Raw genomic sequence first — 112,614 nt, 5'->3', positions numbered from 1 at the left:
TGTGTGGCGGAACGCAACGCCCGGGGAGCAACAGTCAACTGGCAATTCGCGCTCGATAAGGCGCGGGAGAAACTCACCCGCCACTACCAAAAGGTTTGTTCGAAAAACTCTCCTGACTAAGCACTAGCAGTTCAGGCAGAGCCAAGGCAGCTGTTTATATATCACTCAGAACAAAAGCCAACTTCTGTCACTTACTTAAGTCGTTCAGTAGCATAAGTGCCTTGTGCCGCTCTTGGGCACAAGCCGACCTGGGTCGACTTGCGCCCAAGAGCGGCACACATATTACACTTAATATCAAATACATACGCGCTAACACAACGGCAAATTTTCTCCTTTTAGGGATATAAGCAACGTTTACGGAAGTTTCATAACCCGGCAATTCTTCAGTGCGGGCAGAACCCACAGTTCCCGTTACGGTTTGCTATATTTGACCTATCCGCCTGCTCTCCGGAGCGTAGCGCTTCACTAATGGCACACCCATATGAGCCCCCTTCCCAGTAGTACCGCGTCGGTACAGATTCAGCAATTCTATGACAAGGGCCTGGCCCACGCCAGCTATGCCGTGCGCTGTGGCCGCCAAGTCGCCATCATCGACCCGGCCCGCGACCCGCAGCAATACTACGACTTCGCCGATGAGCACGAGGCCACAATCGTAGCCGTTATCGAAACGCATCCGCACGCTGATTTTGTGTCGTCGCACCTGGAAATAGCACAGGAAACCGACGCCTTTATTTATTGCAGCAAGCTGGTGCAGGCCAGCTACTCCCACCGCGCCTTCGACGACGGCGACCGTATCACGCTGGGCACCGTGGAGCTGCACGCCATCAACACACCCGGCCACTCCCCCGACAGCATCTCGATTCTGCTGATGGATGAGCTGGCTCAGACCCGCGCCGTTTTCACCGGCGACACGCTCTTCGTGGGCGACGTAGGTCGCCCCGATTTGCGGGAGGAGGAAATAGCCGGTGGCCACAAGCGCGAGGAGCTGGCCGCCCAGCTCTACGACAGTACCCGCCGCAAGCTGATGACGCTGCCCCCCACTACGAAGGTATATCCGGCCCACGGCCCCGGCTCGCTATGCGGTAAAACTACCAGCCCCGACCTAGATAGCACCATCGGGAAAGAGCTAAAAACGAATTACGCGCTGCAGCCGATGAGCGAGCAGGAGTTTATTAAGGTGCTGCTGGAAGATCAACCTTTCGTGCCGAAGTATTTCGGCCACGGCGTGCAGCTCAACAAGCAAGGCGCGCTGCCCTTCGAAGACAGCATACGGGCCGTGCCGCGCCTACAGCCCACGGCGGCGCTCGAAAATGGTGTTCTCATCATCGATACCCGGCCCCAGGCCGAGTTCAAGCAAGCGCACCTGCCCGGCGCCATCAATCTGCAGGATGGTGGCAAGTTTGAAACCTGGCTGGGCTCGGTGGTAGGCCCCCAAGAGGCTTTCTACCTTATTGCCGACTCGCAAATTGCCTTGGACACCGTAATCCGCAAAACGGCCAAAATCGGCTACGAAACCGGCATTAAAGGGGCGCTGCTTACCCCACCTACCCTGCCGGCCAGCAGCCTGTCCACAGTGGTAGAGCACGTGCGGGAGCGGCCGCAAGACTTTACTATCGTGGACATCCGGAACCGTACCGAAGCCAAACAGCCCATTTTTGCCAATGCGCTGGTTATCCCGCTACCCGAGCTGCGGGAGCGGGCCCACGAAATACCGACTGAGAAGCCTATTTTGGTGCATTGCGCCGGCGGCTACCGCTCGGCGGCCGGCGGCAGCATTCTGGAAGCGGCGCTGCCGGGAGCCCAAATCTATGATTTGGGCGAGGCCATTACGGAGTTTCAGAAGCAGGAGGTTCACTAGATTCTCGCAGTTTCTTCAAACAGCTTTATAGTAGCGTAGGGCATTCGTTAGCGAAATGGCCTACGCTGCTTCTATTTTGCGAGCAGCACAAATACGAAAATCAAATGTAATTTGCTATGACATTTAGCATAGGCAGCAGCGTTATAAGCAGAAATTTAGTTGGCCTCTTCTTTATGGGTCTGATCTTATTATTTTTCGCTGTTCAGCAGCTCGCTACCATCTGGACACCACGGAGTTCTTTGGTTTCATTAAAAGAAGTTCTTCAAAACTGCACTACATATACAACAAGCGTTAGCAGCGAGAGTCGCTACGGATATGAAGCCAAAAGCTAAAAATCCGAACTAGTCTTCTACCTGTATGAACACAAAAATAAATTTGCTTTAACAGAAAATATTGGCAGCAATTACCTACACAAAGGGCATGAAAACATCAAAAACGAGCTTAATCGAGCAGACTCAGTAACGGTCTGGGTGAAAAAGTCAGAGCTGACTTACTGGGAGCCGCAAGTTTTTCAAATTGCAACAGAGGATGAGATAATACTGGACTTTCAGGCTGTTCGCGTGAAGAACCAAGCACTCACATCCTTTCTTGTAGTGATGGGAGTATGCTGCATTATATTTCCGGTTTATAAATTATACCCTACGTTTTCTGGCAAACAGTAACCTGACACAAAAGTCATCTTATGAACAGTTATTTTGCGAAATAACGGCCAATGCACACGGCTTTAACAAAGCTGCTTCGGTAAACAACAGAAAGTAAAATAGGTAACATAACATACATCTTCTTTCTGCCGGCAGCAATGTTTGCATAGCAACCCCTTCCGGCTGGCAATTTTACTTCCGCCGCCACTGAGGTATCTTTGAGGTTCACTCTGACCTCATGCGCGTACTACACACCGCCGACTGGCACCTGGGCCAACGCTTTATCAGTGGCCACGAACGAACCGACGAGCACCGCTACTTTCTGGAGTGGCTGGTCGAGGTCGTGCGCGAGCAGCGGGTAGAAGTGCTGGTGGTAGCGGGCGACGTGTTCGATACCGGCTCGCCTTCCAACCAGGCGCTGGAGCTGTACTACTCATTTCTGCTGAGCATGCGCGGCACCGGCTGCCGCGACATCGTGGTGGTGGGCGGCAACCACGACTCGCCAGCCACTCTAAACGCGCCGGCCCGCCTGCTGCGCCACCTGCGGGTGCACGTGGTCGGCTGCGTGCCCGACTGCTTCGACGACCAGGTGCTGGTGCTCGACGATGCCGCGGGCAAACCGGGCCTGGTGGTGTGCGCCGTGCCTTTTCTGCGCGACCGGGACGTGCGCTTATCGGTGCCCGGCGAGGCGGCCGAGGAGCGCGAAGCCCGCATCAAGCAGGGCATTGCCGACCACTACAGCCGCGTTTCGGAAATCGAGCAGGTGTGGCAGCTCAAAGATCTGGGCCTGCCCGTGTTGGCTACCGGCCACCTCTACGCCGCCGGCGCCGCCCCCTCCGATTCGGAGCGCACCATTCACGTGGGCAACCTGGGCCAGGTGACGGCCGACCACTTCCCGACCATCTTCGACTACGTGGCGCTGGGCCATTTGCACCGGCCGCAGCGCGTGGGCGGCCGGGAGCATATTCGCTACAGCGGCTCCCCTATTCCGCTGTCGTTTTCCGAAGTCGACCACCCCAAGGAAATCCTACTGCTGGAGTTTGCGGTGGGTAAGCTGCACAGCCTCGAAGCACTGCCCGTACCCGGCACGCGCCGCCTGGCCCGCTTTCATGGCTCTTTGGAAGAGGTAACGGCTAGCTTGGCAGCCTATGACAACGCTGGATTTGTGTTGCCGGCTTGGGTCGACGTGGAAGTACACTCGGAGCTGACCCAGCTGGAAGTGGCGGAGCAGCTGCTCAAAACCATTGAGCAGCTCGACCGGCAGCACATCGAGGTGCTGGCGCGCCGGCATTTGCGGCTGGTTGCGCTCCGGGCCTTGGGCTCTGATGCCGATGACGAGCCCCTCACGCCCAGCCTCGACGATTTTACGGAGCGGGAAGTGTTTGCGCGCCGCCTGGAGGACGAGCCCGAAGCCGGTCGGGCCGGGTTGCTGGGGGCTTTCGATGAGCTGCTGGAGTGGATGCGGGAGGCGCAGTCCTGACCGGCGCGCGCTGTATTCCACCGTATCTTTGTGTATCCGCATTTCTGGTACCTGTCCGAGCTTTTCCGGGCAGTATGAGGCTTTCTTCGAATGAAAATTCTCCGTGTCCGTTTCTACAACCTGAACTCGTTGCGCGGCGAGCACGAGGTCGATTTTGCTGCCTCGCCCCTTTCCGACGCAGGCTTGTTTGCCATTACGGGCCCTACCGGCGCGGGCAAAACAACTATTCTGGATGCTATTACGCTGGCGCTCTACGGCCAGGTGCCGCGCCACGACGGCAGCGGCCCCGAGCAGGTAATGAGCCACGGCACCGGGGAAAGCTGGGCGGAAGTGGAGTTCCAGGTGAACGACAAGCACTACCGCGCCAAATGGGGCCAGTACCGCGCCCGCAAGCGGCCGGAAGGCAACCTGCAACCCCCGCGCATGGAGCTGAGCGAGCGGCAGGTGGCCGACGATGGGCAGGAGTCGTGGCCGTTTCTGGAAACCTACAAGATGAAAGTGCCGGCCCGGGTGGCCGAGCTGAGCGGGCTTGAATACCGCCAGTTTTTGCGCTCCGTGCTGCTGGCGCAGGGCGACTTTACCAAGTTTTTGAAAGCCAGCCCCGGCGACCGGGCCCAGCTGCTGGAAAAGATAACCGACACGCGGAAGTACTCCGACATCTCCAAAGCCGCCTTCGACAAAGCCAAGCAGGAAACCCAGCAGACTGAGGTGCTGCGGGCGGGTCTGGCGGGCGTTGCGCTGCTTGGCGAGGAAGAAGTAGCCGTTTTAGAGGCCGAAGTAGAGACCTTCAAGCTTCAGCTTACCACCACTACCACCGAGCAGCACCGCCTGGGCGAGGCGCAGCTCTGGCTGCGGCGGCTGGCCGAGCTGACCACCCGCCAGCACCACGGACAGCAACGGCTGCTTTCGCTGGCCCAGGAAGCCGAAGCCCTGTCGCCGATTCGGCAGCGCGTGAGCCTGCACGAGCAGGCCCTGCCTTTCCGCACGCCTTGGGCCTTGCTCCAGCAGGCTGAAACCCAGATTCAGCGACTCGGCCGGGAAGCCGAGCAGCTGAAGGTGCGGCTGCCTCAGCTGCAAGCGCAATGCGACCAGGCGGGCCAGCAGGTCCGGCAGGCGCAGCAAACGCGTGACACGGCCACCGCAGCCCAGCAGCAGCAGGAACCCAAGCTGCGGGAAGCCGAAAAGCTGGATACCGTGATGCAGCTCAGCGAAACGGAGCTGCACAAAGCCCGCCAGGAATACGACCTTCGCAACGAGCAGTGTAAGCAGCTGAAAGCCAGCGCTGACCAGGCCACCGGACGCCTACGCGAGCTGCAGCAACAGCTGCGTGAGCTCGATAAATGGCTTACACTAAATGCCAACGTCAGCGAGCTAACCCAAATACTACCCGAACTTTCAGCCAACATTCAGGACTGGGAGCATCTGAACAGCGAGTTGGGCCAGCTGCGGCAGCGCCTGCTGGACACCACGCAACGGCAGCAGCAGGCCCAGGCCGCCGCTGCCCGGCACCAACAAGCCGCTACCGCAGCTCAGCAGCAGCTCACGGAGCTCCTCGTTCAGCAGCAAGCCGCCACCACCGACCACCACCGCTGGCTGCGCTGCCTGCGCCACCAGGTAGCCGCCCTGCACCAGGAACAGGAAGCACAGCAGCAGCACTGGGACGATTTGCGCCGCAGCCTGCAGCTGCAGCAGCTGGTGATGTCGCACACCGATGTGCGCCAGCGGCTGGTGGCTGGCGAGCCGTGCCCGGTATGCGGTGCCACCGAGCATCCATATCTGGCGGGCGTGCTGGGCATCAGTGAAGATTCAATGCAGCGCGACCAGCAGCGCGAAGAGGCGCTGGGCCAGCACGTACGCGCCTTGGGGGCCCGCTTCAACCGCCTGCATACCTACGTTACGATGTTGGAGCAGCTCCATGAGGGCGCGGAAGTCAGCTCGAACGAGCCGGTTCAGCTGTTACCGGAAACCGAGGAGAAAAGCGCGGGCGAACAGGTAAAAGCTTTGGTAAAACACATGCAGGAGCTGGCACGCCAGCACGGAGCAGTAGCGCTACAGGTGGCCCGGGCCAGCAGCCAGCAGGCCAGCGCCACCCAGCAGCAGCACGACTACACCCAGGACGCCGGCCAGCTCGCCCGGCAGCTAGGCGACGCCGAGGAGCGGGTTCCGGCCGTGCGCGGCGTTATTGGGAGCTTACTGAGCAATTTTGGCCTGGAGTTCACCGATCAGAACGGCCGGGCATTGATGGAGCTGGCCGGTAAGCGCGCCGCTGAGTTCAGCCAGAACCAGACGCTTCATCACGAGGCCAACCGCGAACTGAGTGGTATCAGTGCTACTGTTGAGAAAACGGAGGAGGAACGTGGGCGGCTGCAGCTCTGGCTGCGAACCAGCAAGCAGGAGCTGCTGGAAAAACACGCGGCCATTCAACAGCTTCGCCAGCAGCGCCACGAGCTATTCGCGGGCTCCGATGTAGCACTGGCCCGGCGCGGGCTAGCCGCAGCGGTGGAGCAGACGACGCAGCAAGTGGAGCAGCTAACCCAAACCCTGAAGCTGCGGGAAACAGCCCTTTCTGTAGCCTCGGAGAGCCTGCGCCAAAGCGAGCAGGAAGCCGCCCGCCAGCGCCATGAGCATGAGCAGCAGCACGCCGCGTTGGTAGCCGACCTGCAAACCGCTGGCCTGGCCCCCGACCCTACGGCGCTGCCAACGCTGCTGCTGCCTGACTCGGAAGTGCGCCGCCTCGCCGATCAGCTCCAGACCCACGAGCGGGCCGTAGCGACCACCCAGCAAAGCCTGACCGAAGCAGCGCAGCAGTTGCAGCAGGAACACGGCCGTAACCTTACCAACGAGCCGGCCGAAACCATCGGCCAGCAGCTGCAGGGCATCAATGAGCAGCTGGCGCAGCTTAATCAGCAGCTGGGCCAGCGCCAGCAGCGCCTGCTCGACCACCACCGGGGCCTGGCCCGCCATGCCGCGCTGGCGCAGCAGCTGGCCCGGCAACAGCAGGAAGCCCGGCGCTGGCGGCAGCTGGCCGACCTCATCGGCTCGGCCGACGGCAAGAAGTTCAGCGAGTTTGCCCAGGGCCTTACCCTGGCGCGCCTCGTGGAGCTGGCCAACCGCCACCTGCACCGCCTCACCGACCGTTACCGCATCAGCCGCAACCAGCAAGAGCACCTCGACTTGCTCATCATCGACGAATACCAGGGCGGCAATAGCCGTTCTATGAACTCTCTTTCGGGTGGGGAAAGCTTCTTGGTGAGTCTGGCTCTGGCGTTGGGCTTGTCGGAGCTGGCGGGCCGCAAAACTCAGATCGACACGCTCTTCATCGATGAGGGTTTTGGCACGCTCGACCCCGACACGCTCGAAATAGCCTTGTCGGCGCTGGAAACGCTGCAAGGCACGGGCAAAACCATCGGCATTATCTCGCACGTCGAGGCCCTGAAGGAACGCGTGAGTACCCAGATCAGCGTGCGAAAAGGAGCGGGCGGCGTCAGCTCCCTGCGCATCATCGGCTTTGGAGAAGAGCGCTAAGCCCCCTTTCAGCGAGTAAGCTCTACTCAGCCCCCGCCGCCCGGATTTCGGCCCACGTCCAGTAGCGGCGGGACTGAATCCGGGCGTAGCCTTGTTGCAAAAAAGCTACCACGGCTTGCTCCACCGCGTCTGGATCAATGGACGAAGCATAGATTGGACGGTGGTCGGGGTCGGCGTAGCGCTCGGTCTTGCGCAGCGTTTTACCCGCCAAGCGCAACAATGGGCCGGTGTCGGTGATACCGTCGAAGGTCCAGCGGTGCGAGCTTTTTTCCTGGGCGTTCAGCTGTGCCGCCAGCGCCGCCAGCGGCAAGCGTGGCAGCGTGGGCCGCGACTCCAGATCAATCCAGGTAGTGTATTTATACTCCAGCTCATACCGCTGCCCCGCATAGATACTCAGCACGATATCGTCCCCGGCAGTATGTCCGAACAAGGCGTAATACGGCAACGGCTCCGGCGTGCGAATTACCACTAGGCCAATGGCCGGATGCCGCCGGATTTGCGTGGCCGAGCTCTGCATGCCAGCTACTGCCTGGCGCACTCGCTCGTATTCCGGTTTCCAGGCGGCCCGGCCGCTCTCCGGGTCCAGGAGCAGCGCTTCGAAGCGGGGCAGAAACCAGGCGAATTTTTCAGCCGAGGCTTCGTCTTCGCGCCGCCGCAGCACCGGCGCGCCAAACGGCGGATAAAACAGCTCCTTCTCTTTGGCATTCAGCCAGCACACCAGTTGCAGCGCCTGATCGGCTCGGTCGTCTTGCCAATCCAACTCCCGAAAGTCGCCGAGCAGGGCCGTGCGGCGGAGCAGCGCTTCGTGGCGCAACGCAGCTTCCGGGTGCAGCAGGCTCCAGACGCCCACAAAGCCATCCACGTCGAAATGATTGGCGGTTACGGCCCGGGCCGCCAGTTCCGTAAAGGCCGGGTGGCGCAGGGCGCGCAGCACCGAGCCGGCACTGGTATCGTCGCGCAGGGCAACGGGCGTGGGCGCGGCCCGCCAGTGGGCCAGCACCAGAGCGGCTCCGGTGGCAGTGCTGTCGACTACGATAGTCGGCTGGCGGCGCAGGGCCTGAAACGGGACAAAATGGTAGGACATTGGGAAGCCAAACAATCAGGACAGAATCAGCAAAGGCGGAGCGGGCACAGCTCCGAGTGCCAAAGCTAGCACGCAAGCGCTACTCCTATCCTGCTTCACCGCCGTCTTCGATTGGAAATATGCTCAATCCGGCTGCGGCGCACCCATTCCAGGTACTTCTGCAACTCAGGTGCAAGGCGCAGGGTTTCCACGGTCGAATACTTTCGGGCCAGCTCCCGGTTATCGAGTAGCAAATGAACCGTGCTGTGACACGGCTGGCACAGCGCTACCGTGGGCCCGTGGCGGCCACCTTCCTGCCGGGGCACCAAATGATGCCGCGACACGGAACGCACAAACCGCTGACACAGCTCACAGCCGGGTTCCGCTCCCACTGGCAGCTCAACTGTAGGCAGGAAGCGTTGCTGCTTAGCCCGTCGACGCGTCATAAGCAAAAGAGAAGCAAGCGGTTGTGACGAAAATAACTGGCACGCTTTTTATAAACCACTAGCGACGAAAAATCTGAAAAGTTGTTGCATCAGCATCCGAATTAATTCTATATTTGGTTGCGGGAGTGGAGCAAATACACTTCTCACCTGCATTTTAGCTTCTTTAAGGACTCTTAACAGGGTCGGTTTACCGTTCTACTCTTCGAAAACATTTTTTCCTTGCTTTAGTACTGCATCTTCCAACTTCTCAAATACTTGCCATGCGTAACTCTACTCACAACTCTTCACTTCGCCTTTCGCACCTGCTCCGGGCAGCCGGCTTGGTGCTAGCCTTGTTGGTACTGACGCCAACAGCCGCCCGTGCCCAAACCTGGATGGTATCTACTGATGCCTACATCAAAATGGGGGTCATGGATAAATTCGGACAGTTGGGTACCTACACCGCTCGTTTCGTGGTCATCAGCCAGACCAGCGGCAAGGAGTTTATCCTGGTGAAGCAAATCGAAAAAGGCCAGAACGGAATCGACGTAATCTTTCCTTCCGAACCTGCTGACGCTGACTACTTCAAGACTGAATCGGGCGAGGCGGCCAAAGGAACTCCGGGTCGCTATACCTGGGAGTGTCAGGTAGCGGGCAAGAAGGTAGTAGGTGGTCGTTTCACCTTCCCCGAGGTCGGCAACGATGTAACCGTCGTGGACCGACGCTAGCGCCAATTCGTTTTTTCTACACGGGAAAGCCCGCCGTTGCAGAGTCAGCGGCGGGCTTTTCTGCGTATAGCCCCGAGGCAGCCACAGGCAGTGAGCTGCTTCTCTCCTACCGCTAATCGTGTTGTCGCCATGCCGAAGAAATCTTTCACTGAACTCATCAACAGCCCTGGAATGCCGGTACTGGTCGATTTTTACGCCGACTGGTGCGGCCCCTGCAAAGCAATGGCTCCGATTCTGGAACAAGTAGCGGCGCAGCACCAGGGCAAGCTTAAGATCATCAAGATTGACGTTGACCGTAATCCGGCCGTGGCCCAGCAGTTTCGGGTGCAGGGTGTTCCAACGCTGATTTTGTTTCACAAAGGCCAGCCGGTGTGGCGGCAGTCGGGCGTGGTGCCGGCCCAGCAGCTCAGCCAAACGGTACAATCCTATCTGTAGCACGCAACTTCTGGGGCCGCTTATGGCTCCCGGGAGAGGGACCGGGCTGCTACCGGATAGTATTCTCAGCAACAGGTAGCAGCCGTAAACTATCCGCTTCGCTACGGGGTTTGCCAGACGAGGCTAACTACCTTTGTGCCCGTTTATCTTATCTGCCCCAATGCGTCTATTTGGTTTTGCTCTCTCCTGTAGCTTTACACTCTTCCTCAGCTGTTTGCCCCTGGTGCTGCCTGCGCAGCAACGAGCTACCCTGAGCGGCTACGTGCGGTCGGGGGCCGACCGGAGCGTGCTGCCGGGGGCCTCGGTAGCCGTGCCGGCGCTGGGCACGGGCGTCACCGCCGACTCGACCGGGTTTTATTCTCTGCCCCTGCCTACGGGCCGCCACCAGTTGGTTATTTCCTTTATCGGCTACCAAAGCCAGACGCGGGAGCTGAACGTGGCCCGAACGCAGCGTATTTCCTTCAGCCTGCCGGAAGCGAGCAACGAGTTGGGCGAAGTGCTGGTAGAAGGCACGGGCACACTGGAGCAGAAGCTGCAAACCACCCAGATGAGCGTGGAACACCTCAACGCCCGGGACGCCAAGCTGCTGCCAGCCCTTTTTGGGGAAGTCGATTTGCTCAAGACCCTGCAGCTCAAGCCCGGCGTGCAGAACGGCGGCGAAGGCACCAGCGGCCTGTTCGTGCGCGGAGGCTCGGCCGACCAGAACCTGTTTCTGATCGACGATGCGGTAGTGTACAATCCCTCCCACCTTTTTGGCCTATTTTCGGTTTTCAACGCCGATGCCGTACAGAGTGTGGACTTGTATAAGGGCGGCTTTCCGGCCCAGTACGGCGGGCGGCTCTCGTCGGTGGTAGATGTGAAGATGCGGGAAGGCGACGCCCAGAAGATTGGCGTTAGTGGTGGCCTGGGCCTTATTTCCTCGCGCCTGACGCTAGAGGGCCCCATCGTGAAGGACAAGGGTTCGTTTCTGCTCTCGGGCCGGCGCACCTACTTCGATATTTTCACGCGCCAGATCAATAAGCTCAACAAGGATCAGGAGGATTTCAACCCCATTCCGGACTACTATTTCTACGATTTCAACGCCAAGGCCAACTACAAGCTCGGCGAGAAAGACCAGATATTCTTCACTGGCTACTACGGCCGCGACATCTTTGGCTTCAATAGTCCCAACGGCTTCAACTTCGACTTTATCTGGGGCAATACGGTGGGCGCGTTGCGCTGGAACCACGTTTTCTCCCCGAAGCTGTTTCTGAATACCACCGTTTCGACCACGCGCTACCAGTATCAGATTGCCAATCAGCTCGACCAGTTCGGCTTCAGTCTGTCGTCTGAAATTCAGGACTATGCCTTGCGCTCCGACCTGGATTATGCTTTCAACGACAAGCACACGCTGAAGCTCGGCCTGAGTGCCACCAACCACCGCTTCAACGTCGGGCGCTTGTCGGCCAGCAGCACCGATGGCAGCCTCAACATCGGCTCCGAAACCATTTACCGGGGCCAGGAAGCGTCGCTCTACGCCTCCGACAACTACAAAGTCAACGATAAGCTCCAGCTTGACTATGGGCTGCGCTTCACCGGCTTTCAGAGTGGCACCGACCGGTTTGGCGCCGTCGAGCCCCGGGGTGCGGTGCGCTATTCGCTCACGCCCAAAACCTCGTTGAAAGCCAGCTACGCGCTGATGTACCAATACGTGCATTTGGTGTCCAACTCGGGCGCGTCGCTGCCCACCGATATCTGGTATCCGTCGCGCCAGAATGTGAAGCCCCAACGCTCCCAGCAGGTAGCCACCGGCATCAGCTTTCTGCTGGGCCAGGGCAAATACCTGCTTACCAATGAAGTGTACTACAAATGGGCGCAAAACCAGGTTGATTTCCGGGATGGGGCCCAGCTGTTTGCCAATGAAGACCTGGACGCGGAGTTTCTCTTTGGCAAAGGCTGGGCGTATGGCAACGAGCTGTATCTGGAGAAAAAATCGGGGCGCACCACGGGCTGGATCGGCTACTCCCTGGCCTGGACCAACCGGCAGTTTCCGGCCCAGCGCGGCGGCACGGGCATCAACAACGGCAAGGTATTTTTCCCGACCTACGACCGGCGGCACAACCTGACGGTGGTGGCGCTGCACAAGCTCACGGAGCGCATCAACCTAACGGCCTCGTTCGTATTCACGTCCGGCGCGCCTACCACGCTGCCCCAGGGTCGATTTTTGCTACAGGATGTTTTTGGCGACAACGTCACGGCCGTACCGGTGTACCCCGACCGTAACTCCTACCGCATGGCTCCCTACAACCGCATGGACCTGGGCATGGTCTACAAGCTGCGCCCCAAGCGTGGCGAGTCAGATCTGACCTTCAGTATTTATAATGCCTACAACCGGCGCAACCCTTACTTTATTTACTTCGAGCAGGTGGAAGACGAAGCAACGGGCGACGTGACCAACTTCCGGGCCCGGCAGGTGTCGCTGTTTCCGGTGATACCTTCCGTGACGTATAATTTTAAGTTTTAACCGTTTCTCGTCGGCTTCGTGTTGCTCCTCTATATGACCTCTCTCTTTTCTCTGGCTTCTTCCTTTCTGACCCGCGGCGCGCGGCGCGGCACGGCGCGCGTAGCTCTAGCTGTGCTAACGCTGCTGGCGGCTACGGGCTGTAATCTGCAGAAGGATATCGACGTGGAGCTGCCCGCATTTCCGTCGCAGCTGGTGGTAGAGTGCTACCTCGAGCCCGGCCAGGTGCCGCGCCTAACGGTGAGCGAAACCGTACCCTACTTGAGCAGCCCCGAACCCCGGCTGCTGACGAACGTGGCAGTGGTGCTTACGCTGCCTTCGGGCCAGAAAGAAGCCTTTCGCTTTTCACCCGGCCTTGACACACTCACCCAAAAAGTCTACACGCACATCGGCCGCAATGCCCTCGTAGCCAAGCCCGGCGACACGTTTACGCTCGATGTGCAGGACACCAACGGCCGCCACGTCACGGGTAGGGCCACGATGCCCACGGTAGTGCCTATCGAGAAGGTGGAGTGGAAATTCAACGACAAGACGGCGGAGGAGCGCAAGGCTTACCTGCTGGTACGGTTTCAAGACAACGCTGCTACGGCCGACTTCTACCGCCTGCAGATTCACGCCGACAGCATCTCCGAGAATCCCAACCGCGACTTCGAACTAGACGACCGGCTCACTAACGGCCAGCTCGTCACGCTTGGCACCAGCTACCGCTACTCGGCCAACGATACGCTGCTCGTCACGCTCTACCACATCGACCAGCCCTACTACCGGTTCTTGCAGTCGGTAGATGGTGCCCGCGGCGCCAACGGCAACCCCTTCGCCCAGCCCGCCGCCATTCAGTCGTCGGTAGAAGGCGGATTGGGCATCTTCACCGTCCTCAGCTATCAACGCCGCACCGTTATCATTCAGTAATGTGGCGGCAGCCGCACAAAAAAGGCCCGCAGCATAATGCTGCGGGCCTTTTTTGTGTAGCAGCAACTGCTAAGCAGAATAAACTATTGCCGCTCCAGCACGGCCCGGAGCAGGGCTGTCAGGCGAGGCTCGGCTTCGGCTGCCACGCGCAGAATATCGGCTATAGCGACTTTTTTTAGCTTACCCGGCGAGCATAGGTCGGTGATAACCGAAATGGCCAGCACCGGCACGCCCGCATGCACGGCCGCAATAACTTCCGGCACCGTGCTCATGCCCACCGCGTCGGCCCCGATGGTGCGCAGGTAGCGGTATTCGGCGGGTGTTTCGAGCATTGGCCCCGGCAGGCTAGCATACACGCCGCGCCGCACTTTGTGGGCAAAGCCCAGTGCCTGCGCCGCCTCCTGGGCCTGGGTCAGCAGCGCCAGGTCGTAGGGCTCCAGCATATCGGGGAAGCGCGGGCCCAGCTCGTCGAGGTTGCGGCCCACCAGCGGGTTAGTGGGCTGCAGATTGATGTGGTCCTCAATCAGCATCAGGTCGCCGTAATCAAAGTCGGGGTGCAGGCCGCCGCTGGCATTGCTAACAAAAAGCTTCCGGATGCCGAGCAGCTTCATGACGCGCACCGGAAAGACTACCTGCGGCATCGAGTAGCCTTCGTAGTAGTGAAAGCGGCCCTGCATCACCAGCACCCGCCGCCCGGCCAGCGTGCCGGCCAGCAAATTGCCCGAGTGGCTTTCCACCGTCGAGGTCGGAAAGTGCGGAATCTGGGCGTAGGGCAGTGTGAAGTCAATAGCAATGTCGTGCACCAAAGCGCCCAGGCCGGTGCCGAGAATGATGCCGAATTCGGGCTGGAAGTCGCCAATCTGCTGGCGAATGTGGGCAGTGGCTTCGTGAAGGTGTTGCATAAGAGAAGAAAGTGCCCACAATAGTACGCACTGCGCCTGTGCCGCCGAAATAGCCAGTGGTTAACACCGGAAATTTCACTGGAGTTGAGTAGGGTCTGAAAATCATAAAACGGTCATGCCTGCGCGTTATGCTTGATCTGGCGTCCGCTTGTCGAAGCATGACGCGCAGGTATTGCTTTCAGACTTTTCCGACACAGCCTAACTGCCCGTGGGGGCAGTAGTTTTACAGCGCTGCACAATGATTGCCGCTGGTTTGAAACGACTTGGGCCGCACCACTGGAAAGTGGTGCGGCCCAAGTCGTTTCAGAGTCAAATGGCCGGCGGGCCTACTGAATATTCAACTCGAACGGCAAACGGGCCTGCACGCCGCTCATGGTCGAGAGCTTTTTGTACTGCTCGTACATGGGGTACATAGGGCCCATTTCCTGCTTCACCAAGTGGAGGCGGGCTTCTTCGCTAGCCGTGTTGAACATGTTTTCTACCATGTTTTTCTGGCGCGGCAGGCGCTGAATCTTGTAGTCGTTCTCCTTCAGATTGGCGCGGCGGGCCGCGATGCGCATGGCATCCTCAAACGAGCCCAACACGTCGACCAAGCCCCGGGCTTTGGCTTCTGAGCCCGACCAAACGCGGCCCGAGGCCAGGCGGCGCAGGCGCTCCACGGGCATGTTGCGGCCCTTGGCAGCTTTGGTAGTGAAGTCGGCGTAGATGCGGTTTACTTCCTGCTGCAGCTGTTGCTGCTCGAAGGCCGTGAGCGGGCGCGTGATGGTTGGTAAATCGGAAAACTTGCCCGTCGTGACCCGGTCGGTGGTGATGCCGAGCTTGTCGCGCAGCAGGGGCTGAATGTTGGGCAATACTCCGAATACGCCGATGCTGCCCGTGATGGTGTTGGGGTGAGCCACGATGGTGTCGCAGGCCATGGCAATGAAGTAGCCGCCCGAAGCCGCCACGTCGGACATCGAGCAGATGATGGGCTTCACCTTCTTGGTCAGAATCACTTCGCGGTAGATGATGTCGGAAGCCAGTGACGAGCCGCCGGGCGAGTTCACGCGCAGCACCACAGCCTTCACGTTGTCGTCGAGGCGCGCCTTGCGGATGGCCTCGGCAAAGCGGGTGCTGCCGATGTTGTCGTTGCCGCCCTTGCCGGTCACGATGTCGCCATCGGCGTAGATAACGGCAATGCGGTTGCCGCTGGTGCTGCCTTCGTCCTCAGTGTCGTCGGCGTCCTGGTAGTCGCTGAGGCTGACCAGGCTAAGCTTTTTCTTCTGGTCGAGCCCTACTTTGCCTTTCATGAAATCGAGGGCCTGGTCGTAGTAGCCCAGGTTGGTGACCAAGCCCAGGCGCTTGGCGTCGTCGGCGTTGTGCACCAGCATCGAGTCGGAAATGGCCTTGAGGCGGGGCAGCGGAATGCGGCGGGCAGTAGCCACATTCTGCAGCATGAAGTCGTTGAGCGAATTCAGGAAAGAGGACGTCTGCAGGCGGGCCGAGTCCGACATACTGTCGCGGAAGAATGGCTCCACGGCACTTTTGAACGAGCCCACGCGGAAGATGTACGGCTCAATACCGGCCTTCTCGAAGAGGTTTTTGTAATAGTAGGTCTCGGAGCTCAGCCCGTTGAATTCCAGCGTGCCCTGGGGGTTGAGGTAGAGCTTATTGGCCACCGAAGTCAGGTAGTAGCTCTTTTCGGAGGCAATATCGTTGTAGGCCACAATGAATTTGCCCGCCTTTTTGAAGTCGAGCAGCTCGTTGCGGATTTCCTCCAGCGTGGCCATCCCGGCCTGCACCAGCTCCACATTCAGGAAGATTCCCTTGATATCATCATCGGCTTTAGCCCGCCGGATAGCCAGCTTCAGCTGCTCCAGCCCGATGTTGTCGGCCTGGCTGCTGAACAGCGCGCCAAATGAGTCGCGGCTTTCGCGCTCGGCAATGGGCCGGTCGAGCTTCAGCTCCAGCACCGAGTCGTTGGCCACCGTAACGGAGCGGCCCCCGCTGACGGCAGCTACGATGAACCCCAGCCCGATGACCACGGCCACGACTGCGAAAAGCACGAGCCCGGTGAGGGTGGCCAGTACATATTTAAAAAATTGTCTCATGGGGAAAGAAAGGAATAGCGAAGTGGGTAGTCAGCGAAGCTGTGTAGGAAGTCAAAAGAACGTCATGCTGAGCGCAGCCGAAGCATCTCTACCGCGCAGGTAATCCGATTTACTACTGCGGTAGAGATGCTTCGACTGCGCTCAGCAGGACGTGCTGATTAGGGTTGGTGACTTCCTAAACAGCTGCAACAAATGTAGAAGGCTTTCGGCACTCCCAGCATAGAGGCGCAAAAGTAGCCCGGCGTTGCTTCTGTTTCGACTGACGCGGAGCGCGGTCGAATACTTTACGGTCCACCTCTATTCGATCCTCATGGCGTCCTGCTTGCTCGGGCGTCCGCTTATCGAAGCATCTCGCGTGCAGAATCACGGGAGTACCCTGGCACGCGAGATGCCTGCCGCTGTTCGACAGGACGTAGTTATTAACAAGATACATGCGCGCTAATACCCGTATTTCTCGCCCCACCACTGGCGCAGGCGCTCCTGGATCTTGGCCTCGGCCGCATTGTGGCCGGGGTCATAGAATCGTTTGCCACTGAGGGCGTCGGGCATGAACTCCTGGTAGGCAAAGTTGCCGGGGTAGTCGTGCGAATACTGGTAGGCGGTGCCGTAGCCCAGGTCTTTCATGAGCTTGGTGGGCGCGTTGCGCAACGGAATGGGCACCGCCTGCACGCCCTGCTGCCGCACCAGCGCCCGCGCTTCCCGAATGGCTTTGTAGCTGGCATTGCTCTTGGGCGAAGTAGCCAGGTACACCACCGTCTGGCCCAGAATGATATCCGATTCGGGCATCCCAATCACCGTCACGGCCTGAAAGCAGCTTTGCGCCAGCATCAGGGCATTGGGGTTGGCATTGCCCACGTCTTCCGAAGCCAGAATCAGCAGGCGGCGGGCAATGAACTTGGCATCTTCGCCGCCTTCCAGCATCACGGCCAGCCAGTAGAGCGCCGCGTTGGGGTCGGAGCCCCGAATGCTTTTGATGAAGGCCGAAATAACGTCGTAGTGCATCTCGCCACCTTTGTCGTAGCGCGCCAGATTTTGCTGGGCCAGCTGCTGCACCACGGCATCGGTAACGACGATTTCGCCGCTCGCGGGGTCGGGGCGGCTCGATTCGACCACGATTTCGAGCAGATTGAGCAGCTTGCGGGCGTCGCCGCCCGAAATCATGAGCAGCGCCCCGTATTCGGCGATGCGCACTTTTTTCTGCTTCAGCACTTCGTCTTCCAGCAGCGCCTTATCTACCAGCTCCGTCAGCACTTCCTTGCTCAACGGCTCCAGCACGTACACCTGGGCCCGGCTCAGCACGGCCGGAATCACCTCGAACGATGGATTCTCGGTAGTAGCCCCAATCAGCGTGACAATGCCCTGCTCCACGGCCCCCAGCAGCGCATCCTGCTGCGACTTGCTGAAGCGGTGAATCTCATCGATAAACAGCACCGTGCCCCGCTGTTTTCGGGCCCGCTCTATCACCTCGCGCACGTCTTTTACGCCGGCATTTACGGCGCTCAGGGCGGCAAAGGGCTGGCCTAGCGCATTGGCCAGCAGGTGGGCCAGCGTGGTTTTGCCCACGCCCGGTGGCCCCCACAGAATCAGGGACGGCAGGCGCTTGGCGTTCAGGTAGCGCCGCAGCACGCCGTCGGGGCCCACCAGATGCTGCTGGCCGGCATATTCGTCGAGGGTGCGGGGGCGGCGGCGCTCAGCCAGCGGGGCATTGGCGGCCACAGCCGGGCGCGCAGGAGCAGCAGAAGGTTCAGCGTCGAAAAGAGAGCCGGTAGCCATAAAAACGGAATAAAAGTCGGCCCGAAAAAAGCAGGCCCGCCGGGAAGGCAAGGATGAGGGAAAGGCGGGCGGAAAAAGAAATTCCCGCGGCCCGCCCGTTGATACGCGAACTACAAAGTTCGCGCTACTACCTTCGCCGACAATGAAAAATTCTCTCCGCGTACACGCAGCTTTGTTTCTGGTGTCGGTCATCTACGCGGCCAACTATAGCTTGTCGAAAGATGTGATGCCCGACTACATGGGCCCGTTTGGCATCGTGACGCTGCGTATCGTGGGTGCGGCGCTGTTCTTCGGCATCGTGAGCCGGCTGGTAGCGCCCCAGGACCGCATCCTGGGCCGCGCCGATACTATCCGGGCTGTTCTGTGCGGCATTATCGGCATTGGGGGCAATCAGCTGCTGTTTTTCTCGGGTTTGAACTACACCTCGCCCATCAACGCCTCGCTGCTGCAGACCATTGCCCCAATTGTGGTGGTCATTGCCTCGGCCATCTTATTGAGCGAGAAAATTACGCTGCTGCGGGTGTTGGGCATCATGCTGGGCGGCATCGGCGCGGCCACCGTGATTCTGAGCCGCGACGCGGGCGGCTTGGTATACCCCAATGCCACGCTGGGCAATATTTTTATTCTGCTCAATGCCACCGCGTTTGGGGTGTACTTGGTACTGGTCACGCCACTGATGCGCAAGTATCACGCTTTTACGGTGCTGGCCCGCATTTTTCTGGTGGGCGCTTTCGTAGCCGTGCCCTTTGGCTGGCAGGGTGTGCTGGCCGCCGACTACAGCCGCTTTCCGCTCTATATCTGGGCCGAAATCGTGTACATGGTCGTCTTCCTGACCATCATTGCCTACCTGCTCAACAACTGGGCGCTGAAATATGCCTCCCCCGCTCTGCTGGGCGTGTATATCTATTTGCAGCCGATTCTGGCCGTGCTTATCGCCGTGAGTCTGGGCAAAGACCACTTTACCTGGGCGCGGGCCTTGCAGGCCGCCCTGATTTTTGGCGGCGTGTTTCTGGTCAGCCGCAAGCCCAAGGACGTAGCCGTAGCGCCCGACGACGCTATTCCGCTGGAGCCGGTGCAGGATTGACGCGGGTGGAAGATTGAACGTCGTACAGCAGAACCTCCTTTAATAGAACGTCATTCCGAGCAGAGCGAGGAATCTCGCGTGCCATGGTATTGTTATGCTGAGCTTGTCGAAGCATCTCTACCGCGCCGTTTGCGCCGTTCAACGAAGCGGTAGAGATGCTTCGGCTGCGCTCAGCATGACGTTCTTTCCCCAACAACATCAGCACGTGAGATTCCTCGGCTGCGCTCGGAATGACGTTCTATTAAGGTACGTTCTGTTGAATGACGTTCTGTTTTAATCACTACCATTGCCCGACTATCTACCCTACCCCATGACCACGCCCTCGCCTACTCCGCACTACCCGGTGCCCGTGCTGGAAACTGCCCGCCTGCTGCTGCGCGGCTACAAGCCCGATGACCTGCCGGCTTTTCTGGCTATGTTTCAGCAGCCGGAGTTCTACCGCTACCTCACCGGCAAGCCCGTTTCGGAGGAGGAAGCCTGGTCGACGATTCTGCGTAGCGCGGGCCACTGGGTGCTGCAGGGCTTCGGCTTCTGGGCCGTGGAGGAAAAAGCCACCGGCCGCTTCCTGGGCTCCATCGGCTTCGTGGATCGGAAACGCGACATCGTGCCGGCCATCAACGGCGCGCCAGAAATCGGCTGGGTGCTGGACCCGGCCGTGCACGGCCGGGGCTACGCCTCCGAAGCCGTGGAAACCGTGCTGGCCTGGGGCGATGCGCATTTTCAGGGTGCCCGCACCGTCTGCATCATGGACCCCGACAACCTAGCCTCCCGACGCATCGCCGAGAAATTCGGCTACTCCGAATACGCCCGCACGACTTACCACGATGGGCCAACGATGATGCTGGAACGGCCGGCACGGCCGGTGAGCAATACGCTATAAAACAACATATCAAGCCACTCAAACACAAGGCTCTATGACTGATTACGAGTTGAAAGATATCGACCCTGAGGATATGGATGAGATACTCACGAAAGTAGAGTGGTCTTTCAACATCCGGTTTGTGAGCAATGAACTGGCGCACATAAGAACCTTCGGGGAGCTTTGCGACTACATTACCGCTAAAATACCGCTCGACCATAGCAGCAGTTGCACCAGCCAACAGGCATTCTACAAGTTGCGCAAGGCCTTTTCCGATACGTTACCGCTTGATAGCGGCCATATCGCGCCCGCTACCCTTCTCACTGACCTGCTGCCTCGTCAGAACCGCGAGCAAACAGTCCAGAAGATCGAGCACAGCCTGGGTTTCCGACTCAACTTGTTAAGTATTCCCGGTTGGTTATCGGCTATCTTGGGCTTGAGCTTCCTGATTTCAATAGCGGGCTTTTTCATTAGCTGGCAAGTGGGCGTGGCGGGAATGGCCTTATCCATTCTTGGCTTCCGGCTAGCCGATCGGTTTGCCAGCAATACGCTCCAATTAAAAACCGTAGGTCAGGTTGCCAAGAAGATGACCCGAGAGGATTACTTACGCTCCAGGCGCAACCCACACACATTCAACCGGGATGAAGTGAGCAAGGTATTGACCGAATTATTCAGCACCGGGCTAGACTTGGACAAAGCCGATCTGACCAGAGAAGCACGATTTGTTTAACGCCTGACAAACCCAAAAAGACCCGCTGCATTGCTGCAACGGGCCTTTTTCGTACACTAAAATCCGAAATCCTTACAGGTGAATCACCTCGCCATACGCGGCGGCGGCGGCTTCCATCACGGCCTCGCTCATGGTGGGGTGCGGGTGCACCGACTTGATGATTTCGTGGCCGGTGGTTTCGAGCTTGCGGGCTACGACTACCTCGGCAATCATTTCCGTCACGTTGGCCCCAATCATGTGGGCACCGAGCCACTCGCCGTACTTCTTATCGAAGATGACTTTCACGAAGCCGTCCTTGACGCCGGCGGCCGAGGCCTTGCCGGAAGCCGAGAAGGGGAACTTGCCCACCAGCACGTCGAAACCTTTGTCACGAGCCTCCTTTTCGGTGAGACCCACGCTGGCAATTTCGGGCTGGGCGTAGGTGCAGCCGGGAATGTTCTGGTAGTTGAGCGGCTCGGGGTGGTGGCCGGTAATCTGCTCGACGCAGATAATGCCTTCGGCGGAGGCTACGTGGGCCAGCGCGGGGCCGGGCACGATGTCGCCGATGGCGTAGATGCCGGGCACGTTGGTCTGGTAGTAGTCGTCCACGATCAGGCGGCCCTTCTCGACCTTGATGCCCAGCTCTTCCAGGCCCAGATTTTCGAGATTGGTGACCACGCCGGCGGCGCTCAGCACCACGTCGCAGGCAATCTGCTGGTCGCCTTTGGCTGTTTTCACCGTCACGACGCAGCCTTCGCCGCTGGTGTCCACGTGGGTCACTTCGGCCGAGGTCATGACCGTAATGCCGATTTTCTTGAAGGATTTCTCCATCTGGCGCGACACGTCCTCGTCCTCCACCGGCACGATGCGGGGCAGGTATTCCACCACCGTCACCTCGGTGCCCATGGTGCGGTAGAAGTAGGCAAACTCGACGCCAATGGCTCCCGAGCCCACCACGACCATGCGCTTGGGCAGGCTTTCGAGCGTCATGGCTTTGCGGTAGCCAATGATTTTTTTGTCGTCAATCGGCATGGAAGGCAGCTCGCGCGAGCGGGCTCCGGTGGCCAGAATAATGTGCTTGGCCTCCACGGTTTCCTTCGAGCCGTCTTCTTTCGTCACCTCTACTTTGCCGGGAGCCAGCAGCTTGCCGATGCCCGATACGGTTTCGATCTTATTCTTTTTGAACAGGAAGTTGATGCCCTTGCTCATGCCATCGGCTACGCCCCGGCTGCGCTTAATCACGGCTTCAAAGTCAAAGCCCGTTTCCCCCACCGTCAGGCCGTAGTCCTGGGCGTGCTGAAGGTACTCATACACCTGGGCCGTTTTGAGCAGGGCTTTGGTCGGGATGCAGCCCCAGTTGAGGCAGATTCCGCCGAGCGACTCACGCTCTATCACGCCTACTTTCAAGCCAAGCTGGGAAGCCCGGATAGCTGCTACGTAGCCGCCGGGGCCGCTGCCGATAACGACCAGGTCGTATTGCAATGCCATATTAGTTTGGGTTTTGTAAGGAAATTATTGTCCTTTGCTTGAAGACAGATCTATTCTTTCTTGATTTGACGAAAGAACCACTGCCAAGCACTTTTCTCCGGTGTTCGGCAGCGGGGTAAAGATAAGGACCGAATCCATCTTCCCGCATTTCCGCCCCTATTCCCCAACCCAGCCACCAGTCCCGTTTTTTGCCGACGCTTTTTCTTCCCGTATTCATCCCCTATCATTTTATGAAGCACTTCTCCTTCCTTCTGCTCTGTGGCGCGCTGACCATGCCCGCCGCGCATGCCCAGCTGGCTATCAGCGCCCCGGTTACGACGGTCAGCGCACCCGTGACTTCCGTGCCGACGCGGACGCTGTCGAAAAGCGAATACAAAGCGCAGCTAAAAGCGGCCGACGCAACGCTACAGACGACTCCCAAAGACGTGGAGGCTCTGCTGAGCCGCGCCCAGGCGCACGTCGAGCTGAAAGACTACCCCGAGGCCGTAGCCGACTACAACACGCTGCTACGGCTGCAGCCGGCTAACGTGGAATGGTATTACCTGCGCGGCACCGCCCGGCTGCGCGCCGAGGAGTTTCAGCCGGCCATGGCCGATTTTACCAAAGCCCTGAAGTATGATGCCAAGCACAAGCCCAGCATGCTGTACCGGGGCGTGGCCCGCATGAAAGCCACGAACTACAAAGGCGCTATTACGGATTTCAGCCAGATTATCGTGCAGGACCCCGAAAACGCCGATGCTTATGAGTATCGGGGCGTATGCTACTCACTCGCCGGCCAGGATGCGCTGGCCGTGAAGGATCTGGAAAAGGCAGCGGCTCTTAACCCCGCAGCTGCCAAAACTCTGAAGCGCTACCGGCCGGGCAAATAACTCGCCGCTCACCCCCTGCGCAGCGCCCAGCCGAAACCGGTTGGGCGCTTTTTTTGCGTTAAAAGGCAACCTCAACACCTGCTTCACGTCTACACGCTGGGCACGCCCAAAGTCCTGATTTCGCAGGGCTGCCCGCCGCTCCAAGACAGGCTATTTCTTCTGACTATCTGCTTTTTACGCAATGAAAAACTTTGTACTCCATCTCGTAGCGGGTACGGCTACGGTCCTGCTTACCACCCAATGTGCTACCACCGTCGAAAACGACACGCCCGGCTCCCGTCGGGCCGTTTCGACCGAGTCGTCGGCCCCGCGCCTGCCCGCCACGGCTACGGCGGTTACCAACGCGGCCAGTGCGCCGCCAGCGGCGGCCACCAGCCCTACGGCCAGCGTGGCTACTGCGCCCGTGGTAGAGCCGGCGGCCCGCAAGAATAACGCGGACTACAAGGCCGATATCCGGATGGCTGACGCCGCGCTGAAAGCCAAGCCGCGCGACGCGGACGCGCTGCTGGTACGGGCCAAGGCGAAAAGCCACCTGAAAGACTACCGGGAAGCCGTTACGGATTACAACTCGGTGCTACGCCTGAAGCCCACCAACGCCGAAGCCTACTACAATCGGGGCCTGACACGCCTGAAGCTCAAGGAATACACGCCCGCCATCAGCGACTTTTCCAAAGCCCTCAAGTACCGTCCCGACGATAAGGAAGCCTTTTTTGGGCGCGGCGCGGCAAAAATGCAGCTCTTCAACTTCAAAGGCGCTATTCCCGACTTCACCAAAGCCCTGACGCTGGACAGCACCTACGCCGACGCCTACGAGTACCGTGGCATCAGCTACTCGTCCATCAATAAGCCGAACGAGGCGAAAATGGACCTGGAAAAAGCTACCCGTCTCAACCCGGAAGCTGCCAAAAGCCTGCGCCGCTACGCCGGCAAAGACTGACCGATACGCCAGGCAGCTTCTTAGGAGATATTTAGATTTTTTCAAAAACGCCGATTCCTCCTGCGAGGAATCGGCGTTTTTGCTGCTGCTCCTCTCAGAGCCTATCCGAATAGGTGGTCATGCATGACACGTTCTATTTTGCCCAAATGAAGCAGTGGAGATGCTTCGACTACGTAGACGCCAGATCGAGCAGGACAACACGGCTAAACACGCATTTACTTTCCCCCGAACAGCAGCTTCACATAAAAGCTGGGCTGGCGCAGCCGCTCGCGCATATTCAGGTCCATGAACATGCTGGACAGCGTTTCGGCCAGCGTGGGGTTGTTGGCGGCGCGGTTGGCCACGAAGTTGAATAAGGTGGGGAAGTTCAGCAGGCGCTGCATGGCCCGACTCAGGCGCAGCTCCTGGCCCAGGCGGCGGTAGACGGCGGCATCATACTGCTTCAGAAACGCGGCGCTGGTATCGTGGGCGGCCAGGGCCCGCACGGCCCAGTCGGCAGCGTGCCGGCCACTGACCATGGCGTGGCTGATGCCTTCGCCGCTAAACGGGTCGATGAGAGAAGCCGCGTCGCCGAGCAGCAAGTAGGCGTCGCCGGAAATAGCGCGGCGCTTGGAGCCCAGCGGCAGGCCGAAGCCACGCACGGGGCCGAGGCGCCGGGCATCCCGGAACCGTTCGCGCAGGGCGGGGTGGTTTTCGAGCATATCGGCCAGCCGCTCGCGCAGGTTCACTTTTTTCGCCGCTACGGCCTTGCTCAGCATGCCCACTCCCACGTTGGCCTGCCCGTTGGGCAAGGGAAACACCCATAGGTAGCCGGGCAGAAAATCCTGGATGAAGTGCAGCTCGATGAAGTTGTCGGGGCTCAGGCCCGTAACGCCCTCATAGTAAGCCCGCAGGCCCGCGCAATGGTGGTCGGGCTCCAGCGCATGGCCTGCTATCTGGCGCGCAAAGGCCGACTGCGCTCCGTTGGCCACCAGCAGAATCTGCGCGGAAGCAATGATTTCCCCGGTGGCGGTGCGCAGCAGCCAGCGGCCGTCGGCGGTGCGCTCATACTGGGTAACGTCTACGCCTTCCAGCAGCTCGATTTCGGGCTTCTGCCGCACTTCTTCCACCAGAAAGTTGTCGAAGTCAATGCGCTTGGCAATGTGGCCGGCAGCGAGGTCGGTGGCTTTGTTAAAGTCGGGCCGGAATGGAATAGCGAGGCGGCGACCATTGGGGGCAAAAAAATCGATACCCCAGGAAGGCAGCTGCGTGGGCGCGGCGGCCAGCCGGCCCGGCACATCGTCGCCGATGCGGCGTAGCTCGCTGATAACCTTGCCGCTAAGCGCATCGCCACAGACTTTGTCGCGCGGAAAATCGGCTTTATCCAACAGCAGTACGCGCTGGCCGGCCCGCGCCAGATGCAGCGCCGCCGTGGCCCCGCCCGGCCCGGCTCCCAGAATACAAATCGAAACTTCGCGCATAGAGTACGTGGGGCGCTGCCCCCGGTCAAATTTGCTGCAACCTACGGCAAAGCTCCTCCATTCGGCGCACAGCACCAAAGGTGGCAGGTCAAAAGGCCACCTCGCCGGGGCAAACACTACATAGCTTGTTTTACTACCTTCGCCACCATGACAAAACTGCTCGACGGAAAAGTGGCCCTGATTACGGGGGCTTCCAAAGGAATTGGCCGCGCCATTGCGGTGCATTTTGCCCAGCTTGGGGCCAATGTGGCATTCACCTACCTCTCCAGCGTGGAGAAAGGCCAGCAGCTCGAACAGGAGCTGGCCGCGCACGGCACCAAAGTTAAAGGCTTCCGCTCCGACGCCTCCGACTACAGCCAAGCCGAAAAGCTGATTGACGACGTGCTGACCGAGTTTGGCAAGCTCGATATCCTCGTCAACAATGCCGGCATTACGCAGGACGGCTTGCTGATGCGCATGAGCGAGCAGCAGTGGGACCAGGTGCTGGGCGTGAATCTGAAGTCGGTATTCAACCTGACCAAAGCCGCCATTAAGCCCATGATGCGTGCCAAAGCCGGCAGCATCGTGAATATGACCTCGGTGGTGGGCATCAAAGGCAACGCCGGCCAGGCCAACTATGCCGCTTCCAAAGCCGGTATCATTGGCTTCACCAAATCGGTGGCCCTGGAGCTGGGCTCGCGCAATATCCGCTGCAACGCCATTGCGCCCGGCTTCATCGAAACTGAAATGACTGATGCCCTCGACCCCAAGCAGGTGGACGAGTGGCGCAAAGCCATTCCGCTGCGCCGCGGCGGCACCCCCGAAGACGTGGCCAAGGCCACCGCTTTCCTCGCCTCCGACGACAGCAGCTACATCAGCGGCCAGGTGCTGCAGGTAGATGGCGGCATGCTGACCTAAGCGGCCAGTCACCGGCTTTTTGCAACGACTAATTAAGTAGAACGTCATGCTGCGCGAAGCCGAAGCATCTTGCGTGCACTGGTAAATAATTTTACTGCTGCGGGAGAGATGCTTCGGCTTCGCGCAGCATGACGTTCTGTTTCAAGCGCACCACCCCATTTCCACTTCTCATGAAACCCCGGCTCCTGCTGCTTCTGCTGCCACTGTTGCTGGTAGCCCTGCTGGCCCACGGCTGCAGCGCCGCTATGCGCGCCTGCAGGCCAGCCGCTACGCCTCAACCGCCGTGACTCAGGCCGCGCCGCAGCTCCACGACGGCGACCTTATTTTCCAGACCTCGCAGTCGGCGCAGAGCCGGGCCATTCAGCTGGCCACGAAGTCGGAGTACAGCCACTGCGGCATCCTGTTTCGGCGCGGCCGGGAGTGGCGGGTGTTCGAAGCCGTGCAGCCGGTGAGCGAAACATCGTTGGCCAACTGGATAGCGCGGGGCCAGGACGGCCGTTTCGTGGTGAAGCGCCTGCGCGACGCCACAACCGTGCTGACGCCCGCCGTATTGCAGCGCCTGCAGGCCGCCGGCCGCCAGTACCAGGGCAAAAGCTACGACCTCTATTTCGGCTGGAGTGATGAGCGGATTTACTGCTCGGAGCTGCTCTGGAAGATGTACAAAACCGCCACCGGCCGCGAAATCGGCCAGCTCCAGACCCTGCGCGAATTCGACCTGAGCCACCCGGCGGTGCAGGCCAAGCTGCGGGAGCGGTACGGCAAGAATATTCCGCTGGAGGAGAAGGTAATTTCCCCGGTCCGGATGCTGGAAAGTAAGGAGCTGGTGACCGTACCAGCACGCTGAGACCAGCTAGCAACGAGCCGACCAGATCAGAACGCCGCCGGTCTAACCGGTTCAACGGGTGGCCCAAAGATATTGCGCCAGGAATGGCCGAGGGCAGTAAAACCTTGTTTCAAGCTAGTGCGGGCCGTCATGCCAGTTTCTTTCCAATATTATCATTTGCGCATACATGCACCCTGACAACTTTGTTTTCCTATTTTTGACCCACTAACCGCTCTGCCCTATCCGGCGCTTATCCACGCCACCTATTGCATGTGATTACCTTTCCTACTTAGCGGGAAAGGTTTGTATTGTCCACCAATATCCCTTTTCACATGTTTACCAGTTCTTTACGCGTAGGAGCTTTTATAGCTCTGGGAACCCTTGGGCTGCTATCTGGCTGCTCGAAAGATGCTGAAACGGTACAACCGGATCCGGCAGAAGTGCTAACCCCCCAGCAAAAAACCGAACTGCGGGTGTCCTTTGCCAAAACCATGGCCAAGGCGCTTACCAAGAAGGAAGTGCGGGAAGCCATCAAGGCGCAGTCCATCCAGTACTTCGACAAGGACTACGATGTGCTGTTCAGCCAGCTCAAGCAAGCCAAAGTAGGCCGGCAGAAGACGCTGTATTCGTACCTTGATTCGCTCTCCCAATCTGGCATTGCCCTGGGGCGCATCGCGACGAATCTGCCGCTGCTGAACATTTATGTTCCCCAATTTCCAAATCAGGAGTGGGACGCTGCTACGCAGGTTCCGTTAGTAGCCGTTCGCGACGCGCAAGACCGCCTTATCGCCTTCAACCAGGATGGGGAACAAGCGGAGCTGGACCCCAAGGAGCAGCCCAATATTCCGGTTCTCGTGATAAAGGATAACGAACGGGTACTTGCCGGGCGCGGAGCACCGTCCACCAAAAACCATGGTGACTTCCTGTTTAAGGATGGCGAGGTGAGCTACTATTTCCTGGATAATGAATACAATGGCGTGCAATCCTCAATTGCGACCCGGAAGGTGGGCCTGTATGATCCGAGTGCGCCAGACTACAAGGTTCGCGAGGCATTTGGCATAGGAAATACCTGCCAGAACTGTGCGCAGCGGGACTGGATTTATTATAACATCAACGTCTCTGGTGGGCAGTCGGAAGGGACCCTGAATTCCAATTTCGAGGAAGCCATAACCGCTATGCGTTTCGAAAATCTGGCGGGCTTCACAACAATTGGCGGCTGGGATGAGGGCAACTATGAATTCTGGATCAACGGATTTTTTGGTGGCTCTTCGCCTACTACGCTCACGCCCAACTTCAAGAACCTATCCGTTAGCGCCGACAATTTATTTACCTACCACATGGAGCGCCGCACGAAAGGAATATTCGGGTGGAACTCGTACTATGTGAAAGTGGTGGATGCTCCTAAAGAATACACCTTCACGGTTCCCGTGAAGTTCGTTCCGTGGGATATGAAAAAGTACGGCGACACGTGGGGTATGATGCTGGAGGAATACGATCCGACCGTTACGGAAAAGAAGACCTATAAGCACACTACTACCGTTGGGACCAACTGGAAGCTGGATGCTAGCACTGGCACCGATATAAAGGTGGGCGGTTCGCTTGGCGGCAGCACCACCAACCAAAAGGAGTATACCGTTGAATACGAGTCCCAAACTGGCAATGACCGGCTCGGTGGCGTAGTGGTTTCCTTTAACTCCCCCGTTATAACCCGCTTACAGGGCGGAGAGCTGGTGTGGCTTGAGCCGAACACAGTCTGGACCAACGAACTGACCTCGGGAACGGTGATTATGTCATTCGAAACGGTGCGCGTGCGGTAGTTTTTTTCATGGGCAGCTCATCCTACCGCAGAGGCTAGTATGGGCTGCCCCAGTATTTGTTTAAGCTGATGAGATTTACAAGCTCCTTTCATGCCCTGGTACTATTCCTTGTCGTCGCGTTGCTGGCCTCATGCCAAAAAGACGCAATAGATACGACGGGCAGCGTAGCTATTTCCTTCACTCCGGTTATAAATGCCGATGTGCCGGACAGCTATTACTGCTCGGTACATGTGGCGGAAACCTATCCGAATACCCCACCGCTTGCCAGGAAGTATGTTGCCGACTTCGCAACGCAAATAGATGGCACGGTGCGGGTTACATTCGACCACTTGAACCCTGGCGACTATATCTTCACGTATTATAAGAACCGCCAGCTAGTGCCCCATAGCGTTCAGGTAGCCTCTCAGAAAACCACCACTTTCACGTTTTAGCAGCGCAGGAAAGCCGCAACCCAGCGCGGTTACTTTTGATTCACAACAGTGGGGGCTAAACAGCAGGTGACCACCTGGTGCTTAGCCCCCACTGCGTTGGGTGGAAGTACCAACTATTCTGTACGCTGCTGCCCTATTCTTCCAGTCCGTAACTTCGCCACTTCACCAGTTGGTCCGTTTACCGGGCTAACTCCCTACAAGCAACTTCCCGGCTATCTTCGGGGTTCTTAGTGCTCCATTCTTCGCTCTGCCTTTGCTCTCCACCGCTGCTTCTCCCTGGTTAATTCTGCTGTGCCTGGCCGTGGGCGCGGGTTACGCGGCCCTGCTGTACTCGGCCGAAGCACCCTGGAGCAAGTCGGTAAATTACGCGCTGGCGGCCCTGCGCTTCACGGTAGTGAGCTTTTTGTGCTTTCTGCTGCTCTCACCCTTCATCAAAACCACCACCACTACCACCGAGCAGCCCACCATTGTGCTGGCCGTCGATAATTCACAGTCGGTGGGCCTGTTTACGCCCCAGCCGGTGCTGGCACAGGCCACGGCTGGCCTCACGCAACTGGCCGCCACCTTGCGCGGCAAAGGATTTGAGGTGGAGACCCGCACCTTCAGCGCCGGCCTCCGCCCGGCCCGGCCCGATTCGCTGCGCTTCGAAGCCCCCACTTCCGATATCGACGGCCTGCTCACCGGCATCGGGGAAAGCTACGACGGGCGTAATCTGGCCGGCGTGGTGCTACTCTCCGACGGCATCGTCAACCAGGGCCGCTCCCCGGTATTTTCGGAGTTCAACTTCCCGATTTACAGCGTAGCCGTGGGCGACACACTGGCCAAGAGAGACGTGCGGCTGGCCGTGCTGACCTACAACCGCGTGGCTTTCAGCGGCAACCGTTTTCCCATCGAAGCCGAAATAGACTACGACGGCTTCAGTAGCGGCACGGCCACAGTGGAGCTGCGCGAAAATGGCCGGGTGCTGCAAACCCGCCGCGTGCCGCTCACGGGCAGTCGGCGGAGCCAAAAAGCGACTTTTCTGGTAACCACCAACGCCCCCGGCAAGCACCGCTACGAAGTAGTGGTGCGGCCGCTGCCCGGCGAGTTTACGCCGCTCAATAACAGAAAAAGCGCCTACCTCGACGTGGTGAAGGGCAAGCTGCGCGTATTGCTGGCCGGCGCGGCTCCGCATCCCGATCTGAAAGCCCTGCGCGCCGCCATCCAGCAGAACGACAACTTCGCGCTGACGACTTACCTGCCCGGCATCACGCCACTGCCGGCCCAAGACTATGATGTGGCCATTCTGCACCAGCTGCCGGCCCGGGGCGGCATGGGCGCGGAGGTGCTGGCGGCCGTCCGGAGCCGGAAGGTTCCGACGCTCTACATCGTGGGGGCGCAGTCCGATTTCACTGCCTACAACGCCTTCGGCACCGGGCTTACCATTACGCCGCGCGGCTCCCAGACCGATGAGGTGACGCCGGTGCCGAACCCGATTTTTTCGCGCTTCACGTTTGAGGAAGATGCGCTGCGGCGCTACGCGGCTTATCCGCCGGCGGCGGTGCCCTTCGGGGAGCTGCGGGTGAGTGGCGGCGCGGAGGTAGCCTTGTTTCAGCAGGTAGGCCGACTCAAAACGAAGAAGCCGCTGCTGGTGGTAGGTGGGGTACCTGCCCAGCGCCAGGCCACTCTGCTCACCGATGGCAGCTGGCAGTGGCGCCTGCAGGAAGCGGCCGACCACGACGACCGCCCCGAAGCCTACGACCGCCTCATCATCCGGACGCTGCAGCTGCTGACGGCCAACGCCAACAAGAAGCGCCTCGACGTGTATCCCACCCAGGATGCCTTCAGCACCACCGACGACGTGACCTTCGGGGCCGAAACCTACAACGCTATTTTCGAGCGCATCTACGGCCAGCAAATCAAGCTGGCGCTGACGGATGAGCACGACCGTACCCGCACCTTCAGCTTTACCAACAGCGAAGACGGTTCGCCGCTGCACCTGGGCACTTTGCCCGGCGGCCTCTACCGCTACGTGGCCAGTGCTACGCTCGGGGGCCAGGCCCAACAGGATCGGGGCGAGCTGCTGGTGCAGGAGCAGCAGCTCGAAATCCTCGAGGCCCGCGCCGACCACAATATGCTGTATCAACTCGCGCGGCGCGGTGGCTCCCGCCTCTATTTCCCCAGCCAGTTTGGCCAGCTCACGCAGGATATTCAACAGGCGAATGCCAAGCCCATTATATCCAGCCAGGAAGACCTGAAAGACCTGATTAACCTGAAATGGCTGTTCTTCGTGCTACTGGCCTTGGTCACGGCCGAGTGGGCCACGCGGAAGTACTCGGGCGGAATTTAGAGGTGGTTGCGCCAGGCAGCGTTGGGCGGGGCGTTGCTCTGCGTACTGATCCAACCCCACGGCTTGCCGCTACTGCCTCGCGAAGCATTGCGCTGCTATCTTTCTCCAAAGGCCGTTTTACCCTTGCTATGAAAACCCGTTTACTTTTTGCCGCCGTCGCGCTGCTTGCCAGCTGTACCTCCTCGCCCGAGAAGAAAGCAGAATCGGCCGTATCCGAATATGTCGGCAACCGCTTGGGCAACCCGCGTAACTACCGCGCCGGCCGGTTCACGACCAAGCCCTACACGCGGCACGATTCCGTGGCCTATGCTACCAGCGTAGCGCGGCTCACGACCGACACTTCTGCCGGGCCCCAACCACCTATTTCGCTGCCGGCGGCGGCGGGTGCGGTTCGTATTGGTACCTTTGTCAGCCACGCCTACCACGAAGAAACCCAGAATGGCAGCGTCAGCCGCGACAGTGGCGAGTTTGTGGTGTACCCCAGCGGCGACGTGGTGCAGCTGATGCCCGGCACCCGGCTGCGGCAGCGCTAGGTGTGGACCTGCTGGTTTTGATTTCTTTTTTACCCCGTTTTTCTTTCCGCTGATGCGCTACGTTCTCGTCAACAAACCCTTCGAAGTTCTCACCCAATTCACCGACGAGAACGGCCGCGCCACGCTCAAAGACTTCGTGCCCGTACCCGGCGTGTACCCCGTAGGTCGCCTCGACTACGACAGTGAGGGTCTGGTATTGCTCACCGACGACAAGGGGCTGCAGCACCGCCTCTCGGAGCCGCGCTACAAAGTACCCAAAACCTATCTGGCCCAGGTAGAAGGCGTTGTCACGGAGGAAGCGCTGGAAAAGCTACGCCGGGGCGTTGATATTAAGACGAGCTACACCGCGCCCGCCGAAGCCGAGCTGCTGCCCGAGCAGCCCGCCGACTTGTGGGAGCGCAGCAAGCCCATCCGCTTCCGCGCCGCTATTCCAACTTCGTGGCTGAAAATCACGATTTCGCAGGGCATGAACCGCCAGGTGCGCAAGATGACGGCCGCCGTGGGTTTCCCCACGTTGCGCCTCGTGCGCACCCAGATTGCCCATTTGCCCGTAACCGGCCTCGCCCCCGGCCAGTGGCGCGAGCTCACTGAGGCTGAGTCAGCGAAGCTGCGCTCGGCCTACTCGGCTACCAAAATGCCCGGTGAGCGGACGGTAGCGGCCAAAACCGATGCGCCCGCCAAGCCTGCGGCACCTGCCCGGGCCGCCGGGGCTAAACCAGCGGGTGCCAGGCCAGCCGGTCCGAAAGCGGTGGGTTTCTCCAAAACCGCTCCCGGCAAACCGGCCGCCGCTGGCAAAGCCGGCCGCTTCACCGACTCCGACAAGCCCAAGGGCAAATCCGGCTACAAACCTGCTTCGGGCGGCGCGGGCCGCAAGCCCAGCTCCGACCGGCCCGCAGGCGGAGGCCGCAACGGCGGGCGCTAGTGTAGTGAAACAGAAGCTGCTCTGGGTTCTGCTGGCGGGCTTTTTAGCCGTCAATGCCGTAGCTTTTCTGCACGCCTGGCGCTTCACTCACTTCACCGACGAGCCCGGCTCCCACACCAATAGCCCCGAGCAGCTTTCCACTTTGGGTAAAATTGAGATGCTGCTCACCGGCATCAAAAACCCGAAGCCGTGCAACGTGGGGGTACCGGCTTTTGCCTTCTGCACCGTCTCCATTCCGAGCCCCACGGGCAAGCTGGAGGCGTGGTATGGCTCGGTGCCCAAGGCCAAGGGCTGCGTGGCGCTGTTTCATGGCTACACCAGCAACAAGTCGAAGCTGCTGATGGAAGCGGGCGTGTTCCGTAAGCTTGGCTACTCGGTTTTGCTGGTCGACTTCGCCGGCAACGGCGGCTCCGACGGCTTCCAGACCACGGTCGGGTTTCGCGAATCCACGGACGTAGCGGCGGCTTTTGCGTTTCTGCGCCGGCAGCAACCAGTGGTGCCCATTATCCTGTATGGTGCTTCGATCGGGGCCGTAGCCATTCTGCGGGCCGAAAGTGAGTTGGGCGTCAAGCCCACCGCAGCCATCGTGGAATGCCCGTACGGCAGCATGCTCCAAACGGCCAAGAACCGCTTCAGCTCCATGCACGTGCCCACTTTTCCGCTGGCCAACCTGCTGGTATTTTGGGGCGGCGTGCAGAATGGCTTCTGGGCTTTTGACCTCGACGCCACCGCGTTTGCCCACCACGTTACTACGCCTACGCTGCTGCTGTGGGGAGCGGCCGACCCGCGCGTAACGCGCCAGGAAACCGACGTTATTTACGCTGCCCTCCGCGGCCCCAAGCAGCGCCGCGACTTTGCCGGCGTCGGCCACGAGCCATACGTACATAAGTATCCAGCGGAGTGGGAAGCAACTGTTGCAGGGTTTCTGCGGCGACAGTGAGAGCACCCCGCCTGTCAGCCTGAGTGTAGCAAAGCGAACCGAAGAACCTTCCTCGCCTACCCCAGCAAAGTCGATTACCTGCACACAGCCCTTTATCAGCCGCTGATACAGGGCTTTTCGGGCTGAAGAATGTTTGCGGCGCATCACCGGAAGAAGGCCTTCACTTTGCGCAGGAGAGCTACTTGCGATGCTTCCAGGTCGGCGTCTGCCCGGCTGGCAGAAAAGCGGGCGAGGTGGTTTCCCACCAAAGCCAGTCCGTCGCGAAACCCGCCACCGAGGTCATTTAAAATGACAATATGTCACAGAAAAACCCCGATTTCCGGGCTGGTACGCTGCTTGTACCTGCTGTGCCGCCAGCAACTTGCAGGTACAAGCAGATACATCCAACTCATAAAAGATAACCACTCAGATGGGAAAAATAATCGGTATTGACCTCGGCACCACCAACTCGTGCGTGTCCGTAATGGAAGGCAACGAGCCGGTGGTGATTCCAAATAGCGAAGGCCGCCGCACAACGCCCTCCATCGTCGCGTTTCTCGACAACGGTAAGGGCGAGCGGAAAGTGGGTGACCCGGCCAAGCGTCAGGCCATTACCAATCCCCAGAACACGATTCAGTCGATCAAGCGCTTCATGGGCCGCAGCTTTTCGGAAGTAACCGAAGAGTCGAAAATGGTGTCTTACCAGCTCGAAAAAGGATCGAACAACACCGTAGCCGTTAAAATCGGGGACCGGCAGTATACGCCTCAGGAAATTTCGGCTATGGTGCTTCAGAAAATGAAGCAGACGGCCGAGGAATACTTGGGCACCACGGTAACGGAAGCCGTTATTACGGTACCGGCTTACTTCAACGATGCCCAACGCCAGGCCACGAAAGAAGCCGGCGCCATTGCTGGTCTCGACGTGAAGCGCATCATCAACGAGCCAACGGCCGCCGCTTTGGCCTACGGCCTCGACAAAAAGCATAAGGACCAGAAGATTGCCGTGTATGACCTCGGTGGCGGCACCTTCGACATCTCGATTCTGGAGCTTGGCGACGGCGTGTTCGAAGTATTGAGCACCAACGGTGATACTCACCTCGGTGGCGACGACTTCGACCAGGTGATTATCAATTTCCTGGCTGACCAGTTCAGCAGCGAAAATGAGGGCCTTGACTTGCGCAAAGACCCCATGGCACTACAGCGCCTGAAAGAGGCGTCGGAGAAAGCTAAAGTGGAGCTTTCCAGCTCATCGGAAACCGAAATCAACTTGCCATATGTTACGGCCACCGCTTCGGGGCCCAAGCACTTGGTGGTGAAGCTGACGCGTGCTAAGTTCGAGCAGCTTGCCGATTCGCTGGTGCGCCGCTCGATGGAGCCGTGCAAAAAAGCGCTTCAAGATGCCGGTTTGAGCACTTCAGATATCGATGAGGTTATCCTGGTGGGTGGTTCGACCCGCATTCCCCGCATTCAGGAGGAAGTAGAGAAGTTCTTCGGCAAGAAGCCGTCGAAGGGTGTAAACCCTGACGAAGTAGTGGCTATCGGTGCTGCCATTCAAGGCGGTGTGCTCACGGGCGAAGTGAAAGACGTCTTGCTGCTCGACGTAACGCCTTTGAGCCTGGGCATCGAGACAATGGGCGGTGTGATGACCAAGCTCATCGAGAGCAACACCACCATCCCGACCAAGAAATCGGAAACCTTCTCCACGGCTTCGGATTCGCAGCCTTCGGTAGAAATCCACGTATTGCAGGGCGAGCGGCCTTTGGCTTCGCAGAACCGCACTATCGGCCGCTTCCACCTCGACTCGATTCCACCGGCACCACGCGGCGTACCCCAGATCGAAGTAACCTTCGACATCGACGCCAACGGTATCCTGCACGTTTCGGCCAAGGACAAAGGCACGGGTAAGGAGCAGAAAATCCGCATTGAGGCCTCTTCGGGTCTCACCGATGCCGACATTGAGCGGATGCGCAACGAAGCCAAAGCCAACGAAGAGTCGGACAAGGCGGAGACGGAGCGTATCGTGAAGGTGAACGCCGCCGATTCGATGATTTTCCAGACCGAAAAGCAGCTGAGCGAGTACGGCGATAAGCTGAGCGCCGGCAACAAGACGGCGGTGGAAGATGCCTTGGCAGATTTGAAAAAGGCCCACGAAAGCAAGGACCTCGCCCAGATTGACACCGCTATGACGGCTATTAATGCCGCTTGGCAGGCTGCTTCGCAGGAAATGTACAGCGCCACGCAGGGTGGCGAGGCGCAGCCCCAGGGCTACCCCGGCGGCGAAGGCCCGGCCCAGGGTGGCAATGGCCAAGCCGCCGGCCACGACAACGTGACGGATGTGGACTACGAAGAAGTAGACGGCAACACCAACAAGTAATTGCCGCAGTAAGTGAATAAAAAAGGCCGGAAGCACACTGCTTCCGGCCTTTTTTGCTTTGCAGCGCAGCCGACTTCAGTCCGCATCAGACTTGGCTTGAGACGCCGGTGCTTCGAGTTGGCCAGCCCACGCGCTCAGCAATATCGTTGATGTTGTATACCTGCGCCCACAACCGCACTTATTCAGCGGACAAATAACTGGCCGACTGTTTTCTCCTTTTTTATGGCGTCTTTCTTAATTATTGGAGCAGGTATTGGGGGCCTGACCACCGCTCATGCGCTGCTGAAACAAGGCCACACGGTACAGGTACACGAAGCCGCCCCGGAACTGCGTGAGGTGGGAGCCGGAGTAGTACTAGGCGCCAATGCCATGCGCGCCCTGGCCCAGCTGGGTTTGCACGAAGCCGTACAGGCGCAGGGCACGCACATTACCCGGATTTCTGTGTGCGACGGGCAGGGAAACACTCTGCAAACGGCCGACTCCACGTTTTTCACCCGGCAAGTAGGCTACGACAACCTGGGCATACACCGGGCAGCGTTGCAGAAGGTGTTGCTGGCTAGCCTACCCTCGGGTACTGTCAGGCTCGGGTCCCGCTTCGAGCGGTTCGAGGCAACCCCGGCCGGGGTCAGCGTCTACTTTGCCGATGGCACTCACGCCGAGGCCGACGCCCTCATTGCCGCCGACGGGCTTCATTCGCGGGTACGATGCCAGCTGCTGCCGAAGGCATTGCCCCGCTATGCGGGCTATACCTGCTGGCGGGCGGTGCTGGATGCCAACGCCCTGCGGCTTCCGGTCGGGGACTCGTTTGAGTTCTGGGGCAGTGGTGGGCGGCGCATCGGGTACGTGCCGGTGGGCCAGGGCCGCGTATATTGGTTTGCCTGCCTCAACAGCGCTGAGCCCCGTAATACCCGCTTCCAAAGCCTGCGGATGGCTGATTTGCAACGGATTTTCGCGAATTTCCCGGCTCCCATTGCCGAGCTGCTCCAGTTGACCCGTGATGAGCACCTGCTCTGGAACGATATTCTGGATGTGCCGCCCCTGTCGCAGCTGGCGTACGGCCGCGTGCTTTTACTCGGCGACGCGGGCCATGCTACCACGCCCAATATGGGCCAGGGTGCCGGTCAGGCGGTGGAAGATGCCGCTGTACTGGCCGAATGCCTGGCCGCCGGAACTGACCTAAACGCCGCATTCCAGGCGTTTGAGCAACGGCGTCTGCCCCGCACCACCCGCATCGTCACGACTTCCTGGCAGCTGGGTAAGCTGGCTCAACTGGAAAATCCGTTTCTTATTCTCCTGCGCAACACCAGTATGCGCCTGCTGCCCCAAGCAATAAGCCAGCGGCAGATGGCCTGGCTTTACGAGGTATAAGGCAGGCCATCTGCCGCAGGGCAAAAACGAGGTTTTGGCAAATCTCAAACTTACGCTTAGGTGGTCAGCTCCTTTTTCGGCTGGGGGTTGGCAGCTTCCTCCTGCTCCTCTTCTACTTCTTCCTCAAAGCCTTCGTGAATCTTCTCGTTGGCTTCCTCATGATCTTCGTGGTCGGCCTGTTCGCAGTTATCTTCCTGCTCCTCCTTATCGTGCGGCTCGTAGCTGAGCTTGATATAGATGGGAAAATGGTCGGAACCCACGTACGGTAGGCGCGCCATTTCGTCGACCTTAAAATCGGGGGAAACGAATACGTGGTCGAGGGGCCAGCGCAACGCTATATGGTCGGCGTGAAAGGTGGGGAGCAGGCCCCGGCCCACGCGCGGGTCGAGCAGGCCGCTAATGCGCCGGAACAGCTCGGAGGTGTGCGACCACGCCACGTCGTTCATATCGCCGAACACAATGGTGGGTTCCTCCTTACGGTCAATTTCCTTGCCTACGAGCAGCAGTTCCGCGTCGCGCTTGGTGCTGGTTTTTGACTCGGCCGGCGCTGGCGGCTTGGGGTGCAGGCCGTAGAGTCGCACCCAGGTCTGGCCGTCGGCGAGCTGCACCCGGCCGTGCAGCGAGGGCACGTCGTCGTCGAGCAGGTATTTGATTTCGCACTTATCGAGGGGCAGACGCGAAAAAAACAGCAAGCCGTAGGTATTGTCGAGTGGTTCGTGGCAGGTGTAAGGATGGGTTTTCTCCAGCGGCTTTAGCTGCTCATACCACCATTGGTCGGTTTCGACGGCCATAATAATGTCGGGGTCCGTTTCCTGGAGTACGGCCAGGGCCCGGCCGCCCTGCTTATTGTACTGCAGCACGTTCATCACGGCCAGACTCAAGTGGCGCGAGCCATCAGTGAGGGTACTATCCCCGACCTGCTTGCTGGCGACAGGCGTGTAGGGAACAATTCGAAACGACTGGTATCCTACTGCCACCACCAAAGCGGCCAGCAGGCTTAGCCCCCAATAGCCCGGCAGCTCGTGCCAGCCTAGCATAAAGCCGCCGCCCATGGTGATGAGTGTTACCGTTACAATCTGGAGCCGGGGAAAGTCAAAGATGCGAATCCACCAGGCCGTTTCGCGCAGCAGCGGCAACAGCGTTGCTACCAAGGAAGCAACAGCCAAAAACAGCGTGAATCCGTGAATGAGCAGAACCCACAGGGGAGCGTCGAGGTCGGGCACTTACAGGCGAGATGAGGTGGTGAAATGGGAGGCGTCGAAAGGGGAAAGCTGCATACAATGACGTTTGATACGCATTAAACGTCATTTCACGACAAAACAGCTACTGACTCCCTCTTATTCGTCGCTGAAACCGCCTTTACGGAGCTCTTCAATGGTACGCATCACTTTGTCCTTAAGGGAGGTACGATGCTTTTCCAACACATCGGCCAGCCGGGCATTACTAAGCGCCAGCATTTGGGTGGCCAGCACGGCGGCACTAGCGGCCCCATCGATAGCGACGGTAGCTACCGGCACGCCGGAGGGCATCTGCAGCATCGACAGCACCGAGTCGATGCCGTGAATGGAGGTGGAGGAGTTGATCGGCACCCCGATAACGGGCAGCGTGGTGAAGGCGGCCAGCATGCCCGGCAAGTGGGCCGCTCCGCCCCCACCCGCAATTATGACGCGCATACCGCGCTTACGGGCCGTTTCGCCGTACTCAATCAGCCGGTAGGGCGTGCGGTGGGGCGACACGAGCGTGATTTCGTGAGGTACGCCAAACTGCCGCAGCAACTCAGCGGCAGCCGACATTATTTTCAGATCGGACTGACTACCCATCACGATGCCCACCAGAGGCGTGTCGCGGTAGTCATCGGCGGCCGAAGTCGCGGGGGAAGCAGTAGTCATGCGGGGCGGGAAAGAAAAAGACGGCGAGGCCGTCCGTGCGCTTGTACGCGGCAATAGCGCCACGGTTGGCTCCCCAAACATACCATTTTAACCTGTTTGCTGGTACTCAATCCCTCGTACCTTTACCCGCCCCCTCACTTCCCTGCTTCGGTACATGGAAATTCTGCTCGCAACTTTCACCACCCTGTTTTCCGTTGTGAACCCCTTCGGGGCCATGCCCGTGTTCCTGACCATGACGGAGGACGACTCGCCCAGCCACCGGGCCCAGATCGGGCTGCGGGCGTGCCTCTACATGGTGGGCATTCTGTCGGTGTCGTTTTTCGCGGGGCAGTACGTGCTGAACTTCTTCGGCATCAATATTCACCACCTGCGCATTGCCGGGGGCATTCTGCTCATGCGCTCAGCCTTCGACCTGCTCACGCCGGGCGGCAACCGCGACAAAGTATCGCCGGCTACGCTGGAGGAGAGTATGCACAAGGAGGACATTTCGTTTACGCCCCTGGCCATGCCGATGCTGTCGGGGCCGGGCTCTATGGCCGTGTGCATCGGCTTATTTACCAAGAAGCTCACCGTGCTCGATATGGGCCTGATTGTGTTTGGCTTCGTGCTGGTGGCTCTGGCCAGCTACATCATCCTGATGTCGTCGTTGCGGCTGACGCGGTTTCTGGGCCGGCCCGGCATGGCCGCCCTGGCCCGCATTATGGGTTTTCTCACCCTGGCCATCGGCGTCAACTTCCTGGCAACGGCCATCAAGGCGTTGTTTCAGGAATAAGAGTGGGTTTGGGATTTTTCAAAAAGGTCGATTCCATGCTGCCTGATCTGGCAGGACACGAGAATCAAACTCCCAAACACGTTCTAAGGAAGTTACATCCTATGGCCTCCGACACCCGCTACCTCGGGGCGGTTCGGCTTCGGGCGGGCGTGGGCCGTAGTAGCAGTGGGCCGCTCGTCTTGCGGTAGTTCTACTTCCTTGATTCGCTTTGCTATGGCTGCTTTCGATACCACTGAGCACTCCCACCGCCGCTACAATCCGCTGACCGGAGAATGGATATTGGTGTCGCCGCACCGCTCGAAGCGGCCATGGCAAGGCCAGCAGGAAGCTCCGGAGGCCGAAACCCGCCCCGCATACGACCCTACGTGCTACCTCTGCCCCGGCAACACCCGCGCCAACGGGGCCACCAACCCGAGCTACGACAGCACGTTCGTATTCGACAACGATTTTGCCGCGCTCCAGGCCGATGTGCCATCGGGCAGCGTGAATGTAGGCGGGCTGCTGCGGGCCGAAGCGGAGTCGGGCGTGGCCCGGGTGTTGTGCTTTTCACCCCGCCACGACCTCACACTACCCGAAATGGACGTGGCGTCTATCCGCCAGGTGGTGGAGGTGTGGGTGGCGCAATACCAGGAACTGGGCGCGCGGCCGGACATCAACTACGTGCAGATCTTTGAGAACAAAGGCTTTATGATGGGATGCTCCAACCCGCATCCGCACGGCCAGATCTGGGCGCAGCGCACCGTGCCCGCCGACCCGGCCAAGGAAACCGTGCAGCAGGCCGCTTACTTTCAGGAGCACAGCCGTAGCCTACTGGTCGATTATCTGGAGCTGGAGCTTAAGGAGCAAACCCGGCTGGTGTACCAGAACGAGCATTTTGTGACGCTGGTGCCGTACTGGGCAATATGGCCTTTTGAAACCATGCTCCTCCCCCGCCGCCATGTCACGTCCATTGAGCAGCTGAGCGAGGCCGAGAAGTCCAGCTTCGCCGAGGCCCTGCGCGACATTACCATCCGCTACGACAACCTGTTTCAGATTTCCTTTCCCTACTCAGCCGGCCTGCACCAGCGCCCCACCGATGGGCAGCAGCACGAAAGCTGGCACCTGCACATGCACTTCTACCCGCCGCTGCTACGCTCGGCCACGGTGCGCAAGTTTATGGTGGGCTATGAGATGCTGGCCAATCCGCAGCGCGATATCACGCCGGAATGGGCCGCCGACCAACTGCGCAGCCAGCCCACAGTACACTACAAGCAGACGAATGGTTAGCAGAGATGTAGTCGTGTTCCGGCTGTCATCCTGAACATTCCGCGCATGAAGTGGCGGGGAAGGTCTTTTACTCCGCAGCGCATCGTTCAGGATGACAGCCGGAACAACGTTGCTCCAGCCATATACCACTCCATTAAACAGCTTACTTTCAACAAGTAAACCTTACGCCCGTACTTCCCCCAAGCATTGCTGCCCGGCAGACCGTAACTTGCGCCCGATTTACGGCTATTGCGCCCTTTTTTTATGCTGAAGAACGACCTCCTGCTCCGTGCCGCCCGTGGCGAAGAAACCGAACGTACTCCTGTCTGGCTCATGCGCCAGGCGGGCCGTATTCTGCCCGAATACCGGGCCCTTCGTGGCCGGTTGAGCGGGTTTAAGGAATTGGTGGAAACGCCCGAGCTGGCAGCGGAGGTCACTATTCAGCCCGTCGATGCCCTGGATGTAGACGCCGCTATTATCTTTTCCGATATTCTGGTGGTGCCCGAAGCAATGGGCCTGACCTACGAAATGATAGAGGCCCGCGGCCCGATGTTTCCCGAAACCATTAAGTCGGCGCAGGATGTGCAGCGGATGCGCGTGGCCGACCCCGAGGAGCATCTGGGCTACGTGCTGGAAGCCATCCGGGTGACCAAGCGGGCCCTGAACGGGCGCGTGCCTCTCATCGGGTTTGCTGGTGCTCCCTGGACTATTCTGGCGTATATGGTGGAAGGGCACGGCTCCAAAACCTTCTCCAAAGCCCGCCGCATGCTGTACACTAACCCCGAGCTGGCCCACGAGCTGCTGGACAAAATCACGCGCACGACCATCGCCTACCTCCGGGCGCAGGTAGAAGCTGGGGCCAATCTGGTGCAGGTGTTCGACTCCTGGGCCGGTATTCTGCCCCCCGACCACTACCACGAATTCTCGGCCCGCTACATTGCCGCCATCTGCGACGCTATGCCCGCCGGAGTGCCGGTCACGGTATTCGCCAAAGGAGCCTGGTTTGCCATTTCCGATTTTTCGCGCTTCAACTGCCGCACCATCGGGCTCGACTGGAACGAAGACCCCCGGTCGGTGCGGGCGGCTATTGGCAACGACAAAACCTTGCAGGGCAACCTGGACCCCTGCGCCTTGTACGGCACACGGGAGCAGGTACAAAAGTCTACCATTGAGATGCTGCGTCGCTTCGGCCCCCACCGCCACATTGCCAACCTCGGCCACGGCGTATATCCCGACACCAACCCGGATAACGTGCGCGTGTTCGTGAATACGGTGAAAGAGTTCAGCACGCTGGCCCGCGAGGGCAACCTATAACGCGCAGTTTCACTTCGTGGGGCATCCGCGCCGCCCGTGCGGTTGTTGTCGTCTGACGACTCATAAAGTGGAATTTCGCCTTACAACAAAAGCCCTTTTCTACTGGTGTAGGAAAGGGCTTTTTAGTTGTGAAAACCGGCACATCTCAGATAATATATGGCCCCAATTCGCTCACCACGCGAGTATTTTGTGCTACATGGTGGCTTAGTGCACTAGCAGTGCCGCGTCCTGGGCTTCGGCCAGTAGCAGCTGTTTCTCGATGGGCACCACACCCACCTGCTCACATACCAGCCCGCCACCCAGGTTGGCCAGCGCGGCCAATACCGGCGGCGCCAGACCCAAAGCCACGCACAGCGCAGCAATGCTGATAACCGTGTCGCCGGCACCCGACACGTCGGAAATCATGCGCAGGTGGGCCGGAATATAGCTGCGGCCACTGGCAGCCGATTCGGTAAAGACGCCCCGCTCCGAGAGCGTGACCAGCACAATTTCGGGCATCAGCAATTCGCGCAAACGCTCCACGGCGGCTTCAAAGTGCGGCCGGTCAGCATCGGTGTCACCAAATTCCAGCTTGAGGCCTTCGCGTAGCTCCTTCAAGTTGGGTTTGAACAGCGTGCAGTGCTGGTAGGCCAGAAAGTTCTTCTTCTTGGGGTCGACGACGGTAGGAATGCCACGCTGCCGGGCCAAAGCAATAAAGTGGGCAATGCTGTCGGCGTTGAGCACGCCTTTATCATAGTCTTCGAAGATAACGACGTCGGCCCGGCCGATGAGGGCTTCGTAGCGGGCCCGCAATAGCGCGGCTTCGTGAGTGTTGAGGTCGGTTTCAACCTCCGAGTCGATGCGCAGCAGGTGCTGCCCAGCGGCCAGAATGCGCTGCTTGACTGTGGTAGGACGGTGCGAGCTGCGCACGATGCCCTCCGCCGACAACACCTTGTCGCGGAGCAGCTCCAGCAGTTGGTCGCCGCCGGCATCTTCCCCGATTACGGCGCACAGCAGCGGCGTGGCTCCCAGGGCCTGCACATTCAGGGCCACGTTGGCGGCCCCGCCCAGGCGCTGTTCCGTGCGGCTCACATTCACGACCGGCACCGGGGCTTCGGGCGAAATACGGCCCACTTTGCCCCACACGTAAGCATCCATCATCACGTCGCCCACGATGAGCACAGTCAGATGGTTGAAGGCATTAAAGACGGCGGGAAGCGTAGTAAAGGAAGCGACAGTCGGCATCAGAGCGTTTCGAAGAGAAGCGGCAAAGGTAAACAGGCGCAGCGGGATGGGCAGCATGATGGCGCTCTGGTATGAGAGAGGCATTTTTCTATCTGTCATCCTTAGCCTGCGAACGGCCTTGCTGTCCTACCCATAAGTTGCTATCCGAATAGGCTCTTAATGAACGTCCTGCTGAGCGCAGTCGAAGCATCGCTACCGCAGTGCTACTCAATTGGCATTGCAACGAAGCAGTAGAGATGCTTCGACTGCGCTCAGCAGGACGGCCTATTCGAATGGGCTCTGAATACAAAACCCCCTTTACCGCGCAGACGGTAAAGGGGGTTTTCATGCTGCAGTAAGCTTGTCACTAAAGTGACGAGGATGCTTCGTTGCCGCTTCATGCGCGGAATGCTCAGGGTGAGAGTTCCGCACGAGCGAAATTATACCAGCTTAGCCAGACTCGCCTTGATGCGCACAAACGCTTCGTGCAGCCGCTCATCGGAGGCGGCAGTGCTGAAACGCATGCAGTTAGGCGCGCCAAACGCCTCGCCCGTGACAGCCGCTACATGAGCATCGTTGAGCAGGAACAGCGCCAGATCGGAAGCAGTAGTGATGACGACGCCGTTTGGCGCGGTCTGCCCGAAATAGGCGCTGACGTCAGGAAAAATGTAAAAAGCGCCGCTGGGCGTCGGCGTTTTGAAGCCCGGAATTTCCGCTACCTGTTCCAGCACCATATCCCGGCGGCGGCGGTAGGCGGCCACCATCGTATCGGCTGACGAACGGCCTCCCTGCAGCGCGGCCAGGGCGGCGCGCTGGGCCACCGAGCAGGTGCCGGAAGTAATCTGGCTCTGCATTTTCTCGCAGGCCGCCGCAATTTCGCGGGTTGCGGCCAGATAGCCCACGCGCCAGCCCGTCATGGCGTAGCCCTTCGAAAAGCCATTGATGGTAATGACGCGGTCCTTGATGGCGTCGAACTGCGCCAGGCTGACATGCTCACCCACGAAGTTGATGTACTCATAAATCTCATCGGCCAGCACGTGCACCTGGGGGTGGCGGGCTACCACTTCGGCCAGGGCACTTAGCTCGGGCCGCGTGAATACCGAGCCAGTTGGGTTGCAGGGCGAAGAGTACATAATAAGCTTGGTGCGCGGCGTAATGGCAGCTTCCAGCTGCGTGGCCGTCACTTTATAGTCGTTTTCCAGCGTGCCGAGCAGCGTCACGGAAACGCCTTCGGCCAAACGCACCATTTCTTCGTAACTCACCCAGTACGGCGCAAATACGATAACCTCGTCGCCGGGATTGACTAAGCTCATTACCGCGTTGGCCAACGCCTGCTTGGCCCCGGTGCTTACCACAATGTTCTCGGCTTTGTAGTCGAGTTGGTTTTCGCGCTGCAGCTTATCGGCTATAGCCTGGCGCAAATCGAGGTAGCCGGGCACGGGCGTGTACTTCGTGTAGCCCTCATCCAGTGCCTGCTTCGCCGCGTCGCGGATGTATTCCGGAGTTTGAAAATCCGGCTCGCCGAAACTCAGGTTAATCACGTCGATGCCCTGCGCCATTAGCTCGCGGGCTTTTTTGGCCATGGCAATCGTTTGGGATTCCTGCAGAGCGCTGATACGGTCGGACAAGACGGAAGAAGCAAGCGTGGCGGCAGACTCGGCCATAAAGAAGCGGGTTGGGATGGGTGGGGAGGAGCAAAAGTATGGATTTACCGTCTGACTTCCCGGCGCAACAGCCCGCCCCTCCCAGGTGCAGCCCTACGCCTGGCGGCCCAGCTCGCGCAGGCAGCGCAACACTACGCTCAAGTCCATCGAAGGCTCATAATCCTTGGCGTAGAGCAGCTCGAGGCGGCGGCGCGTGGCCTCCGACAGCGCGGTGGCGGCCGGTACGGCATCGGCGGGCGAGAGAATAGGCCGCGCCGTGCGGCGCGGCGGCGCGGCGTAGCGCAGGCCCACCCACGTGCAGGAGCCCATGAGCACGCGCAGACAGTTGCGCAGGAAGCCGACCTTTTCCTTTTCCACCCAGATAAGCAATGGCGCGCCCAGTAGCAGCAGCAGGCTCAGCAGCACGTCGAGCACCCGCTTGTTGCGGCTCTCCTGGGGCCGAAACAGGTTCAGGGCAATATCGAGGGCATAATAGTCGCCGGGAGCGTCTTTTGAGGAGCTGCCGATAATGTATTCACTGTCCTCGGGCAGGATTTTATAGGCTACCGGCGGCTGCTGAGGCAAGGCTACCATCAAGGCAATAATCTGACTGGCTGACAAGTCTTTACCGCAGAAAATCAGCTCATCCAGGGCATATATCCGGATGATATCTTCGAGCTGGCGCACCTCGCCCAGCAAATCGTCGTTGCCGGAGCTGCTTGTTGTTTCCGTGGGGCTCACGTAGCCGATAATGCGGGCCTGCACCGCCGCCGTTTCCAGCAGCCGGCGCACCCGGTGGCTTTCGGTAGCCGAGCCCACGATGGCCACGTTCTTCTGTCGCCGCTCGCTGAGGCGCAGGTCGCGGTAGCGCCAGAAATGAAACGCCAGCCGCCGCCCCACCATCGCCGCCATGCTCCAGGCCCCGCCCAGAATAATGAGCGCCTTGGAAAAGCGGTAGGCATCCAGAAAATTAGAAATAGCCGAAATCAGGACCGTGCCCAGGAAAATACCCCGCACGATACGCGCGGTTTTGGTGGGCCGGTCGTAGGCCCCGCTGAAGTAAGCCGACGTCAGCCAGACCACGATGTAGGCCGGCACAGCCACCAGCATAAAGGCGGCCGGGTAGTCGGTGCGCACGTACTTGTGGTTCTGCTCCCAGTAGGTTTTCAGAAAGTACATGCCGCCGTAGAGCAGGCCGGCATCGAGCAGCACGGGGGCCGCCTGCGCCACCAGCCGCTGCCCCACCGCCACGCCCGCCCGCAGCCAGATAGCCAAGTTGATGAGCAGGGAAAACGTGCCGGCGCGCTGCGGGGCAAAGTGCTTGCGGGCAAAAATCACCATGGCCCGGTAGAACACGAACACGTAGTTGACGCTGGTGCGCTTCGTGCTTTCGCCCTTATAATGAATGATGCGGGTGCCGGGGAAATAGTAATTCTTCCAGCCACCCTGCGTCAGGCGGTACGAGAGGTCGATATCCTCGCCGTACATAAAGTAGTCTTCGTCGAGCAGGCCCACCTGGTCGAGCGCCCGTTGGCGCATCAGCATAAAGGCGCCGCTTAGCACGGCTATTTCGTGGGGTTGGTCTTTGTCCAAAAACCCCAGGTGGTAGCGCCCAAAGGTGCGTGACTTCGGGAACAAGCTGGCCAGGCCAAAAATCTTATAAAAAGCCACGGTGGGCGTGGGCAGGCCGCGCTTACTCTCGGGCAGAAACTTGCCCTGGCCATCCAGCATTTTTACGCCCAGGCCGCCGCCATCGGGGTGCGCGTCCATAAAGTCGCAGCAGGCCCGAAAGGTATCTTCCTCCACCACGGTGTCGGGGTTGAGCAGCAGCACGTATTGGCCCTGTGCCCGGCGCATAGCCTGGTTGTTGGCCTTACTGAAACCCGGATTATCCTTGTTCTCAATGAGAATCACTTCCGGAAAGCGGGCCCGTACCATCGCCACCGAACCATCGACGGAGTTATTGTCGACGACAAATACTTCGGCCGGAGCCCCCAGCTTTTCCACTGCCCGCCGCACCGACAACAGAGCCTGCTCCAGAAAATAGCAGACGTTGTAATTGACAATAACGACGGAAAGCTTCACAGATAGGGCCACGCAGAAAGACGCCGAAAGATAGGCAATCAATGGTACATACCTACTTCCGTAGCGTTAGTAGCGGTATTCACCCTGTATGTACCAGCCCGGCCGTCGGCTGTTGCCAATGTGGTTTTTCCTCGGCTTCTTTACATCATAAATAATCCATTATCTATCTATTTAACCAGTAAACGTTATGCTTAAAAACATTATCAATTCGGCCTCTCCGGCCGTGCTGGGCCTGCTCTTGGGTGGCGCGGCCGTAGTGAGCAGCTGCTCCAAAGAAGAGCAAGTAGCGCCGGGCACTGCCACTGCCGCTACCAAAGCCGAAAACTACACCGGCGAAGCCCTCTACCGGGGTATTTTCTTCTTCGACGGGGAAGTAGCCACCAAAATCCCGGCGTTCGATTCGTACCGGCTTACCATTGGCAAAGGTCTGGCGCAAAACCCCACCCTGGCTACTGTGCGCCGCCGCAATATCGATGCGATGGTCAGCGCGGCGCGGCGCCTGGACCCCACCTATTTCGACCGGTTGAAGCAGGCAATTGCTTCCCAGGATTTCCAGCGCGTGAAAGATGCTATTAAGCAGGGCACAACTCTTAACGAGGCAGTGACACTGCATGCGCTGACGTCGCAGACGGAGAAGGATGCCTATCTGGAGCGCAAAAAGATTCTGCGGACGCTGGACATGACCCGCTATGATTTCCGGAACGAGCAGGACATTACGCGCTACGTACAGGATGCCCGTGCTGCGCTGGCAGCCGCTGGCCAGGAAGTATCGCCGACGGCGATACAGTCGGAAGTATCTATGATCATGGTGTACCAGAGCGGCGATTATGTAGCCTACCAGAGCGTATCAGTATTTATTGCGGAGCATGCGCACGCCTTCTTTGAAAAGCTCAACGATGAATCGTCGGACAGTCAGCTCAAAGTTGACTTGGTCATCAAACAGATTGCGCTGAACCTGTAAGAAAACGACTGGTCGACGGCATACCGGGGCGCTGATTTCCGCCCCACTAGTACTCTATATTCCACATATTCCACTTTATCCTTTCACGTTATGAACTCCTATTTTTCTCCGGTTACATCACTCAAAGCATTAGGTTTGCTGGCGGCGGGCATGTCGCTGATGGTAAGCTGCAGCAAAGACCAAGTTATGTCGTCTGCCGCGCCGACGCCGACGCCGACATCTGTCGCCGACACTAAGTACAGCGGCGAAGAGCTGTTCCAGGGCATCTTTATGGTGCAGGGCCCGGTCGCAGATCGTATTCCTTACCTGGCCCTACAACGCTCGGCTATGGCCAAGGAAAGCCGCCAGCACACGCAGGAGCGACAAGCCGCTATGCGCCAGATAACCACCTTTGTTAAAGAGCTGGACCCCGGCTATTTCGCCGATCTGGCCGACGCCGTGGCCTCACAGGATTTCAGCCGCATCGAAACGGCGCTGCGCAAGGGTGCGGCCCTGCACTACAGCGCCGTGCAAAAGATTGTGCCCCGCCAGCTAGCCACCAAGGCCGCCGGCCAGCCGCTGGACCTGGCCGCGTATGACTTCTCGAAGCAAGCCGACCTGGAGCGCTACATCAAAGATAGTCAGCTGGCCAACACTGGGGTGGCCCAGCAGGAGGAGTTGGAGCAGCCGCTGGTAATCGAAGGCTATGTGATGCAGTTGGATTGGGGCTTGTACCCAGGACCAATGATGCAATTTCAGTGCTTCGTGCCCAACGGCCTGAAAGGCAGCACCGAGCTGACCGAAGCCATGCAAAAGCGGGCCAGCCTGGAAACCGACAAGCTGGTGCGCGACATTGCCTTTGTAGGCAGCCGCAAAGGCTAAGCGCTGGTAGTTCCTGCCCCCGACTGCCGGCCGGGGGTAGTGCCTCGCAACTCGTTGGTCAGGCCTCGCTACCTGTTTTTTTCAAACGCCCTGTTTATCTCGATAAACAGGGCGTTTGTGTAATAGAATTTTCCGGCGGTGCTCCACCTCCTACCTTTCAATTGTCGCTGCGCTACACGCGGCCGGGCGGGCAGTGTGCCCGCTGTTGTTATTCTATCATCCCCCAAAACCCTCATTCTTTATGGAAGCTAAACGCTTTGTTTTTTACCTGTCGCTTCTGATAGCGGGCTTTGTATTGGTCGCTAAGGCCGGGCTGGCGTCGGTGGGCACCAATGCCACCGAAACCTCTTTTCAGGAGCGCTATATGTTTAGCGCGCTGCTGCCCGAGGGCTGGGGCTTTTTCACCCGAAATCCCCGGGAAGAGAAAATCGTGCTCTACCGCATCCGGCCCGACAAAACCCTGACGCTGGCCTCGTACCGCAATTCCGATGCCCGCAACCTGCACGGCCTGTCGCGCCGCAGCCGCCGCATCAACATGGAATTCAGCCGGATGATGGCCGAAGTGCAGGAAAAAGACTGGTCGCGCTACCAAACCTACTCTCTGGCCGAGCTGGTCGGCTCCGACGCCATTGCGCCCGTGCAAGTGGCGTATTCGCCCCTGAAATTTACGCAGCTCACCAAAGGGGCCTACCTCGTGAAGCGCTTCAACCTTGTGCCCTGGGCCTGGGCGCAATACCCCGGCCACTTCACCAACCCGGAGGAATACCTGAAAGTAACAATCGACTAAAAAATACCTATAGCTATGTACAAGAATCTGCTACACACCCTGGACAGCTACGCGGCCATCAACCCTTTTACGTGGGTCTATGGCCTGGGGCGCACCATCATTGCCTTGGGCACCCTCCTCACACTGGTATTCAGCGGGCCTGAGGTGTTGTTTGATCGGCAGCTGTTTGGCAAGCTGAGCCTAGACCCTTCGCTCGAGCACTTCAACATTTTCTTCCTCTTTGGCTTCGAGCACCTTGGGGCCGCCTACGCGGTGTGCCTGGTAGTGCTGGCGCTGGTGGTATCCGGCGTATTGCCGCGCTACACGGGTGTGCTGCACTGGCTGGTCACCTACAGCCTTCTGCAGGCGGCCAGCCTGGTAGAGGGCGGCGACCAAATCGGCTCCATCGTGACGATGCTGCTAGTGCCGGTGACGCTGCTGGACGGGCGCAAAAACCACTGGGTAAACGAGCCGCAGCTCCGGCCGAGCTATTACCGCAACTTCATTGCCCGCGGGGCTCTTACGCTCATTGCCCTCCAAATGGCGGTGCTTTATTTCCACGCCGGCATCGAGAAGATGTATAAGCTGGACGAGTGGAAAAACGGCACGGCGGTGTATTACTTCTTCAACGACCCGCTGTTTGGCTACCCCGACTGGATGCAAAGCTTTCTGGCCCCCGCTCTGACCAATGCCCACGTAGTAACCGCCCTGACCTGGGGCACCGTGATTTTTGAGATCCTGCTGTTTGGCGCCTTCTTTATGGCTGCTGCCCAGCGGCGCAAGCTGCTGGGGCTGGCCATCGGCTTCCATTTCGGTATTGCGCTGGTATTTGGGCTGGTCAGCTTCTTCTTGGCCATGGCGGGCAGCCTGATCCTGTATATGCTGCCGGTACAAACGCCCTTTCCGCGCATAAAAAAGAGGAAAGCCCACCCGGAGCCTTCCTCTGCTTATCTGCCGCAGCCTACCATGGCCGTGGCCTGAGCTTACTGCTTCACTTGCCGGGTGCGCTCCACGATGGAGCGGCCCAGCGTGATTTCATCGGCATATTCCAGCTCGCCGCCCATCGGAATGCCCCGGGCAATAGTGCTGATATTTACGTCCGGAAACTCGCGCAGCTTGCGCGACAGGAAAAACGCGGTAGTGTCGCCTTCCATCGTCGGGCTTATGGCCAGGATAATTTCCTTGACTTCCGAATCGGGAATACGGGTCAGCAAGGTATCGATGTGCAGGTCGCTGGGGCCAATGCCCTCAATGGGCGAAATAACGCCGCCCAGCACGTGGTACACGCCTTGGTATTGACCGGTATTTTCGATGGCAATAACATCCCGAATATCCGATACCACGCACACCGTAGAATGGTCGCGCAGTGTATTGGCGCAGATACCGCACTCCTCGGTGTCCGAAATATTGTGGCAGATCTGGCAGTACGTTATTTCAAACCGCATCTTCGCCAACGCCTCCGCCAGCGCGCTGGTAGCTTCGGTTTCCGCCTTGAGCAGGTGCAGCGTGAGACGAAGCGCGGTTTTGCGCCCGATGCCAGGCAGCTTCGCCAGCTCACCAACTGCGTTTTCTATGAGTTTGGAAGGAAATTCCATTCAGCGTTGAGAAGTAACAATAGAACTGTCATCCTGCACGGGACGAGAACCTTATCTACGCAAATACCAATTTCTGCGTAACCAAGGTCCTTCGCCCGCGCAGGATGACAGACGTTTTTTAGCGGAGGCTACAAGACGTCGGCAGAGATGCCCCGGTCGTGAATGGCAGTACACATATCGGCCAGCTCCTCGTAGGCGCCATGCTTCACGGTGCACCGGCCCTTATGATGAATCAGCAGGGTGCATTGCTCGGCCTGTTCCGGCTCGTGGCCGCACACGTCGATTAGGGTCCGGATAACGTGCTCAAAGGTGTTTACGTCATCGTTGTACACAATCAGGTCGCGCACCTCAATGGTTTCTTCCAGCAGCAGTACATCCTCGTCGTAGTCGATTTGCGGTTTGGTGGTCATGGCACAAAAGTACGGAAAATCGGGTAAAAAAGCGTCTTTACCGGGCACCCGGCCTGGTATAACCCATTCGTAGCCAGAATCGTTTCCGGACTTTTCGGCATTCGCCGGCCGGCCGGCTGATGACCGGTTGGCGGGCCCGCTGGCGGCGAAAAGCACGGAAGCCGGCCGTGCGGAGTTCTTCGCAAATCCACCGTAATTTCCGGCCCTGAACCTCCCACCTTTCCCCTGTTTATGCTCCCCTCACTCATGTATGACTTCTCACACGACGTAGTGGGGTAGCAGCACCGCCTCGGTTCCCGCAAAAAACCGTGAATCCGGACTCCAGCTCCATTCCTGCGTGTACCACGGCCAGCCGCACAACGTAGGAGGCAAAAGCCGGGGGAAACGCTCCCGAAAATCACCTGCTACTTCAACCACACCCTTTGATTCAGCTAACGGGTGACGGGCGTCATGTTACAGGTATTGCGGCGGGCTGATGATGCTCGCTGTTGCCCGCCGCAATGACGCTTGCCACCCGTTACTGGTATAGACTTCCATGCCCGTTCCATCTTCCGAATTTAAGAAAGCCCTCAAGCGCCTGCCCGACGCCGACAAGGAAAAGCTGCTACTCCGGGCCGTGCGCCGCGACGCGGAGCTGTACGAAACGCTGACCTTCGAACTGCTGCCCGACGTGACGCTGGAGCAGGTGTACGAGGCCACCTCGGACCGCGTGCACGAGCTGTTTAATGTGGCCGTAACGGGCCGCTTGCTGAATCGGAGCCTGAATAAAGCCTTGGGTAAAGCCGTGAAGGAAAGCGCCCGGGCCCGCCGCATCACCAAAGACAAGCGCCTGGAAATCGACCTGAACCTGTACGCGCTGCGGCTGATTTTCGACAACTACACCGGGCAGTTCGACTCGCCCTACAACGGCTTTTATGTAAGCACTGCCCGCCTCACGGCCCGCACCGCCCAGCTGATTCTGACCAACCTGCACGAAGACCTGTGGCTGGAATACAAGCCCGAGCTGGATGATTTTCTGACCCAACTCCACAACCGCAGCAAGAGCCGTAACCTTCGGTTTGAGCTACCCCGCGAGCTGGTGCTGCCAGTCTAAATAAAGACAAAGTGGCGGCGAATTAGATAATAGCAAGTACGTGCTGGATAAATCGTTTTTTGTGCTTCGACAGGCATACAGGGTGAAGAACAAACAGATAATTTTGATGGATGGCTCGAACTGTCTGAGCCGCTAGCTCTATCTTTTTCCCCCTCTTCTTCCTCTTTATGCCCAACACATTTACGCGTATTCTGGCCGGTTTTGCTATTCTGTTTACGACCGGCTGCGCGGGTAGCTACACGCCCATTCGCCCCAGCACGCTCACGAGCTACTCTTCTGTTTCGTCGCCCGACAGCCCCGTGGAGTTCAGCTACCAATACAGCGCCTTGTCCATCCATGGCCACAACAAGAAGTACATCAAGAAGGAGCGCAAGCGCGGCTACCAAACCGTAGCAGTGCGCATCAAAAACAACACCGGCAACGAGCTGAACTTCTCCCGCGACCTGGAGCTGTTCTTCGGCGACCGGCCTACCGTATCGGTGCCCGCCTTGCAGGCCGCCACGGATATGAAGCAGGGCGTCTGGATCTATCTGCTCTACACGCCATTGGCCGCAACGCTGGGTGGCACCACCAATCCGAGCACCGGCGTGACGACCGGCGGCACTATTTTTCCGTGGGGCTTGGGAGTAGCAGCTGGTAATATGCTAGGAGCCAGCGCTGCCAACAAGAATATGCGCATGGAGTTCGTTACCAACGATTTGACGAATAAAACCATTAGGCCGGGCGAAACCGTGCACGGCATCATTAGCCTGCGCGAAATGAACGTGGCCCCGCTGCACCTCGTATTGCGCAACAGCACGGCCGTGACGCGCCCCACCAATACGATGCCGGCCCAAACAACGTCGCCGGCACAAGCCTTGCCCGCCAGCGGCGGCCAGAAATAATCCTTCTATCTGACACGCAAAAGCCCCCGTCGTTTCATACAACGGGGGCTTTTGCGTGGGATACTTTCGTGCTTATTGCTTGGCAATAACGTTGAAGCTCATCGTGAATTCGTTGTCAATGGCTTTGTCGCCAATGCTTTCGAAGAACGACTTCGAGCCATATTTAATATCAAACTGCGTGCGGTCGATAACGGCGGTGCCGGAAGCGGCAGCCGCACCGTTTTTCACGCCCATCTTGGCGGGAAAGGTAACGGGCTTCGTGATGCCTTTGATGGTCAGGTTGCCGGTTATCGTGGCGTTGTTAGCATCAGCCGCCGCGCCTTTGATGGACGTAACCTTCGTGATTTTGAACGTTGCGGTCGGGTTCTTCTCAATGCTGAAGAAGTCGTCGGAGCGCAGGTGGCCCATGAGTTTGCCGTTCGTGTCGGCATCGGTGATGTCAACTACTTTCAGCGAGTTCATATCCACCAGGAAAGTGCCGCCCGTAATTTGGTTGCCCTTCACTTCCACGTCGCCACTCTTGAACTGAATGGTGCCGCTGTGCTGGCCCGTTACTTTTTTGCCCACCCAACCCAAGGTGCTGAGCTGCGGCTGTACTTTATAGGTAGATCCGGCTTTGACGCTGGTGGCGGCTTTGGGGGCCGTTGGATCTTTGGCTACTGCGGGAGCGGCCAATACGGAAGCAACGAATAAGGCGGAGAGAGCGAATTTTTTCATGACGAAAGTGTGGTAAGGAAGAAACAAGGGAATGACTGAAAAACGTCAGTCGCGGATTTTGTCAAGTAGGGCATTCAGCTGCGTTACTTCGTCCGGCGTCAGCGCGTGTATGCTCTGCTGGCGGCTGAGCACGGTGGCATCCATAGTCTGCAGCAGCCCCAGGCCGGCTTCGGTGATGCGAATATCCACGGCCCGGCGGTTGCTGGGGCACACAGTGCGGGTTACCAGTGCCTTGGCCTCCAGCTTATCCACGATGCGGGAAGCATTGCTGGTTTTGTCGAGCATGCGCTCAATAAGCAGGTTCACGGTGGCGGGCTTGGGGTGCTGGCCCCGCAGAATGCGCAGCACATTGAACTGCGGCAACGTAATATCAAACTCGCGAAAGGCCGCAGCTTGCCGCTGCTGCAACCACCCAGCCGTGTAGATCAGGTTGATGTACCCTTTCTGGTATTCATCCTTAAATACGGGCTGCTTGATTTCGTCTTCTATTCTCATAAGGTGCACGCAGCCGGGCTGAATTACGCTGCAAATATATGTACATACATTTAATGTGGCAACACAGTTTAGCAAATTCTTTTTCGGGTTTCAGCCATCGGGCCAAAAACTGATTTTAGCCAAACCCGTAAGCTGCGGAGTGTACCCAAACTCCGCGCCATGAATCGCCACTTGCTTTCCGCCCTGCTGTTAGCTGCCTTATCTACCCCGCTGCTTAGCGCAGCCCAAACCAAACCGGCTGCCCGGCCAATCGGAGCCAACAGCGGCGACCAGTTTCTGATGCGCGACGGCGAAGTACTGCTGCGGCAAGGCGCGACGACGAAGCCCCTGACCAAAAATGTGGTGTTGGCCGATGGCACGAAAGTAAACTATAAAAGCGGCATCGTGGAGCTGCCCGGCGGCAAGAAAACCACCCTCCGGGACGGCGATTATGTAACCATGAAGGGCGAAATAGTGTTTGCCACGCCTGGTAGTGCTGCTGCCTCCCGGGGCGACGCCGCCGCACCCGCCGCGGCGCAGTATGAGCAGTACGTGGACCGCAACTCGCCACCGACTACCGCCGACATGGAAACCCGCCTGGGCAGCCTGAACAGTCGCATCACGCTCATGGCACAGAAAATTCAGCTGCTCAACGACAAGATCAACCTACTGAGCGGCAGCACCCAGCGCCCCGCCGATACCAGCCAGCTCGACCAGCAGATAAAAGCCCTGGACGACCAGCTGCGGCAGGTGAAGTAGCGAAAGTGCTAACCAAGAACCACGATACTCAGCGGTCTTTCCTGCGCCACTAGGGGTGCAAACCGAAACAACATTTCAAAAAGCTCCGGTATCTGGGATTCAGATACCGGAGCTTTTGCTTTTCGGTACGGCAGGTCAGCCAGCTACCGGCCGCGTGACAGTCCAGGCCACTGGCAGCGCCGTCAGCAGTCCATTTTCCTCCTGCACCAGCCCGAATGGTTCGTCGCGCACGATCAGGAAGCCGTCGAGGTCACACACATCAGCCAGACTACTGAGTTGCAGCGCCGACCAGATACCCAGCGACGTTTCGACCATGCAGCCCAGCATTGTTTGCAGGCCGTGGGCGCGGGTTTGGGCCAGCAGCCGAATGCCATTCCGGTAGCCGCCGGCTTTCATCAGCTTCATATTTACACCATGAAACTGCTGCGCAATGGCCGTGAAGTCGGCGGTATCGGTTACCGATTCGTCGGCGAAAACCGGGTACGGGGAGCGGCCACGCAGGTAGCGGTAGTCAGCGGGGCAGGCGGCGGGCAGCGGCTGCTCCAGCAGCCGTACCCGCAGCGCAGGCAGCGTCTGTATTCTCTCCAAAAACTGCAATAAGGAGTCAGCGTCGGCCCAGGCTTCGTTGCCATCAACGAGCAGCTCCCGGCCGGGCAGCACTTGCGTAATAGCCCGCAGCAGATCGTAGCCGCTCTCCTGGTTCACCTTGATTTTCAGTAGCGGGAAGCGGCTCATCTGCTGCGAGGCCACGAAGCCGGCTACCGCTCCGGGCTCCATAATGGGCAGCGAAAACGCGGTGGGCACTCTGCGGGCCGGGGCCGGCACGCCCAGCCACGCCGCCACCGACTGCCCGGTGCGGCTGGCTTCATAGTGTACCAAAGCAGATTCCAGGGCAAAGCGCAACGCATGGGCCGGGGCCTGCGCATCCAGAAACTCTTCCAAGGCGGGCAGCGTGCTGAACGTTGCCAACCCGGCTTTTAGCAAAGCGTCAAACTCGGCCGTTAGCTTTTCCGGGGTTTCGCCGTAGCGCACATTGGGTGCAGCCTCTCCCCAGCCCGTGGGGCCGGCGGCACCTTCCCCGACGCTTACGAGCAGGTTAGTTTTGGTGGTGGAAGCGTTGCGGGCAATCTTCCAGGTGTAGCGCAGCGGAAGCTCGTGGGCGGTCAGGGTCCAGGTGAGAGGCACGGCAAAATCGGGTAAGGCAAAACAAGTCCGCAGAGGTACGAAAAACAAGATTGTGAACGGGGAATCCACGACGAAAGTCAAAAACCTATCTTTGCTGACTTTCCCGCCTTGTTTCCCCTTTCGATTTTCTCCTGCATGAAGCTTTCCCGCCTCGTTTCTCTGATTCTGCTGCTCTTTGTCATTGCCCTGACCCTGACCGTGCTGCAGGCCAACAACATCGGCGGCCTGCCGGAGGCCCTGCCCAAGATAGCCCGCTGGCTGGCCCTGGCGGCCCTGGCAGTATATGCCGCCCAGCGCCGCTCCCTCACTTTCTGGATTGTAGTGAGCATGTTCATCGGGGCCGAGTTTGGGCACGACTACCCCACGGCGGCCCAGAACATGAAGGTGCTCAGCGACGTCTTCCTGCGCTTGGTCAAAACGATTATCGCCCCGCTGGTATTCGCGACGCTGGTCGTCGGTATTGCCGGCCACGCCGATCTGAAGCAGGTGGGCAAAATGGGCCTGAAGGCGCTGATTTACTTTGAGGTAGTCACCACGTTTGCCCTGTTCATCGGGCTGGCAGCCATCAACCTGACCAAAGCCGGAGTGGGCATCAGCCAGGCCGGCGCGGAGGGCGAGCCGGAAAAGCTGCAAGCCGTAGAGCAGACCACCTCCGATATTATCCTGCATATTTTCCCCGAAAACATTGCCAAATCGGTGTCCGAGGGCCAGGTGCTACAGGTGGTGGTATTTGCCATCATCTTCGCCATTGGCCTGGCCATGGTGCACGGCAAGCACCGCCGCCCGATGCTGGAGTTTGCCGAGAGCTTGTCGGAAGTGATGTTCAAATTCACCAACGTGGTCATGTTCTTCGCTCCTATCGGTGTGGGTGGGGCGCTGGCCTACACGGTCGGCAAAATGGGCTTCTCGCCGTTGGTAAATGCCTTTAAGCTACTCCTGACGCTGTATGGCGCACTGGCGGCTTTCCTGTTGCTGGTGCTGGTGCCCGTGGCCCTCATTGCCCGCATTCCGCTCAAGCGCTTCATCCAGGCCATTGCGGAGCCCGTTAGTATTGCCTTCGCTACTACCAGCTCCGAGGCCGCCCTGCCCCGCGCCATGGAAGCCATGGAAAGCATCGGGGTACCGCGCCGCGTGGTGGCCTTCGTGATGCCTACCGGCTACTCGTTCAACCTGGATGGCACTACGCTCTACCTGTCGCTGGCCGCCGTGTTTGTGGCGCAGGCCGCTGGCATCGAGCTTTCGCTGGGCCAGCAGCTGGTGATGGTATTTACCCTGATGCTCACCAGCAAAGGCGTAGCGGGCGTACCCCGTGCCTCGCTGGTTATTCTGCTAGCCACGGTGGCATCGTTCAATCTGCCTTCATGGCCGGTGTTCATCATTCTGGGTATCGACGCGCTGATGGATATGGCCCGCACCGCCGTGAACGTAATTGGTAACTGTCTGGCTACGGCCGTAGTAGCCCGCTGGGAAGGGGAGTTTGTGGATAATTACGTGGCTCCTCCTATTGATGACTTGGCCGAGGCCGATAGCAGCATTGCCCAGCACGCGCACTAAAAAGCGGCTTGATTCATTGTTTTCTGAGCACGAGGCAGGGCCGCAAGCCCTGCCTCGTGTGTTTTAGCATCTATAAAACAGAAAGTAGTAACTATTCAATATTTGCATTAAAAAGCAAACGACTTCACGTAATTAGCGTTAGCAGCAGCAGCCTGAGCGGCACCTATACTTCTAACCACATCTGCATGAAGCGTTTAGTACGAATTTCTTTGCTTAGTTTGTTTTTGTTGACAATAGGGTGCCGCTCGATGAACCGGGCACTGTTTACGATGCCTACGGCGGCGCTGCCCGCCCGCCTGCCCGCCCTGGATACTACCTTGGACGCCAGCGCATTGCTGGCCTCGGATGGGGCTACGCCCTCTGATGCCGAGCGCTTGTTTCAGTTGGAGCTGAAGCGCAACCTGATGGAACCGGAGGATAGCGCCAAGTTTGGCTACATCAAATTGCAGATTATCAATGCCAGCATGAAGCGCACCGGCCGCGGCTTTCAGGTGTTTCAGATGGTGACGCTGATGACGCCGAGCTTTCTGGGCGTACCGCTGGAGTATTTCCGCACCACCCTGCAGGCGGAGCTGCACATCATCGACGTGCACGGAAACACGCTGGCAACCTACACCGGCAAAGGCGCTTCCAAGATTCGGGTGGCCATGTACCACGGCTACTCCCAAAAAGGTGCCCCTCGCCTGGCCGACATCGAAGCCCTGCGCCAGGCCCTGAACGAAATCCGGCCCCAACTGGCCAACGACGCCAGCGCCCTGCGCGAGCAGCTGCTCGCCGCCGCCGCTCCGGACCCCGTCGTCATCACCGCAACGCCGGATATGATAACGCTAGGCGATACGCCTGACTCCCCGGCTCCTACCGATTCGACGGAGACGAGGGTGAGCAACAAGTAGGTCTTCTTTCCCCTCGTATATCAAGCGGCGGCACCTTGTGTCGCCGCTGCTGTTTGTGGGCCTCCGTGGCCGTCGGTGGCGCTGCACTATACGCCCGCCGCTGGAATTTAGGGCGGGATGTGCAATCTTTAGCCACGCAGACAGTCTCTGAGCGCGCAACGCGTCGGTGGGACGCGGTATTTACTTACTTCTCTTTTTCGTCATGAAACACTCTGTGCAGACCTGGCTTTTGGCCGCTGGTCTTCTGGCTGCGCCCTTGGCGCAGGCGCAAAAAAAGTCGGCACCTGCCTCTACGCCCGCTTCAGTGGCTACGCCGGGTCCGGCGTTTCCGTACCCGGTGCAGCAGAAGCTGCTGGCCAATGGCCTAAACGTGGTGACCGTGCCCTTCGACTCGCCCGGCCTGGCCTCGTTCTTTCTGGTGGTGCGGGCCGGCTCGCGCGACGAGGTGGAGCCGGGACACACCGGATTTGCCCACTTCTTCGAGCACGTCATGTTCCGGGGCACCGACAAGTATTCGACGGCCCAGTACAACGACGTACTCAAAACGCTGGGTGCGTCGGCCAACGCCAATACCTCCCTCGACCGGACGGTGTACCACATGACGGGCAACGCGACGATGCTGGAGAAAATGTTTGAGGTGGAAGCCGACCGGTTTCAGCACCTCAAGTATGCCGAGCACGACTTCAAGGCCGAAGCCGGAGCCGTGAAAGGCGAATACACCAAGAATTCGGCCTCGCTCTACACCCAGCTCAACGAGAAAGTAGCCGACGCGGCTTTCGACAAGCACACCTACGAGCACACCACCATGGGCTTTTTCAAGGATGTGGTGGACATGCCCAATCAGTACCAATACTCTCTCTCGTTCTTCGACCGGTTTTATCGGCCCGAGTATACCACCTTATTAGTGGTGGGCGACGTGAAGGCGGAGCAGGTCAATCAGTTGGCCGACAAGTATTTCAGCATGTGGAAGCGCGGCAGCTACCAGCCCGCCATTACGGCGGAGCCCGAGCAAACTACGCCCCGCTACGTGCATATCCAGAATGCCAACTTTCCGCCCCTGATGAGCCTGAGCTACCGGGGCCCGGCATTCACCGACCAGAACAAGGATTTGCCGGCGCTGGATATTCTCTTTACGATGCTGTTCTCCGACAACTCCCCACTCTATGAGAAGCTGGTGGTGAAGGAGCAGAAAGTGCGCTTCGTGGGTGGCTCGCCCAACTACACCCGCGACCCCTACCTGATGTCGGTGCGGGCCTCGGTGGTGAAGGCGGATGATATGCCCTACGTGAAGGAAGAAATCATTAAGGCCCTGGAAGAGCTGAAAACCAAGCCGCTGGACGCCAAGCGACTGGCCGACACCAAATCGGCGCTGAAATACGGCTTCCTGATGGGCCTCGACTCGCCCGACCAGATTGCCAACAGCTTAGCGGAATTTATCTGGCTGACCGGCGACGCGCAGTCGTTGAACCGCTTCTACTCGCTCTACGACCAGGTAACGCCGGCCGATATTCAGGCCGTGGCCAAGAAGTATTTCGTGCCCGAGCATGTTACCGTGGGCACTATCGGGCCCAACTCTACCGGCGGCATTCAGTAGCTCCGGCCTTTCTTTCGCGACGACGACTTCATTCTCTGATTCACCGGGCCTCGGCCGGGTAGCATATCTTCTCCAATGAAACATATTTTTTCCCGCCTCCTGTTCGCCGGCGCGCTGAGCGTGGCCGCTGCCGCCCCAACACGGGCCGCCGACGTAGTGGAGCTGCGCCAGCCCAACGCCTCGAAAGTGGTGGTGAAGCTGCAATTCCGTAACGGCTCCTCTGCCGACCCCGTGGGCAAGGAAGGCCTTACCTACCTCACCGGCCAGCTACTGACCGAAGGCGGCACCAAAGCCATGACCCCGGCCCAGCTCAAGGACTTTCTCTACCCGATGGCCACGCAGTACTATGCCACCATCGACAAGGAAGTGACCACCTTTACCTTCGAGTTTCACCGCGACTTTATCGACAAGTTTTACCCGGTACTCCAGGGGCTGATGCTCACGCCCAGCTTCACCCAGGAGGATTTTGACCGGCTCAAGTCCAACCAGCTCAACTACGTGGAGCAGGTCATCCGGGCTTCGTCGGATGAGGACTACAGCAAGTTTGCTCTTGAAGACCAGCTGTTTCGGGGCACGCGCTTTCAGCACATGACGCGCGGCACCGCCGCCGGCGTGAAAAGCCTCACGCTGGCCGATGTGAAAGCCTATTACGCCGCTGCTTTCGGCAAAGACAACCTCACTATCGGCATTGCCGGCAACTACCCCGCGTCGTTTGCTAAAAAGCTGAAGGATGATTTGGAGAAGCTGCCCAAAAGCACGGCCAAGGCTGTAGTGCCTACGGTGGCGGCTCCCAAAGGCATTCGGGTCGAAATCATCAGCAAAACCGACGCCCTGGGCTCGGCCGTATACGCGGGCTTCCCCATCCAGACCACCCGCGCCAGCGACGACTTCGCAGCCCTGATGGTGGCCAACTCCTTTCTCGGGGAGCACCGCAAAAGCTACGGCAAGCTCTACGACAAGATCCGCTCGACCCGCTCGATGAACTACGGCGACTACAGCTACATCGAGTGGTATGAAAATGGCGGCTCTAACATGCTGCCCGTGCCCGGCGTGCCCCGCCACGCCAACTATACCAGCCTGTGGCTGCGCCCCGTGCAGATTGCCGAAGGCCTGCGCAAGCAATACCCCGCCGAGCTGGGCACGCTGAAAGTAGGCCATGCGCCCTTCGCCCTGCGCCTGGCCGTGCGCGAAATGGACAACCTGGTACAGAGTGGCCTGACCAAGGAAGACTTCGAAATAACGCGCACTTTCCTGCGCTCCTACGTGAAGCTCTACGGCACCACACCCGCCAAGCAGCTGGGATTTTTGCTCGATTCCAAGTTCTATGGCCGCAAAGACTACCTGCGGGAGCTGGACGGCCAGTTGGCCAAGCTCACGCTCGACGATGTGAATAAGGCCATCAAAAAGCACTGGCAAACCCAGAACATGTACGTCACCATCGTGACGGACGACAGCGAGGTTCAGGCGCTGGCCGAGGTGCTGAAGCAAAACACACCTTCGCCCATGAGCTATGCCAAGGTAGTAAGCGAAGGGCTGCCCAAGGCCGTAGTAGCCGAAGACGCGCAGATAGCGGCCTACAAGCTGAACGTGACCGAGGTGAAAATCGTGGATACCAAAGACACATTTAAGTAAGTCGTATTCAGCTGTTATGAAACTGTGCAGGAAGTAGATATAATCAATTCAGAACGACAGGCTTCCTAAACGGCCTCTGTACATAAAAACCGCTCCGGCATACGCCGGAGTGGTTTTTTTTCGTTTCTGATTAAACGTTGCCGTGCCTCACGCATCTATGAGCTGAAGATTGGCACCCACGAATTTATCTATCAGACGTATGAAACTTCCTCTGTTTACAGCCACCCTACTGCTGCTGGCCGTGCTGCTGGCCGGCCCCGGCACCTTCGCCAAAGGCCGCGACGACAAGCCTGGCCGCCAGGAAGTAAAAGCCTATTACCAGGCCAATGTGCTGCCTGTAGTGCGGCAGCAGCGTCAGAAGCTGGAAACCCAGCTCTCGGCCGATGACAAAGCCCAGCTGGCTACCTACCGCACCCAGCTTCGGGAGCTACGCCTGCGAGGCAAAGCCCTGCAGGAAAGTATGCGGCCGAGCGGCACTACCGAAACGCGCCTCGCCCTCACCGATGCTCAGCAGCAGGAACTGCGCTCCGCCAGCCGGGAAATTATGGTAAAAGTGGGCTTACTGGCCAAAAAATACGAGGCTCCGCTAACGCAATTGGCGCAGGAAATCCAGCCCCAGAAAGACCAGTGGGCTACTGACCTTAAGGCTATTGCGGCCAGGTATGCTACACCCGAGCAGCTGGCCAAGCACCGCGAGCTGCGGCACCACCAGGGCCACTTAGGGCAGTTTCTCCGGCCCGCGAAGTTCCTGCTGCTCGACCCGAACGCCCCAGCTTCGGCAGCCGCAGACAATGCTACGGCTACGGCTACGGCCGTGTACCCGAACCCGGCTGCTGCAACCAACCAGCTGGAGTACTCAGTGAGGAAAGCCGGCCCCGTTACCATCGAAATCCTGGATGGCCGCGGCAACACGCTGCGCCCCGTGGTGCAAAACGAGCAGCAGGAAAAAGGCAGCCACACGCTGACCACCAACCTGAGCGACCTACCTAACGGGACATATTTCTATAAAATAACGACCCGCTCGGGCACCGAAACCAAGCGCTTCGTCAAGCAATAAGACCGCCGCTTTGTTCGTAGTAGAAGCCAGCCCCGTCCGGGGCTGGCTTCTTGTTTTTCGTTGATTTCTGACCGCACCGCCCGCCGTTATCGGGATGCTGCGTTTAGGGCCTTACCTTTGGCTGGCTATGCTACGCAAACTTCTTACCTGGTTTCTTCTGCTCGGCGCGACTTTGGCTGTTTCGGCCTGCTGCGTCAACAACACCTGCTTTTGCCGGGACAATAACGACGATGTCGTTTTCTTCCGCTTCACTCTGGGCCCGGGCCAATTTTCGGCGGCTGAAGTGGATACTGTTTATATCCAGCGCAAAGCCCTGGACCCGAAAAGTGCTTTTAAGGGCGACTCCATCCGTATCATCCGGACGCCGGCCAACGCGGGTGACTCGCTGGTGCTTGGCCCCACCGGCCCTTTCACGGCCCTGGGGGTGCGCTTTACGAACTACCAATACACCATTCGGCTGACGCACCCGGTCCGCAGATTCGTGATTGACTCCCTGCGTGTCGAAGGCCGCTTTGAGAGCGAGAGTGGCTGCTGCACCTGCTACCGCAACCTGCGCAAGTCCTTGCGCGTGAACGGCGTGCGCTATGACGCTTACGACCCGACTGGCGAGGATAAACCGGTGTATATTCCGCTGAGCAAACCCTGAGCTACCAGGGGCGGCGGCGCGGAAACGGCCATTTCCAGTGCCGTCGTCCGGGTCTGGGCGCGGTGCGTATACAGCTCCACCGACTGCCGCGCGCACTGTGAATCAATCCGCCAAGACGAGCTGTTATATCCGCACTTATGCTACGAGAACCTACCGCCCACCCGGCTGCAACTACCCTGGCTTTTCCGTTCGAAACGCACCTCAGCCTGGAGCCTATCATTGCCTACTGGCAGGCCCGCGAGAATGACCCCAACCCCGGCGTAGCGCTGCTGGCCCGCTCCATCGCCGAGCAGGTGGCGGCTGCGCCCTGGTGCCGGGGGCCCATCACCGACCTGAGTGTGCTGGATTGCAGCTGCGACTTGGTCGAGACGCTGCTGATGGCCGTGTTTCCGCCCGCCTCGTTTCAGACCGATATCAGCGGCGCGGTGCCGCCCTTTCAGCGCCTGAGCTTTTACCACACGCCCAAGTTTGCGGAAGTGCTGCTTAACAACAATAAAACCGTTAAGCAGCCCCTCAACTTCGACACGCGCACCATGGATATCTACATGGCGCGCATGGTATACCAATTGATTCTGGACAAGATATACGGCGTGCATCTGCCGCTGCAAGGCACCATCATCTTCACCGTACCCGACTACAACATCGGCTCCTACCGCCATTACGGTGTGGGCTACAACTCGTCGTTTGTGGATGTGCGGCTGATGGGCGAAAAGCCCGACCTGACGCCCGCCCAGATTGAGCACCTGGGCCACAACCTGCACCGCGCCGACTTGTGGCACGAGCTGCTCCCGCCCGAGCGCTTCGTGCTCGAGGGCTTCAACATTCTGCACTTGGTGGATGTAACGGAGCAGGAAATATTATCGGAGCTGAAATACGACCTGCTGGAGCGCGACGTGCTGCAGGCTTCCGACCGCCTGGAGCAAATTCAGGAGAAGCTGCGCGTGCTGTTTGGCCGGCCGTTTCTACAGTTGGGTATTGCCGCCTACGACGATAAAAAGCGGGCTTTTGTGGATTTTGGCCGCAAAATCAACCATAGCTTCCTGACCAAGCAGCTCAACAACCAGGATGCCGGGTCGGGCTTTCGGCGCATCTACAACCAGCTGCTGCTGGACCGGCAGCCGCTGGTGCTGCAAAACGTAGCCCAGGCCGACATTCCCGAAGACCTGCGCGAGCAGATTCTGAGCATTGGTATCAAAAGCGCCATTCTGGCCCTGCTGCCTTACGGCGACGACACGGTAGGCCTGCTGGAGCTAGGCTCGCCCAACGTAGGCGACCTGGATGAGTTCTGCATCGAGGAAGTTACCCAGTTCGTGCCACTATTTGCGGTGGCCGTGAAACGCAACTCGGAGGAAATCCAGACGCGGGTGCAGGCCATTATCAAGGAAAAGTTTACGGCCATTCATCCCACCATGGAATGGCGCTTCACCGATGCGGCCCTGAACCTGCTCAACAAGATCGAAGAGGGCAATAAGAGCGCCGAAATGGAGGATATTATCTTCCAGGACGTGTATCCGCTGCACGGCGCCAGCGACATTCGCGGCAGCAGCACGGCCCGGAACGAGGCCATTCAAGGCGACCTGATTGAGCACCTCACGCTGGCCAACAAAGTACTCAAGAAGGCCTCCGCATTTCAGCAGCTGCCCATTCTGGATGAGTTGAAGTTCTACGTCAATAAGAACCTGCGCCGCCTGCGCCAGGGCATCCTGACGGGCGACGAAGTCAGTATTTTTGAGTCACTGAAGGCGGAAGTAGAGCCCTTGTTTGAGTACCTGGGCACCAACACGCCGGAGCTGCGGCCGGTTATAGCGCACTACTGGAGCAACATCGACCCCGAGTTGGGCATCCTCTACAAGCGCCGTAAGGACTTTGAGCAGAGCGTGACCTTGCTCAACGACACAGTAAGCGACTATCTCGACGAAGAAGAGGCCAAGGCCCAGCTGATGTTCCCGCACTATTTCCAGCGCTTCAAAACCGATGGCGTGGAGCACAACATCTACGTGGGGGCGTCCCTGGTCGAAAACAAGCCCTTTGATCTGGTATTTCTGAAAAACCTGCGCCTGTGGCAACTGCTGGTGACGGTCGAAATAACACGCCGCACGGCCGCGCTACAGCCGCGCCTGGCCGTACCGCTCGAAACCACCCAGCTTATTCTGATCCACGGCCAGTCCCTGAGTATCCGCTTCCGGCAGGATGAGCGGCAGTTCGACGTCGATGGGGCCTACAATATCCGCTACGAAATCATCAAGAAACGCATTGATAAAGCCACCGTAGCGGGCACCGGAGAGCGGCTCACGCAGCCGGGCAAGATTGCCCTGGTCTATGCCCAGCCCCGCGAAGCGGCCGAGTACATGGAGTACATCGACTACCTGCAGGACCGTAGCATGCTGGAGCCGGAAGTGGAAGAGCTGGAACTGGAAGAGCTACAGGGCGTCAAAGGCCTGTTGGCATTGCGGGTGAAAGTGAAGCTGTAGGATGGCAAGGTTGATTCTAACTCAGATTCGTCTATCGTTCTGAATACGGCGAAGGGCCTTTTTCCATCTACCCAGCCAGGTCAATAAGCGAACAAAGCCCTTTGCCGCTGTGGTGGCAAAGGGCTTTGCTGGTTGAATAATGGGTAGCACACAACTAAGGAAGATGCTTTGCCATGCTCAGAATGACACAGACGATGCAACATTAGCCCACCACTTCACTGTCCTCCACTTTCGCCTGCTCGCGCCACCACAGATGCAGGCCCGAGCGCAGCAGCACCAGCCAGCTCAGTCCGGCAACGAAGCCGGCCAGCACGTCGGTGGCATAGTGCACATGCAGGTAAATCCGGGTGAGGCCGATGAGCACCGCCCACAGCAGCAGCGCTACGGCCAGCTGCGGATGGCGCCGGTGCCGCCACAGCTGCCAGGCCAGACAGCCGTAGAGGGCCATTCCAATCATGGCGTGGCCGCTGGGAAAGCTCAGGCCCAGCTGCGGAAACAGGGCCGTATCGGGGCGCAGACGGTGAAAGTGGGTTTTGAAGAGCTGGTTGAGGATGGCTGAGCCGGCTACGGCCCAGAACACCTCAACCGCTTCGCGCCGCCGCTTGGCCCAGACCAGCACGGCCGGAATACCCACGGCCGCCAGCACCAGAAAGGGAGCCGACGCGAAAAACGTGACCACGATAACCCACTGGGTAAGGCCCGGCAGCGCGGCCCGGAGCGCATCGAGCTGGGCAAAAGCAGCTTGGTCCAGCACCATGGACCGCTCCACGAACACGACCCGCGTGAGGTAGAAGAAGGCAACCATGTTGCTCAGAAACACCAGCAGCAACACGCCCACCTCCACAGCCAGGAAAGTAAGCAGCGTAAAGAGGCGCGTGACGAGCGGTTTCATACCAAGCAGGGGCTGGGAAATAATGGGCAAGGTAGGCGGAAGCGGGCGGGCCGGAAAACAAAAAAGCCGATCCTTTCGGATCGGCTTTCGTGGTGCGCTCGGAGAGACTCGAACTCTCACACCTTGCGGAACTGCCGCCTGAAGACAGCGCGTCTACCAATTTCGCCACAAGCGCAACGCATCGTTGAAAAGTGTACTTCCCTATCGGAGGTGCTTTTCAACGATGCAAAGATACGGGCCTTGGGCGTATTTTATCAACTATGCGGTAAAAAAAGTCGGCTGAAACCTTTTCAAAACCGCTATCCAGGCTGTTTTTCAGTCAATTGCGTGGTGGATTTAAATCTGGCTTTTACCGTTTTTTCGATCTGCTGGAGCAGCGGAATGGCGATTAGCAGCCAAACCAAGCCGGCCGTGAAGCCTGCCAGCACATCGGAAGCGTAGTGCACCCGCAGGTAAACGCGCGTGAGGCCGATGAGGAAAATCAGAGCGAGCAGAGCCACAATGAGCAGCCAGCGCAGAACTTTTTGCCGGCGCAGGTGTGTCAGTAGCAAGTAGATCAGGAGGCCGTAAAACGAAGCGCTGATCATGGCGTGGCCGCTGGGAAAGCTCAGCCCCGACGCCGATACCAGCGGCAGTAGGGGCCGGGGCCGTTGGTAGGTATTTTTCAGCACCAGGTTCAAGGTGATACTCCCCAAAGCCACCACCGGGACCAGCAGCGTGTACCAGCGGTGGCGGCGCAGAAACAGAAAGTAGCTAATGAGCAACAGCGCTACGGTGGTAATGAAATTGCGCGAGGCCAGGAAGGTAGTCTGCTCCACCCAACCACTCTTATTCTCGCCCAGCATGTGCCGCGCCCAGTGAAAAGCCCGCGCATCGAACACGGCTGCGTCCTGGTCGAGCACCTCGCGGCCCAGCGCCAGAAACCCAACTACCCCTAGCACACCAATACCCAGGGTGAGGGCAAATTCGGCGATGAATAGCATGCAGCCGGCCAGGATGCGGCGTAAATAATCAGTCATTGCTGCGCTGAAAATGGTAATGTTGCTGCATACGAATCCCGCCCTTCACTGGCCAGAAATACCTTGGGCAGCTTACCGCCTACCTGTATTCTCCCGCTCATTTTATTCCCGAAGATGTCACTTGCCGATGCCGGCTTCGACCGGGTAGCTGCTTTCTACGACCAACTGGCCCAACTGGTGTTTGGCGATGCGCTGCGGCGCACCCAGCAGGCGGCGTTGGCCGGGCTGCCGGGTGGGCGGCCCAGGGTGCTTATCATCGGGGGAGGCACGGGCTGGGTGCTGGCGGAAGTGTTGCGGCAGCAGCCCGACGCTCGGGTGCTCTACTTAGAGGCCTCAGCGGTGATGCTGGCCAAGTCGCGGGAAACATTGCTCCGGGAAGCACCCAGCCGGGCGGGCCAGGTGGAGTTCCGACTCGGCACGGAAGACGCGCTGCAGCCCACGGAATCGTTCGACGCCATCGTCACCTTCTTCTTCCTCGACTTGTTTGAGCCCCTGCGCCTGCGGAGCATTGTGGCCCGCCTCAACCAGGCCCGGCGGACCGGAGCCCCGTGGCTGGTAGCCGATTTTAGGCCGCCCCGCACCCTATGGCAGCGAGCCTTGCAGAGCACGATGTACCGCTTTTTCCGCCTCACTACCGGTATCAGTGGCCGCCGTATGCCCGATTTGCACCAGGAATTGGCGCACTTCCAGCTTCGGGCCCAGCAGCAGACGCTCTTTTTCCGGGGCATGGCCGAGGCGACGGTATTTGGCTGAGAACCCAGGCGGCAGCGGGAAAAACTATCGAGCCAACGCTTAAGTAGCACCGAAGCGCCCTATTTTTAGGCCTTCATCCTCGTCCCTTTCTTTGCTTATGCGGAAATCCGCCGTTACCCTCCTGCTGGCGCTGGCCCTACCCGTCGCGGCCCTGGCCCAGACTCCGGTGCAGTATACCCTTGCGTTTCCTAATGCGGTTCACCACGAAGCTCAGGTGTCGGTGGTGTTTTCGGAGCTGAAAGCCGGCCCGCTGCAGGTTCGGATGGCCCGCAGCTCGCCGGGCCGCTACGCCCTGCACGAATTCGCCAAAAACGTCTACGATGTGCAAGCTACCGACTCGAAGGGAAAATCGTTGGCCGTTAGCCGGCCCGATCCTTACGGCTGGGACGTGAGTGGCCACGACGGCACGGTGCGCTTTACCTACACCCTGTTTGGCGACCGAACCGACGGCACCTACGCCGGCATCGACCAGCAGCATGCCCATTTGAACATTCCGGCCACGCTGGCCTACGCCCGTGGGCAGGAGCAGCGACCGGCCGAGGTGAAGTTTGAGTTGCCCGCCGGCTGGCAGGTGGCCACGCAGCTGCGCCCCGATGCTGATAAAGGCTCGTACTACGCGCCAAACTTGCAGTACCTGATGGATAGCCCCACCTCGCTCGGGGCCCAGAAAACCCGCTCCTGGCAGGAACAGGGCCGCACCATCGAGCTCAGCGTACTGCACGAGGGCACCGACGCGGAGCTGGATGACTACACGGCGAAAACCAAGAAGATTGTACGAGAAGCCGCAGCCGTCTTTGGGGGGCTGCCGCAATACGATTTTGGGCGCTATACCTTCGTAGTCAATTACCTGCCTCAGACCAGCTCCGATGGCATGGAGCACCGCAACTCCACGTCGGTGACCAGCAACCGGCCCCTGCGCGGCGACGACGTGATGAACAATCTGGGCACGGTGTCGCACGAGTTCTTCCACAGCTGGAACGTGGAACGCATCCGTCCCCGCGACCTGGAGCCCTTCGATTTCGAGCGGGCCAATATGAGCAACTCGCTCTGGTTTGCGGAGGGCTTCACCCAATACTACGGCGACTTGCTCATGCGCCGGGCCGGCATCTTTACCGACGACCAGTATTGTAAGTATACCCTTAGCGGCCTGGTGGGCGCTATGCTGACCTCACCTGGCGCGGCCCGCTTTTCGCCGGTGCACATGAGCCAGCAGGCTCCTTTCGTGGATGCCGCCGCCGCCATCGACCCCAACAACCGCGGCAACACCTACCTCTCCTACTACTACATCGGCGGCGCCAACGCCTTGGCCCTGGACTTGCTGCTGCGCCAAAATCACAAAACCGACCTCGACACCTACATGCGCGCCGTGTGGCGGCAGCACGGCAAGGAGCAGCGCGACTACGCCCCCGCCAACCCGTACACCTTGGCTGACTTGCAGCGTGTGTTGGGCGAAGTAAGCCGCGACACGGCATTTGCAGGCCAGTTTTTCCGCCAGCATCTGCTGGGGCATCAGCTCCCAAAGTTCGATGAGCTGCTGGCTCCGGCCGGCTTGCTGGTGCGCCGCGCCAAAGCCGGACAGGCGAGCTTTGTGGGCCGCCTCAGCTACAACGCCGCCGACAGCACCGCCACCGTGGGCAGCACCCTCATCGGCAGCCCGCTCTACCAGGCCGGCCTCGACCGGGAAGACGTGGTGCGCAAGATTGACGGTCAGCGCCTGACCAGCGCCAAAGCAGTGCAGGACTTGTTGGCCACCCACAAGCCCGGCGACGCGGTAGCCGTGGAATACCGCACCCGCGGCGGCGTGCGCACCACGCAGGTTACGCTGGCCGAAGACCCGACGCTGGAAGTGGTAACCTACGAAACCGCAAAACGCCCCGTGACAAAGGCTATGAAGAAATTTCGGGCGGAGTGGCTGAACGGGAAAGCCAAGTAGCTGTAGCCCGGTAGCGCCCAAAAAAGGAAGGAACGCCAGCACCGGCGTTCCTTCCTTTTTTGGGGTACTTTTTCCCGTTTTTCGCTTCGGCCTTCACAAACAACCGCCTACGTACAGCCGTTTCCCTGTATTCCGCACCCAACAATCCTGTATGCCCAAAGACTTCCGCCTCGTGCTGATTTACGCCATTATTCTGCTGGACGTCATCGTGGGAGCGGCCATTGGGCCGATTATGCCGGAGTTCGTGCGTGGGCTGCGGCAGCCGCAGCTGTGGCTGTCGTTGGGCACAGCGCTGTTTCTGGGGGTGCAGCTGTTTTCGGCCCCGGTGCTAGGCAAGCTTTCCGATGGCTACGGCCGCCGCCCCATCCTGATTGTATCGGCCGTGGGCACCTTGCTGGCCAACTGCCTGCTGCTGCCGGTGCGGGCGGGCCTGTACTTCACCAACCGCGTCAGCGACGGGCTGACAAACGGCATGTATGCCACGGTGCGGTCGGCCATTACCGATATTTCGGCCAAGGAGGACCTGTTCAAGAATCTGGGTATTGAGGGCGCTATTATCTCCCTGGGCTTTGTGCTGGGGCCTATGGCGGCAGGTGTGCTGCTCACGGTGCTGGCCGTGCCGGTGGGCCAGCAGGCCACCTATGTAGTAGGCCTGGCCGTGGCGCTGGCGGCCGTGAACGTAGGGTTGAGTTTCTGGCTCCGCGAAACGCACCCACAACGCAACGGGGTGCGCGGGGCCGAGCTGCGGGCCGAGCTGAGCCGCTCCCTGAACGTTTTCACCATCTGGACCCGCCTGCAGGCCCGAGACACACCCGCTCGTGGCCTGCGGGCCATCGTGCTCATGCAAGTGGCCCTGACGATGAGCACGGGCTACTATTTCTACTTCGTGCCTTTTGCCAGCCTCGGGCCACTGCGCATGGATGCCCGCGCGCTGTCTTACTTTTTCATGTATTTCGGGGCGCTCAGCATTGCCATCAACTACGTTTTCTACACCTACTTCGCCGACCGCATCAATCAGCGCAAGGCCATTTTCTGGCTGGCATTGGTGAGCGTGCCCGTACTGGCCAGCTACGGCCTGGTGGGCCAGTCGCGCTGGGCGCTGTACGTCATCATTACGCTCGACTGCTTCACGCTCTCCCTGATTCAGGGGCTACTGGAGGGACTACTGGCGCAGCGCACGACCGATGAGGACCGAGGCGAGATTTTCGGGCTGAACCAGGCCGTGCAGGGTCTGGCCAGCTTTGCTACCATAGTGGTGTGTGGCGGTTTGTCGGTGGTACGGCTGGAGCTGCCCTTCGCTTGGTTTGGAGCCTGCATAGCGGCCGTGGCCTGGCAGGCGTGGCGCGGGCTGCGCCAGTCGGAGCAGGTGCTCACGCCACAGCCGCACCCTTAGAAGCTGTCTGAGTCATTCAGAACGGTCATGCTGAGCGAAGTCGAAGCATCTCTACCGCTTCGTCGGGCTGCTCAAACGAAGCGGTAGAGATGCTTCGACAAGCGGACGCCAGATAGAGCATGACCGTTTCAGATTTTTTTTGCTAACTCAAACAGCTTCTTAGGTAGCAGAGTAGATGCGGAAGCACACCAGTACTACAACCATTACCACGCCCAGCACCATGATGCGCAGGCCGTGCACCCGGTCAGAGGCGCTGTAGGCGAGAACCTGCCGGTCGGCGGTGCGCTGCTTGCGGAGTAGAAGCACTGCCTCGGAACTGATTAGCTTGCCCCGATCCTGTAGAATCTGGCGGGCCAGGGTCACGGCGAAGCCGTTCCACTCGTTGGGTTTGAGCAGCACATCTATCAGCTCCTCATCGGTAAACGTGAACAGGTAATGGTCGGGCGACACCTGGCCTATCAGCTGCTGATTTTGGGCTTCCTCCAACCCGCGGACTATTTCGAAATCCTGGGGATGCAACTTTACCACGAAGTGCGTGCTCGTTTCGTGGTTGGCACACGTGACGTCGAAGGCCGGCCGGCCGGAGTTGGTTTCGAAGGCTACGTCGTGCCGAGGCAGCAATGCGAGCAGCGGCGCTGCAACTTCGGAAGCAGGAAACTATTGAAGCTGTTTAGCAGGTCGCTGAAATCCATCAGACTGTCATGCTGATGGATTTCGGCGACCTGCTAAACAGCTTCAGCTTGAAAATGCCACGGATGATGGCGGCCCGAACTTAACTCACTTGCTTCAAAGCCGGCGCAACCAGCAAGAGTTCGGTGCAACGGAACGATGATTCACTAAACGGGTGCGTCCTCCCTTGCCCGGTGAAAAACCGGATGAATAAGAGCCCAACGCTCCGCGCCCCTTTCGGTACGCGGGGCGTTTTGATCGGCTGGATTTTTGGAGCATATTTTTCAAAAACTAAAAAATATGCTCCAAAAATACGTAGCGGTCTTTACCGGCCTGCTACCAGTGGCGCAGGTGGCGCACCCGCTCGGCGACATCGGGTAGGGCTGTGGCGGGCTGAAACGTGGTGAAGGGGGCAGGCAGCTTTTTGGCCGGAAACAACGGCACTAATTCGGGCATGTGAATAGCGGAAATAATAGGGGTGCGGAAGGTAGGCAGCACTGCAGGTTGTGAGCGACAAATAGGAGGGATAGGGAATAGTTGGTCTGAAAAAAATTCGGGGTTAATTCCAGTAGCGCACAAGGAATACATATTTATGAGGCTGTTTAGAAAGTAAAATAGAAGATCATGTCTCCCGTTGGTCGACATGACGTTTTAGGGTGTTTCGAGCGACGTTCTAAACAGCTTCGTTGACAGGAAACGAAATCAGCCATTGCTCTGCCTAAAAATACGCCGCTAGATAACGGATTCTTAACGACGAGTCTGATATGGCATTCTTTTTCCTGCGGCCACGTTTCGTATCTTGTTGAACCAAATTATTCGCTCCTTCTCCTTCCCTTTGGCTATGCTCCGTTCTACCCTTGCCCTGAGTGCACTGCTAGGTTGTTTGGCCGGAACCGCGGTGGCCCAAACCACGGCCCTGCCTACCACGCCCACCCCAGCCGATGCTGCCCCGAAGCTGGGATTCGGCGGTCCACGGGCGTCGTATAGTATGAGTGCGGGCTTTGTCACGGCGGGTCGGTTTGGCTCGGCGTCGTATCTCACGCCCCTGGCCTCTTACCAGCTGACAAAGCGGTTTTCGGTATTCGCGGGCCTGACGTACATGCATCTCGTGCCGGGCATTGGGGCTACTACGCCCGAAGGAACGCGTACTATCGGGCTGGCGGGCCAGAACCGCTACATCGTGCAGGGCGGTGGCGCCTATGCCCTGTCGCCGCGCGTTACGCTGGTAGGCTCGGCCTGGAAAGATCTGACGGCACCTGCTGTTGGCGCGGGCCTGAGCCCGTATTCTGGCTTCAGCAACCTGGGCTCGGGCGTCAACATGCGCGCCGACTTCAAGCTAACTGAGCACATGACAATTTCGGGCGGGGTGCGGGTTTCCAACGGAGTCGCGCCCGGCTACTCACCCTTTTCGGTGGGGCCGTTTGGGTATTAACCTTCCTATTCCCTAGCTGAAACGGCAAAGCCCCGGGAAATTTCCGGGGCTTTGCCGTTTCTTTGGCTTTCCGCTTCTCCTTCGACTTCCGCCCGCATGGCCGCCCGCATTACCTACGCCCGCAACGAACAGCTGCGCACCATTAAGCCCGGCTACCCTGGCAACAAGCTCTTCGGGGCGCAGTTTGCTAACGGCGAAACCCTCTACACGCCCGATTTCAGCAATGTGTTTCGCTGGAAATTTCTGACCGAAAACCCGCAGAAGGAGGAGAAAAAGGCCGACACCTGGACGCCGGAAGTAGTGAGCTGCTCGGAGTTTCTGCGCGGCCAGGATGACGGGCTGGTCTGGCTGGGCCACGCCAGCTTCGTGCTGCGCACGGGCGGCACCACGCTCCTTTTCGACCCGCTGCTCTTCGATTCCGCGTTTCTGAAGCGCCGCCACCCGCTGCCCTGCCGCCCCGAGGAGCTGGTTAACATCGACTTGCTGCTGCTCAGCCACGGCCACCGCGACCATCTCGACGAGGCTTCCATCAGGCTGCTGGCCCGCCAGAATCCGCAGCTGCGGGTGTTGTCGTCGCTGCGGATGGGGCCGCTGCTGCGCGGCATGGCCCCGGGCCTGCCGGTGCAGGAAGCCGGCTGGTGGCAGCAGTATGACCTGGGCCCAGCTGCGCCGCTGGAAATGTACTACCTGCCCGCCGCCCACTGGCACCGCCGCGGCCTTGCCGACGTGAACCGCGTGCTTTGGGGCAGCTTCCTGCTTCGGGCCCAGGGCAAGCTCATTTATTTCGCCGCCGATAGCGCCTACGCCGGCCATTTCGAGGAAATCGAGCGACAATTTGGGCCCATTGATATCTGCCTGGTGGGCATCGGGGCCTACAAGCCGACCTTTATGATGCAGCTCAGCCATACCAACCCGCACGAAGCAGCCAAGGCGGCCAACGTGCTGCGCGCCGGCCACGTGGTGCCCATGCACCACGGCACCTTCGACTTGTCGGACGAGCCGGCCTCGGAGCCGCTGCGCACCCTGCGGGACGTGGCGACGGGCAACATGCTGCGCGGCGAGCTGCACACGCCAGCCGTGGGCGAGGTGATGCGCTGGCCGGAGTGGGACTAACGGCGCACGGGCCGCAACCAGGAAGGCCCGCTCAAGTGCACTTAATCGGGCCTTCCTGGTTGCAGTTATACATGTGAGTTGCGACCTACTTTCGCACTACTTTCTTCACGACCAGCCCAGCGGCCGTCTGCAAGTGCACGATATACATACCGGCGGGCTGTGAGCTCAGGTCCAGTTCCATGTGGCCTTGGTGGGGCTGTAGCGTCAGGCGTTGCACTACCTGGCCCAGGCTATTCACTATTTCGGCCGGAATTGCCTGGTTGGAAAGGCCGCTCAGCACCAGCGTGGCTGCGCCTTCCGTTGGGTTGGGGTAGAGCTGGGTTTGGGCGGCAAGAGCGGCGGCGGGGTTCACACCCAGCGTGATGCTCTGAAAGCCGCTGTAGATGTGTTTGAGAGAGCTGTAGTAGCTTTTAGCCGTCGTATCGTAGTTCTGCCGAATCCGGGCCACCAGGTCCTGCGCCGCATTGTAGCGCAGAATATAGCGGTAGGCTTCCTGCACCGACCAGGCGTTATTGGCAAAGATTTCGGAGACGTTGCCCAACTCATTGCCGTGCTCGTCGAAGCTGTGCGTGTAGCGGCCCAGCCCCACCCAGGCGTTGTTTTGGCGCTGCTCATACAGGCCCTGCGTGCTGCCGTTGGCCTGGTAGGCAGTCGTAAACCGACTGCTGAGCACCCAGGCCCCATTAATCCAGTACTCACTTTCCGACGACGTTTCGCGGCCTTGGGCGTCGCGCCCTATATTGGCAATGCGCTGCTGGTTTTCGTAGGTATTGGAGGCAGGCCGCCACTGCTGGTCTATGCGCTCGGAATACTCCAGCGCCGTGGGGCTGGGGTAGGCATAGCGGCGGCGCGGACCGGGGCTATACAAGCCCGAAGTCGGGTCCAGATAGTCTTGCGTTTCTTCCAGCACCGCCCCGGCAGCGTTGTATGTGACCGTGGCCCGGGTACCGTAGGTGATAACCCAGGCATTGTTGCGCCAAGCCGCGTTGGTAGAGGCCACGATGTGGTGGCGGGCATCGTAGTCGAGCGTGAAGCGAAACAGATTCTGCCACGCCCCATTCACCCAACTCTGCTCGAGGTGCTCGGTCAGGGAGCCGAAGCTGTTGTAGGTATCCTGACTGCGCGACTGATTTTGCCAGACCGTGCCGTCCCATTTTTCTTGCAAGTCACTGGTTTGCAACCCGGCGGCGTTATACGTCCAGCTGATTCGCTCGGTGAGCCGTTGGGTGGCCGAATCTCGCTCCACTATCTGCGCGAGCCGGCCCTGGCTGTCATAGGTATAGGCTTCTACCGAAGCTGTCGTCTGCCATTGGTTGGCGGCAAAGTTCCAGCCGTATGTGGTAGCCTTACCGGGCTTGCGCCCCGTGCTGTTACTGTTGCGCTGGGCTGTGGCTGCGGTCAGCCCCGATTTCTCCAGCCGCAGTGCTTGTGGCAGCTCGAACGGCTGGCGCACCGGCATTTCCGAAATCGACTGGGCGTGTAGCGTACCAAGGCTCATGCCTGACGCTGACAAGAGAAGAAGTAGATATTTTTTCATGCGTAAGAATTAGTTGGGCAGGCAGTTAACCCCCAAAGCTACTACAGCAGCAGCCATTTAGCGCGATTCGGAGTCGTAAAAAATGCGTCTCGCCAGGAGTTGGGCGGTGCTTCAGCCAGCGTGTTTTTTGCCCGATTACCCGACTACCTTCCATCAACCGCCCGATTAGCCAGTCCCGTTGCCACCCGTATCTTTACCGGCCCATTCCCGCGCCTATGTCCCCCACTCTGATCTTAAGCCTGATTGCCGGCTACTTCGTCATCCTGATCATCATTGCCCTGCTCACTTCCCGCAAGGCTACCAGCGCCAGCTTCTTCGTGGCCAACCGCAATGTGCCCTGGTACATGGTGGCCTTCGCCATGATTGGCACTTCGCTGTCGGGCGTGTCCTTTATTTCGGTGCCGGGCATGGTGCACGACAAGGCTTGGAGCTATATGGCCGTGGTAATGGGCTATCTGGTAGGCTATCTGGTGATTGGCACGGTGCTGCTGCCGCTGTATTACCGGCTCAATCTGGTGTCGATTTATACCTATCTGGAGCAGCGCTTTGGCTTCTGGAGCTACAAGACCGGCGCGGCGCTGTTTCTGATTTCGCGGGCCATCGGGGCTGCCTTGCGCCTCTACGTGGTGGCGGGCGTGCTGCAGGTGGCCGTTTTCGATGATCTGGGCGTACCCTTTGCCGTCACGGTGGCCGTGAGCGTGCTGCTGATTTACCTATATACCTTTCGCGGCGGCCTCAAAACCATCCTCTGGACCGACACCTTCCAGACGCTGGCCATGCTGACGTCGGTGGGCATCTCGGTGTATCTGATTTCACAGGAGCTGAATCTGGGCTTCGGGCAGGTAGTGCAAACGGTGAGCGAATCGGATATGTCGCGCGTATTTTTCTGGGAGTGGACCGACAGCCGCAAGTTCTGGACGCAGTTCCTGTCGGGCATGTTCATCACCATCGTCATGACCGGCCTCGACCAGGACCTGATGCAGAAGAACCTGAGCTGCCGCTCGCTGAAGGACGCCCAGAAAAACATGTTCTGGTTTGCCCTGATTCTGGTGCCGGTCAACATCCTGTTCCTGTCCCTGGGCGTGTTGCTCTACCAATATGCGGCGGCCAAAGGCATTCAGTTGCCGCTGAACGCTGCCGGCAAAATCATTGGCGACGACGTGTTTCCGCTGCTGGCCACCGAGCATTTTTCCCTGTTCGCGGGCATCGTGTTCATTCTGGGCATCATTGCCGTCACCTATTCCTCCGCCGACTCCGCCCTGACGGCGCTGACCACCTCGTTCTGCGTCGACTTTCTGACCATCAGCAAGTACCCGGAGCAGCAACAGCGTGTGCTGCGCCAGCGGAGCCACCTGCTGTTCACGGTGGTGCTGGTCATCATCATCCTGATCTTCCGACTACTAAATGACCAGAGCCTGATTTCGGCCGTGTTCAAGGCGGCGGGCTACACCTACGGGCCGCTGCTGGGGCTGTTCAGCTTCGGCATTTTCACCAGCCGCCAGCTCCACGACCGGTACGTGCCCTGGATGTGCGCCTGGCCGCCGGTGTTTTGCTACGTGCTCAACGCCAACTCCAAGGCCTGGCTCGGTGGCTATGAATTCGGCTTCGAGATTCTGCTGGTCAATGGCCTGCTCACGTTCCTGGCGCTGCTGGCCGTTTCGCGGCCGACTACGCCCAAGCTCCAGACCGCGTAGCCAGCGGCAGCGGGAACAAGCTGGTGGCTGCTTGGTGTTTCCGGCGTACCTTTGCCGAGGTGCGGGGCATGCGCGGGCGTTTACCGCCAAGCCGCTCCCATTACCACCTTTAGTGCAGTAAAAACTCTGTGCTGCATTGCATTACGTGATTCTGCCCGTGAAATATCTTTTTTTCCTTCTGCTGGTTATAGGGGTACACTTCAACAGCCAGGCCCAGTCGCCAGCCAAGCCGCCGGTAGTGCTGAAGCCGGGCCGCATGCAGGCCCAGCGCAACCCGGCCCCCAACCGCCCCGATGTGCCGCCGCAGTTTCCGGGCGGCGCCAAAGCCCTGAGTGATTTTCTTCAGCAGAATATACAGTATCCGGAGGCCGCGCGCGTCAGTAAGACTATGGGCAACGTGCTGACCACTTTTACCATTGAAACCGACGGCCGCGTGCGCAACCCCAGCGTCAAAACCGGCCTCAGCCCCGAGTGCGACGCCGAAGCGCTCCGGGTGTTGGCCCTGCTGCCCGTCTGGAAGCCTGCCACGCGCAAAGGTCAGCCGGTAGCCATTCAGGTGCAGCTGCCGGTGCCGTTCGGCAACTCCAGCGGGTTGAAAATAGAGCAGGGCAAAACAAAATTCGAGTAAAGAAGTGATAAGAAAGCAGCGGTGAGAAGCCGCAACCGAACCCTGGTGTTCCCTGACGCGTCAGGCCGCCGCTGTTCGGTCGTTTTTCAAGCGGCGTTCTAATTGATGGAGTAGTAAGAATATATGGCCAGAAGTGGAGCAAATACCAGCGGTACGACCCTTGAACCGGAAGTAGCGAAGACGAAACTAACCAAGGAGAGCTTTCGGCAGGGCCTGCGGATTTTCCGCTACGTGCTGCCCTACCGGGCCAAGTTCAGCATCGGCTTGCTGATGCTGGCGTTATCCAGCAGCACCTTCATGGTGTTTCCCTGGGTGATTGGCAAGCTCGTGGACGCGGCCAACGGCAAGGCTATTGCGCTGCCCAATGGCACCGTCGTGAGCATCAGCCAGATTGCGCTGGGCCTGTTCGGCGTTATCCTGTTCCAGGGTATATTCTCCTTCGGCCGCATCTGGTTTTTTACGCAGGTCAGCGAGTTCACCGTGCGCGACATCCGCCAGTCGCTCTACGCCAAGTTCGTTTCGTTGCCTATTCCCTACTTCGAGAAAACCCGCGTGGGTGCCATCACCTCGCGCATCACTTCCGACGTGGCCCAGATTCAGGACACGTTTTCGCTCACCCTGGCCGAGCTGTTCCGGCAGGTTACGACCCTCATCGTGGGCGTGGTGGCCATCATGGTGGTGTCGGTGAAGCTCTCGTTGTTTATGCTGGCTACTTTTCCGCCCATCGTGCTGCTCGCCATGTTTTTTGGCCGCAAAATTCGGGTGCTGGCCAAAGCTACGCAGGACGAGCTGGCCAAAACCAACGTCATCGTGGAGGAAACGCTGCAGGGTATCAACACGGTGAAGGCGTTTACCAACGAGCAGTTTGAAACCCGGCGCTATACCGCTTCGCTTACCAATACGGTGCAGGCCGCGCTGAAAAGCAACATGTACCGCGGCGCCTTTGTCTCGTTCGTGATTATCGGCTTGTTCGGCGGCATTATCCTGGTGCTGTGGCGCGCCGCTTCCCTGGCCAGCCTCGGCCAGCTTTCCATCGGCGACCTGACCTCGTTTGCGCTTTACACCATCTTTATCGGGGCTTCTGTGGGGGGCCTGGGCGAGCTATATGGCAAGGTGCAAAGCACGCTGGGCGCTTCGGAGCGGATTCTGGAAATTCTGGACGAGCCGTCCGAGCCCACCCACCGGCCCCGCGTGGCCGGCACTGCGCCGCTACAGGTGCGCGGCGACATTGAGTACCGCAACGTGGCCTTCAGCTACCCCACGCGGCCCGATTTGCCGGTGCTGAAGAACATCGATTTCGACATTCAGTCGGGGGAGAAAATAGCCCTGGTGGGCCCTAGCGGCGCGGGTAAAAGCACCATCGTGCAGCTGCTGATGCAGTTTTATGAGCTGAGCGGCGGTAAAATCCTCATTGACGGCCGTGACATTCAGCTCTTCGACCTCACCGAGCTGCGCCGCCACATCGGTATTGTACCCCAGGAAACGCTACTATTTGGCGGCTCTATCCGAGAGAATATTGCCTACGGCAAGACCGACGCCACTGATGCCGAAATCACGCTGGCGGCGCGCAAGGCCAATGCCTGGCAGTTTATTTCCTCCTTCCCCGAAGGGCTCGATACGCTCGTCGGCGAGCGGGGCGTGAAGCTCTCGGGCGGACAGCGCCAGCGGGTAGCTATTGCCCGCGCCATCCTGAAAAACCCCGCCATCCTGATTCTCGACGAAGCTACCTCCGCCCTCGATTCGGAAAGCGAAAAGCTGGTGCAGGAAGCCATGGATGAGTTGATGCAGAATCGAACCAGCATCATCATTGCCCACCGGCTGAGCACGATTCGGAAGGTGGATAAAATCCTGGTTATCGACGGCGGCCAAATCGTGGAGCAAGGCACCCACGACGAGCTAAGCAACGCCGAGAATGGGCTCTACGCCAATCTGCTGAAGCTACAGTTCGAGCTACGCTAGGGAAGCCCACCCGGCAGCTAGGCAGCCGAGCTACACCTGCTGCAGCCAAGTGCGGGCGGCGGTCAGGTCGTCGAAGGTTTTCAGGACAATGCCGGCGGGGCTGCGCTCCACAATGAGCGCAGCCGAAAGCCGACTGTAGGCTTCGGGCGAATAGACCCAGGCAAGATGCCGACAGCCGGCAGTGTATAGCTTCGGCAACAACTCTTCGCCCCCCCAAATAGCCGCATCGGCCCAGACACCCGCGAGCTTACTATTGTTATTAAGCACCTTCGTACACCGCTCCCTACGCAATTCGTTTAGCACTTTGAGCGCCCCGGTCATCACATCCTCGCTATCTACCTGCCCGTGCCAGTCGGCGTAGAGCCAGCCGTGCACGGCATCGTATGAGATGCTGAGGTAGATGTCCGAATTTAAGATGCGCTGTACCATAGGCCAACAAAGATCGTTTGGGCGATAAGAATAGTTAAATAAAATATATAGTTTTTACAACGCATAACGCTACGAAAGCCTGACGATAAACCTGTGTAGAGCCCTTTTTGCTTGAGCGGCTTTTCGGCCTGTGGCTCGGCTCGGGAGTTGGAAAGACCCAGCGGACCTGCTTTGGCTGACCAGCCGGCGCTTCAGCCACGCAGCGGTGGCAAAGGCTCCAACTGCTGTAAGTCCCCAGAAGCAGCTACTGCCTTAACCTACCCTGTCTGGTAGCGATGTCTGTGCCTACCGTTGTGCCGGCGGTGCTACGGTGCCAAGAAATTTCGGTTCAACTAACCTTTGGCGGCTTACGCCAGCGGCTGGCCTGAAACTCGTACTTTTATTCCGTCAATCACCCTAATTCATCTCTTTTACCCATGTTGAACCGTACTACGCTGCTCGCCGGCACTGCCCTGGCCAGCGCCCTTTTCTTTGCCGCTCCCACCGCTGAGGCACAAATTGCGACGCCGGCGGCCAGCCCCAAAAGCACCGTAATGCAGCGCGTGGGCCTGACCGACGTAACCATTACTTATTCGCGCCCCAGCGCCAAAGACCGGGCTATTTTCGGCTCTATCGTGCCGTTCGGCAAACGCTGGCGCACGGGTGCCAACCAGACAACGACCATCAAATTCTCGGATGACGTAACGCTGGAAGGCAAAAAAGTACCAGCCGGCGAATATGGCCTCTACACCATTCCCAATAAGGCAGAGTGGCTGATCGTGCTGAACAAAAGCACGAAGCAGGGTGCCGATGTAGATGGCTTCAAGGACGACCAGGACGTGGTGCGCTTCTCGGCCAAAACCTACAAGCTGGGCAGCAAAGTGGAAACCTTCACCATCGGTTTCTCCGACCTCACGCCCGCTACGGCCAACGTGGATATGATGTGGGAACTGACCGGTGCCAAGTTCAAGCTCGGCACCGACGTAGACCCCAAAGTAATGGCCCAGATTGATGAGAAGGTCATCAAGAATGCCAGTGCTTCGGCCAACGACATGGCCGCCGCTGCCGTGTATTACTATGACAACGACAAGGATATGAAGCAGGCGCTGACCTGGATTCAGAAGGCCAACGAGAAGGACCCCAAGTTCTGGAACGTCCACACCGAGGCGAAAATCAAGATGAAAATGAAAGACTACAAGGGTGCCACCGCCTCGGCCGAACAGTCGCGCAAACTGGCGCTGGATGCCAAGAACGCCGACTACGTGAAAATGAACGAGGATCTGATTATGACAGCCAAAAAAGGCAAATAGTCCAGAGTCGGTACAAAGCAAAAGTCCCGCGCAACGCTGTTGCGCGGGACTTTTGCTTTGTACAGCTCCTGTCACTCCTTCGACTTACGCCCCGCCATTTCAGGCAGTAATCAGGCGGGCTGCGCTACGGTTTTGACGGGTTCCGGGCTGAGTTGCTGGCTGATGGCGGCCAGCAGCATTACCAGGGCACAGCCGATGATGTTGTACCAGAGATAGGCAATGTCGGTGGCGAAAAACAACAGGAAGATCAGCAGCTGCGTGACAATGGCGGCCCGAAAAACAGCTTTGGAGCCAATATTTTTCAGAAAAAAAGCCACGACGAAAATACCCAGAATAGTGCCGTAGAAAATAGAACCCAGAATATTGACGGCCTGAATCAGGTTTTCGAGGCGGGCGGCAAACAAGGCGAAGCCGATGCCTAGCACGCCCCAGCCAATGGTGGCCCAGCGGGAAGCCTGCACGCAGTGCATCTCATCGAGCTGGGGCCGCGACGGGCGGTAGAGGTCGATGATGGTGGTGCTGGCCAGGGCATTGAGGCCGGCGGCGGCCGAGCTCATAGCCGCGCTGAGCACCACGGCAATCAGCAGGCCGACGAGGCCATGGGGCATATAGCGCAGCACAAAGCTGAGGAAGATGTAGTCGGTGTCTTTGGCCTCGGCCGTGGGCACGGCTTGCTTGAAAAACACCTGAGCTTCGGCCCGCAGGCCACGCGTGGCGGCCTCGGTGGCTTGCAGATGGCTCCTGGCTGCCGCTACCTGGCCGTTATCCTTGGTATGCAGCGCCGCTATGAGCTGGCCGGTAGCCGCGCGCTTGGCCGTGAAAAGCGTAGCGTGGCGCTGCTCCAGCTCAACGAGCGTGGAGCGGTAGGCGGGGTTTTGAGCAATCTGCTCCCGCACGGGAATATTGAAGGTGAGCGGGGGCTGGTTGAACTGGTAGAACACGAACAGCAGCACCCCGATGAGCAGGATGCCGAACTGCATGGGCACTTTCACGAGGCCGTTGAAGAGCAGCCCCAGGCGGCTTTCCGTGATGCTCTGCCCGCTGAGGTAGCGCTGCACCTGGCTTTGGTCGGTACCGAAGTAGGATAAGGCCAGAAACAGGCCGCCGGTCATGCCGGTCCAGAAGTTGTAGCGGTCCTTGGGGTCGAAGTGAAAGTCAATCAGGTTCATCTTGCCGTGGAAGCCAGCTACCTGTACGGCTTCCGTGAACCCAACACCAGCGGGCAGATAATGTACCAGAAGGTAGCCGGCCACTACCATGCCGGTGAAAATAACGGCCACCTGCCACTGTTGCGTAACGGCCACGGCGCGGGTGCCACCCGCCACGGTGTAGCTTATCATCAGCCCGCCGATAAGCCACACGGTCAGGCTAACGTTCCAGCCCAGAATGGCCGACAGCACCAGCGCGGGCGCGTAGAGCGACAGGCCGTTGCTGAGGCCGCGCTGCACCAGAAACAGCACGGCGGCCAGGGTGCGGGTGCGGCGGTCGAAGCGGGTTTCGAGGTATTCGTAGGCCGTAAAAACGCGCAGCCGCTGGTAGATGGGCACGGCCACGGCAGCAATGAGAATCATGGCCAGCGGCAGGCCGAAATAGAACTGAATGAAGCGCATGCCGTCGTCATAGGCCTGCCCGGGCGTACTCAGAAAGGTGATGGCCGAGGCCTGCGTAGCAATAATACTCAGGCCGATGCCCCACCAGCTGGCCTGCCGCCCGCCCAGCAGATAGGCGTCGAGGGTGCGGCTGCCGCGCGTGCGCCAAGTGCCGTAGCCGACGATAAAGAACAAGGTGCTGCCCAGAACGAGCCAATCGAGCAGGCTCATGCGAAGGCGCGGGTCAGGAGCAGAAACAGAACCAGCTCGGCGGCCAGGGCTGCCAGTACCAGGGCGTACCAAGCGCGCCACGACGGCAGCAGCGGCGGTTTATCGGAGTCGGGAGCAGCGGTGGGCAAGGGGCAGCGGGGTTAGTGAGGGGATGATGGCGAAAAGTCGAGCAGGCGGAAGCAGACTGAACGGGCCGGATGAAAACAGACGCTATTTTTCGGCGAGTGCTGCGTGGCGTCCACTCACCAAAGGCAAATGGGCCAGCTGGCCGGCCAGAAAGGTAAACAGCACCACCAGCCACACCGAAAACAGCACGTCGCTGAGGTAGTGCATCTCCAGCACCAGCCGCCCTACGCCGATGAGTACCGGCACCACTAGCAAGGGCGCGCTCAGGCGCGGAAAAGCCAACGCCAGCGGTACGAACAAGCTGAAAAACGTGGCGGTGTGCGTGCTGGGAAATGAGCCGGCATGCGCGTGGTGCGGATAGTTGAAGCCCCAATCGGGGTAGCCAGTGCTGAACAAAACTTCGGGACGCAGGCGGCTTACCACGCCTTTGAGCACGTTGGAAGTACCAACGCTGGCTAGATGTGCCACCACCACCACCAGAAACACGCTGGCCTGCGGCAGCTTCAGCAGCCAGCGGCCCACGGCATACAGCAGCACCAAAGCAACGAACAGCGCCGGAATCCCGAAAAGACGGGTCTTCATAGTGGCCTCATGCACGACTTCGGCCGCGCCGGTGAAGCCCCCGAAAAAAGGCTTGAGCCCAGCGGAATGCGCGTGGCAGAAACGAGCCAGCGGCTGGTCGATAAATACGATGAGCAGGCCGCAGAGGGGTACCAGCAAGGCAGTGAGCCACAGAAAACGACGGGTAGTAAGCAGCACAGGATACAGCATAAAGGATGCTTACGGCAGCAGCAGCAGCGCAGAAACCTCCACGCGGCCTGGGGTCTACTTGCCGAGCGACACCATGTTGGTCAGTAGGCGGTAGGCACCGGGGACGCCGGCGGGCAGCTCCCGGAACAGCGAAAGGCCGGTGTAGATGTAGTGGCCCTTGCCATAGTCGGCCACCAGAATGGCACTTTCCTTGGCGGGTTCGCCGGGGTCGTGGCTGCTGATGACGGTTTGGTACTTGGGGTCCCAGGAGCTGGGATAATACAGGCCCTGCTCCTGCTGCCAGCCTTCGAAATCCTGGCTGGTGATTTTGTTGGGCGTGTTGAGCAGGGGCTGTTTGGGGTTGAGGAAAGTAATGGCGGCGTTTTCGACCGTTACCCGGTCGTTGCTCAGCTTCATCGGGTACGGGCCAATTTCGGGCAGCACCGTGCCCCGGCTCACCACGTACTGCACCACCACGTTGCCGCCGTTTTCGACGTACTTGAGCAGGTTGGGCTGCAGGCCCTTTAGCTGCCCGATGGTGTTGTAGGCCCGGATGCCGAGCACCACGGCATCGAAGCGGCGCAGGTAGTCGGGGCTGATATCCTCGGGCTTGAGCAGGGTCACGTTGTAGCCGATCTGGCGCAGGGCGTCGGGCACGTCGTCGCCGGCGCCCATGAGGTAGCCGATTTCCTGGCCCTTGCGCTTGAGGTCGAGCTTCACCAGCGGGGCCACGGCTTCGGGAAACAGGATTTGGGTCGGAATGTGGTTGTACGCAATGACCTGGTAGCCGCGCGAATATGCTTGGCCGTCCACAGTGGCTACGGCGCGCAACTCGGTTTTGCCTTCGGCCGCGCCGGGGCCGGGCTGCACCCGGAACTGCACGGTTTGCTCGGCGTCTTTATTGGCCAGGTCGAAGGGGATGCTGGCGAGCTCGGCTTTCCAGCCGGCGGGCAGCGTGAGGGCCACGCTGCCTTTCACCCCGGCCTTACCAGCGCGCAGGGTCACGGGAATGGTTTTGGGCAGGTTGTCGGCGAAGACGTAGGCGTGGCCGCCGATGTTCACGGCCACGGGTGGCACCACAGTCAGCGGGCGGTACTTCTCCCCTTCTACCGGGTCGGTGCTTTTGTATTGCAGCGGCTTGGTATAGTAAAGAGTTGCCCCAGCAGCTTCTATTGTAAAGAGCACCTGATTGATCGGGAGGTTTTCAGGACTTCCAAGCACCGTCCACCGCTCTATTCGCTCACCTTTATGAGGATGTTCAGGCCAGCTAAAATTCTCCACAACTTCCGGTACTTTATACATACCTATTGTCCCAGTTTGCCGCAACCAATAGGGTTGTGATACAGACTGCTTAGCCGGTATTGTAATTGAGGCTTTCTTTAGAAACGGCTTACTACTTTCCAGTTGCACATCAATATTTTGTTTAGCCATATTACCCACCGTCTGGAAGTTATAATCAATAGCTGGGACTTCCAGCCACTTCAGCTTCACAGGTACGGATGAACGATTTAAGGCTTCGATAGCTATATCGAGTTTTCCGTCAGGAGTTGCAGTAGGTTCTTGAGCAACCGCCGCCAAGTTCAAGCCCAGGCAAGCATAGATTAATTCATTGATTCCTTCCTGCTTCTCACTATCCCAAAAAGCAGCCTCCTTCGGCAGTTTTTCTAGCATCTCCCGCACCTTCAGCAGCCCCGCTACACTCGCACTTGGGTTGCCCGCATCATATTTGCGAATGACCTCATCCACCAGCTTACCCACGGCCACGCCGCCAGGCACGCGGTTCCAGCTCATGTCCACGCCGTCAAACAAGTCGGTGGTGGCCTTCTCCCCTTTCACCAGCTGGAAATACTCCAGCGCCTCGCCGCGGGTGGCCGAGGAGCCGAAGCCCTGGCTTTTGTGCTGGGAGCGGCTGCGGGCCGCAATTTCGCCGTAGCTCTGGCCCAGCAGCGGGTTGTAGCCGCCGGCATCGAGATTGAGGTAGCCGTCCATGTTTTCGCCGGCCTTCACGAAGAAGGAGCCGGTATTCCAGAACAGGCGCTTGGGCTGCCAGGGCTGCACGTATTTGAGCTGCTCGGGAAACCGTTTCGGGTCGCCGGCGGCGTCGAAGGCTTCGGCGGCCAGCATGGCGGAGGCGGTGTGGTGGCCGTGGCCGGCGCGGGCATCGGGCGGGAAGCGGGTGATGAGCACGTCGGGCCGCCGCTGCCGGATAACCCAGACCATGTCGGCCAGCACCTGCTCCTTGTCCCAGATGGTGAAGGTTTCCTCGGCGGTTTTGGAGAAGCCGAAGTCGTTGGCGCGGGTAAAAAACTGCCGGCCGCCATCGATGCGGCGGGCCGCCAGTAGCTCCTGGGTGCGGATGACGCCGAGCTGCTCGCGCAATTCGGGGCCGATGAGGTTCTGGCCGCCGTCGCCGCGGGTGCAGCTCAGGTAGCCGGTTTCGAGCAGGCGGCCGTTGGCCAGGTAGGCAATCAGGCGGGTGTTTTCGTCGTCGGGGTGGGCGGCCACATACAGCACCGAGCCCAGCACGTTGAGCTTTTTCAGCCCCAGCAGGATTTCCGAGGCAGAGTAGGTTTTCGGGGCCTGGGCGTGGGCGTCACCAATTAGTAATGAGTAATTGGTAATTAAGAATGCTAGCAGCGCGGCGCGGAAACGGGTCAGACGCATGGAGAGGAGCAGGTGAAAGAAGGGACGGTAAAGGTAAGCGGGTTTTGATGTTGGGGAATTTTGGCGAAGCGTTGTTTATTCTGTCATCCTGCGTGCAGCGCAGCGGAACGAAGGACCTTCCTCGCCTACCCCACCGCCGCTTTTGCCAATGTGCCCAAGCTTTATCCATTGCTGCTGCAGAGGGCGTTGTCACGTTGAATTATGCTTGTCACTCAGGTGAGGAAGGTCCTTCGCTGCACTCAGGATGACAGACGAGAAAATGGAAGACGGGAAAACAACGACACCGCGTGAGAGGCTTCGGCTGCGCCTCCGCATGACGTTCTGGAGCAGGCAAACTTCTGGGCCGGGAACAACTAGCGGTACGATATTGGTTTGGCACTGAAACCTGCTGGCGCGGCAACGGTTTTCGCTCGTTGCCGTCAGTGTCCTATCTTGCTTCTCGTATCCTCTCCCCGATCTATTCCTGCATGAGCGTATTTCCCCGTCCCTTTCTGACTTCCCTCGGCTTGGTGCTGCTGCTGCCGGCCGTGACTTTCGCCCAAAGTGTTTCGGCCGTTATTCCGCCTCTCCCCGCCCCCACTCCGCAGTGGACCCACCTCGATCCGCAGAAGGACAAAATTATGGGCATCAGCACCCAACGCACTTACGATGAGCTGCTGAAAACCCGCACCGCCACGCCCGTCCTCGTGGCCGTTATCGATGCCGGCATCGACACCACGCACGAGGACTTGAAGCGTGTGCTGTGGAAAAATCCCCGGGAAATTGTCGGCAATGGCATCGACGACGACAAGAACGGCTACATCGACGACATCCACGGCTGGAACTTCCTGGGCGGCAAAGACGGCCGCAACGTGGACGTGGACCTGTATGAGGAAACCCGGATGGTGGCCAAGCTCAAGCCGCTGTATGAGGGCAAAGCCCGCACGGCAGTGCCCGCCGCCAAGCGCGCCGAGTACGACCTCTACCAAAAGGTGAAGAAGGACTACGCCACCAAAGTGAAGGAGGAAAAGGAGCAGTTGGCCGAATACAAGCCGCTGGCCGAAAACCTTTCCAACATCAACGAGCAGCTGAAAACCGTGCTGGGCGTGGAGCGCATCGACACGGCCGTGCTCCGTCGGCCGCCGGTACAGAACCCTGACGCGCGGCTGCTGGGCCTCACGTCGCAGCTCTACGAAAGCCTGAAAGCCTCGGGCCTGCCCGACATGGATGCCGTAGTGAAGCAGGTGCGCGAAGGCACCGTGGAAGCCCAAAAGCACCTCGACTACTCCCTCAACCTCGACTTCAAGCCCCGCACCGTAGTCGGCGACGACGAAGACAACACCCAGGACCGCACCTACGGCAACGCTGACATCACCGGCCCCAATGCCTTGCACGGCACCCACGTAGCGGGCATCATTGCCGCCGACCGCGACAATAGCCTGGGTATTCAGGGCGTGGCGGGCTCCTCGGTGCGCATCATGGGCGTGCGGGCCGTGCCCAACGGCGACGAGCACGACAAGGACGTGGCCAATGCCATTCGTTACGCGGTAGACAATGGGGCCCAGATCATCAATATGAGCTTCGGCAAGTACTACTCGCCCCACCGCGCCGCCGTCGACGAGGCTATTCGCTATGCCGGCTCCAAGGGTGTGCTGCTGGTGCACGCGGCCGGCAACGAGTCGAAGAACGTGGACCTGAACGTACATTACCCGGCCCCGGTGCCCCTGACCGGCACGGCGTATGCCAACTTCATTACGGTGGGCGCGTCGGGTAGCACCAACGATGCCCAGCTGACGGCCAACTTCTCGAATTATGGCAAGCGCGTAGATGTATTCGCGCCCGGCGTGGGTATCTATTCCACCATGCCCGGCAGCAAATACGGCAACGAAAGCGGCACCAGCATGGCGGCTCCTACCGTAGCGGGCGTAGCGGCGGTGCTCAAGGCCTACTTCCCCCAACTCACAGCCACCGAGCTGAAGCGCATCATTATGCAGTCCGCCGCGCCGGTGCACACCAAAGTAGCGCAGCCCGGCGACAAGAAAACCGTGGATTTCGCCCAGCTTTCGAGCACCGGCGGCGTTGTCAATCTGTATAAAGCAGTGCAGCTAGCCGCCCAGAAAGCCCAGCCGAGCAACGCGTCAGGACAATAGTAATACGCCAACCAGCCGGAACGCAAAAGGGCAACGACGCGCGTCGTTGCCCTTTTGCGTTCCGGCTGGTTGGCGTACAAACCGACGCGGCTTGTCAAGCGACTAACGTCTGGGACGGTGGGCCGTATGCGTAAGGGAGTGTTTGGACAGTGACATTTGTTGAGCGGGTTTCGTCATTCTAAAACGTCCTGTCTCGTTCTCTGCTTGATGTGCAGAATACTCGCCATGATGTTCTGAGAAAGGAGAATCTCACCAATGAGCTACTGCCCACACAGCTTAAGTGAAACCCCGGTGTATGCTTATTCCCCAACTCATTATGCTCGACAAGTTGCGCAAGCAACGGCCGCCGTCGGAGCCGATGCGCCACCGCGTACGGCCGCCGCAGGGCTTCGCTACGTTGCGCAACCGCCGTTGGTGGCGGCGGCAACTTGGTAGCGTTGCTTTCCTGGTGGCGGGTATATTTTCGGCGGCGCTGGGCCTCAAAGGCTTTTTATTGCCCAATGGCTTCATTGATGGTGGCGTTACGGGCATTTCCCTGCTGGTGGCGCGGGTATTTGGCGTGCCGCTGCCGCTGCTGATTGTCGTCATCAACATTCCGTTCGTAATTCTGGGCTACTTTCAGATCGACCGGCTATTTGCGCTCAAATCGTTATTGGCTATTCTGGGGCTGGCGCTGGTGCTGGTCGTCATCACCTTCCCCATGCTCACCCAGGACAAGCTTCTGATTTCCGTTTTCGGTGGCTTCTTCCTTGGGGCAGGTATCGGATTGGCCATGCGTGGCGGTGGCGTGCTCGATGGCACCGAAATTCTGGCCGTTTACCTGAGCAAGAAAACCAGCCTGACGATTGGCGACATTATCCTGCTGCTCAACATCCTGATTTTCGTGGTGGCAGCGGCCGTGCTTTCCGTCGAAACGGCGCTGTATTCCATCCTCACCTATTTATCGGCTTCCAAAACCATCGACTTCATCATCGACGGCATCGAGGAATACACGGGCGTCACCATCGTATCGGGCCGCAGCGACGCCATCCGCCGCATGATTACGGAGAAGCTGGGCCGGGGCGCTACCGTATACAGCGGCAAGCGGGGCTACGGCGTGCGCGGCGAATCCCCCCAAGAGGTCGATATCGTTTTCACCGTTATTACCCGCCTGGAGCTGGGCCGCCTCACCGACGAAGTCGAGAAAATTGACCGCTCCGCCTTTCTGGTTATGCACAGTGTCAAAGAGACCAAAGGCGGGGTTGTCAAGCGGCGGCCGCTGCACTGAGCAACACGCCGAGTTTACCCGCCGCTACGATTCAGCGCCGATGCAGTTGGTGGGGCATCATTTCATCGGCTGCGCTCTTACCTTTGGCCCATGGCCGCTCCTCTCCTTCTCTCCGACCTTTACATTTATCCCGTCAAATCGTTGGGCGGCATCCGCGTGACGGAAGCCGTAGTGGAGGCCCGGGGCTTGCGCCACGACCGGCGCTGGCTGCTCGTGGATGAGCGCAACCAGTTCATGACCCAGCGCCAGACGGCCGAAATGGCCCTGCTCAAAGTGCTGCCGGCCTACAATGGCTTCCTGCTCACCCACACTGGCCGCCCCGATCTGCTGCCCCTCTACGTGCCCTTCGAAGCCACTCCGGAGCAGACGCTTTTCGTGACCATCTGGGACGATATGGTATTTGCCTGGCGCGGCACGCCCGCCGCCGATGCCTGGCTGACGGCTGCCCTGGGCCGCATCTGCAAGCTGGTCTACATGTCGGATATGGTGATGCGCGCCACCGACGGAGGTGATGTGGCGGGCAATGTGAGCTTTGCCGATGCCTACCCTTTTCTGGTTATCGGGCAGTCGTCGCTGCAGGAGCTGAACTCCCGCCTGGCCCAGCCCGTACCTATGGACCGGTTTCGGCCCAACTTCGTTTTCACCGGCGGCCAGCCCTACGAGGAAGAAACCTGGCGCGATTTTCTGATCGGTTCGCTGCCTTTCCAAGGTACGCGCCCCTGCGGCCGGTGCGTCGTAACGACTATTGACCAGACGACCGCCCAAAAAGGCGTAGAGCCTCTCCGGACGATGGCTCCTTACCGCACGCAAGACGGCAAGGTGATGTTCGGGCAAAACGTAACCGGGCCCGGTGCGGGAACGGTGCGGGTAGGCGACACGCTGGCCGTGCGAAGCTATTTGCCGTAGCAGAGCCTCCTCATAGCCTAAGCCCCACTCAAACTGGAGCGCAAGCATACGCTAAGAACTATGTTATCAAAAAGTTAGCTCCCTATATTGCCGATTGAGCAAATTCATATTAGCTTTGAAGATCAAAGAAAACCAAAAATAATTCAACTCCCTGATTCTATGGCCCCAAAGAACCATAGAATCAGGGAGTTGCTCCGACCCTCGGGTGGCTTTGCACGTGCCCGTTCCCGCCCTCCCTCACTCTCACACCTGATTTTGCGCATGAAGAACTCCTCTGCTTTTACTAGGCTCCTGGTGCTTCTGACGTGGTTTGCTTGCTGTTTGCCCGTCACGACCCTCCATGCAGAGGATAAGAATGCCGCTCAAATCCTACACGCCCCCTGGACCGACCTGCTCCGCAAGTACGTCACCCACGACGGGCAAGTAGATTACGAAGGCTTTCTGGAAGATGAGGATCAGCTCGACGCTTATTTGCAGGCTATCCGCAAAACCCCGCCAAACGAAGCAACCTGGTCGAAAGCCGATATCGAGGCGTATTGGCTGAATGTATACAACGCGGCCACCATTTATAACGTGCTGCAATATTATCCGGTAGCCAGCATCAACGAAATCCGCATTAAGACCATTGGCGGCTACAAGCCCGTCTGGGAGGCTGGCTCAGTGAATGTGGGCGGCAAACTCTATTCGCTGAACGCCATCGAGAAGGAAATTCTACGGCCGCAGTTCAAGGATGCACGGGTGCATCTGGCCTTGGTAGCCGCCGCTGTTTCCTCCCCGCCCCTGTTGAACGAAGCCTACGACGGAGCCCGCCTGAACCAGCAGCTCGACGAGCAGGCCCGCCTGTTTCTGTCTCGCGTCTCCCTCAACCAGCTGGCTCCCGGCTACCTGCGCCTCTCCAGCATCTTCGATTGGTACGCGGCCGAGTTTGGCGAAGGCGAGAAGCTAGTTGCTTTTCTGAACCGCTATTCTTCCACCAAGATAGACGCTACGGCAACCATCGAGTTTCTCCCCTTCGACTGGGCCCTGAACAACCAAAAGCCCACCGCCGACACCCAGGCGCTACGGCAGCGCTAGGCCACGCCGCCCGTTGCCAGCAGCCATTCTAAGCTCCGAAGCCGTCAGTGGTTTCGGAGCTTTTATATGCAGCCTAACGTGCACTTTATATTCACCCAAGGCAGCTTTTTTTCGGTTTCTGGTGTTGAAGCTGTTTAGGAAGTCTGTCGACCGACGGGAGACATCTCGCGTGCAGTAGTACTCAAATTACCAGTGCACGCGATATGTCTCCCGTTGGTCGACATGACCGGTCTATTGGATTTTAGCGACTTCCTAAACAGCGGTGTTATTCCCACCTATGGATCGAGCTTTCTTACTGACATTTCTGCGGGACTTAGCCGCCAACAACCATAAAACCTGGATGGACGCCCACCGCAGCGACTATCACCAGGCCCGCAGCATCTATACCGATTTTGTGCAGGGTCTGCTGCACCGCACGCAGCGCTTCGAGCCCGAGCTGACGGGCCTCACGCCTTCCGATGTGATGTTTCGGATCAACAAGAACGACCGGTTTCAGCAGAGCAGCGAGCCGTACAAGCGCCATATGGGCGCGGGGCTGAAAGTGGGCGGACGGCATAGCGCGTGGGCAGGCTACTTCGTGGCCGTGGAGCCCGGCGGCGAAACCTACGTAGGCGCCGGCCGCTGGATGCCCGAGCCGGCCCAGCTGGTGCGTATCCGCCAAGAAATTCACTATTCTCCCGATACGTTTCATGCCCTGCGCCAGGATGCCGGGCTGCTACACGAGTTTCCGGCGGGCCTCGATACCAGCCAGAGCCTGCGCACAGCCCCCAAAGGCTACGACCGCAGCGACCCTGATATCGAGTGGCTGCGCCTGAAAAGCTTTTTCGTGTGGCGCGCTTTCTCCGACCAGGAAGTAGTACGCACCGACTTCCCCGACCGGATAGTCACAGCCTGGCAGGCCGCTCAGCCGTGGGTACACTTCCTAAATGAAGCCATGACGGAAAACTAACAACCGGCATTTCGGTACTCGGTACAAGCAAAAGTACCGGAATGCTAGAATAGCCCGAACAAGGTGCTGTTGATCTTATCGATAATCACGCCCATATCTTCGGGATTATTGACGTAGTCCAAATTGTTAACGTCTACAATCAGCAGCTTGCCATACTTGTAGTTGCTGATCCAACGCTCGTAGTGCTCATTGAGGTTTTTGAGGTACTCAATCTTGATGTTGTTCTCGTAGTCGCGGTTGCGCTTCTCAATCTGTTGGATGAGCTTGGGCAGGTCGGCCCTGAGGTAAAGCAGCAGGTCGGGCGCGTCGACCATGCTGATCATCGACTCGAACAACGCCAGATAGTTTTGGTGGTCCCGGTCGCTCATCAGGCCCGACTCGTGCAGGTTGGCCGCGAAGATGTGGGCATCCTCATAAATGGTGCGGTCCTGAATGACGCCCTTGCTGGCGCTTTGCAGCTTTTTGATGTGCTGGGTTTGGCGAAAGCGGCTATTGAGAAAATAGACCTGCAGATGAAATGCCCAGCGCGGCATGTCGTCGTAAAAATCCTTCAGATACGGGTTGTGGTCGACATCCTCCAGGAACACTTCCCAGTTGAAGTGATGCGCGAGTTTATTGGCCAGCGTGGTTTTGCCGGCGCCAATGTTGCCGACGATTGCAATATGCATGAGCGAGGTGCGGGAAACAGAACGAAAAAAGAGCCCACAAAAGTAGCGGAAACCAACCAACCGACCGCAACTACTCAACGGGCAAAAACATCCGGCATTTGTCAGGCCAATGCTGGCTTAGCCGGGCTAAAAAACGTATATTAATACCTGGATTCGTTCAACGCCCAGGGCAGCTATATGCTAGTTTCTCATCCGGCGGCTACTTTTTTCTTCTTGTGCTCAGATCCGGCATTTTCTCTTTTCTTTGCCCACAGTCTGTTTCCTCCTACCCGTTTCCGGTTGCCGCTCCGCCTGCGTTCCTCATGACGATTTTATCAACTCCTTACACTGATTTAGGCACGGTGCTCGATGCCCACCACCGCCCGATAGCCTCGTTCCGCTTCTACCCGGAGCAGCAACTGCTGTATATTCGCTGGACGGGCAATATCACGGAGGCAGAAGTAATCAAGGTAGCCACGGCAGCCGGCCCCATTCAGCAGCAGTACCACTGCGCCCTGCTGCTCAACGACAAGACCGACTCTACCGGCGAATGGGCCGATGCCCTGCCCTGGCTGGAATACGAATGGCTGCCGCTGGCATTGGAAGAAGGACTGCGGGCATTTGCCTACGTCTTTTCGCCCGATATGCAGAACCAGATTATCAGCGTGGAATTCGCTGAGCGGGTGGGCAAACATCTGCCCATTCAGCTTTTCTACGATGTGGAAACTGCCCTGGAATGGCTCCGACGCCAGTATGTGGCCGCCTAACAAGCAGAACGGGCACCCCAGCGGGTGCCCGTTCTGCTTGTTAAGTAAAATCGGCTACTCCTGCATCAGATCCTTCACATCACGGGCCTTTTCCAGGGTGCGAAACTCGGTCTGCAACGACCGGACCCGTACTCGCTCTTCCAGGGGCAGCTGCTCCCGCACTTGTTCGTAACGGGCATTCAGGCGCTCCAATACGGCACTGGCGGCGCTCCAGTCGGCCGGCGACCAGCTGCGGCGCTGCTCGCGGGTACTTTCCAGCAGATGCAGGTACAGCTCGGGCAGCTCGTTGGCCCGCGCCCGGCTAATAGTCACGGTTTCGTGCAGCAGGCGGCGCTGCGCCGCGCTAGCCGTTTCGGGCTGGCGGGCCATAGCATCCAGGCTATCCTGCTTGGTAGCCCAGCGCTGGTAGCGCACTTTTTGGGTGCTGTATTCGCGCTTCGACTGGCTGGAGAGGCTGTCGATGGCCGAGTCCAGGCGCTTGCTCTGGCGCTCAAAATCCTCTTTCACGCGGGGCAGCTCGCGGCGCACCCCGGTTTCGGCCCGGTCCAGCTTATCGTTCACCCAGTTGCTGAAGACATCCAGGTCACGCTCGATGGCCGAAGGCGTGGATGCGGTAGGCTGCTTGGCCGGGGTAGATTTTTGCTGGGCGGTAGCAGCCAGCGGGGCGCAGGCAAGCCCGGCAGCCACAAAGCTTATCGGAAGCAGGAATCGTTTCATAGGACAGGGGGTGCAGAGCGAAATAATACGAACGACTGACCAGCGGGCCGTCGTATGCCGGTAGGCAATTTCTGGCCCAAAACGTGGTTCGGTGCCGCTAGGGTTCGTTTTTTCGCCAAAAAATGCCGTTTTTGCACCTTATGTCCTCTTCCAGCCTTCCAGTTCTTACCATTCAGCCCGCCACGCTGGCCGATATTCCGACCATTATTCAACTGGCCGAAGCCACCTGGGAGCCCACTTACCGCTTCATCGTTTCGAAGGAGCAGATAGAGTATATGTACCGCGTGATTTACACGCCCACGTCGTTGCAGCGCCAAATGAGCGACGATGGCCACACGTTTCTGCTGCTCCACGCCGACGGCCACCCGGCGGGCTACGCGTCCTTCTCCCGTTTGCCCGCCGGCAACGGAATCTTTAAGCTGCACAAAATTTATATTCTGCCTTCGCACCAGGGCCAGGGTTTTGGGCAGAATCTGATTGAGGCCGTGGAAGAAACGACGCGCCAGATAGGCGGTAAAACCCTGGAGCTGAACGTAAACCGGCATAACCCCGCCATTTCGTTCTATGAGCGTCTGGGCTTCCAGCGTCACCGCGAAGAAGATATTGCCATTGGCCCTTATTGGATGAACGACTACGTAATGCGCAAAGAACTGGCGTAATTGCGCGGTCTTTAGACGTACTTCTTATCCTTCCCCTGATGGGCTTTTCTACTTTGTTGCCGCTGCGCCGCTTGTTGGGCGTAGTCATTCTCGTTCTGCTCAGCCACTTGAGCTTTGGCCAAATCCTGAAGCAGAAGCATCTGGAGCTGATCAAGGCCCGGAGCGAAACCTGGAACCGCGCTTTTAACAGCCGCGACACCACCGCCTTTTACGGCCTGTTTCATCCCAACACCACGATTTGCTCGGCCAGCGGCAGCCGCACCACGGCCCCCACGGTCCGCCAAAGCTTCCGGACCTTGTTTCGGCAGCGGCCCGACATCACCTGGATGAACCGCAGCATGGGCATGGAGCTGAGCGACCTGGGGCAGCTGGCCTACGAAACCGGCGAGTGGGCCGAAGCCTGGACCGACCCGCAGGACAAAACCAAAAGCCGCGTCATTGGCAAGTACTGGCTGATGTGGAAATTCGAAAACAACACCTGGGTTATCCTGTCGGCCATTTACACACCGCTTTCCTGCGCCGGCAAGAATTGCCTGGACTAACCAAGCCGACTCCTCACGAGCGGTCCGCATCCTATTTCATTTCTCGTTTTATTTCCTTCTCATGGCCACTACCAAACTTACCGTGCTTAGCAACGGCTCCCTCCGCGTAGAGGGCGACTTCGAACTCGTGGATGCCCAGGGTCAGCCCTACGGCCTCGCCGGCCGGGAGCGGATCAGCATCTGCCGCTGCGGCCTATCCAAGAATAAGCCTTTCTGCGACGGGTCGCACAAAGGCCACTTCGAGCACAACGCCGAAGCCTTCGACCTGCCCGCACCGAAAGTATAAGTGCCTTCTCCCAGCCGGCCGTGGCGAATGGCCGACTGGGGAAATTGCACCAAAAAGCCCCGCCGTTGACGAACGGCGGGGCTTTTTGGTGCATTACATCTGGCACAACCCAGGCAGCGAAATAGCGGCGCTGTTCTTCGCCTGCTTTGGTATGCTTGCCAGCCTGGGCTACTTACGCGCCCTGGAACAGGGAATTTACCAGATCAACGTACTCCTGCCGGGCGGCATCTTTACTTTTGCCGTTCAGGCCGGCCCAGGCATCATACTTGGCAATGCCTTTGAAGTCGAAGCCGCCGGGCCGGTCGCCGGTTACGTCGCCTTCGGAGGCTTGCTTGTAGAGGGAATACAGCTGGAGCAGCACCATGTTGTTGGGCTTGGAGGGCAGCTGCTGGGAGCGTTGGGCGGCGGCTTCGAATTCTTCGTGGGTGGCCATACAATCGGAAAAGTGTGACGAATAGAGATGATACGCCCGAAAATCAGGCGCGGCGTCAAGGTACATAATCCGGCGGATGTAGGCGGCATGCAGCGTTTATCTATGTTGTATCTTCCGGCCTCGCTCCACTTTCCACCCGTGTTTTCTATGCTTCACATCCGACGCGCTACTCTGGCGGCCTTCGTACTCTGCACCCTGACGCACGCGCCCGCCTGGGCCCAGAAAACCTACCTGCACTGCGGGCGGCTGCTGGACATGCGCTCTACCAAGGCCCAGACCGAAATGACCATCGTCGTCGAGCAGGGCCGCGTGGTGGCCGTGCAGGCGGGCTACGCCATGGGCAGCGGCACCGACAAGGTTATCGACCTGAAAAACAAGACGGTGCTACCCGGCCTCATCGACTGCCACGTGCATATGGAAGGCGAAACCAGCAAAGACAACTTCCTGAAGGAACTCACCGAAAACCCCGCCGACGTAGCCTTTGGCTCGCTCGACCACGCCCGCAAAACCCTACTCGCCGGCTTCACAACGGTGCGCGACCTGGGCGGCTCGGGGGTGAACGTGGCCCTGCGCAATGCCATCAACCGGGGCCAGGTAGTGGGGCCGCGCATTTTCACGGCGGGCCGGGCCATATCGGGCACCGGCGGCCACATGGACCCCACCAACGGCTACCGCCAGGACCTGATGGGCGTGCCCGGCCCCGCCGATGGCGTGGCCAACGGCCCCGAGCAGTGCCGCCAAGCCGTGCGCGAGCAGTACAAGCGTGGTTCCGACCTGATCAAGATTGCCTCTACCGGCGGCGTGCTCAGCGTGGCCAAAGACGGCAGCAGCGCCCAAATGACGGAAGAAGAGATAAAGGCCATCGTGGAAACCGCCCGCGACCTGGGCCTGACAGTGGCCTGCCACGCCCACGGCGCCGAAGGCATGAAGCGCGCCATCCGGGCGGGCGTTACCAGCATTGAGCACGGCACGCTGATGGACGAGGAAACGATGAAGCTGATGAAGAAATTCGGCACCTGGTACGTGCCCACCATTACGGCGGGCAAGTCGGTAGCCGACTCGGCCAAAATCCCCAACTACTACCCGCCGCTGGTAACGCCCAAGGCCCTGAGCATCGGGCCGAAGCTGCAAACTACCTTTGGCAAAGCCTACAAAGCGGGAGTGAAAATTGCGTTCGGCACCGATGCTTCCGTGTTTCGGCACGGCGTCAATGCCCTGGAGTTTCAGTACATGGTAGAGGCCGGAATGCCCGCTTACGAAGCCTTGCGGGCCGCTACCGTGTCGGCGGCTGAGCTGCTGGGCCAAACCGAAAGCCTCGGCACCCTGGAAGCCGGTAAGCTGGCCGACATAGTAGCCGTGGAAGGCGACCCGATTCAGGATATCAAGGCGATGCAGCGCGTGCGCTTCGTGATGAAACAAGGGGTAGTACATCGGCAGGAATAGCGCCTGGCTACGTGCCCCGCAACTACCAAAAAGCTCGGGGCCGACGTGTGCGTGGCCGTCACGGGTCTGTGCGCGGCTGGCGGTTCCGAAACTGAGGAAAACCGGCCGGCACACTGTTCTATGCCTTTCTGTACCAGAACCGCGCCGCAGGGCACCGGCAGGAATTTCAGGGCGACTGCCAGAGCGTGCGACACCAAGCCGTCGATTTCGTGTACCGCAAGCTGGGCGAATTGCTGGACCGCTTCCCGCCCGATCAGGAGAAGATGACGGCTTAGGCCTGGTCGGGGCGCGGACGGGCCAGGAGCATCATTTTCAGATTCTGGTGTACCACATCGCCCATGCTGCGGCAGCGGTCGAAGGCGGTGGTGGCATAGTGCTGGTTGAGCTGGGCTTTAAGCTGGGCGGTTTTTTCGGGCGTCGATACCTCGTCGTGCCGCATGATATCCATCAACCCTTTGAGGCGGTAGCGCTCCAGCCGCACGCGCCGGGCAATGAGGGTGCGTTCCTCGGCTTGGTACTGCCGGATGGTTTCGGTGGTCAGCAGCTGGCTACACATCTGGACCACCTTGCGGTTATCTTTAAAAAACTGGGGCAGATACATGGTTTTTTTGCCCTCGTAGCTCTGCTGGTCGAAGTCGATGGCTCGCACGCGGTACTGCTCGTCCTCGAAGTCGGGTGTGGCAATGATGACATAGTTGTAGGCGCGCATGTCGCCGAGCAGGCGGGCAAAGCACCGCTCATTGAATTTTACAAACTCTTTGGCGATGCGCACCTGATTGAGGTGGGGCCGCTTGAGATGGTCGCGGATGAAGTCGTCGCCGGGAATGCCGGCAATGTGCTCCTCAATGAGGGAGTCGCCGCACACCAGATAGTTGATGCGGTTAGGCGACAACAAATGTTCCAGTTCCAGGCCGTACACGCGGGAAGCATCGGCCCGCTTCACATAGAAATAGTCGTAGTTGTCGTTGAGCTGATTGACGATGCGGACCCGAAACGGGTTGCTGTTGCCGAACTGGCAGTAGTCGATGCGGTCGGCCAGCAGGTGGTCAGTGAAAGACAAGTCGCCGTCGGTGCGCAGCAGGGCATACACCTCGGCCAGGCCCGCCGACAGCTCGACCAGCGTACTGGGCTCATAATAAACGGTTTGCCAGAGCGTGTCACGGCCATTGCGGTCCATGAGTGGAAACGAGCCGCTGAAGCGCAGCAGGTCGCGGTAAGTAACGGGCAACGGGCTTTCCCGGTCGTAGTCCTGCAAATAGCCCCGCAGCTCGGTCCCAATGGTATAGTTGATTTTCTTTTTGGATATCAGCGTCATAAAAAAGTCTGAGCAGGCAGAAAAAAGATTGGGCAGCTTGGGGGCTTGCGCGGGCCTCTAAAGGTAGGAACCGGCGGGTTTCCGGTGGTACGAAATGCCTTGCTTGGCCATCGGTACAGAAAAGGCTAATACTTTATTAATCCAAAATTCCGAACTTCGCGAACCCCTTCTTCCGGGCCTGATTTACTTGTATGAAAAAGCATATTCTTACGCTGCTGCTGGTGCTGCTGTGTCCCTTCTTATCGTCGGGCTGGGGCTTTCTGGCCCACCGCACCATCAACCAGCTGGCCGTGTATGCTCTGCCTAAATCTATGCAGAGCTTTTATTACCGCCACCTGCCCGAAATAGTGCGGATGGCCACCGCGCCCGACGAGCGGCGCGACGACGACCCCAAGGAAGCCCCCAAGCACTACATCGATATGGACCATTACGGCGAAGACCCGTTTGGAGCCATGCCAAAGCTCTGGGAAAAAGCCACGGCCAAATATTCGGCCGATACGCTGCGCAAATACGGTACGGTGCCCTGGACGGTGCTCGAAACCAAGGAAGCCCTGACCGAAGCCTTCCGCCAGCGCGACTCCGTGGCCATCGTGCGCCTGTCGGCCGAGTTGGGCCACTACATAGCCGATGCCTACGTGCCCCTGCACACCACCATGAACTACGACGGGCAACTGACCAACCAGCAGGGCATGCACAGCCTCTGGGAATCGAAGCTACCCGAGCGCCACTTAGCTGAGTATAAGCTGGACTGCGAGAAAGCGGAGTACCTGAAAGACCCCCTCCGCGCCATCTGGACGTCGGTGCAGGAGTCGTATGGCTTCCTGGGTGACACCTTCGACAAAGAGGAAAAAGTGACGCGCACCTTCACGACTGAAACCAAGTACACGTTTTCCCACAAGTTTGGCAAAACCCGCCGGGCCTATTCCGACGCCTTTGCCGATGCTTACCACAAGGAAGTAGGCGGGCAGGTGGCCTACCGGCTCAAGCAGGCCCCGACGATGGTGGCCTCCATGTGGCTGTCGGCGTGGCAGGACGCGGGCAAGCCCGACCTGGATGCACTGCTCGGAAACAAGCCCGGCAAAGAAGAGAAAGAGAAACTGGCCATCGAGTTGAAAGCCTGGGACAAAAACGAGTTGATTACCCAGGATCTGCTACTGGCCCTGCACAAGGAAAAGGCCGTGGAAAAAGCTGACCAAATCAACTCGGCGCAGGATATGGTAGCACCACCCGCCGAGGAGCCCGCCCCGGCCGTGCCGGCCCCGGTCACACCAGCCCCGGCAACCCCACTGGCAGAGCCGGAAAAAGTGAAGGTGAAAACCAAAAACGAGGAAGGCAGCAGCAAGCGCAAAGAGAAACGCAAGAAGGAGGACAAGAAGGAAAACGACGGCTGGAATTAACCTATCACACTGCTGCTCACTATGGTTGAGCTGCCAGATGTTGTACAATCGAAGCCGTTGGAGGCGCGTACTCTATAGCGGGGCCGGTGGGTCTGGGCATGTTGCCCAACCTGCCGGCCCCGTTTTTTTATTCACCTCTAACCCCTTATCCGATGATTTTACGCATGGACCGGCTGCCGATTGAGCTGCCAACGCCCAAAAACGCTTCGCCCAACGACGCGGCGGCCATTCAGGAACTCCTCGGGGGCAAGTTTGGGGAAATGTCGACGCTGATGAACTACACGTTCCAGTCGTTCAACTTCCGGGGCCGCAAGCGTCTGCGGCCATTCTATGATGTTATTGCTAGTATTGCAGGGGAAGAATACGGGCATATTGAGGTGGTTTCCTACGCCATCAATCTGCTGCTGACCGGCCAGACCAAGCGTGGCACTAACCCGGTACCGGCGCCGCTGGCACCGGCCGTAGATGCCCGCCTCTCCTACCATTTCGCCGCCAGCGCTCAAACCGCCTTGCCCGTTGACTCGATGGGTAATTTCTGGAACGGCCAGAACGTGTTCAGTAGTGGCAACCTGAAGCTCGACCTGTTGCACAACTTTTTTCTGGAGTGTGGGGCCCGCGCCAACAAGATGCGGGCGTATGAAATGGTGAGTGACCCCTGCGCCCGCGAAATGGTAGGCTACCTGCTCGTGCGGGGCGGCATGCACGTGGTGGCCTATGCACGGGCCCTCGAACACCTGACGGGCGTGGAAGTAACCAAGCTGGTGCCCGTGCCAGAGCTCAGCAACAAGGCGTTCCCCGAAACCCGCAAATACGAGGAAAATGGCCTGCACCGGAAGCTGTACACGTTTAGCCAACATGACTACCAGAAGGCCGGCCTTATTTTCAACGGCCCCCACCCCGAAGACGGCAAGCCGCTGGAAGTTGTATTCGGCGCCTTGGACGGCTTTCCCGTCCCCGATTTGGAAGAAGAGCCCCAGCTGAACTCACCCGGGGCCGACCACATTGACATGCAGATGTTTATGGACATGGCTAAAAAGATGGGCATCAAGTATTAACTACTAGCTGGTGGCTTGTGCCGCTTACGCTCTACATTTGGGTTGCTGCCGTCGTAGAAGAAGGCAGCAACCCTTTTGCTGTTAGAGGCGCCCACCCTTGCGTGCTTTTCTTCCTCCCCGATTTTTAGCTCCCATGCTCTCTTCCCGCCGTGCCGCTCTTGTGTCGAAACTATGCTATGGCGCGCTGCTGCTAGCCGGCTACGGACTGCCGAGTTGCAACCAAAGCCCGCCCGCAGCAGAAACGCCCGCCCTGCCAGCTCCGCCACCCGTGCCCGGCCCCGACCTGGTAACCCTGGCCGACAGCAACGCCGTAGCCTTGCTCACGGCTTACGGCCGGCAGTATCCGGCCTCGGAAGTTATCATCCGGACGCGCCACGGCAATATGCGCGTGAAGCTCTACGCCGATACGCCCCTGCATACGGCCAATTTTCTGCTGCTGGCCCGCAAAGGAGTTTTCGACGAAACCGTGTTCAACCGCGTCGTCAATGGCTTCGCCATTCAGGGCGGCCGCTCCGACCACCGCACCATCCGGATTACGCCCTATCATCTGCCGCCCGAAATCAGCCGAGCCCATTTCCACAAGCGTGGAGCGCTGGGCATGGCCCGCTACGATGACGAAAAGAACCCCGGCAAGCTGTCGTCTAACTCCGATTTTTACTTTGTGCAGGGCGAAAAGCTCACCCCCGATCAGTCGCGGGCCATGGCCGGGCGGCCTCTCACGGCCGAGCAGCAGCGCGTATACGCTACCACGGGCGGCGTACCGTCGCTGGACGGTAAATACACCGTGTTCGGTGAAATCGTGGAAGGGCTGGAAGTGATAGACAAAATTGCCGCTGAGCCCGTGACGCCCGACAAATGGCCCGTGAAGGACGTAGCCATCAAGGTAGAAGTCGTGCGGTAGCTGGCAGTGCGTTATTTCTTGCGTCGTACCCCTACGAGCTGCGTTTTGAGTACGTCGCCGGGCTGTTGCTGCTGTAATTCGGCCAGCTCAGCGCGGGTATAGATGATGGTTTTATCCGAAGCCTGAAAATCGGGCTGACTCAGGTCGGCATCCGCCGTTGAAGCCTCTTTGCGGGCCGGGTGCAGGTAGGCGCTATCGGGCCCGACGCGGTAGAGGTGATAGAAGAAATAGTGCTCCTGCGGCGCATCCCGGGGCTGAAACCGCACCACGTACACGTCGCCCACTTGCGGGTCGGCCAGCTGCGCCTGCAGCTCACTGACCGGAGCCGCAGCGGCAGCCGGGGTGGTAGCGGCGGGCTCCTGCGCTGGTTGTTTGGAGTCGGGCGACGTGCAGGCTCCGCACAGCAACAGCGCCAGGCCAAGAGCAGAGGACAGGGATTTGGGCATGCCGCAAGATAAAGCACCCAGCAGAAAAGCGGCGCAGTTCTTCTCATTCAAACAAAAAAAGGCGGCTGGCCCACTGCCAACCGCCTTTTTAAAAGATCAAAACGCTACACTACCAGATTTTGGCGCGTTGCGCTTCGGCCCGCACCATCTTGGCGTCCTCCTTGCAGCCAAAGGCTTCGAAGAACTGGGGCATGTTCTGCAGCGGCCCGTTGGTACGGAACTGCGCGGGGGAGTGCGGGTCGGTGAGCACCTGCTGACGCAACGCTTCCGGACGCATGTTATTGCGCCAGATCTGGGCGTAGGCCAGGAAGAAGCGCTGCTCCGGCGTGAAGCCGTCGACTTTGGTCTTGGGCTTGCCCGCCAGTGACTTTTGCAGGGCCGTGTAGGCAATGGTCAACCCGCCGAGGTCGGCCAGGTTCTCACCCATGGTGAGCTTGCCGTTCACATGCACCGAATCGAGGGGCGTGAAGGCATCGAACTGGGTGCCGACCAGCGCGGCGCGCTGCGTAAACTTTTCGGCATCTTCCTTCGTCCACCAGTCGCGCAGATTGCCTTCCGAGTCGTACTGCCGGCCCTGGTCATCAAAGCCGTGGGTCATTTCGTGGCCGATTACAGCTCCGATGCCGCCGTAATTCACCGCGTCGTCGGCGTTGGGGTCGTAAAAGGGCGGCTGCAGAATACCGGCCGGAAACACGATTTCGTTCATCGGCGGGTTGTAATAGGCATTCACCGTGGGCGGCGTCATGCCCCATTCCGTCCGGTCGATGGGCTTACCGAGCTTGTTGTTGTCAAAATTGGCCGCCCACATCCGCGCGTTCAGCACGTTCTGCAAGTAGGAGTCGCGGGTGATGGTCAGCGCCGAATAGTCCTTCCACTTGTCGGGATACCCGATTTTGACGGTGAAGGCGTTGAGCTTTTTCAGGGCTTCAGCCTTGGTGGCGGCACTCATCCAGGCATTCCCCTGAATGTGCTCGGCAAAGGCAGCCTTCAGATTATTCACCAACTGCAGGGCTTTCTGCTTCGACTCCGGCGTGAAGGCCTTATCGACGTACACCTGCCCGAAGGCTTCGCCCAGCGCGCCGTCCGTCGAGCGCAGCATGCGCTTCCAGCGGGGCTGCATTTTCTTCGCTCCCGTCAGGGTCTGGCTGTATTTGAAGCTCTCGTCGACGTACGCCTTGGGCATGGCGCTGGCCAAAGAGCTTACCAGGTGCCACCGCAGATAGGTTTTCCAGTCGCTGAGCGGCTCGGCCTTCAGCATCGTGTTGGCTTCCTTGAAAAAGGCGGGCTGGCCCACAATAACCGACTTGGCCGACGACAGACTCTGCTGCGCCAGCAGCGTCGGCGCGCCCAGGTTCGGATACTGCTTCTGCAGCTCCACCACGGTCATTTTATTGTAGTTGGCGTAGGGGTCGCGCAAATCGACCCGGCTTTTGGAGGCCTTGGCCAACCGGGTTTCCAGCCGCATGATAGTCGCCGCGTTCTTGGCCGCTACTGCCGGGGTTTCGCCCATCAGCGCAAACGTATTGGTGATATACGTCACGTAGGCGTTGCGAATGGCTTTGGACCGCGCATCATCCTTGAGGTAATAATCCCGGTCGGGCAGGCGCAGGCCGCCCTGCTGCATCTGCACGGCGTACTGGGTGCTATTCTTTTCGTCCTGCCCCACGCCCATGTTGAACACGGAGCCCGCCCCGATCAGCTGGTGCCGACCCAGAATGGTCTGTAGCCCCTTCACGTCCTTGATGGCGTCGATGCGGGCTAGTTCGGGCTTCAGCGGGGCAATACCAGCCTTTTCGATGGCCATCGAGTCCATAGCCGACGCGTAGAAGTCGCCTACTTTCTGGGCGTTCGTGCCTTTGGCGGCGGTGCGGTCGGCAGCGGCCTCATCCAGAATCTGGCGCTGCACGGCGCTGTTCTTATCAAAGAGCTCATTGAAGCTGCCCCAGCTTACTTCCGAAGCCGGAATAGGGTTGTTTTTCAGCCAGTTGCCGGAAGCATACTGAAAGAAATTGTCGCAGGGCGCTACCGTCTGGTCGATGTTGGCCACGTTCAGCCCCACGCCTTTTACTACCGGCTCTGCGGCGGGCGTAGCGGCAGCAGTTGCGGTAGAAGTAGCTGGCGCGGTGGTGGTAGCGGCGGGTGGGTTGCTGGTGGCGCAGCCGGCCAGGGTGAGACCTGCCACGGCTACGGAAGCCAGCGTCAGGTGATTTCTGTTTTTCATGCTGAAAGGATTAAGAGAGGCGGATTTTGGCTAGAAAGGTAAAGAAAAAGCATAAGGCTGAAGGGTACGCTTCGCCTCACTCCCACCGGCACAGTGCTTTGGATTGCAAACAGCGAAGCCGCTTTTGAGCGGCCAGCACCAACATTGGCGCGCCGCTTGGGTTGCATAAGCAGCCAAAACGCCACGACAGCCGCCTCGCAGATACATTTTAGTCCCAAGCGGCGCTGCTTGCCGCCCCCCGAATTCGTACCTTGCCCAGCTATGCCACCCCTGTTCAACCGTCGCCCCGACCCTGGTCTTGCCCCGGCTCTGCCGCCCGTGCCACTGCCGCTGGCCGAGCTGCTGGTGCGGGTGCGCCAGGCGCTGGAGACCCGTTTTGCCGATTCGTACTGGGTGGTAGCCGAAATTGCCGACCTCACGCCGCCGCGCCACGATGGCGGCCATTGCTACCTCGTACTCACCGACCAGCACCTCACCGGCCGGGGAGCCCAGCTCAAAGCGCAGGCCCGCGCCACCATCTGGAGTCAGCGCTACCAACAGCTGGCCCCGGCCTTTCTGGAGCAAACCGGCCAGGAGCTGCGGCCGGGCCTGAAGGTGATGCTGCGCGTGCAGGTCAAGTTTCATGAGCAGTATGGGTTGAGCCTCGACGTGCTCATGCTCGACCCCAGCTATACGGTGGGCGACCTTGCCCGGCAGCGCCTCGCGACGGTGCGGAAGCTGGAGGCCAAAGGCTTGCTGGAGCGCCAGAAAAAACTACCGCTGCCGCTAGGTCCGCAGCGACTGGCAGTTATATCGTCGCCCACGGCGGCAGGCTTTCAGGATTTCGTGCAGCAGCTCGGCGAGTCACCCTATGATTTTGCCGTGGCCCTTTTTCCGGCTGTTATGCAGGGCACCGAGTCGCCGGCCAGCATTCTGGCGGCGCTGGATGCCATTCGACCCCGACGGGCCACGTTCGACGTGGTAGTGATAATTAGGGGCGGCGGGGCCAAAACCGACCTACTGGCCTTCGACGACTACGGGCTGGCAGCGGCCGTAGGCGCGTTTCCCTTGCCAGTGCTAACCGGCATTGGGCACGAGCGCGACGAGGCAGTACTGGATTTAGCCGCGCATCTGGCCCTGAAAACGCCAACCGCCGTAGCCGCTTTTCTGGCCGAGCGCCTGACTCGCCTCGACGCGGTGTTTCTGGGCTATGCCGAACGAATTCGGGCGCTGGCAGCCCAGCAAGTTGAAGATGCAGCTGACCTGCTGGCGCAAGCGAGCCGCTATGTGCACCAGGCTGCCCACACGCAGCTGCAGGCAAGCCGCACTACGTTATACCAGCGCATCCGGGAGGCTGGAGCCGCGCCGCGCCATCAGCTGCAGCTGCAGCACCGGCAGCTCAGCCGCCATCGGCAGGGGCTGCAGCGCGCTGCCCGCCACGCCCTAGCGCACCAGCAGCAGAGCTTGCGGAGCGTGGGCCGTGCGTTGGCGCAGCGGTTTCGCCGCCTGCACCGCCGCCGCCGCGAGCAGCTGCTACGGCAGCGCTACCACCTGCAGCTGGCGGCCGAGCGGCTTCTGCACCGAGCTACGCTGCAGCTGGCCCACCACCCCACCCCGCCGCTGCCCGACGCGGCGGCGCTGGCCCGCCACGGCTACGTGCAGCTTGTTACCAACCACCAGCAGCCGGAAACGGCCTTGCAGCCCGGCGACGCGGTACGATTCCTGTTGCCTCACCTCACACTCACCGCCCAGATTATGGATCGGGTGCCGCATCTGGCCCCGCTTTCCTTTCCCGCCGATAGCTCCGCCCCCTACTCATGACCAACGACACTACCTACCGCCAGGCTATTGAAGAGCTAGAAACCATTCTGCGCGCCCTCGAAACCGATACCGTGGACGTGGACGACCTCACGGCTCGGGTCCAACGCTCGGCCGACTTGATCCGGCTCTGCAAGCAGAAGCTTCGCAATGCCGAATCGGCCATTGAGCAGGTATTTGAGAACCTGGAAGACGAAGACGAACAGGAGAGTGAAGGCGGAGCGGATGCACCACACGCAGCCACTGCTGAAGCCCCTACGCGCCCGCCCGGCAAAGGCCGCAACACCGGCCAGCTACCCTTTTAACTTACCCCACGGCTTCGGGAAAAGCCACGGGGCTGCTTGCATCCGCTGGGGTTTGCCCTATATTTGAATGTTCTGTTACAAAACAGATTTATTCAACTCGTTCTTAAATACCTCCTAAACACACCGCAGTATGTCAGTATTTGACGGCAACGAAGGCACCATTGTAACTGTAACAGCGGCAGCTGCTGTGACGCATAACTACAACGAGTGCCCGGACGACTCCAAGCCAGTATTCAAAGGTCAGTTCTTCGGCAAAAACAAGCTCAAAGATTTGATAGATGACTGCGGATCGGAATTCATCGGCATCCGCATCTACAATGCCATGGATGCCAATGGCGAAGGCGGCTTCGTCTTGGTAGGCGTGAAAGCCGACCAGAATGACCTGTATGATAATATCATTCTGGCTGACGGTCCTTCCTGTCCGCCTTGCTGTGCTCCCAATAGTCCGTTAAATAATTAGGTCCAGAGAATATGGCAGTGCCAGATACCGAATGGTTAGTGACGCTAAGCAAGCAGCTGAATATTCTTTCGTTGTTTACTTATTTGTTGCCTTCAGCAATTGGCATCTGGCACTGGCACTATTTAAGTGCAGCGCAAAAAAAAGTAGTATGGTTTGTAGTTGTTGCAGGAACCCTGCTCAATGCCCTATCTGAGATATCAAGAGTGGTATATCACAACAATTTGATATTTGTCTATTTGATAACCTGGACTGAGACTTTTTTTTTAAGCTGGGCATTTTATACCTCTTTTCATTCCGCAGCTACCAAACGTCGGTTTATTTGGGCAATCATTGTATTTATAGGGGTAGCACTCGTACAAACTCTGTATTTCCGCGGCCCATACGCATCGAATATATACACCAGGATTGCTCAGAGCATCTTGCTTAGTGGTGGTGCTATGGTGTATTTTGAGCAGACCTTACAGGAATTGCGCAACATACATCTTAACCGCGACCCTATGTTTTTAATTAGCGCCGGTGTAATACTTTACTTTGCGGGCACTCTGATGGTTTATCTGTTAGAAGACTCCATGTATGCCCAAAAGCAGTTTCAGCAAGTCTGGATCATGTATAGTATACAGTTTATTCTGCTAATTATTTTCAACTGTTTTTTAACCTATGCGTTGTACCAAGCGCGACAAAGTAAAACAGAAAACAATCTACCAGGACAAATAATCTAATATCCAGAATAGGCTCTACTTTTTTGCTTGGGTCAGCAAAGAGCATAGAAATCAAGCCAGTGCTCGGGTGCAACCCAAATTGTCGCTGCGTATTCGTAACTTAGGTCATGACTACAGCCCCCTCCACCGCCATGAGTAAGGCCGAATACCTAGCGTTGGCCGAGCAAAAATACACCGAGTTGCAGGCCCTTGCCACCCAGCCGACGTTCTACGATTACGAGAAATCCT

General features: G+C 59.0%; 97 protein-coding genes and 1 tRNA gene. 65 read left to right on the top strand and 33 right to left on the bottom strand.

Features of this window, described 5'->3' with window-relative positions; genetic code table 11:
• The first annotated feature begins 481 nt into the window (after positions 1–481).
• The 3 genes from E5J99_RS09110 to E5J99_RS09100 all read left to right on the top strand — a co-directional run bounded on the left by E5J99_RS09110 (position 482) and on the right by E5J99_RS09100 (position 7,504).
• Positions 482–1,858: an MBL fold metallo-hydrolase gene (locus E5J99_RS09110; protein WP_135497412.1), complete on the top strand. Its 1,377-nt coding sequence runs from the start codon at positions 482–484 to the stop codon at positions 1,856–1,858.
• 879 nt (positions 1,859–2,737) lie between these two features.
• Positions 2,738–3,979, top strand: a complete 1,242-nt coding sequence (sbcD, locus tag E5J99_RS09105; protein ID WP_135497411.1) for an exonuclease subunit SbcD — start codon at positions 2,738–2,740, stop codon at positions 3,977–3,979.
• Between the two features lie 90 nt (positions 3,980–4,069).
• Positions 4,070–7,504 carry an AAA family ATPase gene (locus E5J99_RS09100; RefSeq protein ID WP_135497410.1) on the top strand — a complete coding sequence of 1,145 codons (3,435 nt, stop codon included), beginning with the start codon at positions 4,070–4,072 and terminating at the stop codon, positions 7,502–7,504.
• A gap of 22 nt (positions 7,505–7,526) precedes the next feature.
• Here E5J99_RS09100 and E5J99_RS09095 read toward each other — a convergent pair whose 3' ends face one another.
• Both E5J99_RS09095 and E5J99_RS09090 read right to left on the bottom strand, forming a co-directional pair.
• Positions 7,527–8,588, bottom strand: a complete 1,062-nt coding sequence (locus E5J99_RS09095; RefSeq protein WP_135497409.1) for a DUF6687 family protein — start codon at positions 8,586–8,588, stop codon at positions 7,527–7,529.
• Between the two features lie 95 nt (positions 8,589–8,683).
• Positions 8,684–9,013, bottom strand: a complete 330-nt coding sequence (locus E5J99_RS09090; protein ID WP_245318824.1) for an HNH endonuclease — start codon at positions 9,011–9,013, stop codon at positions 8,684–8,686.
• Between the two features lie 260 nt (positions 9,014–9,273).
• On the opposite strand from E5J99_RS09090, the gene E5J99_RS09085 reads away from it, so the two are divergent.
• From E5J99_RS09085 to E5J99_RS09070, 4 genes are all read left to right on the top strand, one after another.
• On the top strand, positions 9,274–9,720 hold the full coding sequence (locus E5J99_RS09085) for a hypothetical protein (protein ID WP_135497408.1): 447 nt from the start codon (positions 9,274–9,276) through the stop codon (positions 9,718–9,720).
• 129 nt (positions 9,721–9,849) lie between these two features.
• The gene (gene trxA / locus E5J99_RS09080) at positions 9,850–10,155 is read left to right on the top strand and encodes a thioredoxin (RefSeq protein ID WP_135497407.1); all 306 of its coding nucleotides are present in this window, start codon (positions 9,850–9,852) and stop codon (positions 10,153–10,155) included.
• A gap of 223 nt (positions 10,156–10,378) precedes the next feature.
• The gene (locus tag E5J99_RS09075; RefSeq protein WP_245318826.1) at positions 10,379–12,658 is read left to right on the top strand and encodes a TonB-dependent receptor; all 2,280 of its coding nucleotides are present in this window, start codon (positions 10,379–10,381) and stop codon (positions 12,656–12,658) included.
• Positions 12,659–12,691: 33 nt separating this feature from the next.
• Complete coding sequence (locus E5J99_RS09070) at positions 12,692–13,564, top strand: DUF4249 domain-containing protein (RefSeq protein WP_135497405.1); 873 nt, start codon at positions 12,692–12,694, stop codon at positions 13,562–13,564.
• 83 nt (positions 13,565–13,647) lie between these two features.
• On the opposite strand, the gene E5J99_RS09065 is transcribed toward E5J99_RS09070, so the two are convergent.
• From E5J99_RS09065 to E5J99_RS09055, 3 genes are all read right to left on the bottom strand, one after another.
• Positions 13,648–14,466: a purine-nucleoside phosphorylase gene (locus tag E5J99_RS09065; protein ID WP_135497404.1), complete on the bottom strand. Its 819-nt coding sequence runs from the start codon at positions 14,464–14,466 to the stop codon at positions 13,648–13,650.
• A 326-nt stretch (positions 14,467–14,792) separates the two neighbouring features.
• Positions 14,793–16,556 carry a signal peptide peptidase SppA gene (gene sppA, locus E5J99_RS09060; RefSeq protein ID WP_135497403.1) on the bottom strand — a complete coding sequence of 588 codons (1,764 nt, stop codon included), beginning with the start codon at positions 16,554–16,556 and terminating at the stop codon, positions 14,793–14,795.
• Positions 16,557–16,994: 438 nt separating this feature from the next.
• Positions 16,995–18,329, bottom strand: coding sequence for a replication-associated recombination protein A (locus E5J99_RS09055; RefSeq protein ID WP_135497402.1), 1,335 nt, complete (start codon positions 18,327–18,329; stop codon positions 16,995–16,997).
• 142 nt (positions 18,330–18,471) lie between these two features.
• Here E5J99_RS09055 and E5J99_RS09050 point away from each other — a divergent pair, with 142 nt between their 5' ends.
• The 3 genes from E5J99_RS09050 to E5J99_RS09040 all read left to right on the top strand — a co-directional run bounded on the left by E5J99_RS09050 (position 18,472) and on the right by E5J99_RS09040 (position 21,002).
• Complete coding sequence (locus E5J99_RS09050) at positions 18,472–19,413, top strand: DMT family transporter (RefSeq protein WP_135497401.1); 942 nt, start codon at positions 18,472–18,474, stop codon at positions 19,411–19,413.
• A 286-nt stretch (positions 19,414–19,699) separates the two neighbouring features.
• A complete protein-coding gene (locus E5J99_RS09045) occupies positions 19,700–20,293 on the top strand; it encodes a GNAT family N-acetyltransferase (RefSeq protein WP_245318823.1) in 594 nt (197 codons plus the stop codon).
• Between the two features lie 34 nt (positions 20,294–20,327).
• Entirely contained in the window at positions 20,328–21,002 is a 675-nt protein-coding gene (locus E5J99_RS09040; protein WP_135497400.1) for a hypothetical protein, read from the top strand.
• A 72-nt stretch (positions 21,003–21,074) separates the two neighbouring features.
• Here the strand turns inward: E5J99_RS09040 and lpdA are convergent, their stop codons facing one another.
• Positions 21,075–22,469 carry a dihydrolipoyl dehydrogenase gene (gene lpdA / locus E5J99_RS09035; RefSeq protein ID WP_135497399.1) on the bottom strand — a complete coding sequence of 465 codons (1,395 nt, stop codon included), beginning with the start codon at positions 22,467–22,469 and terminating at the stop codon, positions 21,075–21,077.
• Positions 22,470–22,699: 230 nt separating this feature from the next.
• On the opposite strand from lpdA, the gene E5J99_RS09030 reads away from it, so the two are divergent.
• Together E5J99_RS09030 and E5J99_RS09025 are read left to right on the top strand one after the other, a co-directional pair.
• Positions 22,700–23,338, top strand: coding sequence for a tetratricopeptide repeat protein (locus E5J99_RS09030; protein ID WP_135497398.1), 639 nt, complete (start codon positions 22,700–22,702; stop codon positions 23,336–23,338).
• Positions 23,339–23,519: 181 nt separating this feature from the next.
• Positions 23,520–24,275 (top strand): tetratricopeptide repeat protein, encoded by a 756-nt coding sequence (locus E5J99_RS09025; protein ID WP_135497416.1) that lies wholly within the window; start codon positions 23,520–23,522, stop codon positions 24,273–24,275.
• A gap of 215 nt (positions 24,276–24,490) precedes the next feature.
• Here the strand turns inward: E5J99_RS09025 and E5J99_RS09020 are convergent, their stop codons facing one another.
• The gene (locus E5J99_RS09020; protein WP_135497397.1) at positions 24,491–25,735 is read right to left on the bottom strand and encodes an NAD(P)/FAD-dependent oxidoreductase; all 1,245 of its coding nucleotides are present in this window, start codon (positions 25,733–25,735) and stop codon (positions 24,491–24,493) included.
• 147 nt (positions 25,736–25,882) lie between these two features.
• On the opposite strand from E5J99_RS09020, the gene fabG reads away from it, so the two are divergent.
• From fabG to E5J99_RS08970, 10 genes are all read left to right on the top strand, one after another.
• Positions 25,883–26,632, top strand: a complete 750-nt coding sequence (gene fabG, locus E5J99_RS09015) for a 3-oxoacyl-[acyl-carrier-protein] reductase (RefSeq protein ID WP_135497396.1) — start codon at positions 25,883–25,885, stop codon at positions 26,630–26,632.
• A 283-nt stretch (positions 26,633–26,915) separates the two neighbouring features.
• Positions 26,916–27,476, top strand: a complete 561-nt coding sequence (locus tag E5J99_RS09010; protein ID WP_210114428.1) for a YiiX family permuted papain-like enzyme — start codon at positions 26,916–26,918, stop codon at positions 27,474–27,476.
• Between the two features lie 452 nt (positions 27,477–27,928).
• The gene (locus E5J99_RS09005) at positions 27,929–29,272 is read left to right on the top strand and encodes a hypothetical protein (protein WP_210114427.1); all 1,344 of its coding nucleotides are present in this window, start codon (positions 27,929–27,931) and stop codon (positions 29,270–29,272) included.
• A 68-nt stretch (positions 29,273–29,340) separates the two neighbouring features.
• Positions 29,341–29,703, top strand: a complete 363-nt coding sequence (locus tag E5J99_RS09000; RefSeq protein ID WP_135497393.1) for a hypothetical protein — start codon at positions 29,341–29,343, stop codon at positions 29,701–29,703.
• A gap of 253 nt (positions 29,704–29,956) precedes the next feature.
• Positions 29,957–32,032 carry a VWA domain-containing protein gene (locus tag E5J99_RS08995; RefSeq protein ID WP_245318821.1) on the top strand — a complete coding sequence of 692 codons (2,076 nt, stop codon included), beginning with the start codon at positions 29,957–29,959 and terminating at the stop codon, positions 32,030–32,032.
• A gap of 128 nt (positions 32,033–32,160) precedes the next feature.
• Complete coding sequence (locus E5J99_RS08990) at positions 32,161–32,565, top strand: hypothetical protein (protein ID WP_135497392.1); 405 nt, start codon at positions 32,161–32,163, stop codon at positions 32,563–32,565.
• Positions 32,566–32,617: 52 nt separating this feature from the next.
• A complete protein-coding gene (locus tag E5J99_RS08985) occupies positions 32,618–33,487 on the top strand; it encodes a pseudouridine synthase (protein WP_135497391.1) in 870 nt (289 codons plus the stop codon).
• Between the two features lie 4 nt (positions 33,488–33,491).
• Positions 33,492–34,427 (top strand): alpha/beta hydrolase, encoded by a 936-nt coding sequence (locus tag E5J99_RS08980; RefSeq protein WP_167852050.1) that lies wholly within the window; start codon positions 33,492–33,494, stop codon positions 34,425–34,427.
• 409 nt (positions 34,428–34,836) lie between these two features.
• On the top strand, positions 34,837–36,780 hold the full coding sequence (gene dnaK, locus E5J99_RS08975) for a molecular chaperone DnaK (RefSeq protein WP_135497389.1): 1,944 nt from the start codon (positions 34,837–34,839) through the stop codon (positions 36,778–36,780).
• Positions 36,781–37,002: 222 nt separating this feature from the next.
• Positions 37,003–38,148 carry an FAD-dependent monooxygenase gene (locus E5J99_RS08970; protein WP_135497388.1) on the top strand — a complete coding sequence of 382 codons (1,146 nt, stop codon included), beginning with the start codon at positions 37,003–37,005 and terminating at the stop codon, positions 38,146–38,148.
• Positions 38,149–38,204: 56 nt separating this feature from the next.
• Here E5J99_RS08970 and E5J99_RS08965 read toward each other — a convergent pair whose 3' ends face one another.
• Positions 38,205–39,371 carry an endonuclease/exonuclease/phosphatase family protein gene (locus tag E5J99_RS08965; RefSeq protein WP_135497387.1) on the bottom strand — a complete coding sequence of 389 codons (1,167 nt, stop codon included), beginning with the start codon at positions 39,369–39,371 and terminating at the stop codon, positions 38,205–38,207.
• A gap of 114 nt (positions 39,372–39,485) precedes the next feature.
• Positions 39,486–40,037: a 5-(carboxyamino)imidazole ribonucleotide mutase gene (gene purE / locus E5J99_RS08960; RefSeq protein ID WP_135497386.1), complete on the bottom strand. Its 552-nt coding sequence runs from the start codon at positions 40,035–40,037 to the stop codon at positions 39,486–39,488.
• A gap of 154 nt (positions 40,038–40,191) precedes the next feature.
• Between purE and E5J99_RS08955 the strand changes: the two genes are divergently transcribed.
• The 3 genes from E5J99_RS08955 (at position 40,192) to hemE (ending at position 43,368) form a co-directional block, all read left to right on the top strand.
• Positions 40,192–40,809 carry a MarC family protein gene (locus E5J99_RS08955; RefSeq protein WP_135497385.1) on the top strand — a complete coding sequence of 206 codons (618 nt, stop codon included), beginning with the start codon at positions 40,192–40,194 and terminating at the stop codon, positions 40,807–40,809.
• Between the two features lie 213 nt (positions 40,810–41,022).
• Positions 41,023–42,075, top strand: a complete 1,053-nt coding sequence (locus E5J99_RS08950; RefSeq protein ID WP_135497384.1) for a UDP-glucose--hexose-1-phosphate uridylyltransferase — start codon at positions 41,023–41,025, stop codon at positions 42,073–42,075.
• A gap of 243 nt (positions 42,076–42,318) precedes the next feature.
• Positions 42,319–43,368 (top strand): uroporphyrinogen decarboxylase, encoded by a 1,050-nt coding sequence (gene hemE, locus E5J99_RS08945; RefSeq protein WP_135497383.1) that lies wholly within the window; start codon positions 42,319–42,321, stop codon positions 43,366–43,368.
• 204 nt (positions 43,369–43,572) lie between these two features.
• Here the strand turns inward: hemE and E5J99_RS08940 are convergent, their stop codons facing one another.
• From E5J99_RS08940 to E5J99_RS08930, 3 genes are all read right to left on the bottom strand, one after another.
• On the bottom strand, positions 43,573–44,592 hold the full coding sequence (locus E5J99_RS08940; protein WP_135497414.1) for a bifunctional heptose 7-phosphate kinase/heptose 1-phosphate adenyltransferase: 1,020 nt from the start codon (positions 44,590–44,592) through the stop codon (positions 43,573–43,575).
• A gap of 419 nt (positions 44,593–45,011) precedes the next feature.
• The gene (locus E5J99_RS08935) at positions 45,012–46,235 is read right to left on the bottom strand and encodes a pyridoxal phosphate-dependent aminotransferase (protein WP_135497382.1); all 1,224 of its coding nucleotides are present in this window, start codon (positions 46,233–46,235) and stop codon (positions 45,012–45,014) included.
• Positions 46,236–46,328: 93 nt separating this feature from the next.
• Positions 46,329–48,299: a glycosyltransferase gene (locus E5J99_RS08930; protein WP_135497381.1), complete on the bottom strand. Its 1,971-nt coding sequence runs from the start codon at positions 48,297–48,299 to the stop codon at positions 46,329–46,331.
• A 187-nt stretch (positions 48,300–48,486) separates the two neighbouring features.
• On the opposite strand from E5J99_RS08930, the gene E5J99_RS08925 reads away from it, so the two are divergent.
• From E5J99_RS08925 to E5J99_RS08910, 4 genes are all read left to right on the top strand, one after another.
• Positions 48,487–49,260, top strand: a complete 774-nt coding sequence (locus E5J99_RS08925) for a hypothetical protein (protein ID WP_135497380.1) — start codon at positions 48,487–48,489, stop codon at positions 49,258–49,260.
• A 90-nt stretch (positions 49,261–49,350) separates the two neighbouring features.
• Positions 49,351–50,121 carry a hypothetical protein gene (locus E5J99_RS08920; RefSeq protein WP_135497379.1) on the top strand — a complete coding sequence of 257 codons (771 nt, stop codon included), beginning with the start codon at positions 49,351–49,353 and terminating at the stop codon, positions 50,119–50,121.
• A 241-nt stretch (positions 50,122–50,362) separates the two neighbouring features.
• Positions 50,363–50,908 (top strand): SdpA family antimicrobial peptide system protein, encoded by a 546-nt coding sequence (locus tag E5J99_RS08915; protein ID WP_135497378.1) that lies wholly within the window; start codon positions 50,363–50,365, stop codon positions 50,906–50,908.
• Between the two features lie 15 nt (positions 50,909–50,923).
• On the top strand, positions 50,924–51,868 hold the full coding sequence (locus E5J99_RS08910) for a sporulation-delaying protein SdpB family protein (protein ID WP_135497377.1): 945 nt from the start codon (positions 50,924–50,926) through the stop codon (positions 51,866–51,868).
• Between the two features lie 2 nt (positions 51,869–51,870).
• Here E5J99_RS08910 and recR read toward each other — a convergent pair whose 3' ends face one another.
• Entirely contained in the window at positions 51,871–52,482 is a 612-nt protein-coding gene (recR, locus tag E5J99_RS08905) for a recombination mediator RecR (protein WP_135497376.1), read from the bottom strand.
• A gap of 128 nt (positions 52,483–52,610) precedes the next feature.
• Positions 52,611–52,892, bottom strand: a complete 282-nt coding sequence (locus tag E5J99_RS08900) for an ATP-dependent Clp protease adaptor ClpS (RefSeq protein ID WP_135497375.1) — start codon at positions 52,890–52,892, stop codon at positions 52,611–52,613.
• A 535-nt stretch (positions 52,893–53,427) separates the two neighbouring features.
• Between E5J99_RS08900 and E5J99_RS08895 the strand changes: the two genes are divergently transcribed.
• Both E5J99_RS08895 and E5J99_RS08890 read left to right on the top strand, forming a co-directional pair.
• Positions 53,428–53,985 carry a hypothetical protein gene (locus E5J99_RS08895; RefSeq protein WP_135497374.1) on the top strand — a complete coding sequence of 186 codons (558 nt, stop codon included), beginning with the start codon at positions 53,428–53,430 and terminating at the stop codon, positions 53,983–53,985.
• Positions 53,986–54,152: 167 nt separating this feature from the next.
• A complete protein-coding gene (locus E5J99_RS08890; protein WP_135497373.1) occupies positions 54,153–54,869 on the top strand; it encodes a hypothetical protein in 717 nt (238 codons plus the stop codon).
• A 72-nt stretch (positions 54,870–54,941) separates the two neighbouring features.
• Here the strand turns inward: E5J99_RS08890 and E5J99_RS08885 are convergent, their stop codons facing one another.
• Both E5J99_RS08885 and E5J99_RS08880 read right to left on the bottom strand, forming a co-directional pair.
• Complete coding sequence (locus E5J99_RS08885) at positions 54,942–55,586, bottom strand: YceI family protein (RefSeq protein ID WP_135497372.1); 645 nt, start codon at positions 55,584–55,586, stop codon at positions 54,942–54,944.
• A 45-nt stretch (positions 55,587–55,631) separates the two neighbouring features.
• The gene (locus E5J99_RS08880) at positions 55,632–56,081 is read right to left on the bottom strand and encodes a MarR family winged helix-turn-helix transcriptional regulator (RefSeq protein ID WP_135497371.1); all 450 of its coding nucleotides are present in this window, start codon (positions 56,079–56,081) and stop codon (positions 55,632–55,634) included.
• A 159-nt stretch (positions 56,082–56,240) separates the two neighbouring features.
• Here E5J99_RS08880 and E5J99_RS08875 point away from each other — a divergent pair, with 159 nt between their 5' ends.
• On the top strand, positions 56,241–56,819 hold the full coding sequence (locus E5J99_RS08875; RefSeq protein WP_135497370.1) for a DUF6799 domain-containing protein: 579 nt from the start codon (positions 56,241–56,243) through the stop codon (positions 56,817–56,819).
• A gap of 135 nt (positions 56,820–56,954) precedes the next feature.
• Here E5J99_RS08875 and E5J99_RS08870 read toward each other — a convergent pair whose 3' ends face one another.
• Positions 56,955–58,004, bottom strand: a complete 1,050-nt coding sequence (locus tag E5J99_RS08870) for a dipeptide epimerase (RefSeq protein ID WP_135497369.1) — start codon at positions 58,002–58,004, stop codon at positions 56,955–56,957.
• A 135-nt stretch (positions 58,005–58,139) separates the two neighbouring features.
• Here E5J99_RS08870 and E5J99_RS08865 point away from each other — a divergent pair, with 135 nt between their 5' ends.
• The 7 genes from E5J99_RS08865 to E5J99_RS08835 all read left to right on the top strand — a co-directional run bounded on the left by E5J99_RS08865 (position 58,140) and on the right by E5J99_RS08835 (position 67,851).
• Positions 58,140–59,558, top strand: a complete 1,419-nt coding sequence (locus E5J99_RS08865; protein ID WP_135497368.1) for a dicarboxylate/amino acid:cation symporter — start codon at positions 58,140–58,142, stop codon at positions 59,556–59,558.
• Between the two features lie 218 nt (positions 59,559–59,776).
• The gene (locus E5J99_RS08860) at positions 59,777–60,451 is read left to right on the top strand and encodes a hypothetical protein (protein WP_210114426.1); all 675 of its coding nucleotides are present in this window, start codon (positions 59,777–59,779) and stop codon (positions 60,449–60,451) included.
• A 202-nt stretch (positions 60,452–60,653) separates the two neighbouring features.
• Positions 60,654–62,045 carry a M16 family metallopeptidase gene (locus E5J99_RS08855; protein WP_135497366.1) on the top strand — a complete coding sequence of 464 codons (1,392 nt, stop codon included), beginning with the start codon at positions 60,654–60,656 and terminating at the stop codon, positions 62,043–62,045.
• 75 nt (positions 62,046–62,120) lie between these two features.
• Positions 62,121–63,677 (top strand): M16 family metallopeptidase, encoded by a 1,557-nt coding sequence (locus E5J99_RS08850; protein WP_135497365.1) that lies wholly within the window; start codon positions 62,121–62,123, stop codon positions 63,675–63,677.
• A gap of 199 nt (positions 63,678–63,876) precedes the next feature.
• Positions 63,877–64,734, top strand: a complete 858-nt coding sequence (locus tag E5J99_RS08845; protein WP_135497364.1) for a T9SS type A sorting domain-containing protein — start codon at positions 63,877–63,879, stop codon at positions 64,732–64,734.
• A 127-nt stretch (positions 64,735–64,861) separates the two neighbouring features.
• Positions 64,862–65,380 carry a hypothetical protein gene (locus E5J99_RS08840; protein ID WP_135497363.1) on the top strand — a complete coding sequence of 173 codons (519 nt, stop codon included), beginning with the start codon at positions 64,862–64,864 and terminating at the stop codon, positions 65,378–65,380.
• Positions 65,381–65,517: 137 nt separating this feature from the next.
• Entirely contained in the window at positions 65,518–67,851 is a 2,334-nt protein-coding gene (locus tag E5J99_RS08835; protein ID WP_135497362.1) for a GAF domain-containing protein, read from the top strand.
• A gap of 202 nt (positions 67,852–68,053) precedes the next feature.
• Here the strand turns inward: E5J99_RS08835 and E5J99_RS08830 are convergent, their stop codons facing one another.
• The 3 genes from E5J99_RS08830 to E5J99_RS08820 form a co-directional block, all read right to left on the bottom strand.
• A complete protein-coding gene (locus E5J99_RS08830) occupies positions 68,054–68,743 on the bottom strand; it encodes a phosphatase PAP2 family protein (protein WP_135497361.1) in 690 nt (229 codons plus the stop codon).
• 90 nt (positions 68,744–68,833) lie between these two features.
• Positions 68,834–68,918: transfer RNA gene (locus tag E5J99_RS08825), tRNA-Leu, on the bottom strand.
• Positions 68,919–69,042: 124 nt separating this feature from the next.
• On the bottom strand, positions 69,043–69,762 hold the full coding sequence (locus E5J99_RS08820) for a phosphatase PAP2 family protein (protein WP_135497360.1): 720 nt from the start codon (positions 69,760–69,762) through the stop codon (positions 69,043–69,045).
• A gap of 114 nt (positions 69,763–69,876) precedes the next feature.
• Here E5J99_RS08820 and E5J99_RS08815 point away from each other — a divergent pair, with 114 nt between their 5' ends.
• The 3 genes from E5J99_RS08815 (at position 69,877) to E5J99_RS08805 (ending at position 73,841) form a co-directional block, all read left to right on the top strand.
• Positions 69,877–70,515, top strand: a complete 639-nt coding sequence (locus E5J99_RS08815; RefSeq protein WP_135497359.1) for a class I SAM-dependent methyltransferase — start codon at positions 69,877–69,879, stop codon at positions 70,513–70,515.
• Positions 70,516–70,612: 97 nt separating this feature from the next.
• On the top strand, positions 70,613–72,448 hold the full coding sequence (locus E5J99_RS08810) for a M61 family metallopeptidase (RefSeq protein ID WP_135497358.1): 1,836 nt from the start codon (positions 70,613–70,615) through the stop codon (positions 72,446–72,448).
• 151 nt (positions 72,449–72,599) lie between these two features.
• Positions 72,600–73,841 carry an MFS transporter gene (locus tag E5J99_RS08805; protein WP_135497357.1) on the top strand — a complete coding sequence of 414 codons (1,242 nt, stop codon included), beginning with the start codon at positions 72,600–72,602 and terminating at the stop codon, positions 73,839–73,841.
• Between the two features lie 159 nt (positions 73,842–74,000).
• Here E5J99_RS08805 and E5J99_RS08800 read toward each other — a convergent pair whose 3' ends face one another.
• Positions 74,001–74,462 (bottom strand): hypothetical protein, encoded by a 462-nt coding sequence (locus E5J99_RS08800; protein WP_135497356.1) that lies wholly within the window; start codon positions 74,460–74,462, stop codon positions 74,001–74,003.
• Positions 74,463–75,351: 889 nt separating this feature from the next.
• Between E5J99_RS08800 and E5J99_RS08795 the strand changes: the two genes are divergently transcribed.
• A complete protein-coding gene (locus E5J99_RS08795; protein ID WP_135497355.1) occupies positions 75,352–75,942 on the top strand; it encodes a hypothetical protein in 591 nt (196 codons plus the stop codon).
• A gap of 96 nt (positions 75,943–76,038) precedes the next feature.
• Positions 76,039–77,055: an MBL fold metallo-hydrolase gene (locus tag E5J99_RS08790; RefSeq protein WP_135497354.1), complete on the top strand. Its 1,017-nt coding sequence runs from the start codon at positions 76,039–76,041 to the stop codon at positions 77,053–77,055.
• Between the two features lie 85 nt (positions 77,056–77,140).
• Here the strand turns inward: E5J99_RS08790 and E5J99_RS08785 are convergent, their stop codons facing one another.
• A complete protein-coding gene (locus tag E5J99_RS08785; protein WP_167852049.1) occupies positions 77,141–78,553 on the bottom strand; it encodes a T9SS type A sorting domain-containing protein in 1,413 nt (470 codons plus the stop codon).
• A 254-nt stretch (positions 78,554–78,807) separates the two neighbouring features.
• Between E5J99_RS08785 and E5J99_RS08780 the strand changes: the two genes are divergently transcribed.
• The 3 genes from E5J99_RS08780 to E5J99_RS08770 all read left to right on the top strand — a co-directional run bounded on the left by E5J99_RS08780 (position 78,808) and on the right by E5J99_RS08770 (position 82,873).
• Positions 78,808–80,286, top strand: coding sequence for a sodium:solute symporter (locus tag E5J99_RS08780; RefSeq protein WP_135497352.1), 1,479 nt, complete (start codon positions 78,808–78,810; stop codon positions 80,284–80,286).
• 157 nt (positions 80,287–80,443) lie between these two features.
• Positions 80,444–80,914: an energy transducer TonB gene (locus tag E5J99_RS08775; protein ID WP_135497351.1), complete on the top strand. Its 471-nt coding sequence runs from the start codon at positions 80,444–80,446 to the stop codon at positions 80,912–80,914.
• Positions 80,915–81,037: 123 nt separating this feature from the next.
• On the top strand, positions 81,038–82,873 hold the full coding sequence (locus E5J99_RS08770) for an ABC transporter ATP-binding protein (RefSeq protein WP_135497350.1): 1,836 nt from the start codon (positions 81,038–81,040) through the stop codon (positions 82,871–82,873).
• A gap of 30 nt (positions 82,874–82,903) precedes the next feature.
• On the opposite strand, the gene E5J99_RS08765 is transcribed toward E5J99_RS08770, so the two are convergent.
• Entirely contained in the window at positions 82,904–83,302 is a 399-nt protein-coding gene (locus E5J99_RS08765; protein WP_135497349.1) for a hypothetical protein, read from the bottom strand.
• Positions 83,303–83,718: 416 nt separating this feature from the next.
• Here E5J99_RS08765 and E5J99_RS08760 point away from each other — a divergent pair, with 416 nt between their 5' ends.
• Complete coding sequence (locus tag E5J99_RS08760) at positions 83,719–84,591, top strand: DUF2911 domain-containing protein (protein WP_135497348.1); 873 nt, start codon at positions 83,719–83,721, stop codon at positions 84,589–84,591.
• 110 nt (positions 84,592–84,701) lie between these two features.
• Here E5J99_RS08760 and E5J99_RS08755 read toward each other — a convergent pair whose 3' ends face one another.
• The 4 genes from E5J99_RS08755 to E5J99_RS08745 form a co-directional block, all read right to left on the bottom strand.
• Entirely contained in the window at positions 84,702–86,411 is a 1,710-nt protein-coding gene (locus E5J99_RS08755) for a sodium:solute symporter (protein ID WP_135497347.1), read from the bottom strand.
• The gene (locus E5J99_RS22040) at positions 86,408–86,539 is read right to left on the bottom strand and encodes a hypothetical protein (RefSeq protein WP_262712987.1); all 132 of its coding nucleotides are present in this window, start codon (positions 86,537–86,539) and stop codon (positions 86,408–86,410) included. The genes E5J99_RS08755 and E5J99_RS22040 overlap by 4 nt, the downstream gene beginning before the upstream one ends.
• 82 nt (positions 86,540–86,621) lie before the next feature.
• The gene (locus tag E5J99_RS08750) at positions 86,622–87,308 is read right to left on the bottom strand and encodes a phosphatase PAP2 family protein (protein ID WP_135497346.1); all 687 of its coding nucleotides are present in this window, start codon (positions 87,306–87,308) and stop codon (positions 86,622–86,624) included.
• A gap of 54 nt (positions 87,309–87,362) precedes the next feature.
• Complete coding sequence (locus tag E5J99_RS08745; RefSeq protein WP_135497345.1) at positions 87,363–89,951, bottom strand: PIG-L family deacetylase; 2,589 nt, start codon at positions 89,949–89,951, stop codon at positions 87,363–87,365.
• Between the two features lie 467 nt (positions 89,952–90,418).
• Here E5J99_RS08745 and E5J99_RS08740 point away from each other — a divergent pair, with 467 nt between their 5' ends.
• The 5 genes from E5J99_RS08740 (at position 90,419) to E5J99_RS08720 (ending at position 96,276) form a co-directional block, all read left to right on the top strand.
• On the top strand, positions 90,419–92,080 hold the full coding sequence (locus E5J99_RS08740) for a S8 family peptidase (RefSeq protein ID WP_135497344.1): 1,662 nt from the start codon (positions 90,419–90,421) through the stop codon (positions 92,078–92,080).
• 295 nt (positions 92,081–92,375) lie between these two features.
• Positions 92,376–93,347 carry a YitT family protein gene (locus E5J99_RS08735; protein ID WP_135497343.1) on the top strand — a complete coding sequence of 324 codons (972 nt, stop codon included), beginning with the start codon at positions 92,376–92,378 and terminating at the stop codon, positions 93,345–93,347.
• A 90-nt stretch (positions 93,348–93,437) separates the two neighbouring features.
• Positions 93,438–94,253, top strand: coding sequence for an MOSC domain-containing protein (locus tag E5J99_RS08730; protein WP_135497342.1), 816 nt, complete (start codon positions 93,438–93,440; stop codon positions 94,251–94,253).
• Between the two features lie 321 nt (positions 94,254–94,574).
• Complete coding sequence (locus E5J99_RS08725; protein ID WP_167852048.1) at positions 94,575–95,327, top strand: DUF547 domain-containing protein; 753 nt, start codon at positions 94,575–94,577, stop codon at positions 95,325–95,327.
• A gap of 277 nt (positions 95,328–95,604) precedes the next feature.
• The gene (locus tag E5J99_RS08720; protein ID WP_135497340.1) at positions 95,605–96,276 is read left to right on the top strand and encodes a DUF2461 domain-containing protein; all 672 of its coding nucleotides are present in this window, start codon (positions 95,605–95,607) and stop codon (positions 96,274–96,276) included.
• A 44-nt stretch (positions 96,277–96,320) separates the two neighbouring features.
• On the opposite strand, the gene E5J99_RS08715 is transcribed toward E5J99_RS08720, so the two are convergent.
• Entirely contained in the window at positions 96,321–96,944 is a 624-nt protein-coding gene (locus tag E5J99_RS08715; RefSeq protein WP_135497339.1) for a deoxynucleoside kinase, read from the bottom strand.
• A gap of 302 nt (positions 96,945–97,246) precedes the next feature.
• On the opposite strand from E5J99_RS08715, the gene E5J99_RS08710 reads away from it, so the two are divergent.
• Positions 97,247–97,690 carry an STAS/SEC14 domain-containing protein gene (locus tag E5J99_RS08710; protein WP_135497338.1) on the top strand — a complete coding sequence of 148 codons (444 nt, stop codon included), beginning with the start codon at positions 97,247–97,249 and terminating at the stop codon, positions 97,688–97,690.
• 54 nt (positions 97,691–97,744) lie between these two features.
• Here E5J99_RS08710 and E5J99_RS08705 read toward each other — a convergent pair whose 3' ends face one another.
• Positions 97,745–98,407 carry a DUF6565 domain-containing protein gene (locus E5J99_RS08705; protein ID WP_135497337.1) on the bottom strand — a complete coding sequence of 221 codons (663 nt, stop codon included), beginning with the start codon at positions 98,405–98,407 and terminating at the stop codon, positions 97,745–97,747.
• 140 nt (positions 98,408–98,547) lie between these two features.
• Between E5J99_RS08705 and E5J99_RS08700 the strand changes: the two genes are divergently transcribed.
• The 3 genes from E5J99_RS08700 (at position 98,548) to E5J99_RS08690 (ending at position 99,894) form a co-directional block, all read left to right on the top strand.
• Positions 98,548–99,066 carry a GNAT family N-acetyltransferase gene (locus tag E5J99_RS08700; protein ID WP_245318820.1) on the top strand — a complete coding sequence of 173 codons (519 nt, stop codon included), beginning with the start codon at positions 98,548–98,550 and terminating at the stop codon, positions 99,064–99,066.
• A gap of 38 nt (positions 99,067–99,104) precedes the next feature.
• Positions 99,105–99,608 (top strand): YybH family protein, encoded by a 504-nt coding sequence (locus E5J99_RS08695; protein ID WP_135497335.1) that lies wholly within the window; start codon positions 99,105–99,107, stop codon positions 99,606–99,608.
• A gap of 61 nt (positions 99,609–99,669) precedes the next feature.
• Entirely contained in the window at positions 99,670–99,894 is a 225-nt protein-coding gene (locus E5J99_RS08690) for a CDGSH iron-sulfur domain-containing protein (RefSeq protein WP_135497334.1), read from the top strand.
• Between the two features lie 172 nt (positions 99,895–100,066).
• Here E5J99_RS08690 and E5J99_RS08685 read toward each other — a convergent pair whose 3' ends face one another.
• On the bottom strand, positions 100,067–100,327 hold the full coding sequence (locus E5J99_RS08685; protein WP_135497333.1) for an acyl-CoA-binding protein: 261 nt from the start codon (positions 100,325–100,327) through the stop codon (positions 100,067–100,069).
• A gap of 147 nt (positions 100,328–100,474) precedes the next feature.
• Here E5J99_RS08685 and E5J99_RS08680 point away from each other — a divergent pair, with 147 nt between their 5' ends.
• Complete coding sequence (locus E5J99_RS08680) at positions 100,475–101,770, top strand: metal-dependent hydrolase family protein (RefSeq protein ID WP_210114425.1); 1,296 nt, start codon at positions 100,475–100,477, stop codon at positions 101,768–101,770.
• A gap of 271 nt (positions 101,771–102,041) precedes the next feature.
• Here E5J99_RS08680 and E5J99_RS08675 read toward each other — a convergent pair whose 3' ends face one another.
• Positions 102,042–103,085 (bottom strand): hypothetical protein, encoded by a 1,044-nt coding sequence (locus tag E5J99_RS08675; RefSeq protein ID WP_135497332.1) that lies wholly within the window; start codon positions 103,083–103,085, stop codon positions 102,042–102,044.
• 191 nt (positions 103,086–103,276) lie between these two features.
• Between E5J99_RS08675 and E5J99_RS08670 the strand changes: the two genes are divergently transcribed.
• The 3 genes from E5J99_RS08670 (at position 103,277) to E5J99_RS08660 (ending at position 106,438) form a co-directional block, all read left to right on the top strand.
• A complete protein-coding gene (locus E5J99_RS08670; protein ID WP_135497331.1) occupies positions 103,277–104,482 on the top strand; it encodes a zinc dependent phospholipase C family protein in 1,206 nt (401 codons plus the stop codon).
• A gap of 152 nt (positions 104,483–104,634) precedes the next feature.
• Complete coding sequence (locus E5J99_RS08665) at positions 104,635–105,537, top strand: manganese catalase family protein (protein WP_135497330.1); 903 nt, start codon at positions 104,635–104,637, stop codon at positions 105,535–105,537.
• Between the two features lie 133 nt (positions 105,538–105,670).
• A complete protein-coding gene (locus tag E5J99_RS08660) occupies positions 105,671–106,438 on the top strand; it encodes a peptidylprolyl isomerase (protein ID WP_135497329.1) in 768 nt (255 codons plus the stop codon).
• Positions 106,439–106,449: 11 nt separating this feature from the next.
• Here E5J99_RS08660 and E5J99_RS08655 read toward each other — a convergent pair whose 3' ends face one another.
• Positions 106,450–106,884 carry a hypothetical protein gene (locus tag E5J99_RS08655; protein WP_135497328.1) on the bottom strand — a complete coding sequence of 145 codons (435 nt, stop codon included), beginning with the start codon at positions 106,882–106,884 and terminating at the stop codon, positions 106,450–106,452.
• A gap of 109 nt (positions 106,885–106,993) precedes the next feature.
• Positions 106,994–109,105, bottom strand: a complete 2,112-nt coding sequence (locus E5J99_RS08650) for a M13 family metallopeptidase (RefSeq protein ID WP_135497327.1) — start codon at positions 109,103–109,105, stop codon at positions 106,994–106,996.
• 261 nt (positions 109,106–109,366) lie between these two features.
• On the opposite strand from E5J99_RS08650, the gene xseA reads away from it, so the two are divergent.
• From xseA to E5J99_RS08630, 4 genes are all read left to right on the top strand, one after another.
• The gene (gene xseA, locus E5J99_RS08645) at positions 109,367–110,905 is read left to right on the top strand and encodes an exodeoxyribonuclease VII large subunit (RefSeq protein ID WP_135497326.1); all 1,539 of its coding nucleotides are present in this window, start codon (positions 109,367–109,369) and stop codon (positions 110,903–110,905) included.
• Positions 110,902–111,207, top strand: a complete 306-nt coding sequence (gene xseB / locus E5J99_RS08640; RefSeq protein WP_135497325.1) for an exodeoxyribonuclease VII small subunit — start codon at positions 110,902–110,904, stop codon at positions 111,205–111,207. The genes xseA and xseB overlap by 4 nt, the downstream gene beginning before the upstream one ends.
• Positions 111,208–111,337: 130 nt before the next feature.
• Positions 111,338–111,667: a hypothetical protein gene (locus tag E5J99_RS08635; RefSeq protein WP_135497324.1), complete on the top strand. Its 330-nt coding sequence runs from the start codon at positions 111,338–111,340 to the stop codon at positions 111,665–111,667.
• Between the two features lie 11 nt (positions 111,668–111,678).
• Complete coding sequence (locus tag E5J99_RS08630; protein ID WP_135497323.1) at positions 111,679–112,386, top strand: hypothetical protein; 708 nt, start codon at positions 111,679–111,681, stop codon at positions 112,384–112,386.
• The last annotated feature ends 228 nt before the right edge of the window (positions 112,387–112,614 follow it).

Source organism: Hymenobacter elongatus (genome assembly GCF_004745955.1).
In the GTDB taxonomy this organism is placed as follows: domain Bacteria; phylum Bacteroidota; class Bacteroidia; order Cytophagales; family Hymenobacteraceae; genus Hymenobacter; species Hymenobacter elongatus.
Note: the sequence above shows the minus strand (reverse complement) of the source record. Positions and strands in the feature narration are given on the sequence as shown.

Excerpts from the sequence above, each read along its gene's own strand:
- E5J99_RS08875 (WP_135497370.1), top strand. The coding sequence starts at position 56,241 with ATGAATCGCCACTTGCTTTCCGCCCTGCTGTTAGCTGCCTTATCTACC.
- E5J99_RS08920 (WP_135497379.1), top strand. The coding sequence starts at position 49,351 with ATGAACTCCTATTTTTCTCCGGTTACATCACTCAAAGCATTAGGTTTG.
- E5J99_RS08785 (WP_167852049.1), bottom strand. The coding sequence starts at position 78,553 with ATGAGCCTTGGTACGCTACACGCCCAGTCGATTTCGGAAATGCCGGTG.
- E5J99_RS08985 (WP_135497391.1), top strand. The coding sequence starts at position 32,618 with ATGCGCTACGTTCTCGTCAACAAACCCTTCGAAGTTCTCACCCAATTC.
- E5J99_RS08895 (WP_135497374.1), top strand. The coding sequence starts at position 53,428 with ATGCCCGTTCCATCTTCCGAATTTAAGAAAGCCCTCAAGCGCCTGCCC.
- E5J99_RS09025 (WP_135497416.1), top strand. The coding sequence starts at position 23,520 with ATGAAAAACTTTGTACTCCATCTCGTAGCGGGTACGGCTACGGTCCTG.
- E5J99_RS09085 (WP_135497408.1), top strand. The coding sequence starts at position 9,274 with ATGCGTAACTCTACTCACAACTCTTCACTTCGCCTTTCGCACCTGCTC.
- E5J99_RS08890 (WP_135497373.1), top strand. The coding sequence starts at position 54,153 with ATGCCCAACACATTTACGCGTATTCTGGCCGGTTTTGCTATTCTGTTT.
- xseA (WP_135497326.1), top strand. The coding sequence starts at position 109,367 with ATGCCACCCCTGTTCAACCGTCGCCCCGACCCTGGTCTTGCCCCGGCT.
- E5J99_RS08935 (WP_135497382.1), bottom strand. The coding sequence starts at position 46,235 with ATGGCCGAGTCTGCCGCCACGCTTGCTTCTTCCGTCTTGTCCGACCGT.
- E5J99_RS08745 (WP_135497345.1), bottom strand. The coding sequence starts at position 89,951 with ATGCGTCTGACCCGTTTCCGCGCCGCGCTGCTAGCATTCTTAATTACC.
- dnaK (WP_135497389.1), top strand. The coding sequence starts at position 34,837 with ATGGGAAAAATAATCGGTATTGACCTCGGCACCACCAACTCGTGCGTG.
- sbcD (WP_135497411.1), top strand. The coding sequence starts at position 2,738 with ATGCGCGTACTACACACCGCCGACTGGCACCTGGGCCAACGCTTTATC.
- E5J99_RS08740 (WP_135497344.1), top strand. The coding sequence starts at position 90,419 with ATGAGCGTATTTCCCCGTCCCTTTCTGACTTCCCTCGGCTTGGTGCTG.
- E5J99_RS08635 (WP_135497324.1), top strand. The coding sequence starts at position 111,338 with ATGTCAGTATTTGACGGCAACGAAGGCACCATTGTAACTGTAACAGCG.
- E5J99_RS08750 (WP_135497346.1), bottom strand. The coding sequence starts at position 87,308 with ATGCTGTATCCTGTGCTGCTTACTACCCGTCGTTTTCTGTGGCTCACT.
- E5J99_RS09055 (WP_135497402.1), bottom strand. The coding sequence starts at position 18,329 with ATGGCTACCGGCTCTCTTTTCGACGCTGAACCTTCTGCTGCTCCTGCG.
- E5J99_RS09090 (WP_245318824.1), bottom strand. The coding sequence starts at position 9,013 with ATGACGCGTCGACGGGCTAAGCAGCAACGCTTCCTGCCTACAGTTGAG.
- E5J99_RS08735 (WP_135497343.1), top strand. The coding sequence starts at position 92,376 with ATGCTTATTCCCCAACTCATTATGCTCGACAAGTTGCGCAAGCAACGG.
- E5J99_RS09100 (WP_135497410.1), top strand. The coding sequence starts at position 4,070 with ATGAAAATTCTCCGTGTCCGTTTCTACAACCTGAACTCGTTGCGCGGC.
- E5J99_RS08850 (WP_135497365.1), top strand. The coding sequence starts at position 62,121 with ATGAAACATATTTTTTCCCGCCTCCTGTTCGCCGGCGCGCTGAGCGTG.
- purE (WP_135497386.1), bottom strand. The coding sequence starts at position 40,037 with ATGACTACTGCTTCCCCCGCGACTTCGGCCGCCGATGACTACCGCGAC.
- E5J99_RS09095 (WP_135497409.1), bottom strand. The coding sequence starts at position 8,588 with ATGTCCTACCATTTTGTCCCGTTTCAGGCCCTGCGCCGCCAGCCGACT.
- E5J99_RS09050 (WP_135497401.1), top strand. The coding sequence starts at position 18,472 with ATGAAAAATTCTCTCCGCGTACACGCAGCTTTGTTTCTGGTGTCGGTC.
- E5J99_RS08685 (WP_135497333.1), bottom strand. The coding sequence starts at position 100,327 with ATGGCCACCCACGAAGAATTCGAAGCCGCCGCCCAACGCTCCCAGCAG.
- xseB (WP_135497325.1), top strand. The coding sequence starts at position 110,902 with ATGACCAACGACACTACCTACCGCCAGGCTATTGAAGAGCTAGAAACC.
- E5J99_RS08675 (WP_135497332.1), bottom strand. The coding sequence starts at position 103,085 with ATGACGCTGATATCCAAAAAGAAAATCAACTATACCATTGGGACCGAG.
- E5J99_RS08780 (WP_135497352.1), top strand. The coding sequence starts at position 78,808 with ATGTCCCCCACTCTGATCTTAAGCCTGATTGCCGGCTACTTCGTCATC.
- E5J99_RS08845 (WP_135497364.1), top strand. The coding sequence starts at position 63,877 with ATGAAACTTCCTCTGTTTACAGCCACCCTACTGCTGCTGGCCGTGCTG.
- E5J99_RS08900 (WP_135497375.1), bottom strand. The coding sequence starts at position 52,892 with ATGACCACCAAACCGCAAATCGACTACGACGAGGATGTACTGCTGCTG.
- E5J99_RS08925 (WP_135497380.1), top strand. The coding sequence starts at position 48,487 with ATGCTTAAAAACATTATCAATTCGGCCTCTCCGGCCGTGCTGGGCCTG.
- E5J99_RS08680 (WP_210114425.1), top strand. The coding sequence starts at position 100,475 with ATGCTTCACATCCGACGCGCTACTCTGGCGGCCTTCGTACTCTGCACC.
- fabG (WP_135497396.1), top strand. The coding sequence starts at position 25,883 with ATGACAAAACTGCTCGACGGAAAAGTGGCCCTGATTACGGGGGCTTCC.
- sppA (WP_135497403.1), bottom strand. The coding sequence starts at position 16,556 with ATGAGACAATTTTTTAAATATGTACTGGCCACCCTCACCGGGCTCGTG.
- E5J99_RS09065 (WP_135497404.1), bottom strand. The coding sequence starts at position 14,466 with ATGCAACACCTTCACGAAGCCACTGCCCACATTCGCCAGCAGATTGGC.
- E5J99_RS08970 (WP_135497388.1), top strand. The coding sequence starts at position 37,003 with ATGGCGTCTTTCTTAATTATTGGAGCAGGTATTGGGGGCCTGACCACC.
- E5J99_RS08855 (WP_135497366.1), top strand. The coding sequence starts at position 60,654 with ATGAAACACTCTGTGCAGACCTGGCTTTTGGCCGCTGGTCTTCTGGCT.
- E5J99_RS08805 (WP_135497357.1), top strand. The coding sequence starts at position 72,600 with ATGCCCAAAGACTTCCGCCTCGTGCTGATTTACGCCATTATTCTGCTG.
- E5J99_RS08665 (WP_135497330.1), top strand. The coding sequence starts at position 104,635 with ATGATTTTACGCATGGACCGGCTGCCGATTGAGCTGCCAACGCCCAAA.
- trxA (WP_135497407.1), top strand. The coding sequence starts at position 9,850 with ATGCCGAAGAAATCTTTCACTGAACTCATCAACAGCCCTGGAATGCCG.
- E5J99_RS09000 (WP_135497393.1), top strand. The coding sequence starts at position 29,341 with ATGAGATTTACAAGCTCCTTTCATGCCCTGGTACTATTCCTTGTCGTC.
- E5J99_RS08910 (WP_135497377.1), top strand. The coding sequence starts at position 50,924 with ATGTACAAGAATCTGCTACACACCCTGGACAGCTACGCGGCCATCAAC.
- E5J99_RS08720 (WP_135497340.1), top strand. The coding sequence starts at position 95,605 with ATGGATCGAGCTTTCTTACTGACATTTCTGCGGGACTTAGCCGCCAAC.
- E5J99_RS08770 (WP_135497350.1), top strand. The coding sequence starts at position 81,038 with ATGGCCAGAAGTGGAGCAAATACCAGCGGTACGACCCTTGAACCGGAA.
- E5J99_RS08715 (WP_135497339.1), bottom strand. The coding sequence starts at position 96,944 with ATGCATATTGCAATCGTCGGCAACATTGGCGCCGGCAAAACCACGCTG.
- E5J99_RS09110 (WP_135497412.1), top strand. The coding sequence starts at position 482 with ATGAGCCCCCTTCCCAGTAGTACCGCGTCGGTACAGATTCAGCAATTC.
- E5J99_RS08915 (WP_135497378.1), top strand. The coding sequence starts at position 50,363 with ATGGAAGCTAAACGCTTTGTTTTTTACCTGTCGCTTCTGATAGCGGGC.
- E5J99_RS08820 (WP_135497360.1), bottom strand. The coding sequence starts at position 69,762 with ATGACTGATTATTTACGCCGCATCCTGGCCGGCTGCATGCTATTCATC.
- E5J99_RS08990 (WP_135497392.1), top strand. The coding sequence starts at position 32,161 with ATGAAAACCCGTTTACTTTTTGCCGCCGTCGCGCTGCTTGCCAGCTGT.
- E5J99_RS08810 (WP_135497358.1), top strand. The coding sequence starts at position 70,613 with ATGCGGAAATCCGCCGTTACCCTCCTGCTGGCGCTGGCCCTACCCGTC.
- E5J99_RS08670 (WP_135497331.1), top strand. The coding sequence starts at position 103,277 with ATGAAAAAGCATATTCTTACGCTGCTGCTGGTGCTGCTGTGTCCCTTC.
- E5J99_RS08880 (WP_135497371.1), bottom strand. The coding sequence starts at position 56,081 with ATGAGAATAGAAGACGAAATCAAGCAGCCCGTATTTAAGGATGAATAC.
- hemE (WP_135497383.1), top strand. The coding sequence starts at position 42,319 with ATGCTGAAGAACGACCTCCTGCTCCGTGCCGCCCGTGGCGAAGAAACC.
- E5J99_RS09020 (WP_135497397.1), bottom strand. The coding sequence starts at position 25,735 with ATGCGCGAAGTTTCGATTTGTATTCTGGGAGCCGGGCCGGGCGGGGCC.
- E5J99_RS08835 (WP_135497362.1), top strand. The coding sequence starts at position 65,518 with ATGCTACGAGAACCTACCGCCCACCCGGCTGCAACTACCCTGGCTTTT.
- E5J99_RS08940 (WP_135497414.1), bottom strand. The coding sequence starts at position 44,592 with ATGCCGACTGTCGCTTCCTTTACTACGCTTCCCGCCGTCTTTAATGCC.
- E5J99_RS08655 (WP_135497328.1), bottom strand. The coding sequence starts at position 106,884 with ATGCCCAAATCCCTGTCCTCTGCTCTTGGCCTGGCGCTGTTGCTGTGC.
- E5J99_RS08730 (WP_135497342.1), top strand. The coding sequence starts at position 93,438 with ATGGCCGCTCCTCTCCTTCTCTCCGACCTTTACATTTATCCCGTCAAA.
- E5J99_RS08710 (WP_135497338.1), top strand. The coding sequence starts at position 97,247 with ATGACGATTTTATCAACTCCTTACACTGATTTAGGCACGGTGCTCGAT.
- E5J99_RS08660 (WP_135497329.1), top strand. The coding sequence starts at position 105,671 with ATGCTCTCTTCCCGCCGTGCCGCTCTTGTGTCGAAACTATGCTATGGC.
- E5J99_RS08830 (WP_135497361.1), bottom strand. The coding sequence starts at position 68,743 with ATGAAACCGCTCGTCACGCGCCTCTTTACGCTGCTTACTTTCCTGGCT.
- E5J99_RS08760 (WP_135497348.1), top strand. The coding sequence starts at position 83,719 with ATGTTGAACCGTACTACGCTGCTCGCCGGCACTGCCCTGGCCAGCGCC.
- E5J99_RS08790 (WP_135497354.1), top strand. The coding sequence starts at position 76,039 with ATGGCCGCCCGCATTACCTACGCCCGCAACGAACAGCTGCGCACCATT.
- recR (WP_135497376.1), bottom strand. The coding sequence starts at position 52,482 with ATGGAATTTCCTTCCAAACTCATAGAAAACGCAGTTGGTGAGCTGGCG.
- E5J99_RS09070 (WP_135497405.1), top strand. The coding sequence starts at position 12,692 with ATGACCTCTCTCTTTTCTCTGGCTTCTTCCTTTCTGACCCGCGGCGCG.
- E5J99_RS09030 (WP_135497398.1), top strand. The coding sequence starts at position 22,700 with ATGAAGCACTTCTCCTTCCTTCTGCTCTGTGGCGCGCTGACCATGCCC.
- E5J99_RS08690 (WP_135497334.1), top strand. The coding sequence starts at position 99,670 with ATGGCCACTACCAAACTTACCGTGCTTAGCAACGGCTCCCTCCGCGTA.
- E5J99_RS08840 (WP_135497363.1), top strand. The coding sequence starts at position 64,862 with ATGCTACGCAAACTTCTTACCTGGTTTCTTCTGCTCGGCGCGACTTTG.
- E5J99_RS08795 (WP_135497355.1), top strand. The coding sequence starts at position 75,352 with ATGCTCCGTTCTACCCTTGCCCTGAGTGCACTGCTAGGTTGTTTGGCC.
- E5J99_RS08695 (WP_135497335.1), top strand. The coding sequence starts at position 99,105 with ATGGGCTTTTCTACTTTGTTGCCGCTGCGCCGCTTGTTGGGCGTAGTC.
- E5J99_RS08705 (WP_135497337.1), bottom strand. The coding sequence starts at position 98,407 with ATGAAACGATTCCTGCTTCCGATAAGCTTTGTGGCTGCCGGGCTTGCC.
- E5J99_RS08650 (WP_135497327.1), bottom strand. The coding sequence starts at position 109,105 with ATGAAAAACAGAAATCACCTGACGCTGGCTTCCGTAGCCGTGGCAGGT.
- E5J99_RS08700 (WP_245318820.1), top strand. The coding sequence starts at position 98,548 with ATGTCCTCTTCCAGCCTTCCAGTTCTTACCATTCAGCCCGCCACGCTG.
- E5J99_RS09040 (WP_135497400.1), top strand. The coding sequence starts at position 20,328 with ATGACTGATTACGAGTTGAAAGATATCGACCCTGAGGATATGGATGAG.
- E5J99_RS08755 (WP_135497347.1), bottom strand. The coding sequence starts at position 86,411 with ATGAGCCTGCTCGATTGGCTCGTTCTGGGCAGCACCTTGTTCTTTATC.
- E5J99_RS08815 (WP_135497359.1), top strand. The coding sequence starts at position 69,877 with ATGTCACTTGCCGATGCCGGCTTCGACCGGGTAGCTGCTTTCTACGAC.
- lpdA (WP_135497399.1), bottom strand. The coding sequence starts at position 22,469 with ATGGCATTGCAATACGACCTGGTCGTTATCGGCAGCGGCCCCGGCGGC.
- E5J99_RS08630 (WP_135497323.1), top strand. The coding sequence starts at position 111,679 with ATGGCAGTGCCAGATACCGAATGGTTAGTGACGCTAAGCAAGCAGCTG.
- E5J99_RS08865 (WP_135497368.1), top strand. The coding sequence starts at position 58,140 with ATGAAGCTTTCCCGCCTCGTTTCTCTGATTCTGCTGCTCTTTGTCATT.
- E5J99_RS08955 (WP_135497385.1), top strand. The coding sequence starts at position 40,192 with ATGGAAATTCTGCTCGCAACTTTCACCACCCTGTTTTCCGTTGTGAAC.
- E5J99_RS08885 (WP_135497372.1), bottom strand. The coding sequence starts at position 55,586 with ATGAAAAAATTCGCTCTCTCCGCCTTATTCGTTGCTTCCGTATTGGCC.
- E5J99_RS08950 (WP_135497384.1), top strand. The coding sequence starts at position 41,023 with ATGGCTGCTTTCGATACCACTGAGCACTCCCACCGCCGCTACAATCCG.
- E5J99_RS08765 (WP_135497349.1), bottom strand. The coding sequence starts at position 83,302 with ATGGTACAGCGCATCTTAAATTCGGACATCTACCTCAGCATCTCATAC.